Origin of the sequence: Streptomyces sp. NPDC006372 (assembly GCF_040612515.1) — a bacterium.
Taxonomy (GTDB): Bacteria; Actinomycetota; Actinomycetes; order Streptomycetales; family Streptomycetaceae; genus Streptomyces.
This window is the reverse complement of record NZ_JBEXQJ010000032.1, coordinates 1-110,585: the sequence shown is the minus strand read 5'-3', so window position 1 is coordinate 110,585 and position 110,585 is coordinate 1. Positions and strand designations below refer to the sequence as shown.

General features: G+C 71.0%; 101 protein-coding genes, 2 tRNA genes, 1 pseudogene and 1 riboswitch. Of the genes and pseudogenes, 62 read left to right on the top strand and 42 right to left on the bottom strand.

Going from position 1 to position 110,585, the window contains the following annotated elements:
* The first annotated feature begins 123 nt into the window (after positions 1-123).
* The 5 genes from ABZ016_RS33915 (at position 124) to moeZ (ending at position 6,157) form a co-directional block, all read left to right on the top strand.
* Positions 124-1,845, top strand: a complete 1,722-nt coding sequence (locus ABZ016_RS33915) for a DUF3492 domain-containing protein (RefSeq protein ID WP_356920533.1) — start codon at positions 124-126, stop codon at positions 1,843-1,845.
* Positions 1,842-3,053, top strand: coding sequence for a hypothetical protein (locus ABZ016_RS33910; protein ID WP_356920532.1), 1,212 nt, complete (start codon positions 1,842-1,844; stop codon positions 3,051-3,053). Before ABZ016_RS33915 ends, ABZ016_RS33910 begins: the two co-directional genes overlap by 4 nt.
* A 162-nt stretch (positions 3,054-3,215) precedes the next feature.
* Positions 3,216-4,178: an NAD-dependent epimerase/dehydratase family protein gene (locus ABZ016_RS33905; RefSeq protein ID WP_356920531.1), complete on the top strand. Its 963-nt coding sequence runs from the start codon at positions 3,216-3,218 to the stop codon at positions 4,176-4,178.
* A complete protein-coding gene (locus ABZ016_RS33900) occupies positions 4,166-4,915 on the top strand; it encodes a spherulation-specific family 4 protein (RefSeq protein WP_356920530.1) in 750 nt (249 codons plus the stop codon). Before ABZ016_RS33905 ends, ABZ016_RS33900 begins: the two co-directional genes overlap by 13 nt.
* 63 nt (positions 4,916-4,978) lie before the next feature.
* Positions 4,979-6,157 (top strand): adenylyltransferase/sulfurtransferase MoeZ, encoded by a 1,179-nt coding sequence (gene moeZ / locus ABZ016_RS33895; RefSeq protein ID WP_356920529.1) that lies wholly within the window; start codon positions 4,979-4,981, stop codon positions 6,155-6,157.
* Between the two features lie 71 nt (positions 6,158-6,228).
* Here the strand turns inward: moeZ and ABZ016_RS33890 are convergent, their stop codons facing one another.
* The 3 genes from ABZ016_RS33890 to ABZ016_RS33880 form a co-directional block, all read right to left on the bottom strand.
* Entirely contained in the window at positions 6,229-7,698 is a 1,470-nt protein-coding gene (locus ABZ016_RS33890; protein ID WP_356920528.1) for an alpha/beta hydrolase, read from the bottom strand.
* Positions 7,699-7,834: 136 nt separating this feature from the next.
* Positions 7,835-9,382 (bottom strand): alpha/beta hydrolase, encoded by a 1,548-nt coding sequence (locus tag ABZ016_RS33885; RefSeq protein WP_356920527.1) that lies wholly within the window; start codon positions 9,380-9,382, stop codon positions 7,835-7,837.
* 122 nt (positions 9,383-9,504) lie between these two features.
* Entirely contained in the window at positions 9,505-12,267 is a 2,763-nt protein-coding gene (locus ABZ016_RS33880; RefSeq protein WP_356920526.1) for a lysylphosphatidylglycerol synthase transmembrane domain-containing protein, read from the bottom strand.
* Positions 12,268-12,453: 186 nt separating this feature from the next.
* Between ABZ016_RS33880 and ABZ016_RS33875 the strand changes: the two genes are divergently transcribed.
* From ABZ016_RS33875 to ABZ016_RS33850, 6 genes are all read left to right on the top strand, one after another.
* Entirely contained in the window at positions 12,454-12,843 is a 390-nt protein-coding gene (locus ABZ016_RS33875) for an MGMT family protein (protein WP_356920525.1), read from the top strand.
* Positions 12,844-13,109: 266 nt separating this feature from the next.
* Positions 13,110-16,424, top strand: a complete 3,315-nt coding sequence (locus ABZ016_RS33870; protein WP_356920524.1) for an ATP-dependent DNA helicase — start codon at positions 13,110-13,112, stop codon at positions 16,422-16,424.
* A gap of 103 nt (positions 16,425-16,527) precedes the next feature.
* Positions 16,528-20,127 carry a UvrD-helicase domain-containing protein gene (locus tag ABZ016_RS33865; protein ID WP_356920523.1) on the top strand — a complete coding sequence of 1,200 codons (3,600 nt, stop codon included), beginning with the start codon at positions 16,528-16,530 and terminating at the stop codon, positions 20,125-20,127.
* Between the two features lie 10 nt (positions 20,128-20,137).
* A complete protein-coding gene (locus ABZ016_RS33860) occupies positions 20,138-21,541 on the top strand; it encodes a dipeptidase (RefSeq protein WP_356920522.1) in 1,404 nt (467 codons plus the stop codon).
* A 156-nt stretch (positions 21,542-21,697) separates the two neighbouring features.
* On the top strand, positions 21,698-22,642 hold the full coding sequence (nudC, locus tag ABZ016_RS33855; RefSeq protein WP_356920521.1) for an NAD(+) diphosphatase: 945 nt from the start codon (positions 21,698-21,700) through the stop codon (positions 22,640-22,642).
* Positions 22,643-22,656: 14 nt separating this feature from the next.
* Complete coding sequence (locus ABZ016_RS33850; RefSeq protein WP_356920520.1) at positions 22,657-23,292, top strand: class I SAM-dependent methyltransferase; 636 nt, start codon at positions 22,657-22,659, stop codon at positions 23,290-23,292.
* Positions 23,293-23,333: 41 nt separating this feature from the next.
* Here the strand turns inward: ABZ016_RS33850 and ABZ016_RS33845 are convergent, their stop codons facing one another.
* On the bottom strand, positions 23,334-23,576 hold the full coding sequence (locus tag ABZ016_RS33845; protein ID WP_003992805.1) for a mycoredoxin: 243 nt from the start codon (positions 23,574-23,576) through the stop codon (positions 23,334-23,336).
* Positions 23,577-23,703: 127 nt separating this feature from the next.
* On the opposite strand from ABZ016_RS33845, the gene ABZ016_RS33840 reads away from it, so the two are divergent.
* From ABZ016_RS33840 to ABZ016_RS33820, 5 genes are all read left to right on the top strand, one after another.
* Positions 23,704-25,956 carry an ATP-dependent DNA helicase UvrD2 gene (locus tag ABZ016_RS33840; protein WP_356920519.1) on the top strand — a complete coding sequence of 751 codons (2,253 nt, stop codon included), beginning with the start codon at positions 23,704-23,706 and terminating at the stop codon, positions 25,954-25,956.
* A gap of 164 nt (positions 25,957-26,120) precedes the next feature.
* Positions 26,121-26,447, top strand: coding sequence for a hypothetical protein (locus ABZ016_RS33835; RefSeq protein WP_356920518.1), 327 nt, complete (start codon positions 26,121-26,123; stop codon positions 26,445-26,447).
* A 172-nt stretch (positions 26,448-26,619) separates the two neighbouring features.
* The gene (locus ABZ016_RS33830) at positions 26,620-26,988 is read left to right on the top strand and encodes a WhiB family transcriptional regulator (protein WP_356920517.1); all 369 of its coding nucleotides are present in this window, start codon (positions 26,620-26,622) and stop codon (positions 26,986-26,988) included.
* Positions 26,985-27,308 (top strand): hypothetical protein, encoded by a 324-nt coding sequence (locus ABZ016_RS33825; RefSeq protein WP_356920516.1) that lies wholly within the window; start codon positions 26,985-26,987, stop codon positions 27,306-27,308. Before ABZ016_RS33830 ends, ABZ016_RS33825 begins: the two co-directional genes overlap by 4 nt.
* 136 nt (positions 27,309-27,444) lie before the next feature.
* Positions 27,445-27,654: a hypothetical protein gene (locus ABZ016_RS33820; protein ID WP_356920515.1), complete on the top strand. Its 210-nt coding sequence runs from the start codon at positions 27,445-27,447 to the stop codon at positions 27,652-27,654.
* An 18-nt stretch (positions 27,655-27,672) separates the two neighbouring features.
* On the opposite strand, the gene ABZ016_RS33815 is transcribed toward ABZ016_RS33820, so the two are convergent.
* Positions 27,673-29,043 (bottom strand): AarF/ABC1/UbiB kinase family protein, encoded by a 1,371-nt coding sequence (locus ABZ016_RS33815; RefSeq protein ID WP_356920514.1) that lies wholly within the window; start codon positions 29,041-29,043, stop codon positions 27,673-27,675.
* Positions 29,036-30,268 (bottom strand): TOMM precursor leader peptide-binding protein, encoded by a 1,233-nt coding sequence (locus ABZ016_RS33810; protein ID WP_356920513.1) that lies wholly within the window; start codon positions 30,266-30,268, stop codon positions 29,036-29,038. Before ABZ016_RS33810 ends, ABZ016_RS33815 begins: the two co-directional genes overlap by 8 nt.
* 270 nt (positions 30,269-30,538) lie before the next feature.
* On the opposite strand from ABZ016_RS33810, the gene ABZ016_RS33805 reads away from it, so the two are divergent.
* From ABZ016_RS33805 to ABZ016_RS33790, 4 genes are all read left to right on the top strand, one after another.
* The gene (locus ABZ016_RS33805; RefSeq protein ID WP_356920512.1) at positions 30,539-31,147 is read left to right on the top strand and encodes a M48 family metallopeptidase; all 609 of its coding nucleotides are present in this window, start codon (positions 30,539-30,541) and stop codon (positions 31,145-31,147) included.
* A gap of 191 nt (positions 31,148-31,338) precedes the next feature.
* Positions 31,339-33,087 carry a TerD family protein gene (locus ABZ016_RS33800; RefSeq protein WP_356920511.1) on the top strand — a complete coding sequence of 583 codons (1,749 nt, stop codon included), beginning with the start codon at positions 31,339-31,341 and terminating at the stop codon, positions 33,085-33,087.
* Between the two features lie 11 nt (positions 33,088-33,098).
* Positions 33,099-33,779: an AIM24 family protein gene (locus tag ABZ016_RS33795; RefSeq protein WP_356920510.1), complete on the top strand. Its 681-nt coding sequence runs from the start codon at positions 33,099-33,101 to the stop codon at positions 33,777-33,779.
* A gap of 17 nt (positions 33,780-33,796) precedes the next feature.
* Positions 33,797-34,552, top strand: coding sequence for an AIM24 family protein (locus tag ABZ016_RS33790; RefSeq protein ID WP_356920509.1), 756 nt, complete (start codon positions 33,797-33,799; stop codon positions 34,550-34,552).
* 168 nt (positions 34,553-34,720) lie between these two features.
* Here ABZ016_RS33790 and ABZ016_RS33785 read toward each other — a convergent pair whose 3' ends face one another.
* Together ABZ016_RS33785 and ABZ016_RS33780 are read right to left on the bottom strand one after the other, a co-directional pair.
* A complete protein-coding gene (locus ABZ016_RS33785) occupies positions 34,721-35,248 on the bottom strand; it encodes an NUDIX hydrolase (protein WP_356920508.1) in 528 nt (175 codons plus the stop codon).
* On the bottom strand, positions 35,245-36,696 hold the full coding sequence (locus tag ABZ016_RS33780) for a zinc-dependent metalloprotease (protein ID WP_356920507.1): 1,452 nt from the start codon (positions 36,694-36,696) through the stop codon (positions 35,245-35,247). The genes ABZ016_RS33785 and ABZ016_RS33780 overlap by 4 nt, the downstream gene beginning before the upstream one ends.
* A 192-nt stretch (positions 36,697-36,888) precedes the next feature.
* Between ABZ016_RS33780 and ABZ016_RS33775 the strand changes: the two genes are divergently transcribed.
* The 4 genes from ABZ016_RS33775 to ABZ016_RS33760 all read left to right on the top strand — a co-directional run bounded on the left by ABZ016_RS33775 (position 36,889) and on the right by ABZ016_RS33760 (position 40,092).
* Entirely contained in the window at positions 36,889-38,010 is a 1,122-nt protein-coding gene (locus tag ABZ016_RS33775) for an SDR family oxidoreductase (protein ID WP_356920506.1), read from the top strand.
* Positions 38,011-38,155: 145 nt separating this feature from the next.
* The gene (locus ABZ016_RS33770; RefSeq protein ID WP_356920505.1) at positions 38,156-38,617 is read left to right on the top strand and encodes a molybdenum cofactor biosynthesis protein MoaE; all 462 of its coding nucleotides are present in this window, start codon (positions 38,156-38,158) and stop codon (positions 38,615-38,617) included.
* Between the two features lie 116 nt (positions 38,618-38,733).
* Positions 38,734-38,898, top strand: coding sequence for a hypothetical protein (locus ABZ016_RS33765; RefSeq protein WP_356920504.1), 165 nt, complete (start codon positions 38,734-38,736; stop codon positions 38,896-38,898).
* Between the two features lie 102 nt (positions 38,899-39,000).
* Complete coding sequence (locus ABZ016_RS33760; RefSeq protein WP_356920503.1) at positions 39,001-40,092, top strand: PDZ domain-containing protein; 1,092 nt, start codon at positions 39,001-39,003, stop codon at positions 40,090-40,092.
* A gap of 180 nt (positions 40,093-40,272) precedes the next feature.
* Here ABZ016_RS33760 and ABZ016_RS33755 read toward each other — a convergent pair whose 3' ends face one another.
* Positions 40,273-40,815 carry a PPA1309 family protein gene (locus ABZ016_RS33755; RefSeq protein ID WP_356920502.1) on the bottom strand — a complete coding sequence of 181 codons (543 nt, stop codon included), beginning with the start codon at positions 40,813-40,815 and terminating at the stop codon, positions 40,273-40,275.
* Positions 40,816-40,978: 163 nt separating this feature from the next.
* On the opposite strand from ABZ016_RS33755, the gene ABZ016_RS33750 reads away from it, so the two are divergent.
* From ABZ016_RS33750 to ABZ016_RS33735, 4 genes are all read left to right on the top strand, one after another.
* Complete coding sequence (locus tag ABZ016_RS33750) at positions 40,979-43,927, top strand: UPF0182 family protein (RefSeq protein WP_356920539.1); 2,949 nt, start codon at positions 40,979-40,981, stop codon at positions 43,925-43,927.
* Positions 43,928-43,984: 57 nt separating this feature from the next.
* Positions 43,985-44,058, top strand: a tRNA-Met gene (locus ABZ016_RS33745).
* Positions 44,059-44,292: 234 nt separating this feature from the next.
* Positions 44,293-46,116 carry a sel1 repeat family protein gene (locus tag ABZ016_RS33740; RefSeq protein ID WP_356920501.1) on the top strand — a complete coding sequence of 608 codons (1,824 nt, stop codon included), beginning with the start codon at positions 44,293-44,295 and terminating at the stop codon, positions 46,114-46,116.
* Positions 46,117-46,350: 234 nt separating this feature from the next.
* Positions 46,351-46,424 (top strand) — tRNA-Met (locus ABZ016_RS33735).
* Positions 46,425-46,472: 48 nt separating this feature from the next.
* On the opposite strand, the gene ABZ016_RS33730 is transcribed toward ABZ016_RS33735, so the two are convergent.
* From ABZ016_RS33730 to ABZ016_RS33715, 4 genes are all read right to left on the bottom strand, one after another.
* Complete coding sequence (locus ABZ016_RS33730) at positions 46,473-47,603, bottom strand: ABC transporter substrate-binding protein (protein WP_356920500.1); 1,131 nt, start codon at positions 47,601-47,603, stop codon at positions 46,473-46,475.
* Positions 47,600-48,460: an ABC transporter permease gene (locus tag ABZ016_RS33725; RefSeq protein ID WP_356920499.1), complete on the bottom strand. Its 861-nt coding sequence runs from the start codon at positions 48,458-48,460 to the stop codon at positions 47,600-47,602. The genes ABZ016_RS33730 and ABZ016_RS33725 overlap by 4 nt, the downstream gene beginning before the upstream one ends.
* Positions 48,457-49,224: an ABC transporter ATP-binding protein gene (locus tag ABZ016_RS33720; protein ID WP_356920498.1), complete on the bottom strand. Its 768-nt coding sequence runs from the start codon at positions 49,222-49,224 to the stop codon at positions 48,457-48,459. Before ABZ016_RS33720 ends, ABZ016_RS33725 begins: the two co-directional genes overlap by 4 nt.
* Positions 49,225-49,357: 133 nt before the next feature.
* Complete coding sequence (locus tag ABZ016_RS33715; RefSeq protein ID WP_356920497.1) at positions 49,358-49,774, bottom strand: Fur family transcriptional regulator; 417 nt, start codon at positions 49,772-49,774, stop codon at positions 49,358-49,360.
* A gap of 127 nt (positions 49,775-49,901) precedes the next feature.
* On the opposite strand from ABZ016_RS33715, the gene ABZ016_RS33710 reads away from it, so the two are divergent.
* Entirely contained in the window at positions 49,902-51,371 is a 1,470-nt protein-coding gene (locus ABZ016_RS33710) for a catalase (protein WP_356920496.1), read from the top strand.
* A 100-nt stretch (positions 51,372-51,471) separates the two neighbouring features.
* Here the strand turns inward: ABZ016_RS33710 and ABZ016_RS33705 are convergent, their stop codons facing one another.
* Positions 51,472-51,864, bottom strand: a complete 393-nt coding sequence (locus ABZ016_RS33705) for a CBS domain-containing protein (RefSeq protein WP_356920495.1) — start codon at positions 51,862-51,864, stop codon at positions 51,472-51,474.
* 131 nt (positions 51,865-51,995) lie between these two features.
* Positions 51,996-52,796 (bottom strand): histidinol-phosphatase, encoded by an 801-nt coding sequence (gene hisN / locus ABZ016_RS33700; protein ID WP_356920494.1) that lies wholly within the window; start codon positions 52,794-52,796, stop codon positions 51,996-51,998.
* A gap of 295 nt (positions 52,797-53,091) precedes the next feature.
* Here hisN and ABZ016_RS33695 point away from each other — a divergent pair, with 295 nt between their 5' ends.
* On the top strand, positions 53,092-53,700 hold the full coding sequence (locus ABZ016_RS33695; protein WP_356920493.1) for a TetR/AcrR family transcriptional regulator: 609 nt from the start codon (positions 53,092-53,094) through the stop codon (positions 53,698-53,700).
* A gap of 7 nt (positions 53,701-53,707) precedes the next feature.
* On the opposite strand, the gene ABZ016_RS33690 is transcribed toward ABZ016_RS33695, so the two are convergent.
* The 4 genes from ABZ016_RS33690 to ABZ016_RS33675 all read right to left on the bottom strand — a co-directional run bounded on the left by ABZ016_RS33690 (position 53,708) and on the right by ABZ016_RS33675 (position 57,355).
* Positions 53,708-54,031: a multidrug efflux SMR transporter gene (locus ABZ016_RS33690; RefSeq protein ID WP_356920492.1), complete on the bottom strand. Its 324-nt coding sequence runs from the start codon at positions 54,029-54,031 to the stop codon at positions 53,708-53,710.
* A 145-nt stretch (positions 54,032-54,176) separates the two neighbouring features.
* On the bottom strand, positions 54,177-55,187 hold the full coding sequence (rsgA, locus tag ABZ016_RS33685) for a ribosome small subunit-dependent GTPase A (RefSeq protein ID WP_356920491.1): 1,011 nt from the start codon (positions 55,185-55,187) through the stop codon (positions 54,177-54,179).
* Positions 55,188-55,204: 17 nt separating this feature from the next.
* Positions 55,205-56,521 (bottom strand): 3-phosphoshikimate 1-carboxyvinyltransferase, encoded by a 1,317-nt coding sequence (gene aroA / locus ABZ016_RS33680; RefSeq protein WP_356920490.1) that lies wholly within the window; start codon positions 56,519-56,521, stop codon positions 55,205-55,207.
* Between the two features lie 111 nt (positions 56,522-56,632).
* Positions 56,633-57,355 carry a M50 family metallopeptidase gene (locus tag ABZ016_RS33675; protein ID WP_356920489.1) on the bottom strand — a complete coding sequence of 241 codons (723 nt, stop codon included), beginning with the start codon at positions 57,353-57,355 and terminating at the stop codon, positions 56,633-56,635.
* 50 nt (positions 57,356-57,405) lie between these two features.
* Between ABZ016_RS33675 and ABZ016_RS33670 the strand changes: the two genes are divergently transcribed.
* From ABZ016_RS33670 to ABZ016_RS33625, 10 genes are all read left to right on the top strand, one after another.
* Positions 57,406-58,221 (top strand): SOS response-associated peptidase, encoded by an 816-nt coding sequence (locus ABZ016_RS33670; protein WP_356920488.1) that lies wholly within the window; start codon positions 57,406-57,408, stop codon positions 58,219-58,221.
* Between the two features lie 10 nt (positions 58,222-58,231).
* Entirely contained in the window at positions 58,232-58,879 is a 648-nt protein-coding gene (locus ABZ016_RS33665) for an alpha/beta family hydrolase (RefSeq protein ID WP_356920538.1), read from the top strand.
* 256 nt (positions 58,880-59,135) lie between these two features.
* Complete coding sequence (sigR, locus tag ABZ016_RS33660) at positions 59,136-59,822, top strand: RNA polymerase sigma factor SigR (protein WP_356920487.1); 687 nt, start codon at positions 59,136-59,138, stop codon at positions 59,820-59,822.
* Positions 59,819-60,130 (top strand): mycothiol system anti-sigma-R factor, encoded by a 312-nt coding sequence (rsrA, locus tag ABZ016_RS33655; RefSeq protein WP_003992846.1) that lies wholly within the window; start codon positions 59,819-59,821, stop codon positions 60,128-60,130. The genes sigR and rsrA overlap by 4 nt, the downstream gene beginning before the upstream one ends.
* Before the next feature lie 151 nt (positions 60,131-60,281).
* Positions 60,282-61,613, top strand: coding sequence for an HD-GYP domain-containing protein (locus tag ABZ016_RS33650; RefSeq protein WP_356920486.1), 1,332 nt, complete (start codon positions 60,282-60,284; stop codon positions 61,611-61,613).
* Positions 61,610-62,857: an HD domain-containing protein gene (locus ABZ016_RS33645; RefSeq protein ID WP_356920485.1), complete on the top strand. Its 1,248-nt coding sequence runs from the start codon at positions 61,610-61,612 to the stop codon at positions 62,855-62,857. Before ABZ016_RS33650 ends, ABZ016_RS33645 begins: the two co-directional genes overlap by 4 nt.
* Positions 62,858-62,974: 117 nt before the next feature.
* The gene (locus tag ABZ016_RS33640; RefSeq protein WP_356920537.1) at positions 62,975-63,955 is read left to right on the top strand and encodes a hypothetical protein; all 981 of its coding nucleotides are present in this window, start codon (positions 62,975-62,977) and stop codon (positions 63,953-63,955) included.
* Between the two features lie 132 nt (positions 63,956-64,087).
* Positions 64,088-64,738: a peptide deformylase gene (def, locus tag ABZ016_RS33635; protein ID WP_345660325.1), complete on the top strand. Its 651-nt coding sequence runs from the start codon at positions 64,088-64,090 to the stop codon at positions 64,736-64,738.
* A 316-nt stretch (positions 64,739-65,054) separates the two neighbouring features.
* Positions 65,055-66,140: an epi-isozizaene synthase gene (cyc1, locus tag ABZ016_RS33630; protein ID WP_356920484.1), complete on the top strand. Its 1,086-nt coding sequence runs from the start codon at positions 65,055-65,057 to the stop codon at positions 66,138-66,140.
* Positions 66,137-67,507, top strand: a complete 1,371-nt coding sequence (locus tag ABZ016_RS33625) for a cytochrome P450 (protein WP_356920483.1) — start codon at positions 66,137-66,139, stop codon at positions 67,505-67,507. The genes cyc1 and ABZ016_RS33625 overlap by 4 nt, the downstream gene beginning before the upstream one ends.
* A gap of 13 nt (positions 67,508-67,520) precedes the next feature.
* Here ABZ016_RS33625 and ABZ016_RS33620 read toward each other — a convergent pair whose 3' ends face one another.
* On the bottom strand, positions 67,521-68,483 hold the full coding sequence (locus ABZ016_RS33620; protein WP_356920482.1) for a helix-turn-helix domain-containing protein: 963 nt from the start codon (positions 68,481-68,483) through the stop codon (positions 67,521-67,523).
* A 93-nt stretch (positions 68,484-68,576) separates the two neighbouring features.
* Between ABZ016_RS33620 and ABZ016_RS33615 the strand changes: the two genes are divergently transcribed.
* A complete protein-coding gene (locus tag ABZ016_RS33615; RefSeq protein ID WP_199825691.1) occupies positions 68,577-68,819 on the top strand; it encodes a hypothetical protein in 243 nt (80 codons plus the stop codon).
* Here ABZ016_RS33615 and ABZ016_RS33610 read toward each other — a convergent pair.
* The 6 genes and pseudogenes from ABZ016_RS33610 to ABZ016_RS33585 all read right to left on the bottom strand — a co-directional run bounded on the left by ABZ016_RS33610 (position 68,732) and on the right by ABZ016_RS33585 (position 75,675).
* Positions 68,732-69,742, bottom strand: a complete 1,011-nt coding sequence (locus ABZ016_RS33610; protein WP_356920481.1) for a ribonucleotide-diphosphate reductase subunit beta — start codon at positions 69,740-69,742, stop codon at positions 68,732-68,734. The genes ABZ016_RS33615 and ABZ016_RS33610 overlap by 88 nt on opposite strands.
* The gene (locus tag ABZ016_RS33605) at positions 69,742-72,099 is read right to left on the bottom strand and encodes a ribonucleoside-diphosphate reductase subunit alpha (RefSeq protein WP_356920480.1); all 2,358 of its coding nucleotides are present in this window, start codon (positions 72,097-72,099) and stop codon (positions 69,742-69,744) included. Before ABZ016_RS33605 ends, ABZ016_RS33610 begins: the two co-directional genes overlap by 1 nt.
* A 145-nt stretch (positions 72,100-72,244) precedes the next feature.
* Positions 72,245-72,338, bottom strand: a riboswitch (cobalamin riboswitch).
* Between the two features lie 77 nt (positions 72,339-72,415).
* A pseudogene (locus tag ABZ016_RS33600) lies at positions 72,416-72,786 on the bottom strand (hypothetical protein).
* An 86-nt stretch (positions 72,787-72,872) separates the two neighbouring features.
* Positions 72,873-74,498: a monocarboxylate uptake permease MctP gene (gene mctP / locus ABZ016_RS33595; protein ID WP_356920479.1), complete on the bottom strand. Its 1,626-nt coding sequence runs from the start codon at positions 74,496-74,498 to the stop codon at positions 72,873-72,875.
* Positions 74,495-74,761, bottom strand: a complete 267-nt coding sequence (locus ABZ016_RS33590; RefSeq protein WP_356920478.1) for a DUF3311 domain-containing protein — start codon at positions 74,759-74,761, stop codon at positions 74,495-74,497. Before ABZ016_RS33590 ends, mctP begins: the two co-directional genes overlap by 4 nt.
* Positions 74,762-74,910: 149 nt before the next feature.
* Positions 74,911-75,675: a GntR family transcriptional regulator gene (locus tag ABZ016_RS33585; RefSeq protein WP_356920477.1), complete on the bottom strand. Its 765-nt coding sequence runs from the start codon at positions 75,673-75,675 to the stop codon at positions 74,911-74,913.
* 315 nt (positions 75,676-75,990) lie between these two features.
* On the opposite strand from ABZ016_RS33585, the gene ABZ016_RS33580 reads away from it, so the two are divergent.
* The 4 genes from ABZ016_RS33580 to ABZ016_RS33565 all read left to right on the top strand — a co-directional run bounded on the left by ABZ016_RS33580 (position 75,991) and on the right by ABZ016_RS33565 (position 80,715).
* Positions 75,991-77,274: an extracellular solute-binding protein gene (locus tag ABZ016_RS33580; RefSeq protein WP_356920476.1), complete on the top strand. Its 1,284-nt coding sequence runs from the start codon at positions 75,991-75,993 to the stop codon at positions 77,272-77,274.
* A 73-nt stretch (positions 77,275-77,347) separates the two neighbouring features.
* On the top strand, positions 77,348-78,334 hold the full coding sequence (locus tag ABZ016_RS33575; protein WP_356920475.1) for a sugar ABC transporter permease: 987 nt from the start codon (positions 77,348-77,350) through the stop codon (positions 78,332-78,334).
* Entirely contained in the window at positions 78,331-79,173 is an 843-nt protein-coding gene (locus ABZ016_RS33570) for a carbohydrate ABC transporter permease (protein WP_356920474.1), read from the top strand. Before ABZ016_RS33575 ends, ABZ016_RS33570 begins: the two co-directional genes overlap by 4 nt.
* Positions 79,174-79,182: 9 nt before the next feature.
* Complete coding sequence (locus ABZ016_RS33565; RefSeq protein ID WP_356920473.1) at positions 79,183-80,715, top strand: glycoside hydrolase family 3 protein; 1,533 nt, start codon at positions 79,183-79,185, stop codon at positions 80,713-80,715.
* A gap of 184 nt (positions 80,716-80,899) precedes the next feature.
* On the opposite strand, the gene nagB is transcribed toward ABZ016_RS33565, so the two are convergent.
* Positions 80,900-81,685: a glucosamine-6-phosphate deaminase gene (gene nagB / locus ABZ016_RS33560; protein ID WP_356920472.1), complete on the bottom strand. Its 786-nt coding sequence runs from the start codon at positions 81,683-81,685 to the stop codon at positions 80,900-80,902.
* A gap of 246 nt (positions 81,686-81,931) precedes the next feature.
* Here nagB and ABZ016_RS33555 point away from each other — a divergent pair, with 246 nt between their 5' ends.
* Complete coding sequence (locus tag ABZ016_RS33555) at positions 81,932-83,005, top strand: SIS domain-containing protein (RefSeq protein ID WP_356920471.1); 1,074 nt, start codon at positions 81,932-81,934, stop codon at positions 83,003-83,005.
* A 55-nt stretch (positions 83,006-83,060) separates the two neighbouring features.
* Here the strand turns inward: ABZ016_RS33555 and ABZ016_RS33550 are convergent, their stop codons facing one another.
* Positions 83,061-83,813 carry an SDR family oxidoreductase gene (locus ABZ016_RS33550; protein WP_356920470.1) on the bottom strand — a complete coding sequence of 251 codons (753 nt, stop codon included), beginning with the start codon at positions 83,811-83,813 and terminating at the stop codon, positions 83,061-83,063.
* Between the two features lie 96 nt (positions 83,814-83,909).
* Between ABZ016_RS33550 and ABZ016_RS33545 the strand changes: the two genes are divergently transcribed.
* Positions 83,910-84,623: a TetR/AcrR family transcriptional regulator gene (locus ABZ016_RS33545; RefSeq protein ID WP_356920469.1), complete on the top strand. Its 714-nt coding sequence runs from the start codon at positions 83,910-83,912 to the stop codon at positions 84,621-84,623.
* 416 nt (positions 84,624-85,039) lie between these two features.
* Positions 85,040-86,506: a PAS domain-containing sensor histidine kinase gene (locus tag ABZ016_RS33540; protein WP_356920536.1), complete on the top strand. Its 1,467-nt coding sequence runs from the start codon at positions 85,040-85,042 to the stop codon at positions 86,504-86,506.
* A gap of 217 nt (positions 86,507-86,723) precedes the next feature.
* Here the strand turns inward: ABZ016_RS33540 and ABZ016_RS33535 are convergent, their stop codons facing one another.
* Positions 86,724-86,981: a WhiB family transcriptional regulator gene (locus ABZ016_RS33535; protein ID WP_003992873.1), complete on the bottom strand. Its 258-nt coding sequence runs from the start codon at positions 86,979-86,981 to the stop codon at positions 86,724-86,726.
* Positions 86,982-87,301: 320 nt separating this feature from the next.
* Entirely contained in the window at positions 87,302-88,270 is a 969-nt protein-coding gene (locus ABZ016_RS33530) for a diacylglycerol kinase family protein (protein WP_356920468.1), read from the bottom strand.
* A gap of 116 nt (positions 88,271-88,386) precedes the next feature.
* Between ABZ016_RS33530 and ABZ016_RS33525 the strand changes: the two genes are divergently transcribed.
* Positions 88,387-88,836, top strand: coding sequence for a hypothetical protein (locus tag ABZ016_RS33525; protein ID WP_356920467.1), 450 nt, complete (start codon positions 88,387-88,389; stop codon positions 88,834-88,836).
* 3 nt (positions 88,837-88,839) lie between these two features.
* Here ABZ016_RS33525 and ABZ016_RS33520 read toward each other — a convergent pair whose 3' ends face one another.
* The 3 genes from ABZ016_RS33520 to ABZ016_RS33510 form a co-directional block, all read right to left on the bottom strand.
* The gene (locus tag ABZ016_RS33520; protein WP_356920466.1) at positions 88,840-89,985 is read right to left on the bottom strand and encodes an RNA polymerase sigma factor SigF; all 1,146 of its coding nucleotides are present in this window, start codon (positions 89,983-89,985) and stop codon (positions 88,840-88,842) included.
* A 17-nt stretch (positions 89,986-90,002) separates the two neighbouring features.
* On the bottom strand, positions 90,003-90,416 hold the full coding sequence (locus ABZ016_RS33515) for a hypothetical protein (RefSeq protein WP_003992877.1): 414 nt from the start codon (positions 90,414-90,416) through the stop codon (positions 90,003-90,005).
* 274 nt (positions 90,417-90,690) lie between these two features.
* Positions 90,691-90,951 (bottom strand): UBP-type zinc finger domain-containing protein, encoded by a 261-nt coding sequence (locus tag ABZ016_RS33510; RefSeq protein ID WP_345660305.1) that lies wholly within the window; start codon positions 90,949-90,951, stop codon positions 90,691-90,693.
* A 62-nt stretch (positions 90,952-91,013) separates the two neighbouring features.
* Between ABZ016_RS33510 and ABZ016_RS33505 the strand changes: the two genes are divergently transcribed.
* On the top strand, positions 91,014-92,612 hold the full coding sequence (locus tag ABZ016_RS33505; RefSeq protein WP_356920465.1) for a Na+/H+ antiporter: 1,599 nt from the start codon (positions 91,014-91,016) through the stop codon (positions 92,610-92,612).
* A gap of 380 nt (positions 92,613-92,992) precedes the next feature.
* On the opposite strand, the gene ABZ016_RS33500 is transcribed toward ABZ016_RS33505, so the two are convergent.
* The gene (locus tag ABZ016_RS33500) at positions 92,993-93,910 is read right to left on the bottom strand and encodes a pyridoxal-phosphate dependent enzyme (protein WP_356920464.1); all 918 of its coding nucleotides are present in this window, start codon (positions 93,908-93,910) and stop codon (positions 92,993-92,995) included.
* A 52-nt stretch (positions 93,911-93,962) separates the two neighbouring features.
* Positions 93,963-94,388 carry a DUF6010 family protein gene (locus ABZ016_RS33495; RefSeq protein ID WP_356920463.1) on the bottom strand — a complete coding sequence of 142 codons (426 nt, stop codon included), beginning with the start codon at positions 94,386-94,388 and terminating at the stop codon, positions 93,963-93,965.
* Positions 94,389-94,677: 289 nt separating this feature from the next.
* Between ABZ016_RS33495 and ABZ016_RS33490 the strand changes: the two genes are divergently transcribed.
* The 3 genes from ABZ016_RS33490 to ABZ016_RS33480 all read left to right on the top strand — a co-directional run bounded on the left by ABZ016_RS33490 (position 94,678) and on the right by ABZ016_RS33480 (position 98,447).
* Positions 94,678-96,084 (top strand): family 2B encapsulin nanocompartment shell protein, encoded by a 1,407-nt coding sequence (locus tag ABZ016_RS33490; protein ID WP_356920462.1) that lies wholly within the window; start codon positions 94,678-94,680, stop codon positions 96,082-96,084.
* Positions 96,085-96,360: 276 nt separating this feature from the next.
* Positions 96,361-97,368 (top strand): family 2 encapsulin nanocompartment cargo protein polyprenyl transferase, encoded by a 1,008-nt coding sequence (locus ABZ016_RS33485; protein WP_356920535.1) that lies wholly within the window; start codon positions 96,361-96,363, stop codon positions 97,366-97,368.
* A 449-nt stretch (positions 97,369-97,817) separates the two neighbouring features.
* Positions 97,818-98,447, top strand: a complete 630-nt coding sequence (locus ABZ016_RS33480) for a GNAT family N-acetyltransferase (protein ID WP_356920461.1) — start codon at positions 97,818-97,820, stop codon at positions 98,445-98,447.
* Here ABZ016_RS33480 and ABZ016_RS33475 read toward each other — a convergent pair.
* Positions 98,444-99,058 carry a TetR family transcriptional regulator gene (locus tag ABZ016_RS33475; protein WP_356920534.1) on the bottom strand — a complete coding sequence of 205 codons (615 nt, stop codon included), beginning with the start codon at positions 99,056-99,058 and terminating at the stop codon, positions 98,444-98,446. The genes ABZ016_RS33480 and ABZ016_RS33475 overlap by 4 nt on opposite strands.
* A gap of 112 nt (positions 99,059-99,170) precedes the next feature.
* Here ABZ016_RS33475 and ABZ016_RS33470 point away from each other — a divergent pair, with 112 nt between their 5' ends.
* The 4 genes from ABZ016_RS33470 (at position 99,171) to ABZ016_RS33455 (ending at position 101,109) form a co-directional block, all read left to right on the top strand.
* Entirely contained in the window at positions 99,171-99,755 is a 585-nt protein-coding gene (locus tag ABZ016_RS33470) for a dihydrofolate reductase family protein (RefSeq protein WP_356920460.1), read from the top strand.
* A gap of 26 nt (positions 99,756-99,781) precedes the next feature.
* The gene (locus tag ABZ016_RS33465) at positions 99,782-100,195 is read left to right on the top strand and encodes a hypothetical protein (RefSeq protein WP_356920540.1); all 414 of its coding nucleotides are present in this window, start codon (positions 99,782-99,784) and stop codon (positions 100,193-100,195) included.
* Complete coding sequence (locus ABZ016_RS33460; protein WP_356920459.1) at positions 100,195-100,608, top strand: YciI family protein; 414 nt, start codon at positions 100,195-100,197, stop codon at positions 100,606-100,608. Before ABZ016_RS33465 ends, ABZ016_RS33460 begins: the two co-directional genes overlap by 1 nt.
* Positions 100,609-100,869: 261 nt before the next feature.
* A complete protein-coding gene (locus ABZ016_RS33455; RefSeq protein ID WP_356920458.1) occupies positions 100,870-101,109 on the top strand; it encodes a hypothetical protein in 240 nt (79 codons plus the stop codon).
* A gap of 29 nt (positions 101,110-101,138) precedes the next feature.
* On the opposite strand, the gene ABZ016_RS33450 is transcribed toward ABZ016_RS33455, so the two are convergent.
* Positions 101,139-101,873 carry a VOC family protein gene (locus ABZ016_RS33450; RefSeq protein ID WP_356920457.1) on the bottom strand — a complete coding sequence of 245 codons (735 nt, stop codon included), beginning with the start codon at positions 101,871-101,873 and terminating at the stop codon, positions 101,139-101,141.
* A 104-nt stretch (positions 101,874-101,977) separates the two neighbouring features.
* Between ABZ016_RS33450 and ABZ016_RS33445 the strand changes: the two genes are divergently transcribed.
* Together ABZ016_RS33445 and ABZ016_RS33440 are read left to right on the top strand one after the other, a co-directional pair.
* Positions 101,978-103,132, top strand: coding sequence for an inorganic phosphate transporter (locus ABZ016_RS33445; protein ID WP_356920456.1), 1,155 nt, complete (start codon positions 101,978-101,980; stop codon positions 103,130-103,132).
* 16 nt (positions 103,133-103,148) lie between these two features.
* Positions 103,149-103,409 carry a hypothetical protein gene (locus tag ABZ016_RS33440; protein ID WP_356920455.1) on the top strand — a complete coding sequence of 87 codons (261 nt, stop codon included), beginning with the start codon at positions 103,149-103,151 and terminating at the stop codon, positions 103,407-103,409.
* Positions 103,410-103,476: 67 nt separating this feature from the next.
* Here the strand turns inward: ABZ016_RS33440 and sodN are convergent, their stop codons facing one another.
* Positions 103,477-103,872, bottom strand: a complete 396-nt coding sequence (sodN, locus tag ABZ016_RS33435; protein WP_003992892.1) for a superoxide dismutase, Ni — start codon at positions 103,870-103,872, stop codon at positions 103,477-103,479.
* Positions 103,873-104,017: 145 nt separating this feature from the next.
* On the opposite strand from sodN, the gene sodX reads away from it, so the two are divergent.
* Complete coding sequence (gene sodX, locus ABZ016_RS33430; RefSeq protein WP_356920454.1) at positions 104,018-104,452, top strand: nickel-type superoxide dismutase maturation protease; 435 nt, start codon at positions 104,018-104,020, stop codon at positions 104,450-104,452.
* On the opposite strand, the gene ABZ016_RS33425 is transcribed toward sodX, so the two are convergent.
* Positions 104,335-104,985 (bottom strand): CGNR zinc finger domain-containing protein, encoded by a 651-nt coding sequence (locus ABZ016_RS33425; RefSeq protein ID WP_356920453.1) that lies wholly within the window; start codon positions 104,983-104,985, stop codon positions 104,335-104,337. The two genes, sodX and ABZ016_RS33425, sit on opposite strands and share 118 nt — an antisense overlap.
* Positions 104,986-105,072: 87 nt before the next feature.
* Between ABZ016_RS33425 and ABZ016_RS33420 the strand changes: the two genes are divergently transcribed.
* A complete protein-coding gene (locus ABZ016_RS33420; RefSeq protein ID WP_356920452.1) occupies positions 105,073-105,843 on the top strand; it encodes a class I SAM-dependent methyltransferase in 771 nt (256 codons plus the stop codon).
* A 75-nt stretch (positions 105,844-105,918) separates the two neighbouring features.
* Here the strand turns inward: ABZ016_RS33420 and ABZ016_RS33415 are convergent, their stop codons facing one another.
* From ABZ016_RS33415 to ABZ016_RS33405, 3 genes are read right to left on the bottom strand one after another with little or no spacing between them, the layout of a single operon-like run.
* Positions 105,919-106,680: an amino acid ABC transporter ATP-binding protein gene (locus tag ABZ016_RS33415; RefSeq protein ID WP_356920451.1), complete on the bottom strand. Its 762-nt coding sequence runs from the start codon at positions 106,678-106,680 to the stop codon at positions 105,919-105,921.
* Positions 106,677-107,624, bottom strand: a complete 948-nt coding sequence (locus tag ABZ016_RS33410) for an amino acid ABC transporter permease (protein ID WP_356920450.1) — start codon at positions 107,622-107,624, stop codon at positions 106,677-106,679. The genes ABZ016_RS33415 and ABZ016_RS33410 overlap by 4 nt, the downstream gene beginning before the upstream one ends.
* 32 nt (positions 107,625-107,656) lie before the next feature.
* Positions 107,657-108,610 carry an ABC transporter substrate-binding protein gene (locus ABZ016_RS33405; protein ID WP_356920449.1) on the bottom strand — a complete coding sequence of 318 codons (954 nt, stop codon included), beginning with the start codon at positions 108,608-108,610 and terminating at the stop codon, positions 107,657-107,659.
* 596 nt (positions 108,611-109,206) lie between these two features.
* Between ABZ016_RS33405 and ABZ016_RS33400 the strand changes: the two genes are divergently transcribed.
* Positions 109,207-110,439: an NADP-dependent malic enzyme gene (locus ABZ016_RS33400; RefSeq protein ID WP_356920448.1), complete on the top strand. Its 1,233-nt coding sequence runs from the start codon at positions 109,207-109,209 to the stop codon at positions 110,437-110,439.
* The last annotated feature ends 146 nt before the right edge of the window (positions 110,440-110,585 follow it).

The window sequence follows — 110,585 nt, the reverse complement described above, 5'->3', positions numbered from 1 at the left end:
CCACGGTGTGGTGCCGCCCCCCCACCCCCGCCCCCCCCACCACCGCCTTGTCCGCATACGTTCTTCCCGCTGCGAGCCGCCGGACAACGGCGGCTCCCCATACGGGAGATCGGGGGTGCACTCGTGCGCATCGGACTGCTGACCGAGGGTGGCTATCCGTACGTGAGCGGTGACGCCAGACTCTGGTGCGACCGGCTGGTGCGCGGGCTCGGACAGCACGAGTTCGACGTCTACGCGCTCAGCCGCAGCGAACACCAGGAGGACGAGGGCTGGATCCCGTTGCCCCCGCATGTCCGCAGGGTGCGCACCGCGCCGCTGTGGATGGCCGAGGACGACGGAGTGGTCCTCGGCCGCCGCGCCCGCCGGCGGTTCACCGACTGCTTCGGCGAACTGGCAACCGTGCTGTGCGGGGGGTCCGGGAGTGTTGCAGCGGCCGCTCAGGGACCTTCCCGGGGGGCGCCGACCCCTGAGGCGGACCGTTTCGCCAACGCTCTGTACGGGCTCGCCGAACTCGCCCGCGAGGAGGGCGGACTGTCCGGAGCGCTCCGCTCCGAGACCGCCGTCCGCGCGCTGGAACGCGCCTGTCGTGCGCCCGGCGCCCACCGCGCGGCACGCGAGGCCCGGGTACCGGACCTGCTCACCGTGGCCACCCGGCTGGAAGGCGCCCTGCGCCCCCTCTCCCTCGACTGGTACGAGGACGACGGGCTGGGCACGGTCGACCTCTGTCACGCCGCGTCCGGCGGCACCGCCGCCCTGCCGGGCCTGCTCGCCCGCCACTTCACCGGTGTGCCCCTGCTGGTGACCGAGTACGGCGTGCGCCTGCGCACCCACTACCTCACCGCCCCGGACTCCCCACCCGCCGTACGGTCCCTGCTGGCGGCCTTCCACAACAGACTCGCGGCCGAGGCCTACGCTCGCGCCGTCCTCGTCACGGCCGGCAACACGCACGCCCGCCGCTGGCAGGAGCGCTGCGGCGCCGACCGCGAGAAGCTCCGCACCGTCTACCCCGGCATGGACGCCCGGCCCTTCGCGGACGTCGGCGAGTCCCCGGAGTGCGCCGACCCGGGCACGCTCGTCTGGGTCGGGCGCGTCGAGCCCGCCAAGGACCTGGTCTCGCTGCTGCACGCCTTCGCGGAGATCCGCAAGCAGGAGCCGGCGACGCGCCTGCGCATCGTCGGAGCGCCCACCGGCCCCGAGGGTGCGGCCTACCTCGGCCACTGCCGGACCCTGGCCGCCCAGCTCTTCCCCGACGAGGCCGACGGCCCGCACGCCGCCGGCGACAACCCGGTGTCCTTCGAGGAGATCGGCGGACCGGAGCTCCCGGCCCGCTCCGACGCCTACGCCTCGGGCGCGGTGACCGTTCTGTCCAGCGTCGTCGAGGGCTTCCCGATCGGCCTCGTCGAGGCCATGCTCTGCGGGCGCGCGACGGTGTCGACCGACGTCGGCGCGGTCGTCGAGGTCATCGGCGGCACGGGCCTCGTCGTACCGCCGCGCAATCCCCGGGCACTCGCCGAGGCGTGCGTGGCGTTGCTGCGCGACCCCGAGCGCCGTGCGCGCCTGGGCGCCGCCGCCCGCGCCCGGGCCCTCGAACTGTTCACGGTCGAGCAGAACATCGAGGCATTTCACGGCATCTACCTCGAGATCGTCTCGCGTACCCCCGTCCGGCGTGTCGTGCTCGACGAGGCGGGGGAGCCGCTTCCCTTCGCCCATCCCGCCGAGTCCCACGTCCCCGTCCGCTGGTCCGCCGCGACACCCCCACACCCCGCTCGCACCACCCCCGGCTGGGCGACGGGCCGGCCCGCACGAGGAACCGGCCCGGTTCCGGCCCCGGAGGGAGCACGATGAACGACCTGGACGAACTGGACCGCCCCGGCGCGTGGGACCCCGGCCGGGAGTCGGCGCCGAGCCCCGAGTCCACAGACCCGGCCGCTGCGGAGAAGCCCGCCGACCGCACACCGTCCGCCACGCGACGTGGTGCCGCCGACCCCGTCAAGGCGCTGATGCACCGCCACCGCGAGCTGTGCGAACGTGCGGTGGACCCCCTCGAGATCGCGGCCGGCCTGGAAGCGCACGGTCTCACCGACCGGACCGCCGCCCGCTTCCGCCACCGGGACGTCTTCTCCCTGGCCGAGGAGATGTTCGCGCGGGTGTCCCGGGACGGGGACGGCCCGCCGCCCGCCACGCCCGACGCCCCACGGGTACGCGCCGGCTGGGTCCTCCTGACGCTCCTGCCCGGAACGCTGTGCGCCGCCGCCGTGACCGCCACACACGTCACCCACGGCCGGTCCCGCCTCTTCGCGGCCGCCGCCGGAGCGCTCGCCGTGGCCCTGGCCCTCCGCGCCGCCTCGCGCCGGGGTCCGCTGAGCCCGACCGACCGCACCAACCCCCGCCGGACCGCCACATGGGTCTGGTGGCTGCTCGTCTACTCCCTCCTGGGCGACGGCCTGCTCCGCGATGCCATCGCCGGAGGCCCCGACGGCCTGCCCACCGGCACGGCCGACGGCCCCTGGCCGCTCACCGCCGCCCCCGTCCTGGCCCTCACCCTGGCCTGCGCGCCCGCGGCCTGGGCAGCCCACCTCTTCACCGCTCGCGCCCGCCGCAAGCTCGGGGCGAGCCGCGGCCTGGAGGACTTCGCCGCCGCCGTACGACCGCTGCTGCTCGGCACCTTCGTCCTGTTCCTGTGCGCCCTGGCGGCCCTGCTCACCCTCTGCACCGCGGTCCTCGACGAACCCGCGGCCTACGCGGAGGTCCTCACCCTCGGCGCCCTCCTCTTCCTGGCCCGCCTCCTCACCACCCACGGCTTCACCTACGCCCCGGCCGTGATCCTCACGGCGACGGCCACCCTCCAGGCGGCCGCCCTCGCCACGGTCTTCGCCTCCCGTCTGCCCGGCTGCGGCTTCCTGGCCACTCCCGCCGAAACCCTCGTCACCACCTGGGGAGCCGGCAGCGTCCCCACCGTCGCCTGCGGAGCGGCCGCCCTGGCCCTCCTGATCCACGCCACCCGCAAGCTGACCAGGGCCTCGGCCCACGCACCCCCGCAGCAGGCGCGGTGACCGCGACTCGCGGGAGAGGAGCCGGGGCCGCCCGCACTCGCCCGAGCCGCCGGCACCCGCACCGCCCTCACCGCCCTGTCAGGCCCGTCCCCTCCCGTCCCCTCCAAGGAGAACCGACATGACCACCCACCCAGGAGCCGCGGCCGCCCCGGGAGCCGCGCGATGAGAGTCCTGCTGATCGGAGCCAACGGCTACATCGGACGCTTCGTCGCCGACCGCCTGCTCGCCGACCCGGCCGTACAGCTCACCGCCCTCGGACGCGGCGACGACGCCGACGTCCGCTTCGACCTCGCCTCCGGCAGCCCGGGCGCCCTCACCCGCTTCCTCGACGCGGTCCACCCGGGAGTCGTCGTCAACTGCGCCGGTGCCACCCGGGGCGGTGCCCGCGAGCTCACCCGCCACAACACCGTCGCCGTGGCCACCGTCTGCGAGGCGCTGCGCCGCAGTGGCTGCGGAGCCCGGCTGGTGCAGATCGGGTGCAGCGCGGAGTACGGCCCCAGCCAGCCCGGCTCCTCCACGGCGGAGGACGCCGTGCCCCGGCCCGGCGGGCCGTACGGCGTCAGCAAACTCGCCGCCACCGAACTCGTCCTCGGCTCCGGTCTGGACGCCGTCGTGCTGCGCGTCTTCTCACCGGCCGGACCCGGCACCCCCGCCGGCTCCCCGCTGGGCCGGCTCGCCGAGGCCATGCGCCGCGCCATGCAGTCCGGCGACGGCGAACTGAAACTCGGCGGGCTCGGCGCACAGCGCGACTTCGTCGACGTCCGCGACGTGGCCCGAGCCGTGCACGCCGCCTCGCTCTCCGCCGCCCAGGGCGTCATCAACATCGGCTCCGGCCGTGCCGTACGCCTCCGTGACGCCGCCGCGGTCCTCGCCCGCGTCGCCGGATACGGCGGTGCCCTCCACGAACTCGACAGTCCTCCCGGCGCCCTGCGCCCGGTCATCGGCCACCCCCGCTCCTCCGACGCGGACCACGCGCCCCCTGTCTCCTTCCCGTACCCGGACGGCTGCGGCAGCTGGCAGCAGGCCGACGTGCGCACCGCGCGTGACCGGCTCGGCTGGCGCCCCCGGATCGGTCTCGAGGAGTCCCTCGCCGACATCTGGATGGAGGCCGCATGCCGCATCTGACCAGCAGACCGCCACGCACCTCCGGTACGGAGCTCAGGTCCGGCGTCGGCGTCCCCGGCTACGCGCATCCCCTGCTCGCCCGCACCGAGTGGGGCGAACTCACCCGGCCCGGCACCCCGCTGCACTGGGTCGTCCTCAACGTGGGCGACGGTCCCGGCGCCCGCCCCGACCCGCACTGCCTGGAGGCGGCCGGCCGTCTGCGCAACGCGGGCGTCCGGGTCCTCGGCCATCTCAGTACCCGGTACGGCACCCGCACCTTCGGCGAACTGATCGGGGACGCCCACCGCTACGTCGACTGGTACAAGGTCGACGGCTTCCTCCTGGACCGCTGCCCGGCCGACCACGTCGGGCTGCCCGAGGTGCGCCGCACGGTCGCCACCCTCCGGGTGATCCGTGACGGTGCCCACATCGTCCTCGGCCACGGCATCCACCCGCATCCGGGCTACGCCGAGCTCGCCGACCAGCTGGTCACCTTCTCCGGCCCGTGGAGCGACTACCGCTGGTCGCAGGTGGCCGAGTGGACCGCCGACCACCCGCCGGAGCGCTTCTGCCACTTCGTCCACGGTGTGCCCCGCGCCCATCTGGAGGAGGCGCTGCGGATCTCCCGCTGGCAGGGCGCCGCGACGATCTACTTCACCGATCGCACGGACTGCGGCGGCCGCACCGACCCCTGGGAGACCATGCCCGGCTACTGGGACGAGATCGTCTCGCAGATCGGAACAGGTGTCTCGGAATGAAAAAGCACATGGCACTGTTACGGGGAGAACAACCGTAGTGATTGACCGACCAACGGAGTCCCCGTGTCGCTGCCACCCCTGGTCGAGCCGGCTTCCGAGCTCACCGTAGACGAGGTCCGCAGGTACTCCCGCCACCTGATCATCCCCGATGTCGGGATGGACGGGCAGAAGCGGCTGAAGAACGCCAAGGTGCTCTGTGTGGGCGCCGGCGGCCTGGGCTCGCCGGCGCTGATGTACCTGGCCGCCGCGGGTGTCGGCACCCTCGGCATCGTGGAGTTCGACGAGGTCGACGAGTCGAACCTGCAGCGCCAGATCATCCACAGCCAGTCCGACATCGGCCGCCCCAAGGCCGAGTCCGCCCGCGACAGCGTCAAGGGCATCAACCCGTACGTGGACGTGATCCTTCACGAGGAGCGGCTCGAGGCCGACAACGTGATGGACATCTTCAGCCAGTACGACCTGATCGTCGACGGCACGGACAACTTCGCGACCCGCTACCTGGTCAATGACGCCTGCGTACTGCTGAACAAGCCGTACGTCTGGGGTTCGATCTACCGCTTCGACGGCCAGGCCTCCGTCTTCTGGTCCGAGCACGGCCCGTGCTACCGGTGCCTCTACCCGGAGCCCCCGCCCCCCGGCATGGTCCCCTCCTGCGCCGAGGGCGGCGTGCTGGGCGTGCTGTGCGCGTCCATCGGCTCGATCCAGGTCAACGAGGCCATCAAGCTGCTCGCCGGCATCGGTGAACCGCTGGTCGGCCGGCTGATGATCTACGACGCCCTGGAGATGCAGTACCGCCAGGTCAAGGTCCGCAAGGACCCGGACTGCGCCGTCTGCGGCGAGAACCCGACCGTCACCGAGCTCATCGACTACGAGGCCTTCTGCGGCGTCGTCTCCGAGGAGGCCCAGGCGGCGGCGGCCGACTCCACGATCACTCCCAAGCAGCTCAAGGAGTGGATCGACGACGGCGAGAGCATCGACATCATCGACGTCCGTGAGCCGAACGAGTACGAGATCGTCTCCATCCCGGGCGCCCGGCTGATCCCGAAGAACGAGTTCCTCATGGGCACCGCCCTGGAGAGCCTCCCGCAGGACAAGAAGATCGTCCTGCACTGCAAGACGGGTGTCCGCAGTGCGGAAGTCCTCGCGGTGCTGAAGTCCGCGGGCTTCTCGGACGCGGTCCATGTCGGCGGCGGCGTGATCGGCTGGGTCAACCAGATCGAGCCGGACAAGCCGGTGTACTGAGCCGGATCCGGCATTCCCTTCCGAGCGGCGGGGGCTTCGCGCACCACGGGTGTCCGAAGCCCCCGCCGTCGTCATGAGCAGACCTTGCCGTCCTTCGGTACCGACCCGTCCAGCAGGTACGCGTCCACCGCGGAGTCGACGCAGTCGCTCCCACTGCCGTAGGCGCCGTGTCCCTCGCCCCGCCAGGTGAGCATCACACCGACGCCCTTGCCCAGCTCGTCGGCCATCCTCCGGGCACCCTCGTACGGGGTGGCCGGGTCGCCCGTGTTGCCGACCACCAGGACCGGTGCCGCCCCGGGGGCGCTCACCTCCGGGGTGTCGTGCTGCCCGGGCACCGGCCAGTCGTGGCACCAGCCGGCCGTGTCCCAGCCGAGGTACCTCCCGAAGACCGGGGAGATCTTCTCGAACTCCGGCAGCCGCTCCTTCGTCTGCGCCGCGGTCGGCCGCTGCCTGTCGTCCAGGCACGATATGACCCGTTGGGCGTGGGTCGTCGTGCCGTACCGCCCCGACGGGTCGCGTTCGTTGTAGCGGTCGGCGAGGGCCAGCAGCTCCGAGCCGTCCCCCCGCTCCGCCGTGTCGAGGGCACTGGTCAGCGTCGGCCAGCTGTCCTTGCTGTACAGCGGCAGGATGATGCCGGTGACCGCGAGCGTCTGGGTCAGCTTCCGCCCGGGCGTGCCGGTCGGCAGGGGCCGGGTGTCGAGCCGCCGCAGCAGATCCGCGATCCTCCGGGTGCCCTCCGCAGGGTCCTGGCCCGTGGACTCGAGGTAGCCGTTCAGCGCGCGCTGGAAGCCCCTGGCCTGGTTCCGGGCGTGCCCGGCGGTGTCGGCGCCCGGGTCGACGACCGCGTCCAGCGTCATCCGGCCCACCTTCTTCGGGAACAGGTGGGCGTACGTGCCGCCCAGTTCCGTGCCGTAGGAGATGCCGAAGTAGTGCATCCTGTCGTCGCCGAGGGCCTCCCTGATGCGGTCCATGTCGCGGGCCGAGTCGGCGGTCGAGACGTGCGCCATCAGCTTTCCGGCGTCCTTCTGACAGCCCTTCCCGAAGTCCTTGGCGTCCTCGAAGTACGCCTTCTCCTCGGCGGGTGTGTCCGGGGTGACGTCCACCGACTCGGCCGCCTGGATCTCCTTGTCGCCGCGGCAGCGCACCCCCTCGCTGGCGCCGACCCCGCGCGGGTCCCAGCTCACCAGGTCGTACCGCTCGTGGAGCTTGGAGACGGTCGGGGCGTACGACGGCATCATGGACACGCCCGAGGCGCCGGGGCCGCCGAAGTTGAACAGCAGCGAGCCGGCGCGGTCGTCGCCGCGGGCCTTGGCGCGGATCAGTGCCAGCCCGATCGTGTCGCCGTTCGGTTCGGACCAGTCCAGCGGCACCTTCAGCGTCGCGCACTGCCAGTCGCTGCTCGGCGCCGGGGCGTCGGAGGTGGCCTCGCAGCGGCCCCAGGAGAGGCCACCGCTCTTGTCGTCGGACGCGTCACCGCTGCATCCCGCGGCCAGCAGGGCCGGGGCGACCGCCAGAGCGGTCCACCGTAGAAAACGCGACATGTGCCCATCCCCCCTCGCAGGCCGTCCGCACCGTGCCGCGGATGGCGGTCAGGCCATGGTAGGCAGATGCGGCGTCAGCCGTTGCGGCCTGTGGATAACCTTCTGACCTGCGCCTTTGCTGGGAGAGCGGTTGTGCTCAGGTGCAGACCGTCCCCGACGGCGGCACCTTCCCGTCCAGCAGATAGCCGTCCACCGCGCTCCGTACGCACTTGTTCTTGCTGTCGTAGGCGCCGTGGCCCTGCCCCCGGTACGTCAACTCGACACCGACACCCTTGCCCAGCGCGTCCACCATCTTCCGCGCGCCCTCGTACGGGGTGGCCGGGTCGCCGGTGTTGCCGACGACCAGGATCGGCGCCGAGCCCGGCGCGCTCACGGTCGGATGGTCGGCGGCGCCCGCCACGGCCCAGTCGGTGCAGCCGATCATGCCCCAGGCCAGGAAGTCGCCGAACGTGTCGGACGCGGCCCGGAATTCGGGCAGCTTCTGCTCCACGTAGGCGGTGTCGTACCGCGGTTTGGCGTCGGCGCAGCTGATGGCGGTGTGGGCGGCGGTCGAGTTGTCGTACTCCCCGTTCTCACTGCGCCCGTTCATCGAGTCCGACAGCGACAGCAGGACGCTGCCGTCGCCGTCGTACGCCTGCTGCAGGCCGTCGGTCAGGTACTGCCAGAAGTCCTTCGAGTACAGCGCCTGTGCGATGCCGTTGGTCGCCGCGGTCTGGGTCAGCTCGCGTGGGAAGACGCCCGGGATCGGTTGGCGGTCGAGGTCCTTCAGCAGCTTGGCGATACGGTCCTTCACGTCCTGCGCGCTGTCGCCGATGGGGCACTCCTCGGTCTTCGACACGCAGTCCTCGGCGAAGTTGTCGAGCGCCAGCTGGAAGCCCCTGGCCTGTCCGAGCGAGCCCTGCTCGGGGTCCTGCGAGGGATCGACGACGGCGTCGAACACGGCGCGGCCGACCCGCTTCGGGAACAGATGGGCGTAGACGCCGCCGAGTTCGGTGCCGTAGGAGAAGCCGAAGTAGTTCAGCTTGTCGTCGCCCAGGACCTGGCGCATCAGGTCCAGGTCGCGGGCCGCGTCGGTGGTGCGCACGTGCGGCAGCACCTTCCCGGAGTTCTCCTCGCAGGCGTCGTTGAAGTCCTTGGTGCCGTCGACGAGGTCGGTGCGTTCGGTGGCGGTGTCGGGGGTCGCGTCCTGCTGGAAGTACGCGTCGAGCTGCTGGTCGTTCTCGCAGAGCACGGGGGCGCTGCGGCCCACTCCGCGTGGGTCGAAGCTGACCAGGTCGTAGCGGGTGCGCAGGGTCTCGTAGCCGTCGGCGAAGGAGGGCAGGGTGGTGACGCCCGAGCCGCCGGGACCGCCGAAGTTGAAGATCAGCGAGCCGATGCGCTCGCTCCCCTTGCCGCTGCTCCTGACCCGGATCAGCTCGAGGTCGATCGTGTCGCCCTTGGGGTCGTTCCAGTCGAGGGGCGCCTTCATGGTGGCGCACTGCCACTCGCCGCCGTGCGGCAGCGGAGAGGGCGAGGTGCCTCCGCCCTGGGCCTCGTCCGGCGCCGGGCAGGCCTTCCAGTTCAGCTCCTGCTGGGTGAGGTCCTCGTCCTTGGCGCCGTCGTCACCGCAACCCCCCAGCCCGATGGACAGCAGCACGGCGGTGGCGGTCAGGGCGGCGGCGCGCAGCCGGAGGAGGCGTGGCATGGTTCCATCCTGCGGCGGTACGGAGCCGGATGCGCGGGACGCGTGCCGTACGAGGTAAGAGGGGCTGATGTGGCCGAAAGGCCTGCTCTCCGGCCTGCACGGTGGCCCGTGGGCAAGCCCTGTCAGAGGGCCTGCTTGCGAGTCAGATGGTTGAAGGCAAGCCAGCCCGGCAGCACCGGAATCCACAGGGTCAGCAGCCGGAACAGCAGGACGGCCGGTGCCGCGACCTCCTTCGGAAGTCCGACGGCGATCAGACCGACCGTCAGAGTCGCCTCGACCGCGCCCACGCCACCCGGTGTCGGAGCCGCGGATCCCAGCGCGTTGCCCGCCAGGAACACGACGGCGACGCTGGCGATGCTGATCGAGGTGGAGTCGTCGCCGAACGCGCGGATCGACGCGTCCAGGCACATCACGAAGCAGGCGGTCAGCAGCAGCATGCCGCCGATGCCGGTGACCAGCTTCTGCGGCCGCTGGAGCACGTCCAGCATGCGCGGTACGACACCGGCGAACAGCGACCTCACCCGCGTGACGACGAACTTCCGCAGGAACGGCACCGAGGTGACCACGAGCACGAGCACCGCCACCGTCAGCAGGCCGGCGATGACCGTCCGGGACGGCGACAGCGACGGGGTCTTCTCGGTTCCGGTCAGATAGCCGAAGGCCAGCAGCATCAGGATGTGGCAGCCGAGCCCGAACAGCTGTGACGCGCCGACACTCGCCACCGCGAGCCCCGGCCGCACTCCCGCGCGCTGGAGGAAGCGCGTGTTGAGCGCGACACCGCCCACCGCGGCCGGTGCGACGATCTTCACGAACGACCCGGCGACCTGCGCCGCCACGGTCCGCAGGAACGGCACCCGCTCCGGTACGAAGCCCAGCAGTGCCATCGCCGCCGCCACATAGCTGCCCATCGAGAACAGCACGGCCGCGGCGACCCAGCCCCACTCGGCGTTCGAGATGAGAGGCCCGAACTCGATGTGCGTGAGCTGCGTCAGCAGGAAGTACGCGCCGATCGCGCCGGCGATGAAACTGATCAGGGTGCGCGGCCGCACCCGCTCGAGCCGGGCCGGTTCGACCGGAGCCTGCGGCCTGATCAGCAGCACCTGGTGCCGGATCTGCGAGAGCAGGTCCTCCTCGCGCGCCTCCTCCAGGGCCTCGTCGATGGCCCGTTTCTCGGCCCGCTGCTCCGCCCGTACGGCCTTCTTGTCGTGCTTCTTGTCGGCCTTGTCCAAGACCGGTGGGGTGTCATCGTCCGAGGCCTCCTCCAGGCGGGCCTGTTTGGTCTGCCGGGACGCCTCCAGGACCGCCTCGCGCTCGCGCTGTGCCCGCTCCCGGGCCAGTCGGCGCAGCGTCGCGCGCGTGGAGCGGCTGAGGGCGATGGGCTGGAGCATCGGCAGACAGTCCGCCACCGCGTCGGGCCCGAGCACCCCCACCGCCGAGGCGACCGTCCGCTCGGCGCCCACCCGCAGGCCGAGGGTCACCAGCAGCTGGGAGACGTCCATGCGCAGCAGCAGATCACCGGCCGCGATCTCGCCGACGCGCAGGTCGGTGAGGATCACCGTGCCGGAACGATCCACCAGAATCGCGTCGCCCACCAGCCTGCGGTGCGCGATACGCCGGGACTGGAGCGCCTCCACCTGGTGCCAGGTGTCGCGCAGCAGGTCGTCGGTGATCTCCTCGTCCGGGAGCGAGTCGAGGGTGCGCCCGCCGCTGTGCTCGTAGACGAGCATCACCGCGTCGGGGCCGAGCTCCGAGGTGGCGATCAGCTTGGGCGCGTTGGCGCCGGCCGCGATGGCCGCGTACGCCAGCAGCGCCTCCTGCTCCAGGGCCTGCCGCAGCGACTGGAGACTGCTGCGGGTGGCGAAGCCGCGCAGGGTCAGGTTGCGCCAGGCGCGGTAGAAGAAGCCCTGGGCCTGCTGCTCCCGGTCGACGACCGTCACGTCCAGCGGCGGGCCGTCCTCGAGCGTGACGAAGTAGCGGCGGCCCCGGTCGCCGGTGTCCGGGTTGTCCGAGGTGTCCTCGCGGGACGCGCTGACCGGGCGGAATCCGACGGTCCGCAGGCCCGCCATCAGCGTCTGCCCGGTGGGCCGGACATTGGGCGAGCCGACCGCGTACAGCGTGCCGTAGGCCACGGTCCAGCCGATCAGCACGGTCAGGATGATCGAGAACGGTGTCGTGTACCCGGTGACGAGCATGGAGAAGGCGTCGAGGAGCAGCACGACCCACAGCACGGCGCGCCAGCGGGGTCTGCGGGACATGCCGACGGCCGTCATGTACGCGATGACCGGCGCCAGATAGCCGTGCACGGGGTCGGTCAGCGCGTGGACGTCGCCGGGGGAGGGCTGGGTGAGCGCCTCCTGGATCGAGTCGGGGGCGGCGCGGGCCACCCACAGGTCGGTGGCGAGGGTCACGCCGTGTGCGAGGACCGCCGCGAGCACGCCGTCGGCGATCCGCAGCCCGTCCCGTTTGATCAGCCGCTCGATGGCGAAGGCGACCGGAACCAGCAGGATCGCGATGCTGGAGGCCAGTCCCGCGATCTTGATGAGCAGGTCGGGTGCCTGCCCGGTGCCCTTGTTGATGTCCTGTTCGAGGCCCGAGGTGGTGCCGTGCGCGAACGCGGCGATCCCGATGAGCACCGCGACGGCGAGCACGCCCACCAGCAGCCGCATCAGATCGGACGGGCGGTGCACGCGCGCGGGGAGCAGCGGTTCGTCGCCCTCCACCTCGTCGATCTGCACGATGTCCGGTTCCCCGGAGACCGGCTGTTCCCCGGAGACCGGCCGGGCCTGCTTCCCGCCCGCCTTCGAGCCGTCGTCCGGCGTGTCCGGGCGCGACGCAGCGTCAGAGGTGCCCTCCGTGTCGTCCGGCTGCGCACCCTGCTGCTTCATGGTCTCTTCTTGGTCTCGTATCACCGGTCACCGCCCGCACGATGGTGGCATGCCGCACCGACACACGGGGGCATCAGGGTGCACATGCGGGGGCGGACAGTCTGCCCGACGTACTCCTGCCGGGCGAGGCGAACGCTCCGGAGCACGCGCGGCCCGTTGTCGGTGGGGTGGGGCAGGATGGGGCGGATGAGTGAGCGGAGCCCTGAGGGGGGCCGGTACGAGGACGAGGCCGCGGAGGCGCTGCCCGCGTACGCCGAGCGGGTCCTGGACGTGGCCGAGCTGATCCCGCCGGGTCGTGTCATGACTTACGGGGACGTCGCCGAGTGGCTCGAGGAGGGCGGCCCACGCCAGGTCGGCCGCGTCATGGCCCTGTACGGGGGAGCCGTGCCGTGGTGGCGCGTCGTCCGCGCGGACGGCGTCCTGCTCCCGGGGCACGAACAGCGGGCGCTCGGGCACTACCGCGAGGAGGGCACGCCCCTGAAGCAGGCGAGCCGGGCCGCCGAGGGCCATCTGCCCCGCCTCGACATGAGACGGGCGCGCTGGGACGGCGGCGAACGCGCGGAGGGTCACACCTGACAGCTTCCGGCATCGCACGCCCCCTCGTGTGACCCGTGATCCGGACGGGGGAATCGGGGCACAGGAGCGACATGACGTACGTTCGTGAGACGAGGGGCGCGAGTGCCATGAGGGCCGCGAGTGACTGGCGGGAAGAAGGGGAAGCCCTGCTTCCGCCTCATCCGCCGGCGTAGCGTCGGCCGCACGCGTCCCCGTCACCCCGCGGTCACCGCCCGCAACGCGCGGTGGCCCGCCAACCAGCACTTCCACCAGGACCGGCGAACCACGTGAGCTCCTCTTCCTCCACCAGCGGCCTGTCGCACCCCCGGGTGCGGCGGGGGAACCGTGGCGCTTACCGACTGGTACGTACCCCTCCTGCCCGAGTGGATCCCCCTCTTTTGGACGCCGCGCAGCGCTCCGTGGTTGACCACACCACCGGACCGCTGCTCGTCCTCGCGGGTCCGGGCACCGGAAAGACCACCACGCTCGTCGAGTCGGTGACCGAGCGCATCGCCCGCGGCGGGGACCCCGAGCGCGTCCTGGTCCTCACCTTCAGCCGCAGGGCGGCCGTCGAGCTCCGCGACCGCATGGCCCTGCGGACCGGGGCGGCCCGCGCTCCCCAGGCGACCACCTTCCACTCGTTCTGCTACGCCCTGGTCCGCGCCCACCAGGACAGCGACCTGTTCGTGGAACCGATGCGGCTGCTGTCCGGCCCCGAGCAGGACGTCTCGGTGCGGGAGCTGCTCGCCGGCCAGGTCGACCTGGAACGGCTCGGGGCGGCGAACGTGCGCTGGCCGGACGAACTGCGCGCCTGCCTGACCACGCGCGGATTCGCCGACGAGGTCCGCGCGGTCCTCGCCCGCACCCGTGAACTCGGCCTGGGCCCCGACGCCCTGGACGCCTTCGCCCGCCGCACGGGACGCCCCGACTGGCGCGCCGCCGCCGCCTTCCTCGCCGAGTACCTCGACGTGCTCGACCTCCAGGGCGTCCTCGACTACGCGGAACTCGTCCACCGCGCGGTGCTCCTGGCCCGCCGGCCCGAGGTCGCCGCCTGGCTCGCCGCCCGGTACGACGCCGTCTACGTCGACGAGTACCAGGACACCGATCCCGCTCAGGTACGGCTCCTGCACGCCCTGGCCGGCGGGGGCCGCACCCTAGTCGCCTTCGGCGACCCCGACCAGTCGATCTACACGTTCCGCGGGGCGGACGTGAACGGCATCCTCGACTTCCCGCACGCCTTCCCGCGCGCGGACGGCCGCCCCGCCCCCGTCGCCGTGCTGCGCACGTCCCGCCGCTCCGGCGCCGCCCTGCTGGCCGCCACCCGCCTGCTGACCCAGCGCATGCCGCTGACCCGGCTGCCCGCCGAGAAGGTGCGCGCCCACCGCGAACTCGTGCCCGTCCGGGACGGCGGCCGGGTCGAGGCGTACACGTACCCCACGTCCGGCACGGAACTGGACAACATCGCCGACATCCTCCGCAGGGCCCACCTGGAGGACGGCGTCCCGTGGAGCGAGATGGCCGTCCTGGTACGCGCCGGTTCCCGCACCGTCCCGGCGGTCCGCCGCGCCCTCACGGCGGCCGGCGTCCCCGTGGAGGTGGACGGCGACGACGTACCGTTGCGCCACGAACCCGCGGTGGCACCGCTGCTGACGGCGTTGCGGGCGGTGGCGACGGCCGAGGCCTCGGGGGCCGAGGGCGCGGCGGCTCCCGGGGAGTCCGAGCCGGCCTCCTGGCTCGGCACCGAGACCGCCCTCACCCTGCTCACCTCACCGCTCGCCGGCATGGACGCCGCCGACCTGCGCCGTCTCGGCAGGGCCCTGCGGGACGAGGAGCGGGCCGCGGGCAACGCGCTGCCGCCGCCCTCCGACGTACTGCTCGCCCGGGCACTCGCCGAGCCGGAGCGCCTCGCCGTGCACGACCCCACCTACGCGCGCGGCGCCCAGCGCCTCGGCGCGTTGCTGCGCAAGGCCCGTGAGCGGCTGGCCGGCGGCGGTACGGCCGAGGAGGCGCTGTGGGACTTGTGGGAGGGCACACCGTGGCCCGCGCGGCTGGAGCGGGCCGCCCGGCGGAGCGGCGCGGCCGGGCGCAACGCGGACCGCGACCTGGACGCCGTCTGCGCGCTGTTCGCGACCGCGGCCCGGGCCGAGGAGCGCACCGGCGGCCGGGGCACCCTCAACTTCCTCGAGGAGATCGAGGCCGAGGACATCGCCGCCGACACCCTCACCCGGCGTGCCGTACGCCCCGACGCCGTCCGCCTGATGACCGCACACCGCTCCAAGGGCCTGGAATGGCGCCTGGTGGTCGTCGCGGGCGTCCAGGAGGGTCTCTGGCCGGACCTGCGCCGCCGCGGCTCCCTCCTGGAGGCCGACCGCATCGGCCGCGACGGACTCGCCGAACCCCTCACCCCGGGCGCGCTGCTCGCCGAGGAGCGCCGCCTGTTCTACGTGGCCGCCACACGCGCGCGTGAACGTCTCGTCGTCACCGCGGTCAAGGCCCCCGCGGACGACGGCGACCAGCCTTCCCGCTTCCTGACCGAGCTCGGCGTCGAACCCGGGGACGTCACGGGACGCCCCCGCCGCCCGCTGTCCGTCGCGGCGCTCGTCGCCGAACTGCGCGCCACCACGGTCGACCCGCGCGTCTCCGGCGCCCTCCGGGAGGCCGCCGCCCGCCGCCTCGCCCGGCTCGCCGCCCTCGCCGACGAGGACGGCCGCCCCCTGGTGCCGTCCGCGCACCCCTACCGCTGGTGGGGCATGTTCGAGCCGACCGAGTCCAAGGTGCCGCTGCGCGACCGCGACCAGCCCGTCGTGCTCTCCGGCAGCGCCCTCGACCAGCTCGCCAACACCTGCGCCCTCCAGTGGTTCCTGGGCCGCGAGGTGAAGGCCGACGCGCCCGCGACCGCCGCCCAGGGCTTCGGCAACGTCGTGCACGTCCTCGCCGACGAGGTCGCCTCCGGGCACACCCCGGCCGACCTCTCCGTCCTCATGGAACGCCTCGACTCGGTGTGGAACGCCCTGGCCTTCGACGCGCCGTGGAAGTCGGACCAGGAGAAGGACAACGCGCGCGTGGCGCTCGAACGGTTCCTGCGGTGGCACGTCATGGACCGCACCGGCCGCACCCCGGTCGCCAGCGAGCACGACTTCGACGTCACCCTCGACGCGGGCGACTACCAGGTGCGCATCCGCGGCCAGATGGACCGGGTCGAGGCGGACGGCGACGGCCGCGCCTACGTGGTCGACTTCAAGACCGGCAAGCAGGCGCCCACCGGCAAGGAGGTGGAGCGGCATCCACAGCTCGCCGTCTACCAGCTGGCCGTCCGCGAGGGCGCCGTCGACGACGCCTTCGACGGGGTGCGCCCCGAACCCGGAGGCGCCGAACTCGTCCACCTCCGGCAGGGCGCGGCCAAGCGCGACGGCGGCGAGACCCTCCCCAAGGTGCAGGCCCAGGAGCCGCTGGAGGGGGAGTGGGTCGGCGACCTGCTCGCCACCGCCGCCGGCAAGGTCCTCGACGAGCGGTTCACGCCGACCGCCGGGCAGCACTGCACGCACTGCGCCTTCCGGGCCTCGTGCAGCGCACGGCAGGAGGGCCGTCATGTCGTCGAGTGAGGTGTCGAGTGAGGTATCGCACCACCCGTGGTGACCTGCGCTTCCTCTGTCCCGGAAGCCGATCCGGCCACCACTGTCAGTGGCCGCCGCTAGCCTCTCTCACGTGCCAGCCCGTATCGCCGATCCCGAACAACTCAAGGAACTCCTCGGTATCCCGTTCACCCCGGAGCAGACGGCCTGCATCACCGCGCCGCCCGCCCCGCAGGTGATCGTCGCCGGTGCCGGCTCGGGCAAGACGACGGTGATGGCGGCACGCGTGGTGTGGCTGGTCGGCACCGGTCAGGTCGCCCCCGAGCAGGTGCTCGGCCTCACCTTCACCAACAAGGCCGCCGCCGAACTCGCCGAACGCGTCCGCAAGGCACTGGTGAAGGCCGGCGTGACCGACCCGGACGCCATCGACCCGGACAACCCGCCGGGCGAGCCGGTGATCTCCACGTACCACGCCTTCGCGGGCCGCCTGCTCACCGACCACGGCCTGCGCATCGGTCTGGAGCCCACGTCCCGGCTGCTCGCCGACGCGACCCGCTTCCAGCTCGCCGCACGCGTCCTGCGCGAGGCACCCGGGCCCTACCCGGCCCTGACCCGCTCCTTCCCGGACCTCGTCGGCGACCTCCTCGCCCTCGACGCCGAACTCGCCGAGCACCTCGTCCGCCCGGAGGCGCTGCGCGCGTACGACGCCGAACTGCTGCTCACCCTGCGCGGCGCCAAGCTCACCAACGCCGACCTGCGCAAGGTCCCCGAGGCGGCCGCCGCCCGCCGCGCACTGGCCGAGCTGGTGACCCGCTACCGGGCCGCAAAGCGCGAACGGGACCTGATCGACTTCGGCGACCAGATCGCCCTGTCGGCCCAGCTCGCCCGGCTCCCCGAGGTGGGCCGCGTCCTGCGCGACGAGTTCCGGGTGGTCCTGCTCGACGAGTACCAGGACACGTCGGTCGCCCAGCGCGTCCTTCTGGCAGGCCTCTTCGGCGACGGCACCGGCCACCCGGTCACCGCCGTCGGTGACCCGTGCCAGGCGATCTACGGCTGGCGCGGCGCCTCCGTCGCCAACCTCGACGACTTCCCCGAGCACTTCGCCCACGCCGACGGCCGCCCCGCGACCCGCCAGGCGCTCAGCGAGAACCGGCGCAGCGGCGGCCGCCTCCTCGACCTCGCCAACGGACTCGCGGAGCCCCTGCGCGCCCTCCACGCGGGAGTGGAGGCCCTCCGCCCGGCCCCCGGCGCCGAACGCGACGGCATCGTGCGCTGCGCCCTGCTGCGCACCCACGCCGAGGAGATCGACTGGGCCGCCGACTCCGTGGCCCACCTCGTCCGGACCGGGACGGCGCCCGGCGAGATCGCCGTCCTGTGCCGCACGGCGACCGACTTCGCCGAGATCCAGGGCGCGCTGGTGGCTCGGGACATCCCGGTCGAGGTCGTCGGCCTGTCCGGACTGCTGCACCTCCCGGAGATCGCCGACCTCGTCGCCGTCTGCGAGGTCCTCCAGGACCCCGGCGCCAACGCCGCCCTGGTGCGCCTGCTGACCGGCCCGCGCTGGCGCATCGGCCCGCGCGACCTCGCCCTGCTGGGGCGGCGGGCCCGGCTCCTCGTGGCCCACGCGCGCGTGGCGGGCGAGGACGACCCGGACCACCGGCTCGCCGAGGCCGTCGAGGGCGTCGACCCGGCCGAGGTGATCTCGCTCGCGGACGCCCTCGACACGTTCCTGGAGACGCCGCTGGACGGCCACGGGGACGACGACGGTCTGCCCTTCTCGCCCGACGCGCGCGTGCGCTTCGCCCGCCTCGCCACCGAACTGCGCGAACTGCGCCGCTCCCTGGCCGACCCTCTGATGGACGTCCTGCACCGCGTCCTCTCCGTCACCGGCCTGGAGGTGGAGCTGTCGGCGTCCCCGCACGCCCTGGCCGCCCGCCGCCGCGAGACCCTGTCCAACTTCCTCGACGTCGCCGCCTCCTTCGCCGCCGGCGACAACGAGGCCACCCTGCTCGCCTTCCTCGGCTTCCTGCGCACCGCCGCCCAGTACGAGAAGGGCCTCGACAACGCCCTGCCGGGCGGCGAGAACACCGTCAAGGTGCTCACGGCCCACAAGTCCAAGGGGCTTGAGTGGGACGTCGTGGTCGTCCCCGGCCTGGTCACCGGCACCTTCCCCAGCAGCCAGGGCCGCGAGAAGTGGACCTCCCAGGGCAAGGTCCTTCCGCACGGACTGCGTGGCGACGCCGACACACTGCCCGACGTCGCGTCCTGGGACCCCAGGGGCCTGAAGGACTTCCACGAGGCGATGAAGGACCACCAGCACACCGAGGAACTGCGCCTCGGCTACGTCACCTTCACCCGCCCCCGCTCCCTGCTCCTCGGCTCCGGCCACTGGTGGGGACCCACCCAGAAGAAACGCCGCGGCCCGTCGGCGTTCCTCCAGGCGCTGCACGACCACTGCGCGGCCGGGTACGGCGAGATCGAGGCCTGGGCGGACGAACCCGCCGAGGACGAGGAGAACCCGGCCCTGCACCAGGCCACCGCCGACCAGGTGTGGCCCCTGCCCCTGGACGAGGCGGCCCTGGCCCGTCGCCGCGCGGCGGCCGAGACCGTCCTGGCCCACCTGGAGGACATCGCGTCCCAGCAGGGCGGGCGCCCCGCCGCCGTGCACGACCCGGACAGGTTCGACGACCCGGAGTGGCCGGCGCCACCGGAGGACGAGGACGCCCCGTACGAAACCGCGTACGAGCCTCCGTATGACGAACCGGACCCTTTCGAGGACGAACTCTTCGAGGAGTCGCCCTTCGAGGACGACCCCTTTGAGAACGAGGCCTTCGGGAACGCCCCCGCCGCCGACTACGACGACCCCGCGGAAGCCCCACTCCCGGAAGAGCCGGCCGGCCGGGACGCACGGCCGGCGGACCGCCCCCGGGTCCCCCACCAGGCGGCCCCACCGGAACCCCCGCACGCCCGCCCCCACCCCAGGGTCCCCGAGCAACCGCACCTCACCCCCGAGGAGGCCCGCACCATCGCCTCCTGGGACCGCGACCTCGACGCCCTCACCGGCGAGCTCCTGCGCGCCCGCGACAGCGTCACGGAAGTCCGCCTTCCGGCGTCGCTCACGGCGTCCCAGCTGCTGCGCCTGGCCGCCGACCCGGACGGTTTCGCGCAGGAACTGGCCCGCCCCATGCCCCGCCCGCCCCAGCCCGCCGCACGCCGCGGTACCCGCTTCCACGCCTGGGTCGAGGCCCGCTTCGAGGAACTGACGCTGCCCATGCTGGAGCCCGAGGAACTTCCCGGCAGCGAAGCCGAGATCGCCGACGAACGGGACCTGGAGGCCCTCAAGACCGCCTTCGAACGCACCGAGTACGCGCACCGCACGCCCTACCGCGTGGAGGCCCCCTTCCAGCTCGCGATCGCCGGCCGCGTCGTCCGGGGCCGCATCGACGCCGTCTACAAGGAGGGCGACGGGGCGGAGGCGACGTACGAGATCGTCGACTGGAAGACCAACCGCTCCCGCACCGCGGACCCGCTCCAGCTCGCCGTCTACCGCCTGGCCTGGGCGGAGCAGCAGGGCGTGCCCCCGGAGTCGGTCACGGCCGCGTTCCTGTACGTGCGCAGCGGCGAGGTCGAACGCCCGGACGCGCTACCGGACCGTGCCGCCCTGGAACGGCTTCTCCTGGAGGAGCCGGCCGGTGAGGAACCGCACTCCGAGGACGTCAGTGCGGGCCGATAGGCTCGTGACCATGAGCCAGACCCCGGACAGCGCCGTCCGTACGTACATAGAGCAGCACCGCGCCGCCTTCCTCGACGACCTCGCCGAGTGGCTGCGCATCCCGTCGGTGTCGGCCCAGCCGGACCACGCGCCCGACGTACGACGCAGCGCCGACTGGCTCGCCGCCCAGCTGAAGGAGACCGGGTTCCCGACGGCCGAGGTCTGGCAGACCCCGGGCGCGCCCGCCGTCTTCGCCGAGTGGCCCTCCGACGACCCGCAGGCCCCGACGGTGCTGGTCTACGGCCACCACGACGTACAGCCCGCCGCCCGGGAGGACGGCTGGGACAGCGAGCCCTTCGAGCCGGAGATCCGGGGAAACCGCCTCTACGCGCGCGGGGCGGCCGACGACAAGGGCCAGGTCTTCTTCCACACCCTCGGCGTCCGCGCCCACCTCGCCGCCACCGGCCGCACCACTCCGGCCGTGCACCTGAAGCTGCTGATCGAGGGCGAGGAGGAGTCCGGCTCGCCGCACTTCCGGGCGCTGGTCGAGCAGCACGCCGAGCGGCTGGCCGCCGACGCGGTGATCGTCTCCGACACCGGCATGTGGTCCGAGGACACCCCCACGGTGTGCACCGGAATGCGCGGCCTCGCCGAGTGCGAGATACGGCTGCACGGCCCCGACCAGGACATCCACTCCGGCTCCTTCGGCGGCGCGGTGCCCAACCCGGCGACGGCCGCCGCCCGCCTGGTCGCCGCCCTCCACGACGAGCACGCGCGCGTGGCGATCCCCGGCTTCTACGACGGTGTCATCGAACTCAGCGACCTGGAGCGCGAACTCTTCGCCGAACTGCCCTTCGACGAGGAACAGTGGCTGCGCACGGCCAAGTCGCACGCCACCCGGGGAGAGGCCGGGTACACCACCCTGGAGCGCGTCTGGGCCCGCCCCACCGCGGAGGTCAACGGCATCGGGGGCGGTTACCAGGGCCCCGGCAGCAAGACGATCGTGCCGTCCTCCGCCATGGTGAAGCTGTCCTTCCGGCTGGTCGCGGGCCAGGACCCGGACCACGTGGAGAAAGCTGTACGCGCCTGGGCCGAGCAGCAGGTGCCCGCCGGGATCCGCTGCGAGATCACCTTCAGCGGGGCCACGCGCCCGTGCCTGACGCCGCTGGACCACCCGGCCCTCCAGTCGGTCGCCCGCGCCATGGGCCGGGCCTTCGGGAAACCCGTCCGCTTCACCCGCGAGGGCGGCTCCGGACCGGCCGCGGACCTCCAGGACGTCCTCGACGCACCGGTGCTGTTCCTCGGCATCTCCGTCCCGTCCGACGGCTGGCACGCCCCGAACGAGAAAGTCGAACTCGACCTGCTCCTCAAAGGCGTCGAGACCACGGCGTACCTGTGGGGCGACCTCGCCGAGCACTGGCGTCATGCGCCCTGAGCGTTCCGCGCCGTCCGGACCGGCAGCGCGTGCGGGGCACACTGGAGGGGCCGCCCCGTACGTCCCGAACGCCCCCGGAGGCGGTCGCCTCCCGCCGTACGTCCCGCTGATCAGCCTGCCGAACCCGACCGTTCCACCGGGGAGTTGGAAGCACCCGTGACCACCTGGACCGACCAGAACGCCGACCGACCCATCTCGCTCACCGCCCCGAGCGGCATCGACCGGGCCGCGCACCACCGGCTCGACGAGGCCTGGCTCGCGGCGGCGTGGAGCCACCCCACCACGCGCTGCTTCGTGGTCTCCGGCGGCCAGGTCCTCATCGACGAGACGGCCGACGGGCGCACCGAAATCGTCATGACGCCCTCCTTCGAGGCCCCCCTCACCGAGGCGCACCGCTACTTCCTCGGCAACGACGAGGAGGGCGTCAGCTACTTCGCCCTCCAGAAGGACTCCCTGCCCGGGCGTATGGACCAGTCCGCGCGCCCGGCGGGCCTGCGCGAGGCGGGCCTGCTGCTCTCGGCCCGTGACGTGGGCCTGATGGTGCACGCCGTCGGCCTGGAGAACTGGCAGCGCACGCACCGTTTCTGCTCCCGCTGCGGCGAGCGCACCGTCATCGCCGCGGCCGGCCACATCCGCCGCTGCCCGGCCTGCGGCGCTGAGCACTACCCGCGCACGGATCCCGCCGTGATCATGGCCGTGACCGACGAGGACGACCGCCTCCTGCTCGGCCGCCAGGTCCACTGGCCCGAGGGCCGCTTCTCGACGCTCGCCGGTTTCGTCGAGCCCGGCGAGGCCATCGAGCAGTCGGTGCGCCGCGAGGTCCTCGAGGAGGTCGGCATCACCGTCGGCCAGGTGGAATACGTCGCCAGCCAGCCCTGGCCCTTCCCGTCCAGCCTCATGCTGGGCTTCCTGGCCCGTGCCACCTCCACCGAGATCGAGGTCGACGGCGACGAGATCCACGAGGCCCGCTGGTTCTCCCGCGACGAACTGCGCGCCGCCTTCGAGTCCGGCGAGGTTCTCCCGCCCTACGGCATCTCGATCGCGGCCCGCCTGATCGAGCTTTGGTACGGCAAGCCGCTCCCCATGAGGAGCGCCGCCTGACGGGGCCCACCCGCATGACCGATCCGTACTGGAACCACAACGTCCACCACCACCCGGCGGTGCTCGCCGCAGTACCGGACGGCTGCGGCACAGCCCTGGACGCCGGCTGCGGCGACGGCCTGCTCGCCCGCAAACTCGCGGGACGGGCGGCCTCCGTCACGGGCGTGGACCGCTCACCGCAGATGATCGAGCTCGCCCGTGCTCACGCGCAGGCGCCCGGCAACGTCGTGTACCTGGAGGCGGACTACCTCGCCGACGGTTCCCTGGCCGAGGGCGCGTACGACTTCGTCTGCGCGGTCGCGGTGGTCCACCACGCCCCGCTGGAGGAAGCGGTCAATCGCCTCGCCCGGCTCACCGCACCCGGCGGCCGTCTGGTGATCGTCGGCATGGCCGCCAACCGGACGGTCCGGGACTGGCTCATCAGCGCGTGCGGCCTACCCGCGAGCCTGCTGTACACCCGCCGGCACGGCGGCAAGCGGGGCCCGGTCGGCATGCCCATGGAAGACGTACACACGTCCTGGACGGAGATCCGGCAGACCGCCCACCGGCTGCTGCCCGGCTGCGTCTGGCGTCGCACGCTGCTGTGGCGCTACGTCGTGGTCTGGGACAAGCCGGTGCCGCGGGACGAACCACGAGAAGGCGGTTCCTGAGCCGTCTCAGGAACCGCCTTCCCCGCACAACCGCGTGGCGACTAGGCGCCGATCTTCTGCTTCACCTGAGCCAGCGACGGGTTGGTGAGGGTGGAGCCGTCCGGGAACAGGACAGTGGGCACCGTCTGGTTTCCGCCGTTCGCCTTCTCCACGAACGCGGCGGACTCCGGGTCCTGCTCGATGTTGATCTCGGTGTACGCGATGCCCTCGCGGTCCATCTGGCTCTTCAGCCGGCGGCAGTAGCCGCACCACGTGGTGCTGTACATCGTCACAGTGCCCAGCATGTCTCTGGTGCTCCTTCAACGGCTCGGGGACGGTTGGTCGCCTCCGTGGAACGTATGTGAAAGGTCCACCATTCCCGGGGCCCGTGGCCTGCCGCACGTGACGCCTGCCGCATTGGTACGACTATCGGTGCCTGCCTGTGGACAACCGGCACAGCCGTCTCGTGCGACCTGGCAGCATGGCTGTGTGACAGCAGCAACGCACTCCACCCTGTTCCCGCAGGTACCGGACTCCGCCGACGCGGTGCTCGAGGGGCTCGACCCCGAGCAGCGCGAGGTGGCCACGGCCCTGCACGGCCCGGTGTGCGTCCTGGCGGGCGCGGGCACGGGCAAGACCCGGGCGATCACCCACCGCATCGCCTACGGAGTGCGCGCCGGCATCCTCCACCCCTCCAGCGTGCTCGCCGTCACCTTCACCAACCGCGCCGCCGGAGAGATGCGCGGCCGGCTGCGCCAGCTCGGCGCCGCAGGCGTCCAGGCGCGCACGTTCCACTCGGCGGCCCTGCGCCAGCTCCAGTACTTCTGGCCGAAAGCGATCGGCGGCTCCCTGCCCCGGCTGGTCGACCGCAAGATCCAGCTCGTCGCCGACGCGGCCGCCGCCTGCCGCATCCGGCTCGACCGGGGCGAGCTGCGGGACGTGACCGCCGAGATCGAGTGGTCCAAGGTCACCCAGACCGTCCCCGCCGACTACGCCCCCGCCGCCGTCAAGGCCGGCCGTGAGGCTCCCCGCGACCCCGCCGAGATCGCCCAGCTTTACGCCGCCTACGAGGACCTCAAACGCGAGCGCTCCGTCATCGACTTCGAGGACGTGCTGCTGCTGACCGTGGCCGTCCTCCAGGACCGGCACGACATCGCCGAGCAGGTCCGCACGCAGTACCAGCACTTCGTGGTCGACGAGTACCAGGACGTCAGCCCCCTCCAGCAGCGACTGCTGGAGCTGTGGCTGGGGGAGCGGGACAGCCTCTGCGTGGTCGGCGACGCCAGCCAGACGATCTACTCCTTCACAGGAGCCACCCCGGACCATCTGCTCGACTTCCGCACCCGCCACCCCGGCGCCACCGTCGTCAAGCTGGTCCGCGACTACCGCTCCACCCCCCAGGTCGTGCACCTCGCCAACGGCCTGCTCGCCCAGGCCCGGGGCCGCGCCGCCGACCACCGGCTGGAGCTCGTCTCCCAGCGCGCTCCCGGGCCCGAGCCGCTCTACACCGAGTACACCGACGAGCCCGCCGAGGCGGAGGGCGCGGCCCGCCGCATCCGCGAACTCGTCGACTCGGGTGTCCCGGCCGCGGAGATCGCCGTCCTGTTCCGTACGAACGCTCAGTCCGAGACCTACGAGCAGGCGCTCGCCGACGCCGGGGTGCCCTACCAGCTGCGCGGCGCCGAGCGGTTCTTCGACCGCCCCGAGGTACGCAAGGCGGGCGTCGCCCTGCGCGGCGCCGCCCGCTTCGGCGGCAACGACTCCCTCCTCGACGACGTCGTCGACCTGCCCTCCCAGGTGCGCGCCGTGCTGTCGGGGGAGGGCTGGACGCCGCAGCCACCGGCCGGCTCCGGCGCGGTGAGGGAACGCTGGGAGTCCCTGGCGGCCCTGGTGAACCTCGCCCAGGACTTCGCCGCCGCCAAGCCCGGCGCCACCCTGGCCGACCTCGTCGCCGAGCTCGACGAACGGGCGGGCGCCCAGCACGCCCCGACCGTGCAGGGCGTCACCCTGGCCTCCCTGCACTCGGCCAAGGGCCTGGAGTGGGACGTCGTCTTCCTGGTCGGTGTCGCCGAGGGCATGATGCCGATCACCTACGCCAAGACCGACGAGCAGATCGAGGAGGAGCGCCGCCTGCTGTACGTCGGTGTCACCCGCGCGCGGGAGCATCTCCACGTCTCCTGGGCCCTTTCCCGCTCGCCCGGCGGCCGGCCCAACCGCCGGCCCAGTCGCTTCCTCGACGGGTTGCGCCCCGGTTCGACGGGCACCGCCGGCCGTGCCGGCGCCGCGGGCACGGGCGGTATCGAGCGCGGCATCCCCGGAACCAGGGACTCCGCCCCGAGACGGGTCCAGCGAACCCCGGCCCGCTGCCGGGTCTGCGGCCGCACCCTGACGGACGCGGGTGAGATGAAGCTGATGCGGTGCGACGACTGCCCCTCCGACATGAACGAGGGACTCTACGAGCAGTTGCGCGACTGGCGCGCCGACCAGGCGCGACGCAGCGGCCAGCCCGCCTTCTGCGTCTTCACCGACAGGACCCTGATGGCGATCGCCGAGACCTCGCCCGACGACGAGCACGAGCTCGCGCGCATCCCGGGCGTCGGCATGCGCAAGCTCACGCGCTACGGAGCCGACGTACTGGCCATCTGCGCAGGCCAGTACGGCGGGGGCGAGGCAGATCAGGTCTGACACGAACTCGTCGAAAAAATAGTTTGCGCATGCCCCAGCAATCCCCATAGGTTCTTAGGCACGAGAACAGCGGCCTTCTCGGAGGCCCTGATTCCGTGTTGTACTTGCATATCCGTCGGACTGGTTCATCCAGTCCCCCGAGACGCCGAGAGGAGGCGAGTCCAGTGATCAGCATCAACACCAGCTCCATCAGCATCGTGAAAATGACCGATCGCTCGGCCGTCTCCACGTGCATGCTCGGCGTTTCGAACCTGGGCACCGGTCTGTCCGGCATTCCTGCCGCCCGTCCGGCGTCCTCCTCCGTTGCTCCCGCGGGCCTTCCCGTCCGAGAGCGCAATGAGCGACCGACCAAGGCACTGGAAGCAGCAGTAGCGGCACAGGCGCAGGCCTATGCCTTTACGGCGACCGGTGCCGGATTCCGGAAGCAGACGACGCAGCACCACCTGATGTGGGCCTTCCGTGGGCCAGAACCCTGGAGTGATCCAGCCTGATTCGATCAGGCCGGCGCCTTCAGGGCCGCGGAACCCCATCCGGGATCCGCGGCCCTTCTGTTTGTCCCTGACCAGGGGCGACGGACCGAAGGAGCCTCGGGACAAGGAAAGAACCCGGTACCAGCCGCCCCCCGGCCAACAGGCCGGAACGACCAGACGAGGAAGACGAACCGTGCAACTCGAAGCGCACGCCCCGTCCGTACCGCCTTCGCAAACGATCCCCAAGCACCGCTCCACGGAGGACCCCGCCTTGATCCCGCTCACCGCGCTCACCGCGCTCGACGACGCCATCGAGAACCTCGGCGTACCCGTCCCCTGCCGCTCCTACGACCCGGAGGTCTTCTTCGCCGAGTCGCCCGCGGACGTCGAGTACGCCAAATCCCTCTGCCGTACCTGCCCGCTGATCGAGGCCTGCCTCGCCGGCGCCAAGGAGCGGCGTGAGCCCTGGGGCGTCTGGGGTGGCGAGCTGTTCGTCCAGGGTGTCGTCGTCGCCCGGAAGCGGCCGCGTGGCCGCCCGCGCAAGAACCCGGTCACGGCATGAACACCGCAGGAACGATCGACCGTCCCCTCACGTACGACCCCCGGAAACAGGCCCCGATGAAGCCGTCCACATACGAGCCCGCCGGCTCCGCGAACCACGACGTCACCACCAGCGGCGCGAAGGACTCGCGTCAGAACAGGACCCGAGAGATGCAACTCATCCCAGAAGCCATGGCCCGCGCGCATATGCGCGAGCGGCTGCAGGAGGCGGAGCGGGAACGCCCGGCCGTGCGCCTGGTGACCGCCCGCCGGATGCAGCGCAGGGCGGAGCGCGCCTCACGGCGCGCCCGCCGGGCGCTCGCCATGGCGGTCATGCAGTAACCGACCCACCCGAAGCGGTGGCCTCCCGTGTCCGGGAGGCCGAGCTCTCCCCGCGGGGGCCGGTCCGTACCGACGGACCGGCCCCCGCGGTGCGTTGCGACCGCGCAACCGAGGGGCACGGAGTTATCGTCGGCGGGTGACGATTCCTCCTGGAGGAAGTGACGACGGCGGTTCCGCCGTGGAGCCCGCCCGTCTCGTGTGCGCACGCTGCGGACTCTCGGTCGCGGCCCCGCAGCTCACCTGGACCTGCTCCGTGGAGCACGGCACCCGGCGCCACTTCTGCGAGCGCTGTTCCCGGGAGAACCTCAGGTCGATCGAGGGGCGACTCGACTCGGACTGGTGGTGAAGCGCACGGTCGGAGCGCTCATGCCTCCACCGCGGACTCCCCGCCGTCCACCGGACCCTCCGGCACGAACCCCGGCAGCCACTCCTCCAACTCCTCACGCAGACGCACCGTCGCCCCCAGCTGACACAGCACGCCGATCGTGCTCAGGGTCACCCGGTGGATCAGCAGGTACGACGGCGGCAGGTTGAGCTGCTTGCCCAGCTGGTAGGCGGGGGAGCGGGGGTCGGCGATCCGGGCCGCCTGACTGCGCATCCAGCCACGGGTGAAGGTGAACTCCTCGACCTGGGCCGGTTCGATGATCGGCAGCAGATAGTCCAGCACCGCGTCCGGGTCCAGCTCTATGGTCTCCTTCACGAACCCTTCCGCGCACAGAAGCTCGTAGACCGCCTCGGCCTCCCCGTCGAGGGTCATGCGCAGGGACTCGCCGATGGTGGCCGGGAGACCGCCCGGCAGCCGGTCGACCGTGCCGAAGTCCAGCACTCCCAGACGCCAGTCGTCCTCACCGTCCGGGCCGCCGGGCAGAAGCCGGAAGTTGCCCGGGTGCGGATCCGCGTGCAGCAGGCCGGTACGGGCGGGGCCGGAGAACAGGAAGCGGGCAAGGAGTTGACCGGCCCGGTCGCGCTGCTCCTCGGAACCGTCCGAGATGATCTCCGACAGCGGGATGCCGTCGATCCACTCGGTGATCAGGACCTGGTCGGACTGGTGGACCACCTGCGGTACGAGCACGTCCGGGTCGTCGGTGAACTCCTCCGCGTGGGCCTGCTGGGCCTGGGCCTCCAGTCCGTAGTCCAGCTCCTCCGAGACGCGGTCCTTCAACTCCGCGATCAGCGGCTTGATGTCCATGCCGGGAATCAGCGGCCCGAGCAGGCGGGAGAAGCGGCTCAGCTGGTTCAGGTCGGACAGCAGGGCCTCGCCCGCGCCCGGGTACTGCACCTTGACCGCCACCTCGCGGCCGTCATGCCATACCGCGCGGTGCACCTGGCCGATCGAGGCCGCCGCGGCGGGCTTGTCCTCGAACTCCAGGAACAGCTCCTGCCAGCCTTCACCGAGCCGCTCCTCCAGAACGGCGTGCACCGTGCGCGTCGGCATCGGCGGCGCAGCCTCCTGGAGCTTCGTCAGCGCGGCCCGGTAGGGGCCGGCCACCTCCTCGGGCAGTGCCGACTCGAAGACGGACAGGGCCTGGCCGAACTTCATCGCGCCGCCCTTGAGCTCGCCGAGCACCTTGAACAGCTGCTCCGCGGTGCGCTGTTGGAGCTCGCGGCCGACGAGCTCCGCGGACTCCCCGACGATCCGCTTGCCGAATCCCCAGGTCGCCCGCCCGGCGATGCCGAGCGGGAGCGCGGCGAGCTTGGCGGTCCTGGTGACCGCCTTCCGGGGAAGATCAGACATGCGCCCTCCAAGTCCCAGCCGGCCGCTCCGCCGCTGCCTCACGGCACTGCGCCGACGGCCGTTGCACCGCCATTGTCTCGTGTGGCTCCCCGTCCTCCGAGAGGTGCTCCCCTTTTCCTCTCTCCGCCGCAGCGCACGGGCATGCAGGATGCGCCAGGACCGGCCGCGCATGCCAGTGGAGTGCGGGCAGGGAGACCTCCCAGCGTGCCCCCGCAGTGGCCGGAACCCGGCCGTCGAGGAAGGCGAGCGCGTGGACGGCCGCCAGTCCGGCCACAGTAGTGGCCAGTGCCAGGTCGCAGGGCCGCACCTGCCGCTGCCTGCCGGAGCGCCACTGGGCGACCAGCCGTGGCCAGGTCGGGTCCCGGTCGGTACGGCTCTCGTGCAGACAGCCCGCGCAGCCTGTCTCCCCCGGCAGGACGAGCGGACCGACCACGCCGGTGCCTTCCACGACTCCGGCGTACAGATGGGGCGTGCCGGAGGACATCAAAGGCTCGGCGGCGACCGGGTCGGGTGCGTGCACCGCGACGTCGTCCCGCGGAGCGACGATCACCAGCGAGAAACCCGGGTCGCCTTCCTCCCGGGGAGTCCGGGGAGTCCGGGGAGCCCGGGCAGCCGAGCGGCGCGGCGACCGGCCGGGGGCCGCCCGGCGCACGGCACGGCGGGCCGACTCGTCCCTACGGTCGCCGACAGCCTCAGCGGGCAGACCGCCCGGGGCGACATCCCACGGTTCCACACGGCCGCCGTCGAGCACGTCCACCTCGCCCACGCCGGCCCCCGCCAGCAACGAGGCCAGGACGGCACCCACCCGGCCCGCGCCCCGCACCTGCACACGCTGCGAGCGCCGGGCGGCCAGCCGGCTGATCGCGTCACCGGGCGCCGAGGTGGTCACGGACAGGGTGGCCAGGTCGGGGCGCAGCCGGTCGAGGACCTCCTTCTTCTTCCTCAGAGCGTCGGCGGCCGGTCCGCCGCCCCGCGCGTCGTCGAGGAGCCCGGCCCGCGCGAGTCTCCGCACCAGCCCGTCGACATGGCCGTCGGGCAGATCCATCCGGCGTCCCTCTTCGCGCAGCAGCTCCATCCCCCGTGTGCCGTCCAGCAGGTCGAGGTAGCTGCCGGTCGCCAGGTCCATCGGGCCGAGCGTCATCGCATGCGCCGGTGTCATCCCGAACTGCACGGTGTTGAGGTCGCGCCAGCCGCGCCTGAGCGCGGGTTTCACCATCGGATGCATGACAGGCCCCCGTAAGCCATAGATCTTCCCCGTACGTCGATCGAGCGCGAGTGCAGCCGAAAGACCGGCCGCAGGCGCGGCCCCTGGTCCCGGACCGGCCTGCTCAGCGCTTCGCCGACAACAGCCAGCATGCCCAAACCCGCCGTCGGCTGCCGAAAGTTGTCCACAGGCGCGCGAATTCGTCGTATAAGTCTGGCGGCCGGTCGGGGCACTGGCAGCGAACCGTCCAGGAGCCGGGACTTCCCCGGGTGCAGCGGGTAACGTCGGGGTGTGCCCGCCGACCCACTGCACCGCTCCGGAAAGCCGTACCGCAGCACGACGAGCCAGCCGCCGAGCGGCTCGGGGGCGAGCGCGATCGAGGTCCGCAGGAGCAGTCGCCGCCGCAGAACGGTCTCCGCGTACCGCGAGGGCGATCGCACCGTGGTGCTCATCCCCGCCCGGATGTCCGAGGCGGAGGAGCAGCGCTGGGTGAACGTCATGCTCGACAAGCTGGCCGCCCAGGAGAGCAAGCGGACCCTTGGCGACACCGAGCTGGCCGAGCGGGCCCGGCAGCTTTCGGACCAGTACTTCGGCGGGCGGGCCCGGCCCGCGTCGGTGCGCTGGGTGACCAACCAGAACACCCGCTGGGGGTCCTGCACCCCGTCCGAGGGCAGCATCCGCCTGTCGCACCGCCTCCAGGGCATGCCCGAGTACGTCGTCGACTACGTCCTCCTCCACGAACTCGCGCATCTGCTCGTCCCCGGACACGGCCCCCGCTTCTGGGAGCTGCTGAAGGCCTATCCGCGCACGGAGCGGGCCCGGGGCTATCTCGAAGGCGTGGTCGCCGCCGAGCGGTTGCCGCACGTGCCCGGTGCGCGTGGTGAGCGCCCCGCGGAGTGAGCGGCCCGGAAGGACCGGCCCGCGGGCCCAGGTGGAGCGGGCGGGGTGAGTGACCGCTTTCCCCGGGCGAGCAGCGGATACGGCCGGGCGAGGGTTCTGTACCGGCTCTGTACCGACCTCGTCCGGTGTCAGACTTTGCCGTTAGCCTGGCGCGACGCAATCACATTCTGGATGGGGGACGGTCGTTACGCATGGCCAGGGAATTCCAACGCGGCCACAAGGCCAGGATCAGTGACCTCACCGCGGGCACGGATCTGTACGTAGGCGTGCAGATCTCCGGCCCCGGACTGAGCTTCGACATCAGCTGCTTCGGCCTCGACGCCGACGAACGCCTCTCGGACGACCGGTACTTCGTCTTCTACAACCAGCCGAAGTCCCCCGAGGAGGCCATTCAGCTCCTGGGTGCCCAGGCGGGCGACACGGAAAGCTTCCGGGTGACGCTCGACCGGATCCCGCCGCAGATCCAGAAGCTGTCCTTCACGGCAACGCTCGACGGCGCCGGACAGATGTCGCAGATCGCCCCCGGCTACATCCGTATCGTCGCGGGCGGCGAGGAAGTGGCCCGCTACCCCTTCAGCGGCTCGGAGTTCTCCACCGAACGGGCCGTCATGCTGGGCGACTTCTACCTGAAGGACGTCTGGCGGTTCGCCGCCGTCGGGCAGGGCTTCGACGGCGGACTCGACGCGCTGCTGAAGAACTTCGGCGGCGAGGTGGCCGAGGAGGAGACGCCCGCACCCGCCCCGCAGCAGCCGCAGGCCGGCACCGCCCCGGGCTTCGCGCCGCCCGCGTTCGGCGTTCCCGCGACGCCGGAACCCGCCCCGGCACCCGCCCCTGCGCCCGCACCGGCACCGCCCCCCGCGCCCCAGCCCGCCGCGCAGGGCTTCGCGCCCCCGCCGGGCGCCACGACGCCTCCGGCGCCGGGGCCCGCGCCCCAGGTGCACGCCGCCCCGACCATCGTCGCGCCCATGCACACCCCGCCCGGCGGCTCCCCCGTACCACCCCCGGCCCCGGCGCCCGCGCCCTACGGCCAGCCCGGCCAGCAGCAGCCGCCGTACGGCCAGGCCCCCGGCCAGACCGCCCCGCCGCCCCCCGGCTACGGCTCCCCCCAGGCACCCCAAGCGCCCCAGGCCCCGGCCCCGCCGCCCGGTTACGGCCAGCCCACCCCGCCCCCCGGCTACGGCCAGCAGCCACCGTTCGGACAGCCAGGGCAGGCCCCGCAGGCCCCCTACGGCGCTCCTCAAGGGGCTCCCCAGGGCACTCCGCAGGGGGCCCCGCAGAGTCCCGGTGTGACCGCCGCGCTCCAGCAGTTCAAGGAGACGCCCACCGGGCAGCGCTGGACGCAGCAGAACAAGAAGCTCGTGCGCGTGGACCTCGGCATCGGCGGTCAGCCCGTGCTGGCCCGGCAGGGCAGCATGGTGCTCTACCAGGGCAAGGTCGACTTCAGCTACAAGGGCGCCGGCTTCGCCGGCCGGATCGTGGGCAACGCGACCGGCCAGGAGATGCAGCTGATGCGCTGCACCGGCCAGGGCCAGGTGTTCCTCGCCGAGAACTCCACGATGCTGCACCCCATCGAGCTCCAGGGCGACGCCGTCTGCGTCTCCGCCGAGAACGTCCTCGCCTTCGACGAGGGCCTCCAGTACGAGGTCCGCCGCATCGAGGGGCACGGCATCCCCGGTGGCGCCCTGTTCACCATGCAGTTCCAGGGCACCGGCACCCTCGTCGTCAAGACGCACGGCACGCCCGTCGTCCTGCCCGTCACCCCCACCACGTTCGCCGACTGCAACGCCGTGGTCGCCTGGTCGGCCGCCGCCCAGGTCGTCGTCTCCAGCCAGGTGCGGATGCGCCGTAACGCCTACCCCGGTGACACCGGAGAGAGCGTCAACCTCCAGTTCCGGGGAGCGCCCGGGAACTTCATCGTCGTCCAGCCGTACGAGGTCTGAGGGAGCCCGTCATGACACAGCAGCTCGCGGGCCACGCCCCCGCCCCCGTCACCGCCCGCATGGAGAACCACGGCAACCACATGCTGAAGGTCGCCATGCAGACCGGGAACGACCTCTTCGCCCGCGTGGGGTCGATGGTCGCCTACGAAGGGTTCGTGCAGTACGAGCCCAACCCGCCGGCCGTGCGCCAGATCGCCAAGGACTGGCTCACCGGCGAGGGCGCGCCCCTCATGAAGTGCTCCGGGGACGGCCTGCTCTACCTCGCCGACTACGGCGCGAACGTCGTCGTCATCAGCCTGGGCGGCGACGGCATCTCCGTCAACGCCACCAACCTGCTCGCCTTCGACGCCCACCTGACGTGGGGCGTCGAGCGGGTCAAGGGCCTGGCGAAGTTCGCCGGGCAGGGCCTGTGGAACACCAGGATCTCCGGCCAGGGCTGGGTCGCGCTGACCTCCCGGGGCAAGCCCATCGTCGTCGACTGCGGAGGCGGCGAGGACGAGACGTACGTCGACCCCGACGCCCTGGTCGCCTGGTCCCCGAACCTCAAGGTGAAGGGCAAGCGCAGCTTCCGGGCGCAGTCGCTGATCGGCCGCGGCAGCGGCGAGGCCTACCAGATGGCCTTCTCCGGTCAGGGCATCGTCGTCGTCCAGCCCAGCGAGGACAGCACCGACCGCCTCCGGGTCCGGGGCTGAGGGGGAGCCAGAAAGCCATGCAGAGCCCGATTTTCGCCTACAACGAGCAGCAGACCCGGGACCGCTGGAGTCTGCAGAACAAGCAGATGCTGCGCGTCGCCCTGGAGGGGCACGACGACATCCTGGCCCGCAAGGGCACCATGGTCGCCTACCAGGGCCTCGTCGAGTTCGACGCCGAGTTCCAGAGCAACCAGCAGTCACGTGCGCGTGCGCAGACCGGTGAGGGACTCGACCTGATGCGCTGCCACGGGCAGGGCACGGTCTACCTCGCCAACCTCAAGCAGCACATCCACGTGATGGAGGTGGAGCAGGACGGCCTCACCGTCGACAGCAGCTACGTGCTGGCGATGGACTCCTCCCTGCACCACGAGGTCATCGCCGTGGACAGCCTGTACGGCATCTCCGGCTCCGGGAAGTACCAGCTCAACATCACCGGCCGGGGCAAGGTCGCCCTGATGACCTCGGGCATGCCGCTGCTGCTGCAGGTGACGCCCGACAAGTACGTCAACTGCGACGCCGACGCGATCGTCGCCTGGTCGACGAGCCTGCGGGTGCAGATGCAGGCCCAGACGCACTCCTCGGGGGTGTGGCGGCGCCGCGGCAGCACCGGCGAGGGGTGGGAACTGAGCTTCATGGGCAGCGGCTTCGCGCTGGTCCAGCCCAGCGAGCTGCTGCCACCGCAGGGCGCCCAGATCGGCTCCGGTCTCGCCGCGCAGTACGGCATGGGCCAGCAGGGGGCCAGGGGGCAGAACCAGGGTAACGTCTGGAGCTGAGCGCTCCGCTGGGTTCGGCCGGTGGGGTCCAGGGAGCTGCGGGCTGGTTCTCGGCTGCCGGTCGTGTGTGGCCGGTCGCGCAGTTCCCCGCGCCCCTGAGGGGCACATCCACGCCGTCAGGACGGAAAGTAATGGGCGGCCGCCTCAGCGGTCGCCCATTACGCGTCCTCAGGCCGCGAGCCTCGCGCGTGTGGCCTTCAGCAGCCGCACGACCGACTCGTCCGCCACCTCCGGGACCTCGTCGTACCCGAACCAGCGCACGTCGAGCGACTCGTCGCTGACCGCGTGCGCGGCGTCCGGTGGTGCCACGACCGCGTACTGGACGTCGAAGTGGCAGTGGCACGGCGGGGGGATCGGGTGCCGGTCGAGGCGGACCGGGCCGCCGGGCAGCAGAGCGAGCCCCGAGACGCCGGACTCCTCCGTCGCCTCACGCAGGGCCGCGTCGGCGAGGGAGGCGTCGCCCGGTTCGCAGTGGCCGCCCATCTGGAGCCACATCTGCAGCTTCCTGTGCAGGGTCAGCAGCACCCGGCCGCGCTCCGGGTCGATCACCAGGGCGCTCGCCGTGATGTGGCCGGCCCCGCACGCCTTCCAGAGGCCGTCCGGGTGCTCCGCCAGGTGGTCGAGGTAGGCCTGGCACAGCTCCGTCTGGTCCTCGTAGCCCTTGAGCACGAGGACCGCGTCGTCGTACAGGCTCACTCGGCGTCGTCGCCCTTGCTGTCGTCCTCGTCCTTGTCCTTCTTCCTGAGGTCGGGCTTGTCCGCCGCCTCGCCGAGCATCTTGTCCAGCTCGGAGAAGTCGATCTGCTCGCGGTGCACGAAGCCGTCCGGGTCGTCCAGGTCGGTCGCCGTCGGCAGCATGTCCGGGTGCGCCCACACGGCGTCCCGGCCATCGACACCGCGCGCGTCCGTGAGCGAGGCCCACAGGCGGGAGGCGTCACGCAGGCGGCGCGGGCGCAGCTCCAGACCGATCAGCGTGGCGAACGTCTGCTCGGCAGGGCCGCCCGAGGCGCGGCGGCGGCGCAGCGTCTCGCGGAGGGCGTCCGCGGACGACAGACGGGGCTTCGCGGCGGCGTGGACCACCGCGTCCACCCAGCCCTCGACGAGGGCCAGAGCCGTCTCCAGACGGGCCAGGGCGGCCTTCTGCTCGGGCGTGTCCTCGGGCTGGAACATGCCCTGCTGAAGAGCTTCCTGGAGCTGCTCGGGGTTCTGCGGGTCGAACTGTCCGACCACGTCCTCCAGCTTGGCCGTGTCGACCTTGATGCCTCGGGCGTAGCCGTCGACCGCGCCGAACAGATGCGAGCGCAGCCACGGCACGTGCGCGAAGAGGCGCTGGTGGGCGGCCTCGCGCAGGGCGAGATACAGCCGCACCTCCTCCTGGGAGACGCTCAGGTCCTTGCCGAACGTCTCGATGTTGACCGGCAGCAGCGCGGCCTTGCCGGCCGGGCCGAGCGGCAGGCCGATGTCGGACGAGCCGACGACCTCACCGGCGAGCACACCGACGGCCTGCCCGATCTGCGTACCGAACATGGCGCCGCCCATCGAGCGCATCATGCCGATCAGAGGGCCGGCCATGGCCTGCATCTCCTCCGGCAGGACGTCGCCCATGGCGGTGCCGACGCGCTCGGCGACCGGGTCGACGAGCTCCTTCCAGGCGGGCAGGGTCGCCTCGACCCACTCCGCGCGGCTCCAGGCCACCGCGGAGCCGGCGCCGGACGGCAGCGACGTGGCGTCGTCGAGCCAGAGGTCGGCCAGGCGGACGGCCTCCTCGACGGCCTTGCGCTCGGCGGGGCCGACGCTCGTGTCCTTGGTGCCGTCAGGACTGCCCTGGGAGACAGTCTGGCGGGCGATCTGCTTGGCCATGTCCCAGTTCACCGGGCCGCCCTCGTAGGAGAGCATCTGGCCCAGCTGCTGGAACGCGGCGCCCAGGTCGTTGGGGTTCAGAGAACCGAACATGGCTGCGAACGGATTGTCCGCACCGGGGCCACCGGGGCCGCCGCCAAAGCCTCCGGCTCCGGGCAGGCCGCCGAAACCGAAGGGGTTGGCCGGTCCCTGACCACCACCGCTCTGCTGGTCCTTCTTCTTGCCCTCGTCGCCGTCGTCCGGCTCCTCCGGCGGAAGGCCGAATCCGAATGGGGTGTCACTCACGGGATTCCTCGGCTGGTAGGGCCGCCGGTTCTTTCCGGCGGCACGGCTGCCCGACATCACCACCCAGCGTAGACACCCGGGGCGGATCGGGCCTCGGTGCTTCGCCGACTGACAGCCTGCGGCAGGATGGATGCCACCTGGTACGCATGCGTCGCACGCGCTCGTACTGAAGACAACCGCTGGAGACGCCCGGTGAGTTCCCCAGATCCGCAGGTTCGCGCAGCGCGAAACCAGTCAACCAGTTCGGCGAGCGCCGCGGCACGCGGACCCGTCGTCGCGGTCACCGGCGCCGCTTACGGCGTCGGCGCCCTGCTCACGGAGCAGCTCGCCGCGTCCGACGAGGTCAAGCAGGTCGTGGCCATCGACGAACGGCGCGGCGAGTGCGCGACGGCGCAGTGGCACATCCTGGACGTGCGGGATCCGGCCATCGCGGACAAGCTGCGCGGCGCCGACGTCGTGGTGCACCTGGCGCTGGACCTGGACCTGGAGACCGACGCGGCCGCCCGGACGGCCTACAACGTACGGGGGACACAGACGGTCCTGACGGCGGCCGCGGCGGCCGGTGTGCACCGGGTCGTCCTGTGCACCTCGACGATGGTCTACGGGGCCCTGCCGGACAACGAGCTGCCGCTGTCGGAGGACGCCGAACTGCAGGCCACGGCGGAGGCGACGGGCGTCGGCGACCTGCTGGAGATCGAGCGGCTGGCGCGCCGGGCACCCCGGGCGCACCCCGGGCTGAACGTCACGGTGGTGCGGCCGGCCGTCCTGGTCGGAGGCACCGACACCGCGTTGACCAGGTACTTCGAGTCCCCTCGACTGCTCGTCGTCGCCGGTTCGCGGCCCGCGTGGCAGTTCTGCCACGTCGAGGACCTGTGCAGCGCGCTGGAGTACGCCGTTCTGGAGAAGGTCGACGGGGAACTGGCCGTCGGCTGCGAAGGGTGGCTGGAGCAGGAGGAGGTCGAGGAGCTCAGCGGCATCCGCCGGATGGAGCTGCCGTCGGCGGTCGCGCTGGGTGCGGCGGCGCGACTGCACCGGATCGGGCTCACCCCGTCTCCGGCCGGGGACCTGGCCTACACGATGTACCCCTGGGTGGTGAGCGGCAGCCGGCTGCACGACGCCGGGTGGCGCCCCCGGTACACCAACGAGGAGGTGCTGGCGGAGCTCCTGGAGGAGGTCTCCGGCCGGCACACGGTGGCCGGGCGGCGCCTGGGCCGCAAGGACGCGACGGCCGCGGGTGCCGCGGGCGCGACGGTGGCGCTGCTGGGCGCGGCGGCGGTGGTGCGGCGGGCCCGGAAGGCCCGGCGGCGGATCTGACCGACACGCCGTCCCGGCCCGGCGTGTCGCGCACCGCCGCAGGAGAGTCCGACCGTCGTGGTCGTAGGAGAGTCCAAGGCCTCCGCGCGCGTGCCGGTCGATGGCTCTATTCCGCGCTGCGCGTCGCGTGCGGCACGATGGGGGCATGGCATCCACGATCGATCACCCCGGTGAGCAGGCCGCGCAGGACCCGATCAAGCTGATCGGGATTCGGGACACGGCCCTCTCCCTGGACGAGGTGTTCCGGGCCGTCGGGGACGACGCGGCCGGCGGCACCGCGCTCTTCGTGGGGACGGTGCGGAACCACGACGGGGGCGCCGACGTGGCGGAGCTCGGGTACTCGTGCCATCCCAGTGCCGAGACCGAGATGAGGCGGATCGCCGAGAAGGTCGTCGCCGATTTCCCGGTGCGGGCGCTGGCCGCCGTGCACCGGGTCGGGAACCTCCGGGTCGGGGACCTCGCCGTGGTCGTCGCCGTCTCGTGCCCGCATCGCGGAGAGGCCTTCGAGGCCTGCCGGAAGCTGATCGACGACCTCAAGCACGAAGTGCCCATCTGGAAGCACCAGAAGTTTTCCGACGGCACCGAGGAGTGGGTGGGCGCCTGCTGATCCGGGAGGCGGGCTCTCCGGTTGCGTAACCGCACCCCTGGCGTGAGCGTTGTCACTGCGGATGGTTAATCTGCTGATCAGTCAGTTGCGGACGCTCAAAGGGGTTGGAGGTCGGCATGGCGGCGCTCGCCTGGTTGCTGATTCCGCTTGTGGCTGCGATCGGCGGCGGCCTCTGGGGCAGTTGGGCCAACCGGACCCGAAAGGCTCGGGGCGACGGCCCGGAACTCACCGGCTACGCCCGCTTCCGGGAGGCCATGGAGAAGCCCCGACAGGGCAGCTGAAGGTCAGGAAAACAGCAGGTCACAGTGGTTTGAAAGGTCAGGGCCGCCCCGTACGGGCGGCCCTGACGGTGCGCTGACAGGACCGTCCCGTACTGTCGAGTCATGCCACGCCGCACCGCGACGATGCTCGCCTCCACCCTGATGCTGATCGCGCTTCTGTGCGCGGGAGTGTTCATCCCCGTGCCGTATTCGGAGATGTCCCCGGGGCCCACGGTGAACACCCTCGGCGATCACGACGGCGAGCCGGTGCTGCAGATCGCGGGGCACAAGACGTACCCGACCAGTGGCCATCTGAACATGACCACGGTCCGGGTCACGAGCGCCGACTACCGGATGAACCTCGTCGAGGCCGTCTACGGCTGGCTCGCGCACGACAACAAGATCGTGCCGCACGACACGCTCTACCCGGACGGCAAGACCGAGGAGCAGTCCACCCAGGAGAACGCCGAGGAGTTCAGCCAGTCCCAGGAGAGCGCCAAGGTCGCCGCGCTGAAGAAACTCGACGTCCCGGTGAAGTCCTGGGTGATCGTCTCGACGGTCGTCAAGGACTCCCCGGCCGAGGGCAAGCTGCACGCCGGGGACGTGATCAAGGCCGTCGACGGTACGACGGTGAAGGAGCCGGCCGACGTCGCCAAGCTCGTCACGAAGCACAAGCCGGGCCAGGACGTCCGCTTCACGATCGTGCCCGCCAAGGAGCAGGCCGCCGCGGAGAAGGAGAAGCGGGCACCGAGCAAGACGCAGAACATCACCATCATCACCACGACGTCCGACGACACCCTCGAGAAGCGCGCGATCGTGGGGATCTCCGCGGGGACCGACCACACGTTCCCGTTCACCGTCGACATCAAGCTGGCCGACGTCGGCGGGCCGAGCGCCGGTCTGATGTTCGCGCTCGGCATCTACGACAAGCTCACGCCCGGCAGCCTGACCGGGGGCAAGTTCGTGGCCGGCACGGGGACGATCGACGACCAGGGCAAGGTCGGGCCGATCGGCGGCATCGAGATGAAGACCGTGGGCGCGCGGGCGAAGGGCGCGCGGTACTTCCTGACGCCCGCCGACAACTGCGCGGCCGCGGCCAAGGACACCCCCGAGGGCCTCACCCTGATCAAGGTGGACACCATCGGGGACGCCCTGGGCGCCCTCAAGGACCTGCGCAGCGGCGACACCGCGGACCTGCCGAAGTGCACCAAGTAGTTCGGGGGGCCGGGGACGGGCAGGTCGGACACGACCGGCCGGGCCGAGGCGCCCGGGACCGGTGGGGCTGACGCGACCAAGGGGACCAGCGGGACCGGCAGGCCGCCCCGCGCAAGTAGCCGACGGGATCGGCGGGCCGCATCCGCCCCGCTGCCGGGGCCCGCGTCCGCTGCGGCCGGCCTACTCCTCGAACGTCGCCGCCAGGGCCTCCGCCAGCCCCGGTACCAGGTCGGAGCCGGTGAGGACCTCCGTGGGGGAGTCCTTCTCGCGCAGCCGCAGGGCCGAGTCGCGGGCGCCGTCGCGCAGGACCGCGACCGTCATCCGGACCTCCTGGCGTTCCGGGTGCTCCGCCACCCACTTCGTCAGCGCGGCCTGGTCGAGGTTCTGGGGCACCTGGGCCTCCGCGGACGGCGGCAGCATCAGGCGCTCCACGGCGAGGGCGCAGCCGGCCACGGCGTCGGGCCAGGCGATGGTGGCGAGGAACTCGTCGAGCGGCTTGCCCGTTGGCACCTCGTCCTGCTCGATCGGGGTGAGGCCGGAGTTCTCCGGCTCGTTGTCCAGACCGAGCCGGTCCGCGAGCGAGGGCTGCTCGGCCCGGAGCCGTGCGGTGTCGACGAGGGCGAAAAGGCGGGCGGGCTGGTCCCAGCCGAGGCCGGAGACGTACTCGTCGATCTCGAGGACGGCCCGGGTGAGCGGGTTCGCAGCCATGGGAGTGTTGGACATGGTCACAATCCTGCCTCGTTCCTGACCGGAATCGGGAACCGAGTAAACGGTGAGTAAGTTGCATAGGTGGGGGCCCACGATCACGGGGGCCGCGCAGGGTCCGTGAAGACGCGGGCCTGACGAATCAACAGCGACATTCGAGGTGCGCACCTTGGCTTTCCAGATGCCGGACCGCGGCGGAGGCCCGACGGGGCCGCGGATCAGAGTGGGCCGCCCGTCCCGGCGAGTCCGGACCCTGCTCATGACGCTGGGCGTCCTGGCCGTTCTCGGCATGGCGTTCACCATGTTCGCGGGCTTTTGGACGGACTGGCTCTGGTACCGGTCGGTGAACTACTCGTCGGTCTTCACCACCACCCTGTGGACCAAGATCGGGCTCTTCTTCGTCTTCGGTCTGCTCATGGCCCTGGCGGTCGGCTTCAACATCTGGCTGGCGCACCGGCTCCGGCCGCCGCTGAGCGCGATGTCGATGGAGCAGCAGAACCTCGACCGCTACCGGATGGGCATCGCGCCCTACAAGAAGTGGCTGCTGCTCGGGATCACCGCCCTGGTGGGGCTGATCGCCGGCGCCTCCGCGTCCGGCCAGTGGCGTACCTGGCTGATGTGGGTCAACGGCGTGCCCTTCGGCGAGAAGGACCCCCAGTTCAAGCTGGACGTCTCCTTCTACGCCTTCGACCTGCCCTGGTACCGGTTCCTGCTCGGCTTCGGCTTCGCCGCCGCGATCCTGTCCGTGATCGCCGCCGCGCTCACGCACTACCTGTACGGCGGGCTGCGCGTCACCAGCCCGGGCGCCCGCGCCACGGCGGCCGCCACCGGGCACCTGTCGGTGCTCATCGGCGTCTTCGTCGCCCTCAAGGCGGTCGCGTACTGGCTCGACCGGTACGGACTCGCGGTGAAGTCCAGCGACTTCAGGGCGACCGACAACTGGACGGGCCTGCGGTACGTCGACGCCAACGCCTACCTGCCGGCCAAGACGATTTTGTTCTGCATCGCGGTCATCTGCGCACTGCTGTTCTTCGCCACCCTCTGGCGGCGCACCTGGCAGCTGCCCGTGATCGGCTTCGGGCTGATGGTGCTCTCCGCGATCCTCATCGGAGGCCTGTACCCGGCGATCGTGCAGAAGTTCCAGGTCCAGCCGAACGAGCAGGCCAAGGAAGCGCCGTACGTCGAGAAGAACCTCGAGGCGACGCGCAAGGCGTACGGCATCGACGGCACCAAGGTCACCGACTACTCGGGCACCAGCAAGACCGAGGACAAGACCAAGCTGCGCGACGACGTCGACTCCACGGCGAGCGTCCGGATCATGGACCCGAACATCGTCTCGCCGACGTTCCAGCAGCTCCAGCAGATCAGGAACTACTACGCGTTCCCGACCAATCTGGACGTCGACCGCTACGCCAAGGACGGCAAGGACCAGGACACGGTCATCGGCCTGCGTGAGCTGAATCTCGCGGGCATCCCGAAGAAGAACTGGATCAACAACCACTTCCGTTACACCCACGGCTACGGAGCGGTCGCCGCCGAGGGCACCAGCGCCGACGCCCAGGGCCGGCCGAACTTCACGGAGTCCGACCTTCCCTCCGAAGGCGACCTCGGCACGTACGAGCAGCGCGTCTACTACGGCGAGAAGACCACCACGTACTCGATCGTCGGCGGTCCCCAGAAGGAGATCGACTACTCCGACGACAACGGCGAGAAGACCACCAGCTACAAGGGCGACAGCGGGGTCAACCTCTCCAACCCGGTCAACCGGGCCGCGTACGCGGTGGCGTTCGGCGAACCGCAGATCCTCTACTCCGGCGCCATCGGCGACGGTTCGCGGATCCTGTACAACCGCACGCCCAAGGAGCGCGTCGAGTCGGTCGCCCCGTGGCTGACCATCGACGGCGACGCCTACCCGGCGGTCGTGGACGGCAAAATCCAGTGGATCGTCGACGCGTACACGACGACGAACGGCTACCCCTACTCCTCGCGTACGACCCTCGGTGACACGACCGCCGACTCGCTGACCGCCACCAACGACAGCCGCGCGGTGGTGGCGCAGCAGAACCAGGTCAACTACATCCGTAACTCGGTGAAGGCGACCGTCGACGCGTACACCGGCAAGGTCAAGCTCTACCAGTGGGACACCAAGGACCCCGTCCTGAAGACCTGGATGAAGGCCTTCCCGAACACGGTGGAACCCAAGAGCGACATCTCCAAGCCGCTGATGGATCACCTGCGCTACCCCCAGGACCTGTTCAAGGTCCAGCGGGAGCTGCTCACGCGCTACCACGTGAAGGACGCGACGACGTTCCTCAGCGGCAGCGAGGTGTGGCAGGTGCCGGACGACCCGACGAACCGCTCGGGCAGCGCGGTGCCGCCGTACTACCTGAGCATGAAGATGCCCGACCAGCAGGCGCAGGCGTTCTCACTGACGACGACCTTCACGCCCAACGGCCGGGACAACCTCAGTGCCTTCATGGCGGTCGACGCCGAGGCCGGCACCAGTGACTACGGCAAGATCAGAATCCTGAAACTGCCGACCAACACCACGGTGAACGGACCCAAGCAGGTCCAGAGCCAGTTCAACTCCCAAGAGGACATCGCCGAGTCCATCAGGCTCCTGAGAGGCGGCGACTCCGAGGTGGAGTACGGCAATCTGCTGACGGTCCCCCTCGACGGAGGACTGCTCTACGTGGAGCCGGTCTACGTACGAGGTGGTGGACTGAAGTACCCGCTGCTGCGGAAGGTCCTCGTGACCTACGGAGGCCAGACCGCCTTCGAGAACACGCTCGACGAGGCCCTGAACAAGGTCTTCGGGGCGGAGGGCGCGAGTCCCGAGCCCCCGGCCGACGGTGATACGACACCACCGCCGACGTCCGACAACCCGACGGTCCAACAGGCCCTGGAGGACGCCCAGAAGGCGTTCGACGCGGGCCAGGACGCCCTCAAGAAGAACGACTGGGAGGCGTACGGCAAGGCGCAGAAGGACCTCGAGGACGCCCTGCGGCGGGCCGAGGACGCGCAGGCCGCGGAGAGCCGGACCGGCGGCGCCGGGGGCGGCGAGAACAAGCCCAGCGACAAGCCCAGCGGCAGCCCGAGTGGCAGTCCGAGCCCCAAGCCGAGCAGTTAGGCGCCTGGCCTGGTCAAATGCCCGTCCCGCGCCGTGATACGGTTGTGAACACAACGGCGCGGGGTGGAGCAGCTCGGTAGCTCGCTGGGCTCATAACCCAGAGGTCGCAGGTTCAAATCCTGTCCCCGCTACTGAAGTCACGTTGTCCGAGTGACAGCGCGACACCGAAGGCCCGGATTCCACAGAGGAATCCGGGCCTTCGTGATGTGTGAACGCATGTGCTGGCGTGTGCTGTGGCCGTGCCGCCGGGGGGAGTTGTGCAATCTGTGTTTGACTTGTCTCTCTGTGGGCATGTCGACAAAACGCTGTAGTGACCTCAATGGCTGCGGTATACCAGGTGTACCCCGGCTGCAGGTGGTGCGACGATGGACGTTATGGGGGACAAGGCAACTCTGTTCGAGACAGGGCGTTTTGTGCAGCCTTCCAGCCGGGAGGACACCGACACCCCGGACGAGACCGGGGAAATCGCCGACGAGGCGGCCGAAGAGCTGCGTCAGCGGCTCGCCGCGGAGGCCGGCGACGTCGAGGCGATGAGTGTCCTCGGGGCCATGCTGCTGCGCCGTGGTGATCTCGACGGTGCCGAATCCCATCTGCGTGCCGCCACCGCGGCGGGCGACCGCGCCGCGGCCAACAACCTCGGCGTCCTCCTCCACCAGCGCGGCTACGCCGACGAGGCCGCAGGCTGGTGGCGGATCGCCGCCGTCGCCGGATCCGCGGCGGCCGCGCACGCCCTCGGCCGGCACCACCGCGAGCGCGGCGACGAACCCGCCGCCGAGTACTGGCTGCGCCAGTCCGCCGAACAGGGCCACACCCTGGGCGCTTACGCCCTCGCCGACCTGCTGGAACACCGCGGCGACACCGCGGCCGAGCAGTGGCTGCGGGTCGCGGCCGAACGCGGACACAGGGAGGCGGCGTACCGGCTGGCGCGGGCGCTGGACCGGAACGCGACACGGGAGGCCGGTGGTGACAACAGTGTCCCGGCGCCGGCGGAGGCCGAGCAGTGGTACCGGCAGGCCGCGGCGCGCGGCCACCGGCGGGCGGCGCTGCACCTCGGGGCGATCCTGGAGAAGCGCGGCGAGCTCAAGGAGGCCGGGCGCTGGTACCTGACGTCCGCCAAGGACGGCGAGGCGCGGGCCGCCTGCGCCCTCGGGTTCCTGCTGCGTGACGCGGGCGACACCGAGAACGCCGCCGTGTGGTGGCTGCGGGCCGCCCAGGACGGCGACGGCAACGCGGCGAACGCCCTGGGCGCCTTGCACGCCGAGCGGGGCGAGACCCAGACCGCCGAGCGCTGGTACCGGGCCGCGATGGACGCGGGCGACGTGAACGGCGCGTACAACCTGGGGCTGCTCTGCGCCGAGCAGGGGCGCACCCAGCAGGCCGAGCAGTGGTACCGGCACGCGGCCTACGCCGGACACCGGGAGGCCGCGAACGCGCTGGCGATCCTGCTGCTGCGGGGCGGGGACGAGTCGGGCGCCGAGCCGTGGTTCTCCAAGGCGGCGGAGGCCGGCAGCGTGGACGCCGCCTTCAACCTGGGCATCCTCCACGCCGGCCGGGGCGAGGAGCGGGCCGCGCTGCGCTGGTACGAGCAGGCCGCCGCGGCCGGGCACACCGAGGCGGCCCTCCAGGTCGGCATGGCGCGACTGCGGGACGGCGACGAGCAGGAGGCCGAGCGGCACCTGCGGTGCGCGGCCGGGGGCGGGAGCGCGGAGGCCGCGTACCGGCTGGCGACCGTGCTCGACGCACGGCGACCGCCGGAGCCGGCGCACGAGCTCGGGGAGCCGGTGCACCGGCGGAGCGAGTGCGAGGAGTGGTACGAGCGGGCCGCCACGCAGGGGCACCGTCGGGCGCAGGTGCGGGTGGGCATGCTCGCGGCGGCCCGGGGAGACGTCGTCGAGGCGGCTCGGTGGTACCGGGAGGCGGCCGAGGCCGGGTCCCGCAACGGCGCGTTCAATCTCGGGCTGCTGCTGGCCCGGGAGGGGAGTGAGCCCGAGGCCGCCGTGTGGTGGACGCGGGCGGCCGATGCGGGGCATGGGCGGGCGGCGTTGCGGCTGGCCCTGGTCTACGCGCGTCGGGGGGAGCTGGCGGAGGGGCAGCGGTGGGCTGATCGGGCTGTGTCGCTGGGGCCGGTGTCGGTGACCGAGCGGGCGGAGCGGTTGCGGGATGCGTTGCGGCAGGAGCTGTCTGCTTGAGCAGGGCTTGTGACCTGGTGCTCGGCGTTGGTGCTGAGGGCGGGGCGTTGCGCATCCCGGCGGAGCGGGGTGCCGCTGCGCCCACCCTCCCCCAAGCTCTCGGCTTCGCTCGAGCAGGGGGGACCCCCATCGCCCCAGCGGCACGACTGCCCGCAGCTGGGTCGGCCGCGCGCCCGCGGCGCACTAAGCGATTTGCATCTGCCCTCTCCGCTCACGTAACGTTGCATTCACCGACGCGGGGTGGAGCAGCTCGGTAGCTCGCTGGGCTCATAACCCAGAGGTCGCAGGTTCAAATCCTGTCCCCGCTACTGAAGGCCGAGGGCCGGAATCCGGAAGGGTTCCGGCCCTCGGTGCGTTCAGCGGCGGTGGCCGACCGCCTCCTCGTAGAGGGAGCGGGTCACCGTCTGCGACTCCGGGAGCGATTCGCCTTCCGCCACCCCCTGGGCGCGGTAGGCCGCCTGGAGGCGGTCCGTCGTGCCCGTGCGGATCTCCCAGTCCATGCGGAGGGACGGGGTGGAGCGGAGGATCGCCGCGTCTGTCTTCAGGAGTCCCGCCAGGTAGGTGACATAACTCTCCTTCCGCTTGTAGTCGCCCGCGAAGTACGTGTTCACCGTGCGGATGTACGCCCGCAGCAGGGCCACCCCCGCGTCCACGTCGTCGTTCAGCAGGCTCGGGCCGTACAGCATGCCGCCCAGGGGTTCGCCGGCCGGCTGGCCGCCCAGGAAGGCGTAGCCGGGTTGGCCGTCGCCCCGTCGCCACACCGGGTCCAGCAGCCATGCGGAGTCGACGCCGCCGTTCTGGAGGGCCGTGAGGACGTCGGCCGAGCCGAGTTGCTGGTAGCGGATCCGGTCGAGGCCGCCGCCGTGCCGCTCCAGGACCTGTTCCATGGGGTAGGCGATCACCGAGCCCTTGCCGATCATCGTGCCGAGTCTGCGGTCGGCCATGCGCACGGCGGTCGCCGTCTCGCCGTCCTTCAGCCGGACCCACAGGCCGCTCCTGGACTTCGGGTCCGGCGAGAAGTTCCCCGCGACCCAGCGGATGGTGAAACCGCCCCGGACGCCGTTCATCACGGCCGCCTCCGGGGCCGCCCAGAGCGCGTCGATCTCGCCCTTGGCCAGCAGCGGGAGCGCCTCGGGTGTCGGCAGCACCTTCAGGGTGATGTCGAGGCCCTCCTTCTCGAACTCGCCCTTGTCGAGTGCGACGCGGAGCGGTGCCACGTACTCGGCGCCGAGGGTGCCCGTCGCGATGGTCAGCTTCCGGGGCTCGGGGAGGCGCCGCGGGGGAGGGGAGCCCGGGCGGCAGCGGGCCGGGGAGCGGTCGGGGGCGAGGTCGGCGGGGTCCGTCCAGGAGCCGGTGCCGCAGCCTTCGACCGGGCGGACCGTGCGCGTCCGCTCGTCCGCCTTCGGCGCCGAGGTCCCGGCGGACGGGGACGAGCAGGCCGCCGACACCAGCAGGGCGCCCACGACCAGGGCGAGACGTCGCCTCATGACTGCCCCCGCCCCCGGTCGCGCGGTGCCCACGGCGTGAGGAGTCGTCCCGCGAACCGGACCAGTTCGGAGAAGAGCACACCGAGGACGGCGACGCAGACGATGCCGACGAACATGACGTCGTTCTGGAACAGGGCGCGGGAGTCGAAGATCAGGTGGCCCAGGCCGTCGGTCGCGGCGATCTGCTCGGAGGCGACGATCACCAGGACCGCCACGCCCGCCGCGATCCGCGCGCCGACCAGGACGGCGGGCAGGGAGGCCGGGAGCGTGACGTGGCGGAACATCTGCCACGGGGAGGCGCCGAAGACCCGGCCGGCGTCGCGGTGGCCGTCGGGGACCGCCATCACCGCCGACATCGTGGAGATCCAGACGAAGAAGAAGACCGTGGCCGCCACCAGGGCCACCTGCGGGCCCTCGCCCAGGCCGAACATGTTCAGGAAGACGGGGAGAAGGGCCAGCTTCGGCACGACGTACAGCGCGTCGAGGAGCGGTTCCAGGGCGGCCCGGACCAGCGAGAGCGAACCCATCAGCAGGCCCAGCAGGTAGCCCGCCGCCGTGCCCACGGCGTAACCGGCCAGGACGCGCTTGGTCGTCGCCCACACGTCCGGCCACAGATCACCGGCCGCGGCCCGGTCCCAGCCGTCCGCGAGGATGGTGGACGGCGCCGGGTAGACGCGGTCGTCGATCCAGCCCCGGGCGGCCGCCAGCTGCCACAGCAGCACAAGGAAGGTGGGTACGGCCGCGGCGAGGGACAGTTCGAGGGCGCGGCGGCGGCGATGGGCGCGTACGGGACGGAGTTCGCGCGGGCCCGGTCGGCGGACCAGGACCGAGCCTCTCGTCTCGGGAGCGGTGGTCATGCGGGCACCGCCTCCTTCCGCAGCAGATCCCACAGCTCGCTCTTCAGTGCGGAGAACTCGGGGGTGGCGCGGACGTCACCGGTGCGCGGGCGCGGGAACGGCGGGTGGTGCTCGGCGATGATCCGGCCCGGGCGGGCGGACATCACCAGGACGCGGTCGCCGAGGACGATCGCCTCCTCCAGGCTGTGGGTGATGAACAGGGTCGTCGTGCGCAGTGCCTGGGTGATCTCCAGCAGCTCGTCCTGGAGGATCGTGCGGAGCTGCGCGTCCAGGGCGGCGAAGGGCTCGTCCATCAGCAGCAGTTCGGGCTCGACCGCGAGCGCCCGGGCGATGGCGACCCGCTGCCGCATGCCGCCCGAGAGGGTCGCCGGGTAGGCGTGCGCGAAGTCGGCGAGGCCCAGGCGGGACAGCCACTCGGAGGCCCGGGCGTCGGCCTCCCGGCGTGGGACGCGCTGCACGTCGAGGCCGAAGCGGACGTTGGCCTGGACGGTCTTCCAGTCGTAGATGCCGTAGTCCTGGAAGATCATGGCGGCCGGGCGGGGACCGGCGGTCCGGATCTCCAGCGTGCCGTCGCTGGGACGGAGCAGCCCGGCGGCGATGCGCAGCAGGGTGGACTTGCCGCACCCCGAGGGGCCGACGAGGCAGACGAACTCGCCTGGGGCGACGGTCAGGTCGAGGGGGCCGAGGGCGGCGACCGCACGGGGGCCCCGGCCGAAGGCGCGTGTCAGGTGATGGGCGGTGACTTTCGGATACGGCTCTCCCACTTCGGTCTCCTCGCGGAGTGCGGAACGGACTGGTGGGTGCCGTTGACCATATGACGACCCGTCAGATACGGGAAGTGTGCGGGCATGCACAAGCCCCGGCACCCATGGGTGCCGGGGCTGTCGTGCGGAAAGGTCAGGCGGCCGCGCAGTTCGGGCAGACGCCGCGGTACGTCATCTCGACGTCCGAGATCGTGAAGCCGAAGCGCTCCGAGTCGGGGAGGTCCGCCATCGGGTTGCCGACCGGGTGGACGTCCCGGATCGCGCCGCACCGGGCGCAGACCAGGTGGTGGTGCGGCTGGTGGGCGTTCGGGTCGTACCGCTTCGCGCGCTGGTCGGTGGAGACCTCGAGCACCTCGCCGAGCGACACGAGCTCACCGAGCGTGTTGTAGACGGTCGCGCGGGAGATCTCGGGCAGCTTGGCGACGGCCCGGGCGTGGACCTCGTCGGCCGTCAGATGGACGTGCTCGCCGTCGAGGACCTCGGCGACGACACGTCGCTGCGCGGTCATCCGCCAACCGCGTCCGCGCAGCCGTTCCAGAAGGTCACTCATGACCACCAGCCTAACAGCAAAAGGGACCAGGTTCCGAACAGGTGTGAAGTTAGAGCTCCGCTTGCTTTAGACAAAGTCTATTGTAGGATCGAGAACGACTTTGGTCGATGGACAGGATCGGTCAGGAATGGCGCAGGAGGCGTACGTGACGCAGGGACCGCTCACCACGGAGGCCGGTGCTCCGGTCGCCGACAACCAGAACAGCGAGACCGCGGGCGCGGGCGGGCCGGTACTCGTCCAGGACCAGCTCCTGCTGGAGAAGCTCGCCCACTTCAACCGGGAGCGCATCCCGGAGCGGGTCGTGCACGCCCGCGGCGCCGGCGCGTACGGCACCTTCACGGTGACCGCAGACGTCACCCCGTACACCCGCGCGGCCTTCCTCTCCGAGGTCGGCAAGCAGACGGAGACGTTCCTGCGCTTCTCGACCGTGGCCGGCAACCTGGGCGCGGCGGACGCCGTCCGTGACCCGCGCGGCTTCGCGCTGAAGTTCTACACCGAGGAGGGCAACTACGACCTCGTCGGCAACAACACCCCGGTGTTCTTCATCAAGGACGCCATCAAGTTCCCGGACTTCATCCACACCCAGAAGCGCGACCCGTACACCGGGTCGACGGAGGCGGACAACGTCTGGGACTTCTGGGGCCTGTCGCCCGAGTCCACGCACCAGGTGACCTGGCTGTTCGGCGACCGCGGCATCCCGGCCTCCTACCGCCACATGGACGGCTTCGGCTCGCACACGTACCAGTGGCAGAACGAGGCCGGCGAGGTCTTCTGGGTCAAGTACCACTTCAAGACCGACCAGGGCATCAAGAACCTCACCCAGGCCGAGGCCGACCGGCTCGCCGGTGCGGACCCCGACTCCCACCAGCGTGATCTGCGCGAGTCCATCGAGCGCGGCGAGTTCCCCTCCTGGACCGTGCAGGTGCAGATCATGCCGGCGGCGGACGCGGCGACGTACCGCTTCAACCCGTTCGACCTGACCAAGGTCTGGCCGCACGCCGACTACCCGCCGATCGAGATCGGCAAGCTGGAGCTCAACCGCAACCCGGAGAACATCTTCGCCGAGGTCGAGCAGTCGATCTTCAGCCCCGCCCACTTCGTGCCGGGCATCGGTCCGTCCCCGGACAAGATGCTCCAGGGCCGCCTCTTCGCGTACGGCGACGCCCACCGCTACCGCGTCGGCATCAACGCCGACCACCTGCCCGTGAACCGCCCGCACGCCACCGTGGCGCGCACCAACTCCCGTGACGGCCACCTCTACGACGGCCGCCACCAGGGCGCGAAGAACTACGAGCCGAACAGCTTCGGCGGCCCGTTCCAGACGGATCGGCCGCTGTGGTCCGCCACGGCCGTGCACGGCGTCACGGGCAACCACCCGGCTCCGGTGCACGCGGAGGACGACGACTTCGTGCAGGCGGGCAACCTCTACCGCCTGATGAGCGAGGACGAGAAGGAGCGGCTGATCGCCAACCTGGCGGGCTTCATCGCCAAGGTCTCGCGGGACGACATCGCCGAGCGGGCGATCGCCAACTTCCGCCGGGCCGACGAGGACTACGGCAAGCGGCTGGAGGCCGCGGTCCAGGCCCTGCGCGGCTGAACTCCAGCGCTGGACCGCTTGCGGTGGCGGACGGGCCGGGCTCCCTCGGGGGTCCGGCCCGTCCGTCCTGTACTCGTGCTGTCCTGTGTGTCCCGTGCTGTCAGGCCGGCACGTGCTGCCTCGCAGGTACCCAGCAGCGGATGATGTCGCGGACCGAGACGATGCCGGCGGGTTCGTCGCGGTCCAGCACGATGAGGTGGCGGAAACCGCCGTGTGTCATGGCGCGGGCCGCCTCCTCCAGGGTCCAGGCCGGTGCGGCGAACACGACGTCGGTGGTGGTGTGGGCGTGGGCGCGCTCCGTGTCCGGGTCCTGGCCCCGGCCCACGGAGTTGAGGATGTCGCGTTCGGTGAGGATGCCGATACCGCCGGCGTCGGGGTCGTGGACGATGGCCGCGCCGACCTTGCGGGCGGACATCAGTGCGGCGGCCTGGCGAAGGGTGTGGGTCGGGCCGATCGTGAGGACGACGGTGCTCATGGCGTCACGGACGAGCATGGATGGAGCCACCTCCCGGGAGTGTCCCCGCCGTTTGTTCATTGTTTCACAAATTCACAAGCGGGTGGACTTTCAGGGTGGCAGGTAAAGGGAGGGTCAACAAGGGGGCGCTCGGTAACAGCGGGGGGTGCTCAGTAGCGCTGGTTGAGATACCCGAGCAACTCGTCGTGCAGCAGGCCGTTCGACGCGGCCGCGTTGCCGCTGTGCGGGCCCGGGCGGGAATCGAGGCCCGTGAAGGTGCCGCCGGCCTCCGTGACGATGATCGCCGTGGCGGCCATGTCCCACAGGGACAGCTCCGGCTCGGCGCACATGTCGACGGAGCCTTCCGCGACCATCATGTACGGCCAGAAGTCGCCGTACGCGCGCGTGCGCCAGACCTCGCGGGTGAGATCCAGGAAGCCGTCCAGGCGGCCCTGCTCCTCCCAGCCACTGAGCGAGGAGTACGCGAAGGAGGCGTCGGCGAGCTTGGAGACCTGGGAGACCTTCAGCCGGGAGGCCTTGGTGAGGCTGCGGCCGGTGAAGGCGCCGTGGCCCTTCGCTGCCCACCAGCGGCGGCCGAGGGCGGGGGCCGAGACGACACCGACGACGGGCTGGAAACCGCCCTCGCCGGCTTCCATGAGCGCGATGAGGGTGGCCCAGACGGGGACGCCGCGGACGTAGTTCTTGGTGCCGTCGATGGGGTCGATGACCCAGCGGCGGGGGCCGGTGCCCTCGACGCCGTATTCCTCGCCGAGGATCGCGTCCCGGGGACGGGCGCGCTGGAGCTGGCCGCGGATGAGTTCTTCCGCGGCCTTGTCCGCTTCGGTCACCGGCGTCATGTCCGGTTTGGTCTCGACCTTGAGGTCGAGGGCCTTGAACCGGTCCGTCGTCGCGGCGTCGGCGGCGTCGGCGAGGACGTGGGCGAGACGCAGGTCGTCGAGGTAGTCGGGCATGTAAGGAACGGTATCTGCCGAGCTAGGGGTGGGGCTACCGGGGGATTGTGGGTGGATGTGGGGGCGTTGTGGGGGCTCGGGGTTCATCGGGTGCTCGGGGTTGGTGCTCGGGTCGGGGCGTTGCGCAGCCCGGCGGAGCGGGGTGCCGCTGCGCCCACCCGTGCCGCCCTCAGCGGCACGACTGCCCGCAGCGGGGTACGGCCGAAACGCGCCCCCGCGTGCTTTCGCGGACCCTTGACAGTGGTTTCGGGCGCGTCAAATCTGGGCGCAAGTCCGCTCGCCCCAAGGGGAGGCGATGATGCCTGCAGCGCGGGAATCTCTACTGGACGCCGCTTACACGGCGCTTGCGCGCCGGCCCTGGTCCGCCGTGCGCATGGTGGACGTGGCCGCGGCGGCGGGAGTGTCCCGGCAGACGCTGTACAACGAGTTCGGCAGCAAGGACGGGCTCGCCCGGGCGCTCGTGCGCAGAGAGGCCGACGGCTACCTCGCCGGAGTCGACCGCGCCCTCGCCGGACACGGCGACCCTCGTGACAGGCTCACCGCGGCCGCCGAGTGGACCACCTCTGCCGCCCGCGAGAACCTCCTCGTCCGCGCCATGCTCACCGGCTGCTGGAACGAACGGCTGCCCAGCCCGTCCCTGGCGGCCGTCCCCTCCACCTCCGCCGTACCGGCCCAGCGCCGCGCCGACGGTCCCCTGCCCTCACCCGGAGACTTCGTCACCCTCGTCCGCGACCGCGCCGTCACGGTCCTGGCCGGACCAGGTACGCCCCAGTCCGACACCGCCGACCTGGCCCGCTCCTGCGAACTCGCCGTCCGGCTCGCCCTGTCCTGCGTGGCCGCGCCACCCGGCGAGGGCGGCGTCGCCGGACTGGTCGGCACCGCCCTGCGAAGACCGGCCGGCTGACACGACGTCAGTGAGCCGACCCCGACAACTGCAGGCCGACCACGCCGATGATGACGAGGCTGATCGACACGATCTTCAGGACCGACACCAGGTCGCCCAGGAAGATCATGCCGTAGATCGCCGTGCCGGCCGCGCCGATACCCGTCCACACCGCGTACGCGGGACCCACGTCGAGTCTCTTCAGCGCCAGGGTCAGCAGTCCGAAACTGCCGAGGGCGAAGATGCAGAACGCGACCGTCGGCCAGAGCCGGGTGAAGCCGTGGGACAGTTTCAGACACACGGCGAAGCCGGTCTCCAGGAACCCGGCCACGATGACCAGCAGCCACGCCATGAGTCGTTCCTCCCGTGTCCCACGTTCCGCGACCGCTCAGTCGGCTGGAGCCGGTTCGCCGGATCCTCGGCCTCCGGTCGGTCCGCGTCCGGCTTGGTGCGATTATGCACTTGCCGTCCACACGGCCCGACAAACAACGCGGAGGTCAGTCGCCTTCCTTGCGCTCCCGCGTGGCCAGCAGCCGCCGCAGCGAGTACAGTCGCGCCGGGTCCGCGTGCCCCTCGGCAACGTACGCGTCCAGCGCGCAGTCCGGCTCGTCGTGACTGCACGCGCGCGGGCACCCCTCGGTGCCCGGCTCCAGGTCGGGGAAGGCGTGGATGACCCGGGACGGGTCCACGTGGTTCAGCCCGAAGGACCGCACGCCCGGTGTGTCGATCACCCAGCCGTCGCTGTCCGACAACGGCAGCGCCAGCGCCGAGGTGGTGGTGTGCCGGCCACGGCCCGTCACGGCGTTCACATGCCCCGTGGTACGCCGCCGCTCCTCCGGGACCAGTGCGTTGACCAGGGTCGTCTTGCCGACACCGGAGTGGCCGACGAAGGCCGTGATCTTGCCGTCGAGGTGCTCGCGCACCCGGTCGACGGCGACACCGCTGTCCAGTTCGGCGCGGCTGGTGACGACGTAGGGGATGTCGAGGTCGCCGTACAGCTCCAGCAGCTTCTCGGGCGGGGCGAGGTCCGACTTGGTCAGGACCAGCAGCGGGTCGAGACCCCCGGCGTAGGCCGCCACGAGACAGCGGTCGATCAGTCGCGGGCGGGGCTCCGGATCGGCCAGGGCGGTCACGACGGCGAGTTGGTCCGCGTTGGCGACGACCACGCGCTCGTACGGATCGTCGTCGTCCGCCGTGCGGCGCAGCAGCGAGGTCCGCTCCGCGATGCGCACGATCCTCGCGAGGGTGTCCTTCTTGCCCGACAGGTCGCCGACGAGCGCCACCCGGTCGCCGACCACCGCCGCTTTGCGGCCCAGCTCGCGGGCCTTCATCGCCATCACCACCCGGTCCTCGACGAGGCAGGTCAGACGGCCCCGGTCGACCGTGAGCACGAGCCCCTCGGCGGCGTCCTCGTGCTTGGGGCGGATGTTCGTCCGGGGCCGGGTGTTCCGTCGGCCCGGGCGGGTGCGGATGTCGTCCTCGTCGGTGTGCTTGCCGTAGCGCCGCATGACGTGATCCCTGCGCCCTACGCCCCGAGCATCCCGGTCCACAGGTCGGGGAAGTCGGGCAGGGTCTTCGCCGTCGTGGCCACGTTCTCGATCTGCACTCCTTCCACCGCGAGGCCGATGATCGCGCCGGCCGTGGCCATGCGGTGGTCGTCGTAGGTATGGAAGATCCCGCCGTGCAGGCGGCGCGGGCGGATGTGCAGACCGTCGGCGGTCTCCGTGACGTCACCGCCCAGTTCGTTGATCTCCTTCGTGAGCGCGGCCAGCCGGTCCGTCTCGTGCAGCCGCAGGTGGGCCACGCCGCGCAGGGTCGACGGCGAGTCCGCGAGGGCCGCGACCGCCGCGATGCCCGGCGTCAGCTCACCGACCTCGCTCAGGTCGACGTCGATGCCGTGGACCGAGCCGGAGCCGGTGAACACGAGCCCGTACTCGGTCAGTTCGCAGGAGCCGCCCATCTCGGTGAAGATCTCGCGCAGCCGGTCACCGGGCTGGGTGGTGCGGACCGGCCAGTCGGGGATGACGACCTTGCCGCCGGTCACCAGCGCCGCCGCGAGGAACGGCTGGGCGTTGGACAGGTCCGGCTCGATGACGAGGTCCCGGCCGAGCAGGGCGCCCGGCGTGACCCGCCAGACGTTCGGCTCGCCGCCCGACTCTGGCGTGTCCACCTGGGCGCCGACCGCGCGCAGCATGTCGACGGTCATCCGGATGTGCGGCATGGAGGGCAGCGTGGTGCCCGTGTGACGGACCTCGACGCCCTGGTTGAAGCGCGGGCCGGACAGCAGCAGGGCGCTCACGAACTGCGAGGAGGAGGACGCGTCGATCGCGACCTGGCCACCCTCCAGGGCGCCGCTGCCGTGCACGGTCAGGGGCAGTGCGCCACGCCCGTCGTCGTCGATCCGGGCGCCGAGCTGACGCAGCGCGTCGATGACACCGGTCAGGGGACGCTCGTAGGAGCGGGGGTCACCGTCGAAGCGGATGGGACCGTCGGCGAGCGCGGCGACCGGCGGCAGGAACCGCATCACCGTGCCGGCGTTGCCGACGTCGACCGTGGCCGGGCCGCGCAGGCCCGTGGGGAGCACTCGCCAGGCCTCGCCGGTGCCGTCGGGGCCTACGCCCTCCTCGATCTCGATGCCCATGGCGCGCAGCGCGCCGGCCATCAGCAGGGTGTCGCGGGAGCGCAGGGGGCGGCGCAGCCAGCCGGGCTCGGAGGCGAGGGAGGCGAGGACCAGGGCACGGTTGGTGACCGACTTGGACCCGGGCACGTGGACCGTCGCGTCGACGGCTCCGCTCGCGTGCGGGGCGGGCCAGAGGGCGGTGTCTGCGGTGTTCGGGACCATGCCTTCACTTTATAAGCAGGCAGTGGTTCGAGTGCGGCGCCGTTGGGGCCGGTCGCGCCCACGCGGCGGAGCCGCATATCGGCACAGCCCCGCGCCCCTGAGGTCGGCTGGTCACAGGCCCAGCAGCCAGCGCCCTCCGCCGATCAGCGAGCACAGCGACACCGCGTGGAACAGGAAGAGCCACAACCCCGCCGGTACGTGCGTCAGTCGCGACAACTGGTCCGCGTCCGAGTCCCCGGCCCCGCCCCTCGCGCGCTTCGCCTGCAGCTCGAACGCCGGGCGCACACCCCCGACGAGCAGGAACCACACCACCGCGTACGCGAACGCCGCCTGCACCTGCGGACCGGCCAGCCAGGAGACCAGGACGAACAGGCCGCCGGTGATGAGCATGGTGAGGGCGCCGTAGGCGTTGCGGATCATCACGAGCATGGCGAGGAGCAGGGCCGTCGCCACCCACAGCAGGAGCGTGATGCGCCCGGCGCCCAGCAGGGCCGCCCCGCCGAGGCCCAGCAGGGGCGGGGCCGTGTACCCGGCGGACGCGGTGAGGATCATGCCGATGCCGTGCGGCTTGCCGCGGCTGACGGTCAGGCCGCTGGTGTCCGAGTGCAGGCGTATGCCGGTCAGGGTGCGGCCGGTGAGCAGGGCCACGAGCCCGTGGCCGCCCTCGTGGGCGATGGTGATGGCGTTGCGGGAGATGCGCCACAGACCGTGCGGGACCACCACGGCGAGCGCGGCGGCCAGGGCCGCGATCACCACCCAGAGGTCGGGGTCGGGCTGCGTACCGGAGACCTCGTCCCAGAGGGAGGCGAGCGAGGCGGATGCGGTGCTGTCCATGTGCGGCGTTGGCTCCCTGTGGGCGGATGGAATCTGGCAGTGTGGCACGTATGTGCGGACGGTACTCAGCGAGTCGTAGGCCAGAGGATCTCGCAGGAATCTTTGAGATCGAGAAGTGGGAGCCCGAGGAGACCCTCGAGCCGGACTACAACGTCGCGCCCACGAAAGAGGTCTACGCCGTCCTGGACCGCCCCCTGAAAGACGCGGACGACCCGCGGCCGGTTCGGCAGCTGCGCACGCTGAAGTGGGGCCTCGTACCGTCCTGGTCGAAGACCCCCGAGGGCGGCGCCCGGATGATCAACGCGCGAGCGGAGACCGTCCACGAGAAGCCGTCCTACCGTCGCGCCTTCACCTCCCGGCGCTGCATCCTGCCCGCCGACGGCTACTACGAGTGGGTCACCGGCACGCAGGAGCGCGAGCTGGAGGTCGAGGGCAAGAAGAAGCGCCCGCGCAAGCAGCCCTACTTCGTCACGCCCGCGGACGGGTCGGTCTTCGCGATGGCCGGGCTGTACGAGTTCTGGCGGGACCGGACGCTGCCGGACGACCACCCGCGGGCCTGGTGGGTGACGTGCTCGGTCATCACCACGGAGGCGGAGGAGAGCCCCCTCGCGGTGGCCCCGGCCGACGGGCCCCGGGCCCTGGCCGACATCCACCCCCGGATGCCGCTGATGCTGACGTCCGACCGCTGGGACGCCTGGCTGGACCCGTCCCGCACGGACACCGGCGACCTGCTCGAGCTCCTCGCCCCGCCGCCCGCCGGGCTGATGCGGGCCTACCCCGTCACCACCGCCGTGAGCAACGTCCGCAACAACGGGCCGGAGCTGCTGAAGGAGCTGGAAGGGCCCGAAGAGGGCACACTCTTCTGACGTGACGCATGTGACAAAGGTGACCAGCACGACCACCGAGACCGTCGAGACCGAGACCGGCCCCGCCCGCATCACCTGGCACCGGGCGAGGAAGGCACGGCTGGTGCTCGCCGTCAGCCACGGCGCCGGCGGCGGCATCGAGGCCCGGGACCTGAAGTCCCTGGCCGAGGTCCTGCCCGCCCACGGCGTGACCGTCGCCCGGGTGGAGCAGCCCTGGCGGGTCGCGGGGAAGAAGCTGGCGCCCGCGCCGAAGACCCTGGACGTCGGCTGGCGCGGCATCTGGCCCGCGCTGGCACAGTCCGGACTGCCGGTGGTCTCCGGCGGGCGCAGCGCCGGGGCCCGGGTCGCCTGCCGTACCGCCACCGAGCTCGGCGCCCACGCCGTCCTCGCCCTCAGCTTCCCGCTCCACCCGCCGGGCAGGCCCGAGAAGTCCCGCGCGGACGAACTGCTGGGGTCCGGGGTGCCCACCCTGGTCGTCCAGGGCGGGAACGACCCGTTCGGCAAGCCGCAGGAGTTCCCCGAGGGGCCGTACCGGCTGGTGGAGGTTCCGTACGGGGATCACGGCTTCGCCGTGCCCAAGCGTGCCGAGCTCACGCAGGAGGAGGCCGTGGCGCTCATCACGGACGCCGTCGTGGAGTGGACCGGCTCACTCGGGTAAAGCTTCGGGAATGCCGGGGCGCCGGACACTGTTGTGCGGGACGTACGTGCTGGAGACCAGCACCGACGTCGTAGGAGAGGGAGTCCGCCGCATGGGTTCGACCATCTGCCCGAGCCGCAGCAGCCGTGCCGACCTGGACTGGACGGTGCTGCACGCGGCCAGGACCGCCCCGATTCGGGCGGCGGGCGGGCCGGATCGTCGTCTATCCTCCGATTCGGGTGAGACCGCTTTCGGTCTCACGAGAACACTTGAGGAGGTGGGTCCGGTCACAGGGACCGACGCAGGGACCGAACACGGCCAGGCGGAGCAGCCCGAGGGCCAGGGCGGCACGGCCGCCGAGACGGCCGCGCAGCGCAGTGCGCGCTTCGAACGGGACGCGCTCGAGTTCCTCGACCAGATGTACTCGGCCGCACTGCGCATGACGCGCAACCCGGCCGACGCCGAGGACCTGGTGCAGGAGACCTATGCCAAGGCGTACGCGTCCTTCCACCAGTTCCGCGAGGGCACCAACCTCAAGGCGTGGCTGTACAGGATCCTCACCAACACCTTCATCAACTCGTACCGCAAGAAGCAGCGCGAACCTCAGCGCAGCGCGGCCGAGGAGATCGAGGACTGGCAGCTCGCCCGTGCCGAGTCGCACATGTCGACGGGTCTGCGCTCCGCGGAGTCGCAGGCGCTCGACCACCTGCCCGACTCGGATGTGAAGGAAGCGCTCCAGGCGATCCCCGAGGAGTTCCGCATCGCCGTGTACCTGGCGGACGTCGAGGGCTTTGCCTACAAGGAGATCGCCGACATCATGGGGACACCCATCGGCACGGTGATGTCCCGGCTGCACCGGGGTCGCCGTCAGTTGCGCGGCATGCTGGAGGACTACGCCCGTGACCGCGGGATGGTTCCGGCCGGCGCCGGAGAGTCGAACGAAGCGAAAGGCTCGGGGTCATGAGCTGCGGAGAGCCGCACGAGACGGATTGCAGCGAAATCCTCGATCATCTCTACGAGTTCCTCGACCGTGAGATGCCTGACTCGGACTGCGTGAAGTTCGAGCACCACTTCGAGGAATGCTCGCCCTGCCTCGAGAAGTACGGGCTCGAGCAGGCCGTGAAGAAGCTGGTCAAGCGCTGCTGCGGACATGACGACGTGCCGGGTGACCTGCGCGCCAAGGTCATGGGGCGGATCGACCTGATCCGCTCCGGCCAGGCCGTCCCCGACAAGGACGTCACCGCCTCGCCTGCCACGCCGACGGAGTCCTGACACTCCCGCGCCTTTCAACTACCCCCCTCCCGAGGGGGTAGTCATCACCGAAGGCGTCACCCGAACGTGCTAACCCGCGGGCTGTCTGCCCGCGGAGCCCCCACCGGCGTCCTAGGCTCCGGGCCTGACGGACATGGCCGGGGAGGGGCTCATGGAAGCGGTACCGGCGCGGACACGTGTGTATGTCGCCTGTGTCGCCGCAGCCGCCCTGCTCTGCCTGCTGCCACCGCCGGGCACCCACACCCCCTGGTGGGCGGTCGCACTGCTCGCCGCGCTGTACGCCGGCTGTGAGCGTGTCGCCCGGTCCCGGTTCGTGGGGATCTCCCACCCGGCCGGGACCTTCTACCCCGTACTGCTCGCGGGTGCCTTCCTGCTGCCCGCACCCGCCGCCGCCCTGGTGGCGGTGCCCGGTGCGCTGCTCTCGCACGTCGGACAGCGGCCGGTGGCACTGCGGCGGATCTGGCGGGCGGCCCAGCTCGTCCTCGGCGTGTGGACCGCGGCCCGGGTGCACGCGGAGCTCGGCGGACGGGACGCCGTGGCCGCGGGTGACGTCCCCTACGCGCTCGGACCGGCCGGGGCGGCCGTGCTGGCCTTCTGCCTGGTGCTCGCGCTGCTGGACGGCGGGATCCTGGTCGTGGCGGAGCGGGCGCCGGTGCGGCGGGCCTGGCGAGGGCTGGTGGAGCGCTCCCTGGCGCCGATCGCCGTGCACGGGCTCGCCGGGCTGATGATGGCCGTGCTGTGGCGCAGCCCGTACGGGCCCGTGGCCGCGCTGCTCGTGCTGCTGCCGATGTGCGTCTCCTGGTGGGCCTTCGCGCAGTACCACCGGGAACGGGCCGCCCACCAGGCGACCATCCGGGCCCTGGTCCAGGCCGTCGACATCAAGGACGGCTACACACGCGGGCACAGCGAACGCGTCGGGCAGGCGTCCATGATGATCGCCCGCGAGCTGGGCATGGACGACGAGCGCGTCGAGGTGCTCCGCTTCGCCGGGATCCTGCACGACGTGGGCAAGCTCGGCGTGCCCACCCGGCTGCTCCGCAAGGACGGGCCGCTGACGCCCGAGGAGCGGCGGGTGATCGAGCTGCACCCCGAGTACGGGCACGAGATGGTGCGGGGCATCGGCTTCCTCGGCGAGGCCCGCGCCGCCGTACTCCACCACCATGAGCGGCTGGACGGCAGCGGGTACCCCTACGGGCTGCTGGGCCGTCAGATCCCGGAATCGGCACGGGTGGTGGCGGTCGCGGACGCCTTCGACGCGATGACCTCCACCCGGAGCTACAGCCGCGCCCGCCCCGTCGCGGTGGCCCTGGCGGAGCTGGAGCGGTGCGCCGGCAGCCAGTTCGACCCGGTGATGGTCGCGGCGCTGGTGGAGGCCGTCGGCCGGGTGGGATGGCGCCCCGCCGTCACCGCCGACGACGTCCACACGCCCCTTGTCCCGCAGCCCGGCGCACCCGTCTCCAGCAGGCCGGGAGCACACCGATGAGCGCCTACCGGCCGCCCCCGCTGTTCACCCTCGCGCACGCCTGTGCCGCCCTCCTCGCCGCCGGATCCCTCGCCGCCACCCTCTACAACGGACTGGAGGAACGCCGGGTCGCCCTCGCCTTCGGCCTCCTCGTCACCGTGGGCGAACTCACCCGGCGCAACGGGGCGCAGGTCAGGGAACCGGCACCGCTCGGCGCCGCCGCGGCCCTGTCGTACGCGCTGCTCGGCGAGGCCGGCGGCCGGCCCACGCACCACGGCGTCACCCAGGCCGTCGCCGTCGTCCTGGCAGCCTCGCTGCTCGGCAGTGTGCCGCACGTCGCCCGCGGCCAGGGGCCCACGCTCGACCACCTGGCCCGCCGGATGCTCACCGTCGGATTCGTCGCCCTGTGCTTCCAGCCGCCGTACAACCGGGGCATGTTCGACCACTGGGGCGGCCCCGCCTATGCGCTGCTGCTGCTCGCGCTGCTGTCCCTGACCGCGGTGTGCGACGCGGTGCTCGCCGCCGCGCTGGCCCACTCCCGCACCGGCTGGCCCTTCGGACCCGTGCTGCGCGACGAGCTGCGCGCCGTACTCGGTATCGGGTCCGCCGTCATCGCCACGGGCGCGGTGATGGCGCTGGCGGTCGCCGTGGTGGGCCTGTGGGCGCTGCCCGTCTTCTCCGTGCCCCTGCTGCTCGCCCAGATGTCCTTCCGCCGGTACGCCGCCGTCCGGGCGACCTACCGGCAGACCATCGCCTCCCTCGCGCGGGCCACCGAGGTCGCCGGATACACCCCCTGCGGACATGCCCGGCGGGTGGCCGCGCTCAGCCAGGCGGTAGGGCGTGACCTGGGCCTCACCGAACCCGAGCTGACGGTGCTGGAGTACGCCGCGCTCATGCACGACATCGGCCAGCTGAGCCTCGTCGACCCGGTCCCGGCAGGCGCCACCGCCGGCCTGCCCGCCGCGGAACAGCGGCGGATCGCACTGCTCGGCGGAGCCGTCGTACGGCAGACGGGCGTCGACGAGGCGGTCGCCGTGGTCGTGGAGCGGCAGGCCGACCCCTACGCCGAGCAGCCGCTCGCCGCGCGGATCGTCCGGGCGGTGAATGCGTACGAGGAGAAGTCCAGGGAAGGTGGTCCCGGCGGGCCGCTGACGGCGCTGGAGGAACTCCGGCTCGCCACCGCCGGGGAGTACGCCCCGGAGGTGGTGGAATCACTGGCCCGCGTACTGGCAAGGAGCAGTCTGACCCTGCCCGTGGCTGGGTAACCCATGGGTAATGAGCGCCCTCGAGGCCGTACGTGGTTGGATGCGAAGAAGAAGGTGTCCGGGGGCTCGCAACACAGCTACGGCCAGCCCACCGCACGGAACTGGCAGGCGGGAATCGTGAGGATCTTCGGCAAGGGACGGCACCGGCCCTCCGCCTCCTGGCGGCAGGCCACGGACCGGGCGTTCACACTCATCGGCGACGGCCGGTACGAGGACGCGGGCGCACTGTTGACACGTGCCGCCGATCTGGAGCCGTGGCTCTCCGAGTCCTGGTTCAACCTCGCCCTGCTGCACAAGTTCCGGCACGACTGGGAGCAGGCGCGGGCGGCGGGCCTCAGGGCCGTGGCCCTGCTCGACCGGGACACCGGTGCGCCCGACTGGTGGAACGTCGGCATCGCCGCGACCGGCCTCCAGGACTGGCCGCTGGCCCGGCGCGCCTGGCAGGCCTACGGACTGAGGGTGCCGGGGGCCGCCAACGACGCCGGTGAGCCCCTCGGCATGGACCTCGGCAGCGCGGCCGTACGCCTGTCCCCGGAGGGGGAGGCCGAGGTCGTGTGGGGGCGGCGGCTGGATCCCGCGCGGATCGAGGTGCTGTCCATTCCGCTGCCGTCGTCGGGGCGGCGCTGGGGTGAGGTCGTCCTGCACGACGGCGTTCCGCACGGGGAGCGGAGCACGGCCGCCGGGCACACGTACCCGGTGTTCGACGAGATCGAGCTGTGGGCGCCGTCCCCGGTGCCGACCTGGGTGGTGCTGCTGGAGGCGGCGACCGAGTCGGACCGGGACGCGCTGGAGCAGCTGGCGGCGGACGCCGGGTTCGCCGCGGAGGACTGGTCCTCTTCGGTGCGGTTGCTGTGCCGGATGTGCTCGGAGTCACGGATGCCGTCGGACGAGGGTGACGGGGAGCATCTGGACCCGCATGATCACAGTGAGCCGGGGCATCCCGGGCCGCTGGGGCACCGGACGGACGGGCAGCTGTGGGTGCCGGAGCGGGAGTGCGGGTTGGCTGCGCCGGCTTCGCTGGTCAGGGGGCTTTTGGACGGGTGGGTGGCGGACAGCCCGGATTCTCGTGACTGGCGGGATCTGGAAGAGGTGTGCTAGCGCCGTTGTCGGGCGCGGGTGCGTCGTGGCTGGTCGCGCAGTTCCCCGCGCCCCCGAAAACGGCATCCGATACCCGCGTACCCTGTATCAGCATCTCAGCCCGGTTTGGTTCAGGAAGGCGTACATAACGTCATGGCTCAGCAGGACACCGATCAGCAGCGTGCGGGCGTGCTTCCCGTCGATGACGAGGGGTACGTGATCGACACGGAGGACTGCGAGGAGCGCGAGGCGGCCTGGCGGGAGCGGGGGACCTCGCGGCCGATCACGGTGGTCGGGAACCCGGTGCTGCACAAGGAGTGCAAGGACGTCACCGACTTCGGCGACGAGTTCCAGCAGCTCGTCGCGGACATGTTCGCCAGCCAGCGCACCGCTGAGGGCGTGGGCCTGGCCGCCAACCAGATCGGCGTCGACGCGAAGGTCTTCGTCTACGACTGTCCCGACGACGAGGGCGTCCGGCACACCGGTGTCGTCTGCAACCCCAAGCTCGTGGAACTGCCCGCCGAGAAGCGCCGGCTGGACGATAGCAACGAGGGCTGTCTGTCGGTGCCCACCGCGTACGCGCCGCTCGCCCGGCCCGACTACGCCGAGGTGACCGGGCAGGACGAGAAGGGCAACCCGATCAAGGTGCGCGGCACCGGATACTTCGCTCGGTGTTTGCAGCACGAGACGGATCACCTGTACGGCTACCTGTACATCGACCGGCTCTCCAAGCGGGAACGCAAGGACGCGCTGCGGCAGATGGCCGAGAACGAGCCCCGCTACCCCGTGGTGGCCAACGACTGAGGCATCGGCCTCACCTCAGCCTCACCAGGAGAACGGCGTCTGTTCGGGTTTCCCATCCCGAACAGGCGCCGTTCGTCCGTTCCGTTCGTCTGTGCGTCGCACGTTCGATCGCATCTGCTCTCCCTGCGATCCGGTGCCATCCGGTGCCCGTCACACAACGGGAGGTTCCCGGCACTGTGGGGTAGTGAATGAAGCAAATACGTTCCCAGAACGGTCAGTTGTGGTGCTGAATGGGATGAGCGGGGTATGCAACGGCGCACGCCCGGCACGAAGGGAGGGGCGCTCGCGCCAACTGGCGGCTGAGAGGGGTTAGTTCGTGCATGCTTTGTCACACGGCACCACATCGACACCGACCGCGATCGCAGTTCCACCGTCGCTCTCTCTCCCGGTGATCGAGGCGGCGTTTACCCGGCAACTCCACGCGTATTGGCCGAAGTGCCAGGAGAAGACCCGCGCCTGGCTGCTCGAAAAGCGGCTCATGCCCGCGGACAAGGTGGAGGAATATGCCGACGGCCTGTGCTACACGGACCTCATGGCGGGGTACTACATCGGCGCCTCCGACGAGGTCATGCAGGCCATAGCGGACTACAGCGCCTGGTTCTTCGTCTGGGACGACCGCCACGACCGGGACATCGTGCACGGCCGTCCGGTCGCCTGGCGGCGGCTGCGGGACCGTCTGCACTCGGCACTCGAGGCGCCCGTGGAGCACCTGCACCACGAGGACCCACTGGTGGCCGGGTTCGCGGACAGCGTGTCGCGGCTGTACGCGTTCCTGCCGCAGACGTGGAACCTCCGGTTCGGCCGGCACTTCCACGCGGTGATCGACGCGTACGACCGGGAGTTCCACAACCGCACCCGAGGAATCGTGCCCACGGTCGAGGAATACCTCCGACTGCGCCGGCTCACCTTCGCCCACTGGATCTGGACGGACCTGCTGGAGCCGGCCGCGGGCTGCGAACTCCCGGACCCCGTGCGGAAACACCCGGCATATCGGCGGGCTGCACTGCTGAGCCAGGAGTTCGCCGCCTGGTACAACGACCTCTGCTCGCTGCCGAAGGAAATAGCGGGCGACGAGGTGCACAATCTCGGAATCAGCCTCATCGCCCATGAGGGGCTGACCCTGGAACAGGCGGTCGTGGAAGTCCGGCGCCGTGTCGAGACCTGCATATCGGAATTCCTCGACGCCGAAGAGGAGGCAATACGGTTCGCCGACGACCTCGCCGACGGCACCGTGCGGGGAAAGGAACTGAGCGCCGCCGTGCGGGCCTGTCTGAGCAATATGCGGAACTGGTTCAGTTCCGTCTACTGGTTCCATCACGAGTCCGGCCGGTACAGGGTCGACAGCTGGGACGACCGGTCCACGCCCCCGTACGTCAACAACGAAGCGGCAGGTGAGAAATGACCGTCGAGTCTGTGCGGCCCGAGGCCCCGCTCGCACCCGAGCTGCGTGAGCCGCCCCGGGCGGGCGGCGGTGTGCCCTTCCTCGGGCACGGCTGGAGGCTGGCGCGCGACCCGCTGACGTTCATGTCCCGGCTGCGGGACCACGGCGACGTCGTCCGTCTGAAACTCGGGCCGAAGACGCTGTACGCGGTGACCACCCCGGAGCTCACCGGCGCCCTCGCGCTGAGCAACGACTTCATCATCGCCGGGCCGCTGTGGGAGTCCCTGGAGGGCCTGCTCGGCAAGGAGGGCGTGGCCACGGCGAACGGCCCGGTGCACCGCCGTCAGCGGCGCACCATCCAGCCCGCCTTCCGGCTCGACGCCATCCCCGCCTACGGGCCGATCATGGAGGAGGAGGCGCACGCGCTGACCGAGCGCTGGAAGCCGGGGGAGACCATCGACTGCACCTCCGAGTCCTTCCGGGTGGCCGTGCGCGTCGCGGCCCGCTGCCTGCTGCGCGGCGACTTCATGGACGAGCGGGCGGAGCGGCTGTGTGTCGCGCTCGCCACCGTCTTCCGCGGGATGTACCGGAGGATGGTGGTGCCGCTCGGACCGCTCTACAGGCTGCCGCTGCCTGCCAACCGCGAATTCAACCGGGCCTTGGCCGATTTGCATCTCCTGGTCGACGAGATCGTCGCCGAGCGCCGCGCATCCGGTCAAAAACCGAACGATTTGCTGACGGCATTGCTGGAGGCGAAGGACGACAATGGCGACCCCATCGGGGAACAGGAGATCCACGACCAGGTCGTCGCAATCCTCACCCCAGGCAGCGAAACGGTCGCATCCACGATCATGTGGCTCTTGCACATGCTCGCGGAACATCCCGAACACGCGGACAAGGTGCGCGACGAAGTAGAAGCCGTCACCGGGGGGAGGCCGGTGGCATTCCAGGACGTCCGGAACCTCAGGCACACCAACAATGTCGTCGTGGAGGCGATGCGTTTGCGTCCCGCCGTCTGGATTCTGACGCGGCGGGCGGTACGGGACACGGAACTCGGCGGATACCGCATTCCGGCCGGTGCGGACATCGTCTACAGCCCGTACGCGATCCAGCGCGATGCGCGGTCGTACGAGCGGAACCTGGAGTTCGACCCCGACCGCTGGCTCCCGGACCGGGTCAAGGACATCCCGAAGCACGCCATGAGCCCGTTCAGCACGGGCAACCGCAAGTGCCCGAGCGACCACTTCTCGATGGCGCAGCTGACGCTGATCACGGCGGCGCTCGCCACCCGCTACCGCTTCGAGCAGGTGGCCGGTTCGAACGCCGCCACGCGGGTCGGCATCACGCTCCGGCCGCACGACCTGCGGCTGCGGCCGGTGCGGAGGTGACAGGCCCGGTACCTCAGGCCGCTTCGGGGCCTCTGAACGTGCGCCGGTAGGTGTTCGGTGTCGTCCCGATCGCCCGGACGAAGTGGTGGCGCAGCGCCGCCGCGTTGCCGAACCCCGTCCGGCCGGCGATCGCGTCCATCGTCTCGTCCGTCGCCTCCAGCAGCCGCTGGGCCAGCAGAACGCGCTGGCGCAGGATCCAGCGGTAGGGAGTCGTCCCCGTCTCCTGCTGGAAGCGGCGGGCGAAGGTGCGCGGCGACATGTGGGCGCGGACGGCGAGCTGCTCGACGGTGACCTCCTCGTCGAGGTGCCGCTCCATCCACGCCAGCACCTCGCCGATCGTGTCGGCCTCGGGCTGCGGCAGCGGGCGCTCGATGTACTGGGCCTGGCCGCCGTCGCGGTGCGGGGGCACCACCATTCGCCGGGCGATCTTGTTGGCGACCTCGGAGCCCTGTTCCTTGCGGACCAGATGCAGGCAGGCGTCGATGCCGGCGGCCGTGCCGGCGGAGGTGATCACGGGGTCCTCGTCGACGTAGAGCACGTCCTGCTCCACGGCCACGCGCGGGTACTGCCGGGCGAGGTCCTGGGCGTGTTTCCAGTGCGTGGCACAGCGGCGGCCGTCCAGCAGCCCGGCCGCGGCCAGCACGAAGACGCCGGAGCAGACGCTCAGCACCCGGGCGCCGCGGTCGACCGCGCGCCGCAGGGCGTCCAGCAGCTCCGGCGGGAAGTCCCGGTGCGCGTAGCTGTGCCCGGCCGGCACGGCGATCAGGTCGGCCGTCTCCAGCCGCTCCAGGCCGTGCTCGGCGTGGAGCGAGAAGCCCGAGTTCATCCGCAGCACCGGGCCCTCGGCCGAGGCGACGGCGAAGTCGTACACCGGCAGGCCCTCGTCGCTCCGGTCGGTGCCGAAGACCTCGCACACCACACCCAGTTCGAAGGGGTTCACGCCGTCGAGCAGGGCGACGGCCACGTTCTGCAGCATGTGTCCAGTGTGCCTCGCCCTTGGCAGTAATTCGAGGGTCTACGGCAGTACTGCCACTGACGGTAAGGAGCAATCGGCGCGACAGTGGTGTCCATGAACAGCAACCAGGTAGAAGCACTGATCGGACTGACCGCCACCTTCGGGATCCTGGTCCTCCTGATCCTCCCGTCCGTGATCGGCCTGGTGCGCGAGAGGCGCATCGACCGTCAGATCCGGGAGGCTCAGGAGGCCCGCGAAGAGGTGCCGGCTCAGAAGTCCTCGTCCAGGTCGACGGTGCCCTCCACCGCCACCTGGTACGCCGAGGGCCGCCGCTCGAAGAAGTTGGTCAGCTCCTGAACGCCCTGGAGCTCCATGAAGGAGAAGGGGTTCTCGGAGCCGTACACCGGAGCGAAGCCGAGGCGGGTCAACCGCTGGTCCGCCACGCACTCCAGGTACTGCCGCATCGACTCGGTGTTCATGCCCGGCAGGCCGTCACCGCACAGGTCGCGCGCGAACTGCAGCTCGGCCTCGACGGCCTCCCGGAGCATGTCCGTCACCTCCTGCCGGAGCTGGTCGTCGAACAGCTCCGGCTCCTCCTTGCGGACGGTGTCGACCACGTCGAAGGCGAAGGACATGTGCATCGTCTCGTCGCGGAACACCCAGTTGGTGCCGGTCGCGAGCCCGTGCAGCAGACCCCGGCTGCGGAACCAGTAGACGTAGGCGAAGGCGCCGTAGAAGAACAGGCCCTCGATGCAGGCCGCGAAGCAGATCAGGTTCAGCAGGAAGCGGCGCCGGTCGGCCTGGGTCTCCAGCCGGTCGAGCTTCTCCACCGAGTCCATCCACCGGAAGCAGAACGAGGCCTTCTCCCGGATGGACGGGATGTTCTCCACCGCCGCGAAGGCCGCCGCGCGGTCCTCCGGGTCGGGCAGATAGGTGTCCAGCAGGGTCAGATAGAACTGGACGTGCACGGCCTCCTCGAAGAGCTGGCGGCTCAGGTACAGCCGCGCCTCGGGGGAGTTGATGTGCTTGTACAGCGTCAGCACCAGGTTGTTCGCGACGATCGAGTCACCCGTCGCGAAGAAGGCGACCAGGCGGCCGATCAGGTGCTGCTCCGCCGGTGACAGCTTGGCCAGGTCGGCGACGTCCGAGTGGAGGTCGACCTCCTCCACGGTCCAGGTGTTCTTGATGGCGTCCCGGTAGCGCTCGTAGAAGTCGGGGTAGCGCATGGGGCGCAGAGTCAGCTCGAAGCCGGGGTCGAGCAGGTTCTGGTTGCTGGGCATTACTGGCAGGCCTCGCAGGACTCGGGGTTTTCCAGGGAGCAGGCGACCGCTTCGGGGTCGGGGGTGGCCTGCGCCGGGACAGTGGCCTGTGCGGCGCGAGCGATCCGGGTCGCCGGGCGCGAGCGCAGGTAGTACGTCGTCTTCAGCCCGGACTTCCAGGCGTAGGCGTACATCGAGGAGAGCTTGCCGATGGTCGGCGTCTCCAGGAAGAGGTTCAGGGACTGCGACTGGTCCAGGAACGGGGTCCTGGCCGCCGCCATGTCGATCAGGCCGCGCTGCGGGATCTCCCACGCCGTGCGGTAGAGGGCACGGACGTCCTCGGGGATCCAGGCGAAGTCCTGCACCGAGCCGTTCGCCTCGCGCAGGGCCTCCCGGCTGCGCGCGTCCCACACGCCGAGCCGCTTCAGCTCGTCCACCAGGTAGGAGTTGACCTGGAGGAACTCACCCGACAGCGTCTCGCGCTTGAACAGGTTGGACACCTGCGGCTCGATGCACTCGTAGACGCCCGCGATGGAGGCGATCGTCGCCGTGGGCGCGATGGCGAGCAGCAGCGAGTTGCGCATACCGGTCGTGGCGATGCGCTCCCGCAGGGCCGCCCAGCGCTCCGGCCAGGCCGGCTCCGTGTCGTAGTGGTCGGGGTGCAGCACGCCCCGGGCCGTACGCGTCTTCTCCCAGGCCGGCAGCGGACCGCTCCGCTCCGCCAGGTCGGCGGAGGCCTCGTACGCGGCGAGCATGATCCGCTCGGCGATACGGGTGGACAGGGCCTTGGCCTCCGGCGAGTCGAAGGGCAGCCGCAGCTTGAAGAAGACGTCCTGCAGGCCCATGGCGCCGAGGCCGACCGGACGCCACCGGGAGTTCGACCGCCCGGCCTGCTCGGTCGGGTAGAAGTTGATGTCGACGACCCGGTCCAGGAAGGTCACGGCGGTGCGGACGGTGGCGTCCAGCCGCTCCCAGTCGAGGTCGCCGGTCGATGTGTCGACAAAGGCACCGAGGTTCACCGACCCCAGGTTGCAGACCGCCGTCTCCCCGTCGCTGGTGACCTCGAGGATCTCCGTGCAGAGGTTGGAGGAGTGGACGACGTGTCCCGGCTCGGCCGTCTGGTTGGCCGTGCGGTTGGCGGCGTCCTTGAAGGTCATCCAGCCGTTGCCGGTCTGCGCGAGGGTGCGCATCATGCGGCCGTACAGCTCGCGGGCGGGCAGGGTCTTCTTCGCGAGGCCCTTCGCCTCGGCTGCCCGGTACGCGGTGTCGAACTCCTCGCCCCACAGGTCGACCAGCTCGGGCACGTCCGAGGGGGAGAACAGCGACCAGTCGGCGTCGGCGTTCACCCGCCGCATGAACTCGTCCGGCACCCAGTGCGCGAGGTTCAGGTTGTGCGTACGGCGGGCGTCCTCGCCGGTGTTGTCGCGCAGCTCCAGGAACTCCTCGATGTCGGAGTGCCAGGTCTCCAGGTATACCGCGGCCGCGCCCTTGCGGCGGCCGCCCTGGTTCACGGCGGCGACCGAGGCGTCCAGGGTCTTCAGGAACGGGACGATGCCGTTGGAGTGGCCGTTGGTGCCGCGGATCAGTGAACCGCGGGCGCGGATCCGGGAGTACGCGAGGCCGATGCCGCCGGCGTGCTTCGACAGCCGCGCCACCTGGTGGTACCGGTCGTAGATCGAGTCCAGCTCGTCCTTGGGGGAGTCGAGGAGGTAGCAGGACGACATCTGGGGGTGCCGGGTGCCGGAGTTGAACAGGGTGGGGGAGGAGGGGAGGTAGTCGAGGCGGCTCATCAGCCCGTAGAGAGCCGCGACCTCGTCCAGTGCGCGCGCGGTGTCGTCCTCGGCGAGGCCGCTCGCCACGCGCAGCATGAAGTGCTGGGGCGTCTCGACGACCTTCCGGGTGATCGGGTGCCGGAGCAGGTAGCGGCTGTGGAGCGTGCGCAGGCCGAAGTAGCCGAAGCGGTCGTCGGCGCCGGTGTCGATCAGGGCGTCGAGCCGGGCCGCGTGCAGCCGTACGAACTCGGCGGTCCGGTCGGCGATGAGGCCCTCCCGGTGCCCGACCGCGACGGACTCGGTGAAGGACGTGACGCCCTGGGAGGCGGCCTCGGCGCGGATGCCGATGGTCAGCAGGCGGGCGGCCAGCCGGGAGTAGGCGGGGTCCTCGGAGATCAGACCGGCCGCGGCCTCCGTCGCCAGGTCCCGCAACTCCGCCTCGTCGGCCCGCGCCGACCGGCCGCGCAACGCGGCGGCGGCGACCCGGCCGGGGTCGGTGTCGGGGAGGTCGGCGGTCAGCTCGGTCAGGGTCCGCAACAGCGCGGCACCGGGCCCGTCGTGCTCTTCTTCGGCGGCTGAGACCGGATCGGCTGGCGCGATGGTCACGTGGGGCTCTCCCTCGCTCGGCACGGGGGCCTCGTCGAGGGCAGGGGGGCAGCACACGAGCGCACACGGCGTCGCGTCCACCGGCCCATTCCACGAGGCCCGGACGTCAGGGCACACCGGCCGGCGGCCGGGTGCGCCGTCGGCAGGTCCTCGGACTGACTCCTGTGCGCGACGTTCCAGGGAACAGACACGCACAAGTACACCGTTGCGGGACAGTTCCGGATTCGCACCGGATTCCCCTGCGGCGACAGCGAGCATGAGCATACATCTTGTGCCGGGTTCGGACGGCACCCCCAGATGTTGTGTCGCGCTGGTTTCAGAGCGTCAACTCATAGGTGAGAAGAGTGATGTCCGTCAGCTGCGGGAGGGGGTTCCAGTCCCGCTCGGGCGTGCGACGGCGAGCATGCGGATCTCGGCCTCTCCGGTGCCGGCTATGTCGGCCATGGGGCCGCCGGACGGGACGAAGGTGACGCCGCCGAGCACGCGGCCGTCGTCCCTCAGCGCGGCCAGGACCTCCGCACGGGCCGCCCGTGCGGCGACGTCCCGCAGCACGTGCTGGTACGGGTCGTCGTCACCGAAGTCGAGGAGGTTGCCCTGAAGGTAGGCCTGGGCGGTGATGGCGCCGAGTTCGTCGTATTCGGCGGGTTCCACCGGGCGGATCAGGAGGTCCGTGAGTGTGCACGACAGCGGGCCGCCGAGGATGCTTGCTCCTCGGTGGCCCGCTGCCGGTTGTGTGTGGTTGCTCGCGCAGTTCCCCGCGCCCCTGAAGGCCCTTAGTGCGAGGTACCTGCTGTCGCGGGCGGGAGTTCCACCTGGACCCCGGGGTCGCCCGCGTCCGCCGTGTAGTCCTCCGGCTTGGTCTGGTCGATGCCGTCGGGGGCCTTCAGAGCCTTCAGGACGAAGGTCAGGACGACCGTCACCACCACGTTCAGGACGAACGCCGTGAGGCCGATGTAGCCGATCTCGCCGATGCCGGGAATCTCCTTGGCGGAGCCGCCGAAGTGCTTCTGGGTCGGGGAGGCGACGCCGTACGCGGCGACCGTGCCGTAGACCATGCCGACCGCCCAGCCCGCGAGCAGCGCCCAGCGGTGGAACCAGCGCGTGAACAGGCCGCCGACCAGCGCCGGGAAGGTCTGGAGGATCCAGATGCCGCCGAGAAGCTGGAAGTTGATGGCGACCGTCTTGTCCATGGTGAGGACGAAGGCCAGCGCGCCCACCTTCACCAGCAGCGAGACCAGCTTGGAGACCTTGGTCTCCTGCTCGGGCGTGGCGTCGGGCCGGATGAAGTCCTTGTAGATGTTGCGGGTGAAGAGGTTCGCGGCCGCGATGGACATGATGGCCGCGGGCACGAGCGCTCCGATGCCGATCGCCGCGAAGGCCACACCGGCGAACCAGTCCGGGAACATGGTCTCGAACAGCTGAGGGATCGCCAGCTGCCCGTTCTGTACCTTGATCCCGGCCGCGATCGCCATGAAGCCGAGCAGCGCCAGCAGGCCCAGCATCAGCGAGTACAGCGGCAGGATGGTGGTGTTGCGGCGGATCACCTCACGGCTCTTCGAGGACAGCGTCGCCGTGATGGAGTGCGGGTACATGAAGAGGGCGAGTGCGGAGCCCAGTGCCAGCGTCGCGTAGGTCCACTGGCCCGTCTCCGGCGGGGCCAGCGCACCGCGCGGCGCGCCCGTCGCCGGGTTGGTCTGGCTGAACGCGTCGCCCGCCTTGGCGAAGATGTCGTCAAAGCCGCCCAGCTTGATCGGGATGTAGATGATCGCCACCGCGATGACGATGTAGATCAGCGTGTCCTTCACGAACGCGATCAGCGCGGGCGCCCGCAGACCCGACGAGTACGTGTACGCCGCGAGCACGCCGAACGCGATCAGCAGCGGCAGGTCCTTGATGAACCAGTTGGTGTTCTCGCCACCGCCGACGCCCATGACGTCCAGCACGGCCTGGATGCCGACGAGCTGGAGCGCGATGTACGGCATGGTGGCCAGGATGCCGGTCAGCGCCACCGCCAGCGACAGGCCCTTGGAGCCGAAGCGGCCGCGGACGAAGTCGGAGGTCGTGACGTACCCGTGCTTGTGGGACACCGACCACAGGCGGGGGAGGAACGTGAAGATCAGGGGGTAGACCAGGATCGTGTACGGCACGGCGAAGAAGCCGGCCGCGCCCGCCGCGTAGATCGCCGCCGGCACGGCGACGAAGGTGTACGCCGTGTACAGGTCGCCGCCCAGCAGGAACCAGGTGATCCAGGTGCCGAACGAGCGGCCGCCCAGGCCCCACTCGTCGAGGCTGTCGTTCTCGGCCTTGCGCCAGCGCGCGGCCAGGAAGCCCATGACCGTCACGGCCAGGAAGAAGAAGATGAAGACGGCGAGCGCGACGCCGTTCACGCCGTCCTTCATTCCGACGCACCGCCCTTCGCGGCAGAGCGGGCGCGCTGGTCACGCTGCCACAGCTTGTAGGCGATCATCGTCAGCGCGGTGGAGATCAGCACCCACGCCATCTGGTACCAGTAGAAGAACGGGATCCCGATGAAGGCCGGGTCGGTCTTGGCGTACGAGCCGACCCACAGCATGGCAACGAAGGGCGCTACGAGACAGAGTCCGATGACGACGCGCATCGGCGTCACCACCGGCCCTCTACTGGCTTCTGGGGCTTGCGACATCAGGCGGCTCCGTCCCCTCAGTGATCACCTGTGCAATGCGCAGGCAATCTAGGTCAGGGTGAGCCGCGTACGGAACCCCTCGTCCGTAATGCGGTACCCAACCGAAACCCGGCCCGAACAGCGGCGGAGCCTCGTCCTTCACTCCGGTTTCATTCCGCGGGCCGCTTCAGCCGCGCGACGAACTTGTACCGGTCCCCGCGGTACACCGACCGCACCCACTCCACCGGCTGGCCCTCGCGGTCCCGTGAGTGCCGGGAGAGCATCAGCATCGGCAGGCCGACGTCCGTGCCGAGCAGGCCGGCCTCGCGCGGGGTGGCCAGGGAGGTCTCGATGGTCTCCTCGGCCTCCGCGAGATGGACGTCGTAGACCTCGGCGAGCGCCGTGTAGAGGGACGTGTACTTCACCAGGGACCGGCGCAGCGCCGGGAAGCGCTTGGCGCTCAGGTGGGTGGTCTCGATGGCCATCGGCTCGCCGTTGGCCATGCGCAGCCGCTCGATGCGCAGCACCCGGCCGCCGGCCGTGATGTCGAGCAGGCCGGCGAGGCGGTCGTCGGCGGTGATGTAGCCGATGTCCAGCAGCTGCGACGTGGGTTCGAGCCCCTGGGCGCGCATGTCCTCGGTGTACGAGGTCAGTTGCAGTGCCTGCGAGACCTTCGGCTTGGCGACGAAGGTGCCCTTGCCCTGGATGCGTTCCAGCCGGCCCTCGACGACCAGCTCCTGGAGCGCCTGGCGCACGGTGGTGCGCGAGGTGTCGAACTCCGCCGCCAGCGTGCGCTCGGGCGGGACCGGCGTGCCGGGCGCCTGTGTGTCGGTCATGTCGAGCAGATGCTTCTTCAGGCGGTAGTACTTGGGCACGCGTGCGGTACGGACGGGTGCCCCGTTCTCGTTCTCCGCACTGCTGACGTCGGTGCTCATGCTCCGCCTTCCCGGCTCCGTCTGCCGACACGATCCCACCTGTATACCGTCGGCGTCTCTTTTGGTCTAGTCCACAACTGTGAGTGGTCTACCCGGAGTATGCCGTGTCCACCCGGGTTTTCGCTGGCTTCTTACTTAAAGGTTCCTGCATATGTAGGTCGCATAACGGCTGGTCAGAGGCCATACCGGACCCTTGACAGGTCTGCTGGTCTGGTCCAAGCTCCCCGTACTGGTCTACACCATTGGTCCAGGTCCTGGTGCCCCACGTTCACCGCGGGGAGCAGGGGGGTTCGTGGCATCCCTGAGGAGGGTGGCGTGAAGCGCAAGCTGATATCCGCGATCGGTATCGCGGGCATGATGGTCTCCATCGCGGCGTGCGGGGGCGAAGGCGGCGGCGGGGGTTCGGACAAGGGCGCGGACGCCAAGGAGCTGACCGTCTGGCTCACCGTGGACGCCCAGAACAACTGGCCGCAACTGGTGAAGGCCGCCGACGCCGCCGTGCAGAAGAAGCACCCCGGCCTCAAGATCAACCACGAGTACTACGGCTGGCCCGACAAGAACGCCAAGCTCGACGCCGTCCTCGCCACGGACAAGGCCCCCGACGTGGTCGAAATGGGCAACACCGAGATGCTCGGCTACATGGTCAAGGGCGCCTTCGCCCCCCTCGACGCCGCCGAGTTCGACAACTCGGACGCCTGGCTGGACGGCCTCAAGGCCTCGGTGACCTACGAGGACAAGACCTACGGCGTCCCGTACTACGCAGGCGGCCGCGTCGCCAACTGGCGCAAGGACGTCGCCGCTTCGGTCGGGGTGAAGACACCCCCGAAGACCTACAAGGAACTGACCGCCGCCCTGGACAAGATCCAGAAGAAGGAGGGCGGCAAGTTCAGCGCCTGGTACCAGCCGACCCGGGACTGGTACGCGGCCATGTCCTTCGTCTACGACGCCGGCGGCGCCATCGCCACCGAGTCGGGCGGCCAGTGGAAGGCCTCCCTCTCCTCGCCCGAGTCCCTCAAGGGCCTCAAGGAGTTCAAGAACGTCGTCGACGCCTACATGCACGGCGACAAGACCAAGGACGAGTCCGACCGCTACATCGTCTACGGCCAGGGCAAGTCCGCCATGATCTTCGCCGCCGCCTGGGAGGGCGCGACCTCCGAGGACCCCAAGAACGACAAGACCGGCAAGCTCAAGGGCAACCTCGAGAACTTCGTGATGCCCGGCCCGTCGGGCAGGAACATGCCCGTCTTCCTGGGCGGCAGCGACCTCGCCGTGCCGGTGAAGTCCGACGCGCAGGCTCTGGCCGCCGAGTGGATCAACGCGTTCACCGGCTCCTCCGGTCAGAAGGGCCTGATGGCCAAGGGCAACCTGCCCAACAACAAGACCGACCTCGCGACCCTGAAGAACGACCCGAAGACGGCGGTCCCCGCCACCGCGGCCGAGTCCAGCTGGTTCGTCCCGATGGCCCCCGGCTGGGGCCAGGTCGAGAAGGCGCAGATCCTGCAGACCATGCTGCAGAGCATCGGCACCGGCAAGAAGTCGGTCGAGGCCGCCGCCAAGGAGGCGGACGCCGCGATCGACAAGGTCATCAACACCAAGTGACCTTCGCGCGGGGCTCCCTCATCGGCGGAGCCCCGCCGCCGTCAAGACCTGAGGGACCGCCAAGGAGCGCGCGATGAGTGCCGCAGACACCACCACCCCCGCCAAGGTGCCGCCATCGCGGCAGGCGCCGCCCCCTCCCGCCGACGACCTGCCACGCGTGCGGCGGCCGTCGAGCGGGGCCGCCATCCCCTGGCTGCTCCTCGCGCCCTGCCTGCTGGTCCTCGCGGCGGTCATGGGGTATCCGCTGGCCCGCCTGGTCACCCTCTCCTTCCAGAAGTTCGGGCAGTCCCAGCTGTGGGGCTTCCAGCCCGCCGAGACGGTCGGCTTCGACAACTTCGCCGAAGTGCTGGGCGACGGCGAGTTCTGGGCCGTCGTCCTGCGCACGATCGTCTTCGCGGCCGGAGCAGTCGTCCTCACGATGGTGATCGGCATGGCACTCGCCCTGCTGCTCCAGCGGGTGTCCGGCTGGCTGAAGGTGCTCATCAACATCGTGCTGGTGGCGAGCTGGGGCATGCCCGTGATCGTGGCGACCACGGTGTTCAAGTGGCTCTTCGACTCGGACTACGGCGTCTTCAACGCGCTCCTCAGCAAGCTGCCCGGCGTCGACATGGTCGGCCACAACTGGTTCGCGAGCGGACCCGAGGGGCTGGCCGTGATCATGCTGCTGGTGGTGTGGGGAGCCGTGCCCTTCGTGGTCATCACGCTCAGCGCCGGTCTCACGCAGGTCCCCAAGGAACTGGAGGAGGCCGCCCGCCTCGACGGCTCCGGCTCCTGGGGCGTCTTCCGCTACGTCACCCTGCCCGTCCTCAAGCCGATCATCGTGATGCTCACGACCCTGTCGGTCATCTGGGACATGGGCGTCTTCCCCCAGGTGTTCGTCATGCGTAACGGCCACCCGGAGCCGGAGTTCCAGGTCCTCAACACCTACTCCTACGACCGGGCCTTCGTGGTCAACGACTACGCCCAGGGCTCGGCCATCGCGCTGATCACCGTCCTGCTGCTGCTCGGCGTGGTCGCCGTCTACATGCGGCAGATGCTGAAGATCGGAGAGGTCGAATGAGCACGCTCGCCGGAGCCGGCCGCCGGAAGTCGCGGCTGGGCTGGAATCTCCTGGGCCTCCTCGTCTTCGTCATCGCCGGCTTCCCGCTCTACTGGATGCTCAACACGGCGTTCAAGCCCGCCAAGGACGCCATCGACCCCGACCCGAGCCTGCTGCCCACCGGCATCACCTTCGCCAACTTCGGCCGGGCGCTGGACATCGCAGACTTCTGGGGCCCGGTGGGCCGCAGCCTCGTGGTGTCGCTGGCGGTGGTCGTCATCGGCATGGCCGTCGGGCTGCTGGCCGCGCTCGCCATCTCCCGCTTCGCCTTCCGCGGCCGGAAGATCGTGATCGTCGGCATCCTCGCGGTCCAGATGGTGCCGCTGGTCGCCATGATCATCCCGGTGTTCCTGCTCCTCAACGACCTGGGCCAGTACGACCGGCTGACCGGCCTCATCATCACGTACCTGACCTTCATCCTCCCCTTCACGGTGTGGACGCTGCGGGGCTTCATCGTCAACATCCCGAAGGAACTGGAGGAGGCGGCCATGGTCGACGGCTGCTCCCGCACCGGCGCCTTCCTGCGGGTCGTCTTCCCGCTCCTGGCCCCCGGCATGGTCGCCACCTCGGTCTACGGCTTCATCCAGGCCTGGAACGAGTACCTGTACGCCCTGATGCTGCTCAGCCAGAAGAACCAGACCGCGACCGTGTGGCTCGGTAACTTCACCACCAAGCACGGCACCGAATACGCCCCGATGATGGCCGGAGCCACGATGATGGCCGTGCCGATCGTCGCCCTGTTCCTCCTCGTCCAGCGCAAGATGGCCGCGGGCCTGACCGCGGGCGCCGTGAAGGGATGACCCCACCCGATGACGACACTCGCCAGCGGTACCGACACGCTCACGCGTGACGCCCTGACGGTTCTCCAGCCCGGCTTCACCGGCACCACCGCCCCCGACTGGCTGCTGCGCCGGCTCGGCGAGGGCCTCGCCTCCGTCGGCCTGTTCGGCCGCAACATCGCCTCCCCCGGCCAGCTGGCCGCGCTGACCGCCCAGCTGCGGGTCGAGCGCGACGACGTGCTGGTCGCGATCGACGAGGAAGGTGGTGACGTGACCCGCCTGGAGGTGCGGTCCGGCTCCTCCTTCCCGGGCAACCACGCCCTCGGCGCGGTCGACGACGTCGAGCTCACTCACCAGGTCGCCCACGAACTGGGCCTCCGTCTCGCGTCCTGCGGCGTCAACCTCAACTGGGCACCGTCCGCCGACGTGAACTCCGACCCCCGCAACCCGGTGATCGGTGTCCGCTCCTTCGGCGCCGACACCGAACTGGCCGCCCGGCACACCGCGGCCTACGTGACGGGCCTGCAGTCCGCCGGGGTCGCCGCCTGCACCAAGCACTTCCCGGGCCACGGCGACACGGCCGTCGACTCCCACCACGCGCTCCCGCGCATCGACGTCTCCGCCGAGGTGCTGGCGGACCGCGAGCTGACCCCGTTCCGTGCGGCCATCGCCGCCGGCACCCGGGCCGTGATGAGCGCCCACATCCTGGTCCCGGCTTTGGACCCCGACCGGCCCGCCACCCTCTCCCGCCGCATCCTCACCGGCCTGCTGCGCGGCGACCTCGGCTACGACGGCCTCATCGTCACCGACGGCATGGAGATGCGGGCCATCGCCGGCACCTACGGCATCGAACACGGCAGTGTCCTCGCCGTCGCCGCCGGTGCCGACGCGATCTGCGTGGGCGGCGGCCTGGCCGACGACGCGACCGTACTCCGGCTGCGGGACGCCCTGGTCACGGCGGTACGCACGGGCGACCTGCCCGAGGAACGCCTGGCCGACGCCGCGGACCGGGTACGCGCCCTGGCCCGCTGGGCGAGCACGGTGGACCGTACGCCCGCGGAGACCACCGGCGGTGACATCGGCCTGCACGCCGCACGCCGCGCCCTGACGGTGACCGTCGATCAGGGCCTGGGAAGCAGGGACAGCTTCAAGCCCCTCACCGAACCGCCCTACGTCGCCGCCCTCACCCCCGTCGCCAACATCGCGGTCGGGGACGAGACCCCCTGGGGCGTCGCCGCCGAACTCGTCCAGCTCCTGCCGGGCACGGTGACCGGCACCTTCTCCGCCGCCACGGACGGCAAGGAGTACGAGGCCGGGGAGAACGCGGGGCGGGCGGCCCTCCAGGCGGCCGGCCCACGCCGCATCATCGCGGTCGTCCGCGACGAGCACCGCCACCCCTGGATGGCCTCCGCCCTCGACACCCTGCTGGCCGCCCGCCCCGACACGATCGTGGTCGAGATGGGCGTCCCCCGGGCCGCTCCGCGCGGCGCCCTGCACATCGCCACGCACGGCGCGGCCCGCGTCTGCGGCCGGGCGGCGGCCGAGGTGATCGCCGGGTTGTAGGACCCCCTGCTCCTGGTCACGGCGGCGCTGACCCGCCGGCGGCGGACCTGGCCGACAGCCACGCCCGCCGGACCGTGCCGCGCCCCTGCTCGTCACCCATGGGTATGCCGCTGTGGGTGGTCGGCCTGGGGGGCAGGACGAGCCGGCCGAGGACGGCCTGCTGGAGCTGGAGGTTCCAGGCCCGCTAGATCCCCTGCCAGTCCGGCTTGTTGACGTACGTGTGCCGGAAGTAGTCCGCCAGCTTCAGCTTCGACGCAGCGGGCTCGTCGACGACGACGGTCGCGTGCGGGTGGAGCTGGAGCGCGGACGCGGGGCACACCGCGGCCATCGGCCCTTCCACCGTCGCCGCGACCGCGTCCGCCTTGCCCTCACCGGTGGCGAGCAGCACCAGGTGCCGGGCCTCCAGGATGGTGCCGATGCCCTGCGTGATCACGTGGTGCGGCACCTGGTCGATGTCGCCGTCGAAGAAGCGCGCGTTGTCGATCCGGGTCTGCTGGGTCAGCGTCTTGATCCGGGTCCGCGAGGCCAGCGACGAGCACGGCTCGTTGAACCCTATGTGCCCGTCGGTCCCGATCCCGAGCAGCTGAAGGTCCACACCCCCGGCGTCCGCGAGAGCCTTGTCGTACGCCTCGCACGCCCCCGGCACGTCCTCGGCGGTGCCGTCCGGCCCCGTGAACTGGCTCATCCCGATCCCGAGCGGCTCCAGCACCTCACGCCGCAGCACCGAGCGGTACGACTCCGGATGGTCGGCGGGCAGTCCCACGTACTCGTCGAGCTGTGCGATACGGGCCCGCGCGACCTCCACAGCACCGGAGCGCACCTTCGCCGCCAGTGCCTCGTACACGGGCAGCGGCGTCGAGCCGGTGGCCACGCCGAGCAGGGCGTCGGGCTTGCGTCGGAGCAGCTGCGCCATGGCCTCGGCTATGAGCTCGCCGCCCGCCTTGGCGTCCGGGACGATGACAACTTCCACGCTGGGCCTGCCGATCTGAGAGGAACGCTCACCTGGGACCGGACCCTGGAGGGTCATGTGGTTTAGACCAATCTAACAGAGCGGGGGCGCCGCTCCCAGGGTGCGGGCCCCTGCTCCCGCGCAGCCGACCGCACCATGCCGACCAGGTCTCCAGCAGGTGAACACTGCCGGTCCCGCCTGGGCTTTCCACGGCGTGGGGGAGTGGAATGGGAGCTGCATCTGCCCGTGCCCCGGAAGGACCCCGCCATGACCGCCGCCCCCGCACCGGACCCCCTCAGTGAACTCCCCGGCCGGGTCATGGCCCAGGAGATGGCGGAGCAGCCCGCCGTCCTGCGCCGGATCCTGGCTGACGGCGCCCCCGCCATCCAGGACGTGGCACGACGGATCGCCGCCCGCACCCCCCGCTTCGTCCTGTTGACCGCCCGCGGCACCTCCGACAACGCCGCCCTCTACGCCAAGTACCTCCTGGAGATCCGGCTCGGCCTGCCCTGCGGGCTCACCTCGATGTCCACCACCACGGCCTACGGCGCTCGTCCCGACCTCACCGACGTCCTCGTCGTCACCGTCAGCCAGTCCGGCGGCTCCCCGGACCTGGTCGCCTCGACCCGGGCGGCCCGCGAGGCCGGCGCCATCACGCTGGCCGTCACCAACAACCCGGACTCACCGCTCGCCGATGTCTCCGAGTACCACATCGACATCATGGCCGGACCGGAGAAGGCCCTTCCCGCGACCAAGACCTACACCGCCTCCCTCCTCGCGCTTTATCTGTTCGTCGAGGGTCTGCGCGGCGGCGACGGAGCGCCCGCACACGTGCTGCCGGACCTCGCCGAGCAGCTGCTCGCCCGGCAGGACGAGGTCCGCGCCCTCGCCGCCCGCTACCGTTTCGCCGAGCGCATGGTGATCACTTCACGCGGCTACGGCTATCCCACGGCCAAGGAGGCCGCCCTCAAGCTGATGGAGACCAGCTACATCCCCGCCCTCTCCTACTCCGGTGCCGATCTGCTGCATGGACCGCTCGCCATGGTCGACAACGTGTCCCCGGTCATCGCCGTGGTCACCGACGGCAAGGGCGGGGAGGCGCTCCAGCCCGTCCTCGACCGGCTGCGAGGACGTGGCGCCGACCTGGTGGTCATCGGCCCCAGGAGTCAGGTCGGGCAGGCATCGGCCGGCTTCGTCCTGCCGACGGACGACGTGGCCGAAGAGGTCCAGCCCGTCCTGGAGATCATCCCCCTCCAGCTCCTGGCCTACGAAGTCACCATCGCCCGCGGCCAGGACCCGGACGCGCCCCGCGCACTGGCGAAGGTGACGGAGACCCGCTGAGGGGAGCGGGCGATGGGGCCTCCGACGCACCGCTGGGTCCTCCGACGCCGCGCGCCTATGTGAGCGAACCCCCCGTCACATCCACCCAGCTCCCCGTGACCCACCGCCCCGCGTCCGAGGCCAGGAACGCCACCACGTCGGCGACTTCGGCCGGCTCGCCCACCCCGCCCAGCGCCGATATCGCCGCGGCCTTCGCCCAGCCGTCGGCAGTCCCGCGCAGCAACCGGGCCGTGTTGTCCGTATCGATGATCCCCGGCGCCACCGAGTTCACCGTGATGCCCCGCGGTCCCAGCACCTTGGAGAGGTCCCGGGAGAGGACGTCCAGCGCGCCCTTCGTCATGGCGTAGGCCATGTTGTCCGGCATCACCGCCGTCCGGGCCAGCCCCGAGGAGATGTTGACGACTCGGCCTCCGTCCCTCAGCCGCGTCATGCCGTGCTTGAGGATGAAGAGCGGCGCCTTCACGTTCACCGCGAAGACCTTGTCGTACTCCTGCTCGTCGAGTTCCTCGATGGGGCGGGTGTTTCCGATCCCCGCGTTGTTCACCAGGACGTCGAGCCCGTCCGCGTGCCGGTCGAACTCCGCCCACAGAGCCTCGGCGTCCCCTGGGGTGCCCAGCTCCACTCCCACCGTGAAAGCCGAGCCGCCCGCTGCCTCGATCGCCGCGACCGTCTCCTTCGCCGCCGTCTCGTTCCTGCCGTAGTGCACCGCGACTCGCGCGCCGTCGCGCCCCAGCCGCTCGGCGATGCCTCGCCCGATGCCCCTGCTCGCCCCCGTGACGAGTGCCGTCCTGCCCGTGAGCACGCCCATGGTGGCTCCCCCTTCTCATTTACCTAGCGGTCGCTACAGAAATGACCGTACAACAGTCGACGACATTTCTCTAGTGCCCGCTATAAAATGCACTCCATGGTGAACGACGACCGAACCGCGAAGGCCGAGGGAGCCGGGGCAACGGCCCCCGGGGCGACGACGAGCGCCGGGGCGACGGCGGCCCCCGGCGGCGGCAAGGCCAAGGGCAGGCCTCGCGGCCGCCCCCGTTCCTTCGATCGCGAGACCGCGCTGGAGAAGGCCCTCCTCGCCTTCTGGGAAAACGGCTACGAAGCCACCTCCGTCTCCGACCTCACCCGCGTCATGGACATCGGCGCCCCCAGCCTCTACGCGGCCTTCGGCGACAAGCGCTCCCTCTTCGAGGAGGTCGTACGCGTCTACGGCACGCGCTACGGCTCGTTCACCGACCGGGCCCTCGCCGAGGAGCCCACCGCCTGGAGTGCCGTCGAGCGCATGCTGCGTGAGGCTGCAACGGCGTACACGGAACCCGGCCATCCGCACGGCTGTCTGGTCGTCCACGCCGCCGCGAACTGCTCGACCCCCGAGGTCGAACAGTCACTGAGGGACCGCCGCAACGCCAACATCGCCGCGTTCGAGAGCCGCATCAGGGCCGACGTCGCCGCCGGCATGCTGCCCCCGGACACCGATGCCGCCGCCCTGGCCCGCCACACGGGGGCGATGATCCAGGGCATGTCACAACAGGCGCGGGACGGGGCGAGCCGGGAGGAACTGGAGGCGGTCGCGGAAATTGCCATGTCCATCTGGCCCCGCACAGGAACCCACACGGGTTAGGCTGCCTGATGGACGCCCGTGCGTCCGAGCAGTCGGAGAAATAACAACAACGAACAGCCTCCAACGCATGGACACCCATGAGTGGTCTAGTCCACAATGCGTGATGAGAACACGTGTGCAGCGCGCGTAAAGCGCGCACCAGCCTCCGTCTTCCCCGCACAGGAAGGCGGACAGAGGAACCGAGGCTCTCTGCCCTGACTGCCCCGGATCCTCGTCCTTCGGCCGACCGGGACCGCACACCCCACGGCCGATTCTGCTCCGGGCTGCGGTGCCGGGAGGGTTGAGGGTCCCTCCCAGGCGCCGCGGCCCGCGGGTGTTTTCAGGGGCCGGCGCCTGACCGGCCCGTACCGCGCAGATCCGGGCCGTACATTTCAGAGCCGTACAAACCCCCGGGTACGCTCGCACACGTGCCCTCCATGAACGAACTCGTACGCCAGCACACGGCCCTCGACGACACCGACCTCGAGTGGCTCCACCTGCTGGTCTCGGAGTGGCAGCTGCTCTCCGACCTCTCCTTCGCTGACCTGGTCCTGTGGGTCCCCACCAGCGACGGCACCCGGTACGTCTCGGTCGCCCAGATGCGCCCCAACACCGGCCCGACCTCGTACCAGGACGACATGGTGGGCCACCTCGTCCCGCGCGGGCGCCGCCCGATGCTGGACGCCGCCCTGGACGAGGGCCGCATCGTGCGTGAGGGCGACCCCGAGTGGCGTGAAGAGGTCCCGGTCCGGGTCGAGTCGATCCCCGTACGGCGGGAGGGGCGCGTCCTCGGGGTCATCGCGCGCAACACCAACCTCCTCACCGTGCGCACCCCGAGCCGTCTGGAGCTCACCTACCTGCAGAGCGCCTCCGACCTCGCGCAGATGATCGCGGCCGGATCCTTCCCGTTCGCCAACCAGCAGCTCGACATGGACGCCTCACCCCGGGTGGGCGACGGCCTGATCCGGCTCGACGCCGACGGCATCGTCCAGTACGCCTCCCCGAACGCGCTGTCCGCCTACCACCGGCTCGGCCTCGCCATGGACCTCGTCGGCCAGCACCTGGGCAAGACCACCGCCGAACTCGCCCCGACCCGGGGCCCGGTGGACGAGGCGCTCGCCAAGGTCGCCAGCGGCTGGGCACCACGCGAGTTCGAGATCGAGGCCAGCGACGGGGTCATCCAGTTCCGCGCGATCCCCCTCAAACCCAAGGGCACCCGTATCGGCTCGCTGGTCCTGCTGCGTGACGTGACGGAACTGCGTCGCCGCGAACGTGAGTTGATCACCAAGGACGCGACGATCCGCGAGATCCACCACCGCGTGAAGAACAATCTCCAGACGGTGGCGGCCCTGCTCCGCCTCCAGGCCCGGCGTATCGAGTCCGACCGTGGCCGGGAAGCCCTCGAAGAGGCGGTACGACGCGTGGGATCGATTGCGATCGTGCACGAAACGCTCTCCCAGAACCTGGACGAGCGCGTGGAGTTCGACGACATCGCCGACCGCGTCCTGGCGATGGTCGCGGAGATCTCCCCGGGCAAGGTCACGGGCCGGCGCACCGGATGCTTCGGCATCCTCGACGCCGAGGTCGCCACCCCGCTGTCGATGGTGCTGACCGAGGTGCTGCAGAACGCGCTGGAGCACGGATTCCGTGAGGGAGACACCGGCACGGTCGAGGTGTCGGCGGTCCGCGGCGGCACCACGAAGGAGGCTCGGCTGCTGGTCACCGTCCAGGACGACGGCCTCGGTCTGCCGGAGGGCTTCGATCCGCACACCGCGGGCAACCTCGGCCTCCAGATCGTACGGACCCTGGTGGAGGGCGAGTTGGGTGGCACATTCGACATGGTTCCGGCCCAGGAACGCGGCACTCGCGTGATCCTGGACATTCCGGTGCGCGGGGAAAAGTAGGAACGCCCGGAGACGCGAACAGAACGGCCGCCGTTCTTCTGTCGGCGCCAGCGGAAAAGCATCGAGCCCCGGGCCACTTGGTGGCCCGGGGCTCAAAGCTCGTTGCTGCTTTGCTGTGCTAAGCGCATCGGGGGCACTGCGCGCTGCGGCTCGGGGGCGGGAGATGCGTACTCGCTGTACGCGCCGCCAAGCTCAGGCTGTCAGCAGGGGTGGGTTGTCAGGCGGAGGCCTGACGGGCCCGGTTGCGGGCGGCGCGGCGCTTCATGGCGCGGCGCTCGTCCTCGCTGAGACCACCCCAGACGCCGGAGTCCTGGCCGGACTCGAGCGCCCACTGCAGGCACTGCTCGATAACCGGGCAGCGACGGCAGACGGCCTTGGCTTCCTCGATCTGCAGCAGCGCAGGACCGGTGTTGCCGATGGGGAAGAAGAGCTCGGGGTCTTCCTCGCGGCAAACGGCGTTGTGACGCCAGTCCATGGCTGCTACCTCTCCTTGGTATTACGTGCAGGGTTGCTTGTGAATGTGAACGCTTTCACGAATCCCTCAACAAGTGAAGGGCCGACCGTCAGGTTCCCTGACGAGGTCCTGTGAGTTGAAGAGGGGTTCTGGTGATCAGTGGAGGCCGGTGTTGCGGGCCGTCCCGATCGCCACGTAGAGACTCGCAAACCTCGGCGGCGGGCACAACCCCTTCTGGAAAGTTTTTTTTGATTCTTCGGTGTCGACTAGGTCACAGCCGTACTTCCATGGGGTGGATCCTGGCCTAAACGTTCGAGTGAAAGGACTTTAGCCCCTTCTGCTCACACAATCACACGCAGTGCTCGGCGTACGCCTGTGAACGTCACGCTGGTTCGCAGCCCCAGGTGGTCACCGTCCATCTGGAGGGGGAGCGGCACCTTCGAATGCAAGGTGAACTCCGTCAAGTCATGCAGAGAGGTGGCGTGCTTGCCATGGGGTCCGCGCTCGGGGGACGAAGTGAGCAACTGGGTGCCATAACGGGCAACCGCCGCGGTGGACAGACGGCTGAGACCGAAGAGATCGAGACCGGTATCGAACGAGGCCTTAGGTGCCGCATAGATCGGGCGATTCCCCAAAAACGTCCAGGGGGAGGTGTTCGAGACTATGGACAGCACCAAATCGGAGACCGGTTCCTCACCCTCCCGCTCCAGCGTGATCGTCCCGTGCCGGCGGTTCGGCTCACCGAGGAGTTGGCGCACGACCTGGCGGACGTAAAGAGCGTGTGTGGATTTGCGGCCGCGCTCGCGGTGCTGTTCCACTCGGCCGACCACTCCGGCGTCGAAGCCGAGCCCCGCGTTGAAGGTGAACCAGCGGGCCGGCACCGACTCGTCCTCCGAGCCCGGCGTGCCCGAGGTCAGCCCCAGGCCGACGGTACGTTCGCTGCCGTCACGCAGGGCGTCCAGCAGGGCGCCGGTCGCCTCCACGGCGTCGTTCGGCAGGCCCAGGGCGCGGGCGAAGACGTTGGTGGAGCCGCCCGGGACCACGGCGAGACCGGGAAGGTGCCCGGGGGCGGGACCGGCGTGCAGGAGGCCGTTAACCACTTCGTTGACCGTGCCGTCGCCGCCGAGGGCCACCACCAGGTCTATGTCGTCGCTCTCCGCCGCATGTCGGCCCAGGTCGCGCGCGTGGCCGCGGTACTCGGTGGTGACCGCCTCCAGCTTCATCTCGCTGGCTAGCGCGTGGATCAGTACGTCGCGCGTGCGCGCACTTGTGGTGGTTGCTGCCGGATTGACCACGAGGAGTGCACGCATGAGTGGCAGCGTACCTACTGGGGGGTACCTGGCCCAGACCGAGGTAGGGATCAGGTAAGAGGGCCGGGGCGAACCTCGCCACCGGGGGCGCGTTCGACGAGGGCTACTCTTCAGGGGTGAGCAGTGAGCAGACCCGAACGACCGAGGAAACCGCCGGCCCCCGACCCCGGCGTCTGACGTACGCCGCGCTGCTGGCGGCACTGGAGGGGCTCGCGCTGGTCGTCGGCGGCGTCTGGATCCTCGTCCTCGGTCTCACGGGTCATCCCGACGACCGGCAGCAGGCAGTGACCGGCGGCATCACCCTGGTCGTGCTCGCGCTGCTGCCGCTGCTTGCCGCGCGCGGGCTGCTCGGCCGCCGCAGCTGGAGCCGTGGCCCGGCCGTCATCACCCAGCTCATGGCCCTGCCGGTGGCCTACAACCTGCTCCAGGCCGACAGCATGGCCATTCCGGCCGGGATCGCCCTGGCGGTCGTGGCCGTCGCGGCGCTCGTCCTGCTCGTGAACCCCGAGACGACCCGGGCCCTCGGAATCCGCGGGCCCGGCAACCCCGGCGGTACGGAGAAGTAGCCGTCACTCCTCGACGAGGAGCTTCTCGCGCAGCTGCGCCAGCGTGCGCGCCAGCAGCCGCGAGACGTGCATCTGCGAGATGCCGACCTCCTGCGCGATCTGCGACTGGGTCATGTTGCCGAAGAAGCGCAGCAGCAGGATGCGCTTCTCGCGCGGCGGAAGGTCCTCCAGCAGTGGCTTGAGAGACTCCCGGTACTCCACGCCCTCCAGCGCCTCGTCCTCGGCGCCGAGGGTGTCCGCGACCGCCGGGGACTCGTCGTCCGTGTCGGGGACGTCCAGGGACAGCGTGGAGTACGCGTTAGCGGACTCCAGACCCTCCAGGACCTCCTCCTCCGAGATCGCGAGCTTCTCGGCGAGTTCGTGGACCGTGGGGGAGCGGCCGTGCAGCTGCGAGAGCTCGGCCGTGGCCGTGGTCAGTGCCAGGCGCAGCTCCTGGAGCCGGCGTGGCACCCGCACCGCCCAGCCCTTGTCGCGGAAGTGCCGCTTGATCTCGCCGACGACCGTCGGGGTCGCGTACGTCGAGAACTCCACGCCGCGGTCCGGGTCGAAGCGGTCGACCGACTTGATCAGCCCGATCGTGGCGACCTGGGTGAGGTCGTCCAGCGGCTCGCCGCGGTTGCGGAAGCGGCGCGCGAGATGCTCCACCAACGGCAGATGCATCCGGACCAGCTGGTTGCGCAGCTCCGCGTACTCGGGGCTGCCGTCCGGCAGGGCGCGCAGCTTGAGGAACATCTCGCGCGCCCCGCTGCGGTCCGGAGAGCCGTGCTGCGCGGCATGTGCGTGCTGCGCGCTCGGCGCAGCGTCGTCGGAGTGTCGCTCGTGCTCGCTCATCGTCCCGCCCGTCGCCCTTCCCCGAGCCCTCGCCTCCTCCGCCACTCTCGACTTCGCGCGAGTGGGTGGACCTCCCTGGGCGGGGGATGCGGTGATTCCCCCGCCCGGAGGCGCGCTCCGCACGGCATCGTCCCGGTGCAGCCGCCCGTCGCCCGGGAGGACGGCCCCCGCGGAGTCGTCCTCCGGATGCGGGCGGGCCTGCTCGGGGATGCCGTCGATACCGGCCGCCATGCGCCGGGTTCCGCTCGGGCCCGTCTCCGCGCCCGTGCTTGTGCCCTCGGCCGGCAGCTCTCGTGTGCTGCGCTCTTCGTCCCGCACCGGCCCGTCCTCGTTCCTCACGCCGGCCCGGGTCCCGCGCCGCGCTGTTTGTAGAGGCTGATCGAAACGGTTTTGTCCTTGTCCACGGCAGACGAGACCTTGCCCGCGAGAGCGGACAGGACGGTCCAGGCGAAGGTGTCCCGCGAGGGGGCATGACCATCCGTGGTGGGCGCCGAGACGGTGACCTCGAGTGAGTCGTCGACGAGGCGGAAGACACAGCTGAGCACCGAGCCGGGCACGGCCTGCTGAAGCAGGATCGCGCAGGCCTCGTCCACCGCGATGCGCAAGTCCTCGATCTCGTCGAGGGTGAAGTCCAAACGGGCCGCGAGACCGGCCGTGGCCGTACGCAGCACCGACAGGTAGGCACCCGCGGCCGGCAGCCGGACTTCCACGAAGTCCTGGGTCGCGGGCTCGCCTGCGATCTGGGACACCCTCACCTCCATGGTGGTACAAGCGTTTCAGGGCCGGGGATAATCCCCCGGGGGTAACGCGATACGTGGTTCAGCGGTGACGCTATCGCGCTCTCGACGGTCCTGTCCCCGGGACCCAACCCCTTGCCGTCACTCACAGTAAACCTGTGGACACGCTCCGTGTCTAGGGGTTGGGCGGGCCCAAATGGGAAGAGCGCGCGCCGGGTTGACGTACCCAGACGTCAGACCGTCGAACCGTCCTGGTCGAACCGTCCTGAGCCGGGGTTCCGCCGGTTCACACCAGGACATGGTCGACGAAGCACCAGCGCCAGGTCTCCCCGGGCTCGTGCGTCCTCATCACGGGATGACCGGACTCCTTATGATGCTCCGCCGCGTGCCGTCCCGGCGAGGAGTCACAGCAGCCGACGTGACCGCAGCTGAGGCACAGCCGTAGTTGTACCGGATCCATGCCCTCCGCCAGGCACTCCGGACACGTCTCGCTGAGCGGGACGGGTTCGGGGTGCGGCAGCGCGTCGGCGTGCGTGCACTGTTTCATGATTGCCAGGTTACGACGGTCGCGCGGAAGAACGCGTGGAAAAAAGAGGGCGGGCGAGAACGATGGACGTGATGCCACTGCTGCTGCTCGTGGCGGGCAGCGCCGCGATCGCGGCGGCCGCGCGGCGCACCCCGGTGCCGGCGCCGCTGCTGCTGGTGGCGGCCGGGCTGGCGGTCAGTTACGTCCCGGGCGTGCCGGACTACACCCTCGACCCGCACATCGTCCTGCCGCTCATCCTGCCCCCGCTGCTCCACACGGCCGCGACCGACAGCTCCTACCTCGACCTGCGGGCGCAGCTGCGGCCGGTCGCACTGCTGTCCGTCGGGTACGTGCTGTTCGCGACCTTCGTCGTCGGCTGGGCCCTGTACCTGATCGTGCCGGAGCTGCCGTTGACCGCGGCCCTGGTCTTCGGCGCGGTGGTGGCGCCGCCGGACGCGGTCGCTGCGACCGCGGTGGCACGCCGGGTCGGGCTGCCGTCGCGGATCACCACCATCCTCCAGGGCGAGTCCCTGCTGAACGACGCCACCGCGATCACCGCCTACCGGGTCGCCCTCGCGGCCGCCGTGGGGGAGGGCGCGACCTGGGCCGGAGGCATCGGCGAGTTCCTGCTCGCGGCGGTCGGCGGCGTCGTGGTGGGGCTGGTGCTGATGGCGCCGATCCACTGGCTGCGCACGCACGTGAAGGAGGCGCTGCTCCAGAACACGCTCTCCCTGCTGATCCCGTTCGTCGCGTACGCCGTCGCCGAACAGGTGCACGCCTCCGGTGTCCTCGCGGTCGTGGTCGTCGCGCTCTACCTGGGACACCGCGCGTGGGAGGTCGACTTCGCCACCCGCCTCCAGGAGGACGCGGTGTGGAAGATGGTCGCCTTCGTCCTGGAGTCGGCCGTGTTCGCGCTGATCGGGCTGCAGCTGCCGGTGGTACTGAGGGGCCTCGGGCAGTACGAGGGTGCCGTGGCCGTCTGGTACGCGTTCGCCGTCTTCCTGGTGGTCGTCGCGACCCGGTTCGTGTGGGTGTACCCGGCGACCTTCCTGCCGCGCCTGCTGTCGGCCCGGATCCGGGAGCGGGAGCAGAACCCGACCTGGAGGGGACCGTTCGTCATAGCCTGGGCCGGCATGCGGGGCGTGGTCTCGCTGGCCATCGCCTTCTCCATCCCGCTCACCCTGCACGGTGGCGAGGAACCCTTCCCGCACCGCAACCTCATCCTCTTCCTGACCTTCACGACGGTCATCGGGACGCTCGTCGTCCAGGGCCTGACGCTGCCCCCGCTGATCCGCATGCTGAAGATCCCCGGGCGGGACACGCAGGCCGAGACGCTTGCCGAGGCCAACGCCCAGGCGCAGGCCTCCCGGTCCGCCGAGCGGCGTCTCGACGAACTCCTGAACGACGAGCGCAACGCCCTGCCCGCACCGCTCGCCGACCGGCTGCGCATGGTCCTGGAGCGCCGCCGCAACGCCGTCTGGGAGCGGCTCGGGCAGGCCAACCCGGTCACGGGGGAGACCGTCGACGACACGTACCGGCGGCTGGCGCGGGAGATGATCAGCGTCGAGCGTGAGGTGTTCGTCAGGCTCAGGGACGCCCGGTACATCGACGACGAGATGCTGCGGACGCTGCTGCGGAGGCTGGACCTGGAGGAGGCGGCGGCGTTCCGGGAGGCGGTGTAGGGATCTGCCGGGCGGGCTGGGAAGGGTGCTGCCGGGCCTCACCGAAGCCGGGCTGCCGGACGATGCGGGGAGGGAAGCTGCCGGGCGAGACCGAAGACGGGCGGCTGGGGGCCACCGGGAGGGCGGGTTGCCCTGAGCGGTGGGAAGCGAGCATGGCGAATCGCGGTGCGGGACGGTCGTAAGGGCCGATGGTCCGGACGACCCCGGTGGCCCGCCGAGGGAACATGGTGATCGAGCGGCGAACGGTCGTGCCCGGAGGGGCCGGCCCTCAGACGCCCGCCGTCACCTGAGGCAGATGGCCAGGGCGCCGGCAAGGCGGACCGCCGGGCCTCACCAACAGGCAGGCAGCCGTCCGGTATGAGAACGGAGGTCTCCCGGCGTCACGGGAAGGGGCGGCCGGTGATCACGGCCGCCACCGTCGTCCCACGGGGAAAGGCGTCTTCGCCGGCCAGCGTGACCAGTCCGTACAGCAGCTTGGCGACATACAGACGTTCGACGGGCAGCCCGTGCCGGTGTTCGAAGTCCGTGGCGAAGGCGTCGAGCTCCTCGGGCACGCGCGCGTAGCCCCCGAAGTGGAAGCGGTCGTCCAGGTCCCAGGCGCCGCGCGGACCGCCGAAGGCCTGCTGCTGCAGCCTCCTGACGTCGGCGGTCAGGAAGCCGCCCCGGAGCACCGGTATGCCCAGGGCGCGCCGGCCCGGGGCGAGACCGGCGGCCAGTCCCGCCAGCGTCCCACCGGTGCCGCAGGCCACGGCGACGACGTCGGCCCGGTCGCTCAACTCGGTACCGAGCGCCTGGCAGCCGCGTACGGCCTCGGCGTTGCTGCCGCCTTCGGGGACCAGGTACGCGTCCTCGGCGTCCGCCGCCCGCAGGATGGCGGCCAGGGTCCGCGGCTCGGACTTGCGGCGGTAGGCCGCCCTGTCCAGGAAGTGCAGCCGCATGCCGTCGGCCGTGCAGCGCGCCAGCGACGGATTGAGGGGCCGGTCGGCCAGTTCCTCACCCCGTACGACACCGACCGTGGGGATGCCGAGCAGCCGGCCGGCCGCGGCCGTGGCCCGCAGGTGGTTGGAGTAGGCCCCTCCGAAGGTGACGACGGCACGACCGTCCGCCGCCGCGAGATTCGGCGCAAGCTTGCGCCACTTGTTGCCGATCAGCTCCGGGTGTATCAGATCGTCGCGCTTCAGCAGGAGCCGGACGCCCCGACGCTCGAACCGCCCGTCCACGAGCTCCTGCACCGGCGAGGGCAGCCGGGGGCACAGGGTTCCGAGGCGGGACGCGTCGGGGTCGTCGGTGCTGGTCACCCCGCCATTGTCACCCGGGGCGGGATCGCTCGACCCTCGGCCCCGCCCCGTCTCAATCCACCGTCGGCGTGGGTGAGGGGCGTTCGCCCTGCCGGCGATCGCGGACGAGTTCTATCAGTGACGGCCCGCCCCGCAGGCACCAGATCGCGATCACCGGATCGCATAGCGCACAGCCCAGGGAGGAGGTGTGGGCGAACGGGATGATGGGGGCGCCCTTGATGTGGTGGACGATGTCCCAGGCCGTGTGCAGGAGCCAGCCGACGCCGATCCACGTCCACGACTCCAGGCCACGGAAGGCCACGTAGGCGAGCAGCGCGGTGAAGGGGAACTCCCAGCCGCCCATACCGCCGCCGCTGAGGTACGCGGCTCCGGCGCCTGCGACCATGACCGCGTTCAGCCGCCGCCGGTGCGGTTCGCGGACGAGGGACATCAACAGGGCGTAGAGGATGCCGATGCCGATCGGCGCGACGTACTGCATGAGCAGGCCTTTTCCTGGAGGTGAGGGACGGATCACCACGCTAGGGCCGGCCCGGCCAGGCCCCCAGAGGCATAACCGACACGTTCGAACGGGTTGTCGCCACCTGTCCCCGACCTGGCCGCCGGTCATCACCGAACGCCGGAATGCGCCACCCTCTGCCCACTCATACAAAGATCCATTCCCGCTCGTTCGTGTAATAGCACCGCGACGCTGCGTCAGGAAGGCTTGGGCGTGCACATCGATGCCCGAGGCGCATGGGCGTCGGGCACAACCGGGAGGGCAGTTGTCTATGTCGGTAGGCGAAGAGGTCCGTACGGAGGAGACCAGGCCGCAGCAGAGTCTCGGCACGGCAGCCGCGCGGAACCTGGCCACCACGACCAAGTCCGTGCCGCAGATGCAGGAGATCAGTTCCCGCTGGCTGCTGCGCATGCTGCCCTGGGTGGACATTCAGGGAGGCACGTACCGGGTGAACCGGCGGCTGACCTACGCCGTGGGCGACGGCCGGATCACGTTCGTGAAGACCGGCGACCGCGTCGAGATCATCCCCGCGGAGCTGGGCGAACTGCCGGCCCTGCGGGCGTACGAGGACGACGAGGTGCTCTACGAACTGGCCCGGCGCTGCGAGCAGCGTGAGGTCGCGGCGGGCGAGGTGATCGCCTCGTTCGGCAGCCCGTCCGACGAGGTGTACCTGCTGGCGCACGGAAGGGTGGAGAAGCTCGGCACGGGTCCGTACGGGGAGGACGAGTCCCTCGGAGTCCTCGCCGACGGCGCCTACTTCGGCGACCAGGCACTGCTCGACGAGGACGCCATCTGGGAGTACACGGCCCGCGCGCTCACCGCGTGCACCGTGCTCGTCCTGCCCCGCCAGGACTTCGAGCAGGTGGCGGAGCGCTCCGACTCGCTGCGCGAGCACCTCCAGCAGCACCGCTCGATCCCCGAGCAGCGCTCCAACAAGTACGGCGAGAAGGAGATCGACCTCTCCTCCGGCCACTCCGGCGAGCCGGACATCCCGCACACCTTCGTCGACTACGAGGCCAGGCCCCGTGAGTACGAACTGAGCGTCGCCCAGACCGTCCTGCGCATCCACACGCGTGTGGCCGACCTCTACAACCAGCCCATGAACCAGACCGAGCAGCAGATCCGGCTGACGGTAGAGGCGCTGAAGGAGCGCCAGGAGCACGAGCTCATCAACAACCGCGACTTCGGTCTCCTGCACAACTGCGAGTACGACCAGCGCATCCAGCCGCACGACGGCGTGCCCAGCCCGGACGACATGGACGAGCTGCTGAGCAGGCGCCGCGGCACCAAACTGCTCCTCGCCCACCCGCGTGCGATCGCCGCGTTCGGCCGTGAACTCAACAAGCGCGGGCTCGTCCCCGAGACCATCGACATGGCCGGCAACCGCATCCCCACCTGGCGCGGTGTGCCGATCTTCCCGTGCAACAAGATCCCGGTGACCCCGGAGCGTACGACGTCGATCATCGCCATGCGTACCGGCGAGAGCGACCAGGGCGTCATCGGTCTGCGGGCCAGCGGCATCCCGGACGAGATCGAGCCGAGCCTGTCGGTGCGCTTCATGGGCATCAACGAACAGGCCATCATCAAGTACCTGGTCACGGCCTACCACTCGGCCGCGGTCCTGGTACCGGACGCGCTCGGTGTCCTGGAGAACGTCGAGATCGGCCGCTGGCGGTGACGCTTCCCCTACGTCGGCGGTGTCCCCGCGCGTCCGGGCGGGTACACCCTCGGGGCACGCGCCCAGCGGCAGCGGACGCGCCCCCGTCCACTCACCCTCCGAGGCGGTCCCATGGGTGAATCCCTCACGGAGTTCAGGACAGAGCCGACGCTGCCCATACCCCGCGGACAGGGCGGCACCGAGCCCCGGCTCGGAACCGGGGCGCCGGAAGGGCGGGGATCCATCGGAACACAGCGGGACAGCCGGCCGGCACCGGCCGAGGGGCACGAGGCGGTCATGCTCCTCGAGCGGGCCCGGACGGAGGTCGACCCGGTCCTGCAGGCCGCGCTCGGCTCCCTGCCGGCACCGATGCGCCGCGTCGCGCTGTACCACTTCGGGTGGGAGCGCGCCGACGGCACTCCGGCCGAGGGCGGCGCGGCGGGCAAGGCGATCCGGCCCGCGCTCGTCCTCGCCGCGGCGGCGGCCCTCGGCGGACCCGAGGCGCGAACGGGGGCGGTCCGGGCGGCCGCAGCGGTGGAGTTGGTCCACAACTTCACGCTGCTGCACGACGATGTGATGGACCGGGACGCCACCCGCCGGCACCGGCCCACCGCATGGACGCTGTTCGGTGACGCCGACGCGATCCTCGCCGGGGACACCCTCCAGGCGCTGGCCCTGCGGCTGCTCGCGCAGGACCCGCATCCGGCGGCCCCGGCAGCCGCCGGCCTGCTCGCCGACTGCGTGGTCGAACTGTGCGCCGGGCAGCACGCGGACACGGCCCTGGAGCGGCGCGTCCCCGCCGAGGTCACGCTCGACGAGGTGCTCGCCATGGCGGAGGCCAAGACGGGCGCGCTGCTGGGCAGCGCCTGCGCGATCGGCGGGCTCTACGCGGGGGCCGGGGACGCGGACGTGGCGGCACTCGACGCGTTCGGCCGGGAGGCCGGGCTCGCCTTCCAGCTCATCGACGACGTCATCGGCATATGGGGTGACCCGCGTCGCACCGGCAAGCCCGTCGGCGCGGACCTGGCCGCACGCAAGAAGTCCCTGCCGGTCGTGGCGGCCTTCGCGTCCGGCACGCCGGCGGCGGACGAACTCGCCGAACTGTACGCACGCCCCAGCGAGAAGGAGGACCTCGACCACATAGCCCAGACCGTGGAGCGCGCGGGCGGCCGTGACTGGGCCCAGGAGCAGGCGGCCGACCGGATGGCCCGCGCGATGCAGCAACTGGCGCGCGCGGTACCGGACCCGGAGGCGGCGGGCGGACTGCTGGCCCTCGCCGAGTTCGTGACACGGCGCAGCAGTTGACGACCCACGACCCATCACCACGACTTACCAACCCGACCCCGACCCACCCCGACGAACTCAGGACCACGACCGACCGCCGGCAACCTGCGGCCGGTCAGCACAGTCAACAGAGATCGGTTGTCGGCACCACCTGATGGCCCTTCGGATACCCGGAGGACAAGAGACCCCGGAGTACCGGGGCCGTGCGGCTCCTGACCCCGCACGGCCCGGGCTTCCGGTCAGGCGGGTCCCGCACTGCCCCACGGTGTGCGGGGCCCGCCTCCCTACCGCCGTACCGCCGCAGGAGTTGACTCACCGCCGCCCCGTGGGCCCCTGTCGGCGTGGCAACGACGACCCGGCGCTTTGGACAGCCGTTCGGCGAAATCCCGCCAAGCTCCGGCCCAGGTCTCCGGCACCAGTCCCGATCGCCCTACGATCAACGCCCGTCGGGACGAGCGAAGGGGCGGGACATGGGTGTGGCGATCCGGGCGGCGGACAAGGGGGACCGGGAGCTGGTCGTCCGGTTGCTGGACGAGGCGTTCCAGAACGACCCTGTGAGCGGCTGGATCTTCCCGGGCGCCGAGGACCGCCGTGCCAACCACCCCGGACTCATGGCCGCGTTCACCGACATCGTGCTCGCCGCCGGCCGCATCGACGTCACCGAGGACGGCTCGGCCTGCGCGCTGTGGATGTCCGTGCCGGCCGACGACCATGACGGCGAGGGCGAGGGCGAGGGCGGGGGAGAGGACGACGGTCCTGCTCAGGTGAGGGAGGCCGTCGACCCGGACAACGAGCGCATCGAGCAGATCGGCCGGCTGACAGCGGCGGTCCACCCCTCCGGGCGGGCCCATGAGTACCTGTGGATGATCGGTGTGGCACCGGGCCGTCAGGGTGAGGGCCTCGGCACCGCACTCATCGAGTCGGTCCTCGACCGGTGCGACCGCGAGGGGCTGCCCGCCTATCTGGAGGCGAGCAACGCCCGCAGCCGCGAGCTGTACGAGCGCCTCGGCTTCGAGCCGAGCGGCCCGGTCCTGGACCTCCCGGAGGGTGGCCCGGCCATGTGGCCGATGTGGCGCGAGCCCCGCCCCCGCAAGGCCTAATCCGCCCCGGCCCCCTCCTCCGGGCCCTCCGGCAGCACCGTCGCCACGATCCGCTCCACCAGCCCGTCCGGCACGCTCACCCCGGGCAGCACGCCCTCCAGAACGCCCGGCAGTGTCAGGTGCTCCAGCAGCAGCCCCAGCATGGCCAGGTACAGCACGGCGACGGACTCGTCGCCGCCGGGCAGCCCGGCCGTCCGGTGGAATGCCATGGCCTCCTCCAGGTCACCGCGTACCGACGTCGTGTAGGAGGAGAGCAGTTCGGGGCGCCGGGTGGCCTCAAGGCGCAGCTCCATGAGGGCCAGATAGCCGGTGCGGTCGCGGGTCGCGCGGGCCATGAGGTCGTTCATGAAGGCCGTGACCAGTGAGCGGTCCCTGGGCCGGGTCATCAACTCGGCGACCACGTCGGGGTCGGGCGCGAGCCGTACGTGCACCCGGGTGTCGATCTGGCGCAGCAGATCGGCGCGTCCCGTGAAGTAGTTGGAGGCGGTGCCCACGGGCACGCCGGCCTCCGCGTCCACCGCGCGGAACGTCAGCCCGCGCGCCCCCTCGCGCGCGAGCACCTCGACACCGGCGTCGACGAGGGCGGCCCGGCGCCCGGGGTTGCTGACCATGTGGAGTCCCTTCTCCCACTTTCGACGGCTCATGGATATTCCCTTGCAACCACTACAGCCGAAGTACTACAACTGAAGTCGTTCAAGCGGCAGCCTACGAAAAGAGACCGGCTTGCGAAAGCTCACGTACTTCATCGCCTGTTCGATCGACGGCTTCATCGGGGACCCTGGCGGCGACGCCACGTCGATGCTCCGTTTCGTCGACGGGGAGTACCTCGCCTTCCTCAAGGCGGAATACCCGGAGACCGTCGCGACCCACGGCCGCCGGGCCCTCGGCATCGACGACCTGCCGAACAAGCGGTTCGACACCGTCATCCAGGGCCGAGGCAGCTACGACCTCGCCCTGAAGGAAGGGATCACCAGCCCCTACGCCCATCTGCGCGAGTACGTCGCCTCCCGGAGCCTCGGGGCGTCACCCGACCCGAACGTCGAGATCGTCGCCGACGACCTGGTCGGAAAGGTCCGGGAACTGAAGGCCGAGGACGGCGACTTCGGCATCTACCTGTGCGGCGGCTCGCAGCTCGCGGGCGAACTGTTCGACGAGATCGACGAGCTCGTCATCAAGACGTACCCGCTCGTGTACGGCGCGGGCATGCCGATGTTCGGCTCCGGATTCGCGATCTCGGAATTCACCCTGGAGTCGGTGCGCACGTTCGGCAACGGGGCGCTGGTGCGCACGTACGGCAGGAAGCGCTGAGCCCCCGAGCGTCCTAGTCTGAGGACATGGGCAGCGAAGGACACGTCTGTCCGGCCTGCGGACAGTCCGTGCAAACGGTCGTCCGGCGCCACAAGACGCTGGGCACCTGGGTCCCGCGGTGGGTGGCGGGCCCCTGCCGCAACCCCGACTGCTCGGCATACGAGGCGGAGCACGCCGAGGATGGCCGCGCCGGTGAGGAGACGCGGCCCGGGGAGCCCATCCGACCCGAGGAGCCCATCCGACCCGAGGAGCCCATCCGACCCGAGGAGCACACCCGGCACGCCGAGGACGCCGCGCCCCACGTGGCGGCCCCGTCCGAAGAGGCCGCTGGAGAAACCGTCGCGGAAACCCCTGAGCCCGTGTCGAGATCCCGGCCCGGCTCCGACATCCCCTGTGAAGAGCCGCCCGACCGGGCGGTCCGAGCCGAAGGAGCGGACTGATGAAGTACCTGGTCATGGTGCAGGGCACGCAGGCGGACTACGAGGCCATGCGCGGCAAGGCGTCGGCGGACTCCCCGGCCTGGAGCGACGAGGAGCTGCAGGCCATGTTCGCCTACATGGGCGCCATCAACGACGACCTCTCCGAGACCGGTGAGCTCGTCGACGGGCAGGGCCTGGCCGAGCCGGCGCAGACCCGGCACGTCACCCTGGGCGACGACGGCACGGCCGTGATCACGGACGGGCCGTACGGCGAGACCAAGGAGCTGCCGGCCGGCTACTGGGTCCTGGAGTGCGAGAGCCTGGAGCGGGTCACCGAGATCGCCGACCGCGTCTCCCGCTGCCCTCAGCCGGCCGGCGCCCCCAACCACCCGGTCGTGATCCGTCCGATCATGGGCGGCTCCGGGGACATCTGAGGACCGGCCGGCACCGACAAACGTGCCGGTGAAGAACGCACCCGAAGCCGAGCGCAGGTCTGACCCAACCGGACGACCCGGCCGACGAGTTCACCGGCCACCTTCTGAACGCCGTACGAGGACACCTCCTGGGGCGCGAAGCCCAAGCCGCTCGTGACGCCTACGAGTCGGCGGCCGCACGGACCCTGCGCCTGCCCGGGCAGCGCCATCTCCGGGCTCGGGCCGCCCGATTGGGGCGTGAGGGGGGATAGCGTAGGAGGCATGGGCATGACGGGGGAGCGGCGTCGCAGGGTCTGGCGATGGGCCGTGATCGTGTGGGCGGCAGCGGTGGCCGTCGCGGGCGGGCTGACTCTGTGGATGCAGGACTCGACGGAGCCAAGAGGCCCGTACGTCTGGGAGGAGACGAACCCCCACGAGACACCGAGCCTGCCGCCCTGCCCGACGCCCGAGGGCGTGGACGCGGTCTTGTGCGCGTACGCGACCGTGGACACCGTGGACTAGGAGCGCTGTCCCAGGAGAGCACAGCACACCTAGCCGCGCAGCCCGCCCGTCTCCGGGCTCCGGTCGGTCAGGCAGTAGGTGCCGCCCGCCGGGTCGCGCATCACCGTCCAGCCGGAGAAATCGGCCACGAACGCGGCCCCGAGTTCCTCGTGCCGTGCCCGCGTCGCCGCCCGGTCCGCGCAGGCGAGGTCGAGGTGGGCGGAGGCCGGGCGCTCCTCGTCGAGGCGTTGCAGAAGCACGCGGACCGGCAGTCCGGGCGGCGGCTCGACCACCTGGAACTCCGGCAGGGCTCCGGGCCGCGAGTGCCAGCCGTCCAGCAGCCCGCTCCAGAAGGCGACTTCGGCGTCGTACACCGACGGCGGGACGTCCACGCACACCTGGTCAAGCCTGGTGCCCCGCACCACGCCCGGGCGCGACGACTGTCCACGCCAGGGGTCCCCGCAGAACAACTGCCCGCCGGGCGACCGCAGCCCGACGAGCGACCCGAGGTCCTCCACCACGCTCGCGCCGAGCCGCACCGCCGAGGCGGCGAACTCCGCCACGTCGTCCACGCAGAAGTCCAGGTGCGCGCCGCCGGTCCCGGACCACACCGCCTGCACCTTCACGGAGGCGTCGGCGCCGTCGGGGAGCAGGGTGACGAACCCGGAGTGCTGCCCGCGGAGTTCGGAGAGCCGGGTGTCCGTGACCGCCGTCCAGAAGTCACACGCCGCACCGAAAACCCCGTGCGGCCGGTCGAGGAAGGCATACGTCCAGCGGATTCTCATGCCCGCGATCGTAGAGGGACCGGTCACGGCCACCCGCGTGAACCTTGACCAGCACTTGCCTCGCCGTTCCCCGGCTATTGGCCTGCCCTTGTTTGCATTCAGGAATGGACCACATCACGTTCCTCGTGGCGGTCGTCATCGTCACGGCACTCGCCTTCGACTTCACCAACGGATTCCACGACACGGCGAACGCGATGGCCACATCCATCGCCACCGGTGCGCTCGCACCCCGTACAGCGGTCCTGATCAGCGGTGTCCTCAACGTCGCCGGTGCCTTTCTGTCCACCGAGGTCGCCAGGACCATCTCGGGCGGCATCGTGGACGACACCCTCGTCACCCCGGGGATGATCTTCGCGGGCCTGGTCGGGGCGATCCTGTGGAATTTGCTCACCTGGCTGGTCGGACTGCCGTCGAGTTCCTCGCACGCCCTGTTCGGCGGGCTGATCGGTGCCGTGTGGGTCGGTGCGGGCAGCCAGGGGGTCGACTTCGGCAAGGTCGTCGAGAAGGTGCTGGTGCCGGCGGTGGCCTCGCCGGTCGTGGCCGGTGTCGCCGCGCTGCTGGCCACCTACCTCGCCTACCGGCTCACCGACCGCGCCCGCCAGGACACGGTCACCAAGGGCTTCCGCATCGGCCAGATCGCCTCCGCCTCACTGGTCTCCCTCGCCCACGGCACGAACGACGCCCAGAAGACCATGGGCGTGATCACCCTCACCCTGATCTCGGCCGGCGCGCTCGGCCACCACGCCGACCCGCCCCTGTGGGTCATCGCGTCGGCGGGCCTCGCCATCGGCCTCGGCACGTATCTCGGGGGCTGGCGGATCATCCGCACCATGGGCAAGGGCCTCACCGAGATCCAGTCCCCGCAGGGCTTCGCCGCCGAGACCGCCTCCACCACCGTCATCCTGACCTCCGCGCACCTCGGCTTCGCCCTGTCCACCACCCAGATCGCCTCGGGCAGCATCCTCGGCGCGGGCCTCGGCCGCAGGCTCGCGGAGGTCCGCTGGGGCGTCGCGGGGCGGATGGCGGCCGCGTGGCTGATCACACTGCCCGCCGCCGCGCTGGTGGGCGGTCTGGCCGCGAGCGTCGTACAGGGCGGCGGTGACCTCGGTACGGCGGTCGTCGCCCTGGTCGGCGTGGCCCTCGCCGCCGGCATCGTGGCCGTCTCGCGCCGTAACCCGGTGGACGCGCACAACGTCAACGACGCGCAGCAGGTCACCATCCGCACCGAGCCGCCGGCCAAGGTCGGCGCGGCCGCCTGAACGAGAGGGACTCGGCATGCAGCTGAACTGGACCGCGCTCGGCGAGGTCACCGCGGTGAGCGTCGGCGCCACCGTCGCCGTGGTCGTCGTCTTCGCGCTCGGCGTCCTCGGCCTCGCCCGGCCGGCAGGCGCCCGCGCACCCCATGCGGACACCTCCGCCCCTGTCCCCCGGGGCGGCGCGTCCGCCGTCGGCCTCGCCCAGGCCGCCCTGTGCTTCCTCGCCTGCGCGGCCGTGGTGGCGTACGGGATCTACCTGATCGTGCCTTGGCCCCACTGACCGCCACCCACGACGAAGGGGCCCGACCGGGACTGCCCGGCCGGGCCCCTTCGCGAGGCCATGAACTTCAGGCCTTCTTGGTCTCCCAGAAGATCTTGTCGATCTGGGCGATGTAGTCCAGCGCCTTCTGGCCGGTCGCCGGGTCGGTGGACCCCTTGGCGGCCGAGAGGGCCTTCAGGGTGTCGTTGACCAGCTGGTGCAGCTCCGGGTACTTCTCGAAGTGCGGGGGCTTGAAGTAGTCGCTCCAGAGCACCGAGACGTGGTGCTTCGCGAGCTCGGCACGCTGCTCCTTGATGACGGTGGCGCGCGCCTGGAAGTGCGGGTCGTCGTTGCCGGCCATCTTCTCCTGGACAGCCTTGACCGACTCCGCCTCGATGCGGGCCTGGGCAGGGTCGTACACACCGCAGGGAAGGTCGCAGTGCGCACTGACCTTGACCTTGGGGGCAAACAGGCGGGAAAGCATGGAGCATTCCTTCCTCGTGATCGTCTTCTCACAGGGGACATTACTCCGTGGAGGAGGGGTTTTCGCGAGTGCCCCCTTGGGCTTAGGACAAAAGTCCGGGGTGAGACTGAGACTGGTGGAGGAAGAACCGGGGAGGTGCCGGGTGATGCCGGAGCTGTCGCAGGAGTCCGAGCGGGGGAGGCCGGCCCCGCCCTTCGGGGTGGCCGAGGTGACCGGGCCGTCCATGGTGCCCACGCTGTACCACGGGGACCGGCTCCTGGTGCACTACGGGGTCCGGGTCAAGCCGGGCCAGGTCGTCGTGCTGCGGCACCCCTTCCAGCAGGACCTCCTGGTCGTGAAGCGGATCGCCGAGCGGCGCGGGACCGGCTGGTGGGTGCTCGGGGACAACGCGTACGCGGGCGGCGACAGCACCGACTACGGCGTCGTGCCCGACGATCTGGTGCTGGGGAGGGTCCGGTTCCGCTACCGGCCGCTCAGGCCCGGTCGCCGTTCGCCCTGGGCGCTGCTGGGCTGGGTGCTGTCCGCCGCCAGGCCGGTGCTGTCGGGCCGGGCCGCCTCCAGGCGCTTGCGGGCGCGGTAGGCCGCCACGTTGGCGCGGGTCGCGCAGCGGTCGGAACAGTAGCGCCGGGAGCGGTTGGTGGAGGTGTCGAGGTAGGCGTTGCGGCAGGGCGCGGCCTCGCACAGGCCGAGCCGGTCCACGCCGTACTCGGTCAGGTGGAACGCCAGGCCCATCGCCGCGATCGCCGCGTAGCCCGCCGTCGCGTTGGACGGGTGGTCGGCCAGGTGCATGTGCCACAGGGGGCGGCCGTCGTCGTCACGGAAGTCGTGCCCGGAGATCTGCGGGCTCACCGGGAACTCCAGCAGCAGTGAGTTCAGCAGGTCGACGGCGAGCGTCTCGTCGCCCGCGTCGGCCGCCTCGAAGACCGCGCGCAGCCGGGCCCGGACCGAGCGGAAGCGTGTGACGTCCGCGTCGGTGGTGCGCCGGGCCGCCGACTGGTTGGCGCCGAACAGCTCGCGGACGGCCTCGACCGACGTCAGCGTGTCCTTGCCCCGGGCCGGTTCCTCGGTGTTGACGAGACGCACGGCGTAGTCCGAGTAATAGGCCAGTTCCACTTGTAGTCCTTACAGAGGGGCTATATGGTCGTGAGCGCGGTTGTAACAGCTGATCGTGCTTACAGGGTATTACGAGGGAGGGGCTCGATGACGGACGCGGACACCACTACGGCCACCACCGACTGGCACGCCTGGCAGAGGAGCTGGGACCGCCAGCAGGAGTGGTACATGCCCGACCGCGAGGAGCGGTTCCGCATCATGCTGGACATGGTCGAGGCCCTCGTGGGCACCGCCCCGCGCGTCCTCGACCTCGCCTGCGGCACGGGCAGCATCACGGCCCGGCTGCTCGCCCGGTTCCCGGACGCCACCAGCACCGGCGTCGACCTCGACCCGGCCCTCCTCGCCATCGCGCGGGGCACCTTCGCGGGCGACGACCGGGTCGGCTTCGTCACGGCCGACCTCAAGGACCCCGACTGGCCGGCGAAGCTGCCGTACGACTCGTACGACGCCGTCCTGACCGCGACGGCCCTGCACTGGCTGCACCGGGAACCCCTCGCGGACCTCTACGGCCGGCTCGCGGGACTCGTCCGCGACGGCGGCGTCTTCATGAACGCGGACCACATGATCGACGAGACGACGCCGCGGATCAACGCGGCGGAGCGCGCCCTGCGCCACGCCCGTATGGATCAGGCCAAGCGGGACGGCGCCCTCGACTGGTCCGAGTGGTGGCGGCTCGCCGCCGAGGACCCGGTCCTCGCGGAGCCCACGGCCCGGCGCTACGAGATCTACGGCGAGCACGCCGACGGTGACATGCCGTCGGTGGCGTGGCACGCGCGCGTGCTGCGCGACAAGGGGTTCGCGGAGGCCAGGCCGGTGTGGTGCTCGCCCTCGGACACCCTCCTGCTGGCTCTGAAGTAGGACGGCGGAAGGGGCGGTACGGAGTGCCCGTACCGCCCCTTCCGCCGTGTGCGCCGTCAGAGAACCTCGGACGGGTCAGAGCACCTTGGACAGGAACGACTTCGTCCGCTCGTGCTGCGGGTTCGTCAGCACCTCGCGCGGGTGACCGGATTCGACCACCACACCGCCGTCCATGAAGACCAGGCTGTCGCCCACCTCCCGGGCGAAGCCCATCTCGTGGGTGACGACGACCATCGTCATACCGGACTCGGCCAGGTCGCGCATGACGTCCAGGACGTCACCGACCAGCTCCGGGTCGAGCGCCGAGGTCGGCTCGTCGAACAGCATCAGCTTCGGGTCCATGGCGAGGGCCCGCGCGATGGCGACCCGCTGCTGCTGGCCGCCGGAGAGCTGCGAGGGGTAGTTGCCCGCCTTGTCCGCCAGGCCCACCCGGTCCAGGAGCTCCTGGGCACGCGCGCGGGCCTGGCCCTTGCCGACGCCCTTGACCTGGACCGGTGCCTCCATGACGTTCTCGACGGCCGTCATGTGCGGGAACAGGTTGAAGCGCTGGAAGACCATGCCGATGTCCCGGCGCTTGAGGGCGACCTCGCTGTCCTTGAGCTCGTAGAGCTTGTCGCCCTTCTGCCGGTAGCCCACCAGCTCGCCGTCCACGTACAGACGGCCTGCGTTGATCTTCTCCAGGTGGTTGATGCACCTCAGGAACGTCGACTTGCCGGAGCCGGAGGGGCCGATGAGGCAGAACACCTCGCCGGACTTCACCTCCAGGTCGATGCCCTTGAGGACCTCTACGGGGCCGAAGGACTTGTGGACGCCCTCGGCCTTGACCATGGCGTTCATGCGGTGCCTCCCGTCGACGCGGAGCGGTTGGACAGGGACAGCAGGTTCGCCTTGATCTTCTGGAACGGCGTGGCCGGGAGCGACCGGCTCGAGCCACGCGCGTAGTACCGCTCCAGGTAGTACTGGCCGACGCTGAAGACCGAGGTCAGCAGCAGGTACCAGGCCGCCGCCAGGAAGAGCATCTCGGCGGGGGCGCCGGAGGTCTGGCCGATGTCCTGGGCCGCGCGGAGCAGCTCGGGATACTGGACGACCGAGACCAGCGAGGTCGTCTTCAGCATGTTGATGACCTCGTTGCCCGTCGGCGGCACGATGACACGCATCGCCTGCGGGATCACGATCCGGCGCAGCGTCTTGGCGTGGCTCATGCCGAGCGCGTGCGACGCCTCGGTCTGGCCCTCGTCGACCGAGAGCAGACCGGCCCGGCAGATCTCCGCCATGTACGCGGCCTCGTTCAGCCCGAGGCCCAGCAGCGCCGTCAGGAACGGGGTCATGAAGTCCGACCACTCGTCCTTGTAGAGCGGCCCGAGGTTGATGTACTCGAAGACCAGGCCCAGGTTGAACCAGACGATCAGCTGCACCAGGACCGGGGTGCCGCGGAAGAACCAGATGTAGAACCAGGCGATCGAGGAGGTCACCGGGTTCTTCGACAGGCGCATCACGGCCAGCAGGACGCCGCCGACGATGCCGATCGCCATGGACAGGACGGTCAGCAGGAGCGTCTTGCCGACGCCGTTCAGGATGCGGTCGTCGAAGAAGTAGTCCGGGATCGCGCCCCAGTTGATCTTGCCTTGGGAGAACGCGTAGACGATGCCGCCCAGCAGGGCGAGCGTGACGACGGCGGAGACGTACCGCCCGTAGTGCCGGACCGGGATGGCCTTGATGGCCTCCGGTCCGGTCGGGGGTGTGCCGGCCGGGCCCGACGTCTTGTCGATGTCAACAGTCACGGGTGTTGCCTTTCAGTGCCGCTAGGGCGCGGTCACTTGCCGCCGTTGATGGTGGCTTCCTGCACGGAGCCGTCCGTGACGCCCCACTTCTTCATGATCTTCTCGTACTCACCGCTCTTGATGACGGCGTCCAGCGCGGCCTTCAGGGCGTCACGGAGCTGCGTCTGGTTCTTGGCGACCGCGATGCCGTACGGGGCGGCCTCGACCTGCTCGCCGACCAGCTGGAAGTCCTTGCCGCCACCGGAGGTCTTCACGGCGTACGCGGCGACCGGGAAGTCGGACGAGCCGGCGGCCGCGCCGCCCGCGCGCAGACGGGTCTGGGCCTGCTGGTCGTTGTCGAAGGGCTCGATGGCGATCTTCTTGCCCGCCGGGCACTTCTTGGCCTCGGCCTTGGCGAGGTCCTCGGAGACCGTGCCGCGCTGCAGCACGATCTTCTTGCCGCACAGGTCGGACCAGGTCTTGATGCCCTGGTCATCACCCTTCTTGGTGTAGATCGACACACCGGCCGTGAAGTAGTCGACGAAGTCGACGCCCTCGCCGACCTTCTTGCCGGTGTCGGAGTCGATGCCCTCCTGGCGGTCCTTGGTGTCGGTCATCGCGGACATGGCGATGTCGTACCGCTTGGAGCGCAGACCCGTGATCAGCGTGTCGAAGGTGCCGTTCTCGAACTGGAAGTCGACCCCGAGCTGCTTGCCCATGGCGGCGGCGAGGTCCGGGTCGATGCCGACCGTCTTGCCCGAGTTGTCCTTGAACTCGACCGGGGCGTACGCGATGTCGGAGCCGACCTTGATGACGCCCTTGTCGCGGATCGACTTCGGCAGCTTGTCGGCGAGCGGTGCCGAGGTCGAGCTGCCGCTGTCCGAGCCGCTGTCCTTGGTCTGGTCACCGCATCCGGTGAGTATCAGCGCGCCTGCGACCGCGATCGCACCGACCGCTGCTAGCCGGGAGTGCGCGGCGGTCGTACGACGGGTGGAGCTTGCGGTCATGGTGGGTTCCTCCGGCGGATGGGTGGAGTTGCCGATGGGGCTGGGCGCTGCCGATGGGGCCGGCAGTGCCGTGGGTCGACGGGGCACGCGTCTTCGACTGTCGCGACCTCGTGTGATTACGGCATCTTGCCATTCGGACTGCGCCATTCTGGGGGCCAGCCATGTCAAAATCGGATAACGGGCGATCCCCGAACCGCACCACTCCGGTACATCACGGCCGGACCTTCTATAGGAATGCTTCCTTCCGGCCGGAAGATCTTCGGTTAATCCCGGGATTTCGAGACGGGCGCCGGATGCTTTGCGGCCGCTTGAGTGGTTGTCGATGGTTTGTCCAGGTCTTGTCCTGAAATTGGACGAAGAGTCAGGGCACCGGCATGTGACCTTCGCGTTATGGACTCGTCGTTCGCTCGGTCCGTCCGGTAAGAAGGATGTTTACACCCCTCATCCGGGGCTCAGGGCGCGTGTGCGGCGCGCCCGTCGCGTATGTGCCCGTACGTATCCCGTACACAGCACCATCAGGGCCTTACGCGGTCCCGCCCACCCCTCACCAGGAGTGGCAACCCTCGAACCAATGCAGATCTAAGGGGTAAAACGAAGTGGCAGCGGAGATCGTCAATCCTCGCAGCGAGAGCACGACGGACCATACGGACGGCGAGGGCGGTGCGGAGCCCCTCGACTCCTTCGATCCGGCGTTCGCGCTGCACCGCGGCGGCAAAATGGCTGTGCAGGCCACCGTGCCGGTCCGTGACAAGGACGACCTGTCCCTGGCGTACACGCCCGGCGTCGCGAAGGTGTGCAGCGCGATCGCGGAGCAGCCGGAGCTCGTGTACGACTACACGTGGAAGTCATCGGTCGTGGCCGTCGTGACGGACGGCACGGCCGTGCTGGGCCTCGGTGACATCGGGCCCGAGGCCTCCCTCCCGGTGATGGAGGGCAAGGCGATTCTGTTCAAGCAGTTCGGCGGTGTGGACGCGGTTCCGATCGCGCTGAACTGCACGGACGTCGACGAGATCATCGAGACGGTGGTGCGGCTCGCGCCGTCGTTCGGTGGGGTCAACCTGGAGGACATCTCGGCGCCGCGGTGCTTCGAGATCGAGCGGAAGCTGCAGGAGCGGCTGGACATCCCGGTCTTCCACGACGACCAGCACGGTACGGCGGTCGTGACGCTGGCCGCCCTCCGGAACGCCGCGCGGCTGAGCGGGCGGGCGCTGGGGGAGCTGCGGGCCGTCATCTCCGGCGCTGGCGCGGCCGGTGTCGCCATCGCGAAGATGCTGGTCGAGGCCGGGATCGGGGATGTCGCGGTGGCCGACCGCAAGGGTGTCGTGTCGGCGGGCCGGGACGACCTCACGCCGGTGAAGCGGGAGCTGGCCGGGTTCACGAACAAGGCGGGGATCACCGGGTCCCTGGAGGCGGCGCTGGCCGGGGCCGATGTGTTCATCGGGGTGTCCGGCGGGACGGTGCCGGAGGACGCGGTCGCGTCCATGGCCAAGGGGGCGTTCGTCTTCGCCATGGCGAACCCCAATCCTGAGGTGCACCCCGAGGTCGCGCACAAGTACGCGGCCGTCGTCGCCACCGGGCGGTCGGACTTCCCGAACCAGATCAACAACGTGCTGGCGTTTCCGGGGATCTTCGCGGGGGCGCTGCAGGTGCGGGCGTCGCGGATCACGGAGGGGATGAAGCTGGCCGCCGCGGAGGCGCTGGCGTCCGTGGTCGGGGACGACCTCGCGGCCGACTACGTCATCCCGTCGCCGTTCGACGAGCGGGTCGCGCCGGCCGTGACGGCGGCTGTGGCGGCGGCGGCTCGGGCTGAGGGTGTGGCTCGGCGCTGATGCCGTAGGTGTGTGGAGGTGGCCCTGCCCGGGTGGGCAGGGCCATTTCTGTGCCTGCGGCGGCCTGTGCTGCTTCGGTGGGGGTGCGCGTAGCGCCTTCCGGGGTGCGGTGGGTCGGGGCCGCGCCGGGGGGTGTCCGTCCTCGG

Excerpts from the sequence above, each read along its gene's own strand:
- ABZ016_RS33910 (WP_356920532.1), top strand. The coding sequence starts at position 1,842 with ATGAACGACCTGGACGAACTGGACCGCCCCGGCGCGTGGGACCCCGGC.
- ABZ016_RS33905 (WP_356920531.1), top strand. The coding sequence starts at position 3,216 with ATGAGAGTCCTGCTGATCGGAGCCAACGGCTACATCGGACGCTTCGTC.
- ABZ016_RS33900 (WP_356920530.1), top strand. The coding sequence starts at position 4,166 with ATGCCGCATCTGACCAGCAGACCGCCACGCACCTCCGGTACGGAGCTC.
- ABZ016_RS33890 (WP_356920528.1), bottom strand. The coding sequence starts at position 7,698 with ATGTCGCGTTTTCTACGGTGGACCGCTCTGGCGGTCGCCCCGGCCCTG.
- ABZ016_RS33885 (WP_356920527.1), bottom strand. The coding sequence starts at position 9,382 with ATGCCACGCCTCCTCCGGCTGCGCGCCGCCGCCCTGACCGCCACCGCC.
- ABZ016_RS33880 (WP_356920526.1), bottom strand. The coding sequence starts at position 12,267 with ATGAAGCAGCAGGGTGCGCAGCCGGACGACACGGAGGGCACCTCTGAC.
- ABZ016_RS33875 (WP_356920525.1), top strand. The coding sequence starts at position 12,454 with ATGAGTGAGCGGAGCCCTGAGGGGGGCCGGTACGAGGACGAGGCCGCG.
- ABZ016_RS33860 (WP_356920522.1), top strand. The coding sequence starts at position 20,138 with ATGAGCCAGACCCCGGACAGCGCCGTCCGTACGTACATAGAGCAGCAC.
- ABZ016_RS33850 (WP_356920520.1), top strand. The coding sequence starts at position 22,657 with ATGACCGATCCGTACTGGAACCACAACGTCCACCACCACCCGGCGGTG.
- ABZ016_RS33845 (WP_003992805.1), bottom strand. The coding sequence starts at position 23,576 with ATGCTGGGCACTGTGACGATGTACAGCACCACGTGGTGCGGCTACTGC.
- ABZ016_RS33825 (WP_356920516.1), top strand. The coding sequence starts at position 26,985 with ATGAACACCGCAGGAACGATCGACCGTCCCCTCACGTACGACCCCCGG.
- ABZ016_RS33815 (WP_356920514.1), bottom strand. The coding sequence starts at position 29,043 with ATGTCTGATCTTCCCCGGAAGGCGGTCACCAGGACCGCCAAGCTCGCC.
- ABZ016_RS33810 (WP_356920513.1), bottom strand. The coding sequence starts at position 30,268 with ATGCATCCGATGGTGAAACCCGCGCTCAGGCGCGGCTGGCGCGACCTC.
- ABZ016_RS33800 (WP_356920511.1), top strand. The coding sequence starts at position 31,339 with ATGGCCAGGGAATTCCAACGCGGCCACAAGGCCAGGATCAGTGACCTC.
- ABZ016_RS33795 (WP_356920510.1), top strand. The coding sequence starts at position 33,099 with ATGACACAGCAGCTCGCGGGCCACGCCCCCGCCCCCGTCACCGCCCGC.
- ABZ016_RS33790 (WP_356920509.1), top strand. The coding sequence starts at position 33,797 with ATGCAGAGCCCGATTTTCGCCTACAACGAGCAGCAGACCCGGGACCGC.
- ABZ016_RS33770 (WP_356920505.1), top strand. The coding sequence starts at position 38,156 with ATGGCATCCACGATCGATCACCCCGGTGAGCAGGCCGCGCAGGACCCG.
- ABZ016_RS33765 (WP_356920504.1), top strand. The coding sequence starts at position 38,734 with ATGGCGGCGCTCGCCTGGTTGCTGATTCCGCTTGTGGCTGCGATCGGC.
- ABZ016_RS33760 (WP_356920503.1), top strand. The coding sequence starts at position 39,001 with ATGCCACGCCGCACCGCGACGATGCTCGCCTCCACCCTGATGCTGATC.
- ABZ016_RS33755 (WP_356920502.1), bottom strand. The coding sequence starts at position 40,815 with ATGTCCAACACTCCCATGGCTGCGAACCCGCTCACCCGGGCCGTCCTC.
- ABZ016_RS33750 (WP_356920539.1), top strand. The coding sequence starts at position 40,979 with ATGCCGGACCGCGGCGGAGGCCCGACGGGGCCGCGGATCAGAGTGGGC.
- ABZ016_RS33740 (WP_356920501.1), top strand. The coding sequence starts at position 44,293 with ATGGACGTTATGGGGGACAAGGCAACTCTGTTCGAGACAGGGCGTTTT.
- ABZ016_RS33730 (WP_356920500.1), bottom strand. The coding sequence starts at position 47,603 with ATGAGGCGACGTCTCGCCCTGGTCGTGGGCGCCCTGCTGGTGTCGGCG.
- ABZ016_RS33725 (WP_356920499.1), bottom strand. The coding sequence starts at position 48,460 with ATGACCACCGCTCCCGAGACGAGAGGCTCGGTCCTGGTCCGCCGACCG.
- ABZ016_RS33715 (WP_356920497.1), bottom strand. The coding sequence starts at position 49,774 with ATGAGTGACCTTCTGGAACGGCTGCGCGGACGCGGTTGGCGGATGACC.
- ABZ016_RS33710 (WP_356920496.1), top strand. The coding sequence starts at position 49,902 with ATGGCGCAGGAGGCGTACGTGACGCAGGGACCGCTCACCACGGAGGCC.
- ABZ016_RS33705 (WP_356920495.1), bottom strand. The coding sequence starts at position 51,864 with ATGCTCGTCCGTGACGCCATGAGCACCGTCGTCCTCACGATCGGCCCG.
- hisN (WP_356920494.1), bottom strand. The coding sequence starts at position 52,796 with ATGCCCGACTACCTCGACGACCTGCGTCTCGCCCACGTCCTCGCCGAC.
- ABZ016_RS33695 (WP_356920493.1), top strand. The coding sequence starts at position 53,092 with ATGATGCCTGCAGCGCGGGAATCTCTACTGGACGCCGCTTACACGGCG.
- ABZ016_RS33690 (WP_356920492.1), bottom strand. The coding sequence starts at position 54,031 with ATGGCGTGGCTGCTGGTCATCGTGGCCGGGTTCCTGGAGACCGGCTTC.
- rsgA (WP_356920491.1), bottom strand. The coding sequence starts at position 55,187 with ATGCGGCGCTACGGCAAGCACACCGACGAGGACGACATCCGCACCCGC.
- aroA (WP_356920490.1), bottom strand. The coding sequence starts at position 56,521 with ATGGTCCCGAACACCGCAGACACCGCCCTCTGGCCCGCCCCGCACGCG.
- ABZ016_RS33675 (WP_356920489.1), bottom strand. The coding sequence starts at position 57,355 with ATGGACAGCACCGCATCCGCCTCGCTCGCCTCCCTCTGGGACGAGGTC.
- ABZ016_RS33670 (WP_356920488.1), top strand. The coding sequence starts at position 57,406 with ATGTGCGGACGGTACTCAGCGAGTCGTAGGCCAGAGGATCTCGCAGGA.
- rsrA (WP_003992846.1), top strand. The coding sequence starts at position 59,819 with ATGAGCTGCGGAGAGCCGCACGAGACGGATTGCAGCGAAATCCTCGAT.
- ABZ016_RS33650 (WP_356920486.1), top strand. The coding sequence starts at position 60,282 with ATGGAAGCGGTACCGGCGCGGACACGTGTGTATGTCGCCTGTGTCGCC.
- ABZ016_RS33645 (WP_356920485.1), top strand. The coding sequence starts at position 61,610 with ATGAGCGCCTACCGGCCGCCCCCGCTGTTCACCCTCGCGCACGCCTGT.
- def (WP_345660325.1), top strand. The coding sequence starts at position 64,088 with ATGGCTCAGCAGGACACCGATCAGCAGCGTGCGGGCGTGCTTCCCGTC.
- ABZ016_RS33625 (WP_356920483.1), top strand. The coding sequence starts at position 66,137 with ATGACCGTCGAGTCTGTGCGGCCCGAGGCCCCGCTCGCACCCGAGCTG.
- ABZ016_RS33620 (WP_356920482.1), bottom strand. The coding sequence starts at position 68,483 with ATGCTGCAGAACGTGGCCGTCGCCCTGCTCGACGGCGTGAACCCCTTC.
- ABZ016_RS33615 (WP_199825691.1), top strand. The coding sequence starts at position 68,577 with ATGAACAGCAACCAGGTAGAAGCACTGATCGGACTGACCGCCACCTTC.
- ABZ016_RS33610 (WP_356920481.1), bottom strand. The coding sequence starts at position 69,742 with ATGCCCAGCAACCAGAACCTGCTCGACCCCGGCTTCGAGCTGACTCTG.
- mctP (WP_356920479.1), bottom strand. The coding sequence starts at position 74,498 with ATGAAGGACGGCGTGAACGGCGTCGCGCTCGCCGTCTTCATCTTCTTC.
- ABZ016_RS33590 (WP_356920478.1), bottom strand. The coding sequence starts at position 74,761 with ATGTCGCAAGCCCCAGAAGCCAGTAGAGGGCCGGTGGTGACGCCGATG.
- ABZ016_RS33585 (WP_356920477.1), bottom strand. The coding sequence starts at position 75,675 with ATGAGCACCGACGTCAGCAGTGCGGAGAACGAGAACGGGGCACCCGTC.
- ABZ016_RS33575 (WP_356920475.1), top strand. The coding sequence starts at position 77,348 with ATGAGTGCCGCAGACACCACCACCCCCGCCAAGGTGCCGCCATCGCGG.
- ABZ016_RS33570 (WP_356920474.1), top strand. The coding sequence starts at position 78,331 with ATGAGCACGCTCGCCGGAGCCGGCCGCCGGAAGTCGCGGCTGGGCTGG.
- ABZ016_RS33565 (WP_356920473.1), top strand. The coding sequence starts at position 79,183 with ATGACGACACTCGCCAGCGGTACCGACACGCTCACGCGTGACGCCCTG.
- ABZ016_RS33555 (WP_356920471.1), top strand. The coding sequence starts at position 81,932 with ATGACCGCCGCCCCCGCACCGGACCCCCTCAGTGAACTCCCCGGCCGG.
- ABZ016_RS33550 (WP_356920470.1), bottom strand. The coding sequence starts at position 83,813 with ATGGGCGTGCTCACGGGCAGGACGGCACTCGTCACGGGGGCGAGCAGG.
- ABZ016_RS33545 (WP_356920469.1), top strand. The coding sequence starts at position 83,910 with ATGGTGAACGACGACCGAACCGCGAAGGCCGAGGGAGCCGGGGCAACG.
- ABZ016_RS33540 (WP_356920536.1), top strand. The coding sequence starts at position 85,040 with ATGAACGAACTCGTACGCCAGCACACGGCCCTCGACGACACCGACCTC.
- ABZ016_RS33535 (WP_003992873.1), bottom strand. The coding sequence starts at position 86,981 with ATGGACTGGCGTCACAACGCCGTTTGCCGCGAGGAAGACCCCGAGCTC.
- ABZ016_RS33530 (WP_356920468.1), bottom strand. The coding sequence starts at position 88,270 with ATGCGTGCACTCCTCGTGGTCAATCCGGCAGCAACCACCACAAGTGCG.
- ABZ016_RS33510 (WP_345660305.1), bottom strand. The coding sequence starts at position 90,951 with ATGAAACAGTGCACGCACGCCGACGCGCTGCCGCACCCCGAACCCGTC.
- ABZ016_RS33505 (WP_356920465.1), top strand. The coding sequence starts at position 91,014 with ATGGACGTGATGCCACTGCTGCTGCTCGTGGCGGGCAGCGCCGCGATC.
- ABZ016_RS33495 (WP_356920463.1), bottom strand. The coding sequence starts at position 94,388 with ATGCAGTACGTCGCGCCGATCGGCATCGGCATCCTCTACGCCCTGTTG.
- ABZ016_RS33490 (WP_356920462.1), top strand. The coding sequence starts at position 94,678 with ATGTCGGTAGGCGAAGAGGTCCGTACGGAGGAGACCAGGCCGCAGCAG.
- ABZ016_RS33485 (WP_356920535.1), top strand. The coding sequence starts at position 96,361 with ATGCTCCTCGAGCGGGCCCGGACGGAGGTCGACCCGGTCCTGCAGGCC.
- ABZ016_RS33480 (WP_356920461.1), top strand. The coding sequence starts at position 97,818 with ATGGGTGTGGCGATCCGGGCGGCGGACAAGGGGGACCGGGAGCTGGTC.
- ABZ016_RS33475 (WP_356920534.1), bottom strand. The coding sequence starts at position 99,058 with ATGGTCAGCAACCCCGGGCGCCGGGCCGCCCTCGTCGACGCCGGTGTC.
- ABZ016_RS33465 (WP_356920540.1), top strand. The coding sequence starts at position 99,782 with ATGGGCAGCGAAGGACACGTCTGTCCGGCCTGCGGACAGTCCGTGCAA.
- ABZ016_RS33460 (WP_356920459.1), top strand. The coding sequence starts at position 100,195 with ATGAAGTACCTGGTCATGGTGCAGGGCACGCAGGCGGACTACGAGGCC.
- ABZ016_RS33455 (WP_356920458.1), top strand. The coding sequence starts at position 100,870 with ATGGGCATGACGGGGGAGCGGCGTCGCAGGGTCTGGCGATGGGCCGTG.
- ABZ016_RS33450 (WP_356920457.1), bottom strand. The coding sequence starts at position 101,873 with ATGAGAATCCGCTGGACGTATGCCTTCCTCGACCGGCCGCACGGGGTT.
- ABZ016_RS33445 (WP_356920456.1), top strand. The coding sequence starts at position 101,978 with ATGGACCACATCACGTTCCTCGTGGCGGTCGTCATCGTCACGGCACTC.
- ABZ016_RS33440 (WP_356920455.1), top strand. The coding sequence starts at position 103,149 with ATGCAGCTGAACTGGACCGCGCTCGGCGAGGTCACCGCGGTGAGCGTC.
- sodN (WP_003992892.1), bottom strand. The coding sequence starts at position 103,872 with ATGCTTTCCCGCCTGTTTGCCCCCAAGGTCAAGGTCAGTGCGCACTGC.
- sodX (WP_356920454.1), top strand. The coding sequence starts at position 104,018 with ATGCCGGAGCTGTCGCAGGAGTCCGAGCGGGGGAGGCCGGCCCCGCCC.
- ABZ016_RS33420 (WP_356920452.1), top strand. The coding sequence starts at position 105,073 with ATGACGGACGCGGACACCACTACGGCCACCACCGACTGGCACGCCTGG.
- ABZ016_RS33415 (WP_356920451.1), bottom strand. The coding sequence starts at position 106,680 with ATGAACGCCATGGTCAAGGCCGAGGGCGTCCACAAGTCCTTCGGCCCC.
- ABZ016_RS33405 (WP_356920449.1), bottom strand. The coding sequence starts at position 108,610 with ATGACCGCAAGCTCCACCCGTCGTACGACCGCCGCGCACTCCCGGCTA.